The following is a 112,605-nucleotide window of genomic DNA, read 5'->3' as shown; positions in this document are numbered from 1 at the left end:
AACACCTCCACCTCGCGAGCCGGCACCGGGCCGGGCAACACACCTACACGCCCGGCGACTTCGGGCTGACCCAGTGAGGCCACATGCCGCACGACCCCTCCGACATGCTGCACTACCCCTTCGACCGCCCCCACGCCCTCTCCCCCATGCCCCACCTCCACCTCCTCCGGCAGGACACCCTCCCCCACGTCCTCATGCCCAGCGGCCACCCCGCCCGCCTCGCCGTCCGCCGCGCCGACGTCGTCCAGGCCCTGTCCGACAGCCGGTTGAGCCGCCGGGCCATGCTCACCACCCCCGGCGGCCCCCGCTTCACCGCCGCCGACCTGGACGAACCCAGCCTCATCGGCGTCGACCCGCCCGACCACACCCGCCTGCGCCGCCTGTGCGCACCGGCGTTCCGCCCGTCCCGGACAGACGGGCTCCGGGCGCCCGTCGAAGAACACGCGCACCGCCTGCTGAACGGTCAACCCGCCGACCTGCACGCCGAGTTCTCCGTCCCCCTCGTCACCCACACCGTCTGCGACCTCCTCGGCGTCCCGCACCCCGACCGCGCCCGGCTCCTGGCCTGGGCCCACCAGAAGCTCTCCCTCACCGGCCCGCCGGACGAGGCCCGCGCCGGCCACCTGGCGCTCCGCGACCACTTCTCGACGCTCGCCCCGGACCCCGGTCTCCTCGCCGGCCTGACGGACGCGCACCGCGCGGGCCGGCTCACCCGGCGGGAACTCACCGCCGTCGCCGTGAACCTGTTCGTCGCCGGGACCACCACGACGGCCGCCGTCCTCACCAACGGCCTGCTCGCGCTGCTGGCCCACCCCGCCCAGTACGAGACGCTCACCCCCGGCGGTGTCCCGGGAGCCGTGACGGAGATCCTGCGCCACGACGTCGCCGGGGACATGGCGCTGCCCCGGCTCGCCCTCGCCGACCTGCGGATCGGGTCCACCGAGGTCCGGGCGGGCGAGGTGGTGATCCCCGCGCACGCCTACGCCGACCGCGACCCCGCCGTCTACGCCGACCCCGACACGTTCGACATCACCCGGCCGCCCCTCCCCCATCTGGCGTTCGGGCACGGCCCCCACTACTGCGTCGGCGCGCGGACGGCCGTCCTGCTCCTCGAAACCGCGCTGACGGCCGTCGTCACCCGCTTCCCCCGCCTGGAACTCGCCGTCCCCGCCCGCACGTTGGAGTGGCGGGGCGGGGCGCTGACGGGCGGGGTCGGCAGGCTGCCGGTCAGGTACGGACCGCCGGGGCCCTAGCTCTGGGCGTACCCCAACTCGCCCAGGGCCGCGCGGATTCGGTCCGCCGCGTCGTCCAACTTCGACTCGTCCTTCTCCACTTCGGCCTTGGTGAAGTCGAAGTCGCCCATCTCCCACACCGGGGCGACGTGGATGTGCATGTGGGGGACCTCGAACCCGGCGACGATGAGGCCGGCCCGGGGGGCGTCCCAGGCCAGCTGGACCGCGCGGCCGATCTTCTGCGCCACGGACACGCAGTGGGCGAGGAGTTCGCCGTCCGCGTCGGTCCAGCGGTCGATCTCCTGGCGGGGCACGACGAGGGTGTGGCCGGGGGTGAGGGGGGCGATGCTCAGGAACGCGGCGGCCTTGTCGTCCTGCCAGACGAAACGGCCGGGGAGTTCGCCGTCGAGGATGCGGGTGAAGAGAGTCGACATGGGGGTCAGTGTGTCACCCGCCCCCGGCCCACCTCCGCGAACCTCACCCGCACCCGGCCCGCCCCCGCGTACCTCACGCGCGCGGCAGCACGTTCGCCGTGAAGCGGCCCGTGTAGTTGCCCGGGGGGTCGTAGTCGACGACGACGTACGTCTTGCCGTCGGACGTGGTCGCCCTGCCGACGCCGATGCGGGTGGAGGACTTCCAGACGAGCTGGGTGAACAGGCCCCACTTCTTGAAGGTGCTCATGTCGGGTTCGGCGCCGAAGGAGTGGTAGTCGCGGACCTGGGCGTACCAGCCGTCGACGACCTCCTCGCCGGTGGGGCCGGAGCCGTCGGAGCGCCAGGCGTAGTGGAGGTTCTCGCCGTACTCGTTGTGCGGGCGGTGCTCGAACCTGCCGGTCGCCGCCATCTTGTCAGCCCAGTCCTGGGCCCAGGCGCTGAGCTTCGGGTCGAGGGTGAGGTCCGGGGCGTTGTGTGCGGCGCGGTGGGCGTTGCTGCGGTCCAGGATCTGCTGGTCGAAGCCGGTGGCGCGGGGCGCGGCGGGGGCCGCGAGGGTCAGGGTGGCGGCTGCGGCGACGAGGGTCGTCAGGGCGCAGCGGACGGTGGCGCGGCGGGTCATCGTTCTCATGCCGCCGTAACGATCATCGTGGGGCGCTGGTCACCGGTGAATAATCGCGGGCCCCGGGGGTGGGGTGTGGGATACGTTCGGCTTGTTCGAAGGGGGGCCACATGGCGAAGCTCAATCAGATCATCGCTGTCGAAAAGGGCGTCAAGAGCAAGTCGTTCCAGGACATCACCGCCGCGCACCACCGGGTGCAGAAGCCGGCGCTGCTGGCCGGGATCGCGCGTACGTACCAGCCGAAGGACGAGGAGGGCGAGCAGTTGCCGCCCGAGTCCACGCGGGTGCAGATCAAGGCGGAGGACGTCCTGCGGGAGATGTCCGGTTCGCTGACGCGGCTGTTCGACGTGACGGCGACGAAGGACTGGGCGAACTGCGAGGCTCGCGCGGACGTCGTGGTGGACGGGCGGACGGTCGTCGCGGACGTGCCGGTGAGCTATCTGCTGTTCCTGGAGAAGCAGCTCACCGATCTGCACACGTTCGTCAAGAAGCTGCCCGTGCTGGACGCGGCGGAGTCCTGGTCGCTGGACCCCTCGACGGACTGGTGGAAGACGGACCCGGTGCGCACGATCCGCACGAAGAAGGTGCCGCGCAACCACGTCAAGGCGGAGGCGACCGAGAAGCACCCGGCGCAGGTCGAGGTGTACTACGAGGACGTGCCGATCGGCTACTGGACGACGGTGAAGTTCTCCGGCGCGCTGCCCGCCCGGCGGGTCAACGAGCTGCTCGACCGGGTCGAGAAGTTGCAGCAGGCCGTGAAGTTCGCCCGCGAGGAGGCCAACGGCGCCGAGGTCACGGACCGGCGCGTCGGGGACGCGGTGTTCGGCTACCTGTTCTCCTGACGGGCGGCCCCATGATCGCCCCCGCGTGCGAGCGCGGGGGTGCGCCACAGGCGCGGCCGGGATGAGAACCGGTCTCGCGCGATGAGCGCAAGCTGAAACTGACGTTCAGCCTGAAGTACGCGGTAACGGTGAAGGTTCGACTCCTTCCCCCGGCACCACACGCCGGGGTGGCCCAATTCGGCAGAGGCAGCCGCGGTCAATCTCAGACTCTCGCTCCAGCTTCAGCATCCGCCACCGATCGCCGGATCGAACGAGGAAGGACGAACGCCGACGGATGCGAGTTCGACTCTCGCCTGCACCTCTCCCTGGTGCGGTAGTTCAAAGGCAGAACACGACGGCTTAACAGCTGATCTTTCCTCTTAAACGCCACTGGCGTGCGCAAATGGGTGGCATTCCCAGGAGCCCGGGAGCTGGATACGACTCCCGGGCTCCGCCACGTTCTCGCGACGCCCCGGTGAACCGCCGGCGAATTCCGCGCCAGGGTTCGGCCAGGTCCGGGCCAGGGGGACGGATCGGGGCGTACGGGGTGCTTACGATCGTCGGCGCCGCCCACGTCCGTACGAACCCCTGGAGGCCCGGCGTGCTCAGGAAGACCCTGTTCGTCGGGGGTGTGATCGTCGCCCTGGCGGGCTGCGGGGCGCATGCGCGACCGGCCGCGGGCAGCGGCGACGGGCTGCGGCACACGACCGTGCGGGTCACCTCCGCCGACTGCGGGGGCGGGTGGACCGAGCCGCACGGGGGACGTCAGGTGTTCGACCTGCGGAACACCTCCGACACGGCCGCCGAGGTGTACCTCACGGACGCGCGGACCGGCGCGGTGTACGGCGAGGTCGAGGGGCTGGGCCCGGGGACCGAGCGGGCGCTGCGGGTCACGCTGGGGGACGGGTCGTACGCCTTCAAGTGTCTGCCGGACGACGCCGACGCGGTCACCGGACCGGTCGTGCGGATCACCGGGAGCCACATCCGGAGCGGGCCGGCCGCCGTGCCGGTGACCCAGCAGGATCTGATCCCGGTGACGCTCGCCTACCAGCGGTGGATTCAGGCCCGTACGGTCGAACTCTCGCAGAAGACGGACGTGTTGACGAAGGCCGTCGACCGGGGCGACCTCACCGCCGCCCGCGCCGCCTGGCTCCCCGCGCATCTCGTGTACGAGCGGATGGGCGCCGCGTACGGCACGTTCGGGGACGCCGACGCACAGATCAACGGGGACTCGGCGGGGTTCCACCGCGTCGAGCGGGGCCTGTGGCACGGCGAGCCGGCGAGCACGCTGCGCGCCCCGGCGGACGCCCTCGCCGGAGCCGTCCACGCGCTCCGGAGAAGCTGGCCGGAGCAGCGGATCGACCCGGCGGACGTCGGGCTGCGGGCGCACGAGATCATGGAGAACACGCTCCAGTTCGAGCTGACCGGCCGCACCGACCAGGGCAGCGGCACGAACCTCGCGACGGCCCGCGCGAACCTCGACGGCACCCGTGTCCTGCTGGACCTCCTGCGCCCGCTGCTCAGGACCCGGGACGCGGGGCTCACCGGCCTCGACGCGTGGCTGGACCGCGCCCAGCGCACCCTGGACGCCGTCGTCGCGAAGCCCCTGACCGGGCTGACGCGCGCCCAGCGGGAGAAGGTCGACGCCGACATCGGCGGGCTGGTGGAGCGGCTGGCGGACGTCGCCGCCCTCACGGACGTACGGAGGACAGCGTGAACAGCGACGTCGGACGCCGGGGTTTCCTGGCCGGTGCGGCGGCGGTCGCCGGTACGGGCCTGGTGGCCGCCGACCGGGGTACGGCCGTTGCTGCCCCCTCCCCCACCCCCTTCCACGGCACGCACCAGGCCGGGATCGTGGAACCGGCGCAGAAGGCGACGGCGTTCGTGTCGTTCGACGCGACCGCCGTGAACCGTGCCGAACTCACCGATCTGCTGCGGACGTTGACCGCCAGGGCCCGTTTCCTGACGGCTGGCGGCAGCCCTGACGAAGCGGGCATCACCGCCCCGCCGGCCGATTCGGGCACCCTCGGCCCGGTCGTCGCGGCGGACGGTCTGACCGTCACCGTCGGCGTCGGCGCCTCCCTGTTCGACGGCCGCTACGGGCTGGCCGCGCGCAGGCCGCGCCGCCTGACCGAGATGCCCGCGTTCCCGGACGACGACCTGAACCCGGACTGGTGTCACGGCGACCTCAGCGTCCAGTTCACGGCGGGCAGCGCGGACACCGTCCTGCACGCCCTGCGGGACGTCGCCCGGCACACGCGGGGCGGCATGCAGGTGCGGTGGCGGATGGACGGGTTCGTCAGCCCTCCCCGCCCCTCGGGGACGCCCCGCAACCACCTCGGTTTCAAGGACGGCATCGCCAACCCGGACACCGCGAGCGCGCGGGAGATGAACCGGCTGGTGTGGGTCGGCGCGGGCGACGGGGAACCGGCGTGGGCGACGGGCGGGAGCTATCAGGTCGTCCGGCTGATCCGGATGCTCGTCGAGTTCTGGGACCGGGTGTCGATCACCGAGCAGGAGCGGATGTTCGGGCGGGCCCGGGACACGGGAGCGCCGCTCGACGGGCGGCGTGAGACGGACGTGCCCAACTATCCGCAGGACCCGAAGGGTTCGGTCATCCCGCTGGACAGTCACATACGCCTGGCGAACCCCCGAACCGCCGAGACGGACGGGCAGCGCGTCCTGCGGCGGGGCTACAACTACGACCGGGGCACGGACAGCAACGGGAACCTCGACATGGGGCTGCTGTTCACGTGCTACCAGCAGGATCTGGCGCGGCAGTTCGAGGCGGTGCAGAAGCGGCTGGCCGGGGAGCCGCTGGTGGACTACGTCAGCCCGTTCGGCGGCGGGTACTTCTTCGCGCTGCCGGGCGCGCGGGACGCGGACGACTGGCTGGGGCGGACCCTCCTGTCCTGAAGTCCGCCTCCGCCGGAACTCCTCTTGTCTCACCGTGTCAAGAAAAGTTCAAGTTCGCATGAGCATGTCCTGACCCGCCGTTCGTCCGCCCGTCATCGCCCCTCCCCCGCCCCGCCGTCCGGATTGCCCAGCATCCGAGTGGTACACCCCTGTTCTCCCGGAAGTCGAGACACGCATGACCGGCTCAGCAACCCCCTCCGGCGCCCGCCGCCTCGCGCGCGTCGGCGCCCTGCTCGGCGCCGCCGCCCTCGCCGCGGCGGGCGGCACGGTCCCCGCCGCCGCGACCACCGCGCACGGCCACGGCCACGCCGCCCCGCACACCGCCACGCCGATCAAGCACCTGGTGGTGCTCTACGACGAGAACGTGTCGTTCGACCACTACTTCGGCACCTACCCGCAGGCCGCGAACACCGACGGCACGACGTTCAAGGCCGCCGCGCACACCCCGAAGGCCGACAACCTGTCGAACTCGGGCCTGCTGAAGAAGAATCCGAACCTGTACGCGCCGCAGCGCCTCAGCAGCGACCAGGCGATGACCTGCGACCAGAACCACTCCTACGGCCCCGAGCAGTACGCCGCGAACGGCGGCAAGGCCGACAAGTACGTGGAGAACACCGAGGTCGACAAGTGCACCGGCCTGTTCGGTGAGCCCGGTCTCGTCATGGACTACTACGACGGCAACACCGTCACCGCGCTGTGGAACTACGCCCAGCACTACGCGCTCGGCGACCACTCCTTCAGCTCGGTCTACGGCCCCTCCACACCCGGCGCGCTGAACCTGATCTCCGGTCAGACCCACGGCGTCGTCTCCGTCGACCCGGTCACCGGCAAGCGGACGGCGAAGCCGGACCCGTACGCCGTCGTGTCCCCGGACGCGAAGGGTGTCGGCACGGTCGTCAACGACCCGGACCCGGCGTTCGACGACTGCTCGGACAAGGACCGCTCCAGCACGAACGCGCTCGCGGTGATGCAGGGGAAGAACATCGGTGACCTGCTCAACTCCAAGGGCGTGAGCTGGGGTTGGTTCCAGGGCGGGTTCCGGCCGAGCACCGCGTGGGACGGGAAGAGCGGTGACCACGCGAAGTGCGCGGGCGCCACCCACACGAACGTCGGCGGCGCGGCCGTCGAGGACTACTCGCCGCACCACTCGCCGTTCCAGTACTACAAGTCCACGTCGAACCCGCACCACCTCGCGCCGAAGAACATCGCCGAGATCGGTCACAGCGGGCGCGCGAACCACAACTACGACCTCACCGACTTCGACGCCGCCCTCAAGGCCGGCGACCTCCCCGCGGTGAGCTTCCTGAAGGCCGCCGAGTACCAGGACGGCCACGCCGCCTACTCGGACCCGGTCGACGAGCAGCACTTCCTCGTCAAGGAGATCAACGCCCTCCAGCAGTCCCCGGAGTGGAAGTCGACCGCGGTGGTCGTCGCGTACGACGACTCCGACGGCTGGTACGACCACGTCACGTCGAAGGTGCTGAACGGCTCGAAGGACTCGACGGCCGGCTCCGACGGCAAGGCCGTCGACTCCCCCTTCTGCCAGTCCGGCCCGAAGGCCGCGCACGGCTACGCGGACCGCTGCGGCCCCGGCACCCGGCAGCCGCTGCTCGTCGTCTCCCCGTACAGCAAGGTGAACTCGATCGACCACACGGCCACCGAGCAGGCGTCGATCACCAAGTTCATCGAGGACAACTGGCGTACCGGGCGCATCGGTGACGCGTCCTTCGACCGGCGCGCGAACAGCCTCTCCGGCCTGTTCGACTTCCGGCACCCCAACGACAAGCAGGTGCTCCTCAACACCGACGGCTCCGTGAAGTCGGTCCGGCCGATCCCGGGCCACTACGCGCGTACGGCGGCCTCCCCGCAGTACATCGCGGACCTCAAGGCGCAGAACGTCGCCGACGAGACGTCCGCCTCGACGTCCCCGGTGCTGCCGGTCGCCCTCGGCGGCGGCGTGTTCGCGGCGGGCGCGGTGGCGACGGTGTTCGCGCTGCGACGCCGGGCGCGAGGCGCGTCCGCGTAGACGCACGCGGGTCTCTCCCGAATCCCGGACCGGCTCCGCCCTCACGGCGGGGCCGGTTTGCCGTTCCGGCAACTTCTCGTGCCGTCCCGGGAGGGCCCCGACGAGACTGGGCGTCCACCGACACGAGGAGTTCCGATGGACACCACCGACGCGTTCACGTTCTGGGACGGCGTCTACGCGGCCCGCCCCGCGGCGGACGATCCCCGGCCGAACGCCCGCCTCACCGAGACGGTGTCGGACCTGCCGCCGGGTGACGCGCTGGACCTGGGCTGCGGGGACGGCGGCGACGCGCTGTGGCTCGCGGGCCGGGGGTGGCGGGTGACCGCCGTCGACATCTCGGCGGTCGCGGTCGAGCGGCTCACGGCTCTCGCCCGCACGCGCGACCTCGCCGGGCGCGTCAGCGCCGTACGCCATCACCTGGACGAGTCCTTCCCGGAGGGCGGGTTCGACCTGGTCAGTGCGCACTACCTCCAGACGCCGAAGGCGCTGGACCGGGTGGCGGCGCTGCGGCGGGCGGCGGGGGCGTTGCGGGCGGGTGGGCGGCTGCTGGTGGTCGATCACGGCTCCACCGCGCCGTGGTCGTGGAACCAGGACCCGGCGATCCGCTACCCCGGCCCGGAGGAGGTCGCCGCCGGTCTCGCACTGGACCCGGCGACCTGGACGACCGAACGGGCCGACTCCCCACGCCGCATCGCGACGGGCCCCGGCGGCGAGACCGCCGAGGTCGTCGACCACGTCCTCCTGATCCGGCGCGCGGGCTAGGCGCCGGGCCCGACCTCGCGTACGACACCCGGCCGCACGCCCCAGACGACCACCCGGTCCCTCTGCTTCAGGACGCCCCACAGCCTCCGCGCGTCGCTCACGCGCAGGTTGACGCAGCCGTGGGAGCCGCCTTTGAAGAGGTCGCCGTAGGAGCCGTGGAACGCCTGGCCGCCGTCGAAGAACTGGGAGTACGGCATCGGGGAGCGGTTGTAGAGGGTGGAGTAGTGGTCCCGGTGGCGGAGGTAGACGCGGTGGGTCCCGGTGCGGGTCTCGTACCCGTCGCGGCCCGAGCGGATAGGTACGGGGCTGTAGAGGACCCGGTTGCCCTTCTGGACCCACATCAGCTGGCGGGCCAGGTCGACGCAGGCGACCCGGTAGGAGGCGACCGGGCAGCGGCGGGCGGCGTTGGGGTTCCGGGCGGCGACGGCGACGAGCATCATGCGGTACGTCGGGTAGTGGGCGTAACCGTTCGCCGGGACAAGGCCGTTGGCAGTCTGGAACGCGCTGATGGCCCGGCAGTCGGCCGGTGACTGCCGTCCGTCCTCCGGCAGTCTCAGGTACCGCTCCAGCTGCCGCTGGTAGGGCCCGGTCCCGGCGGTGCACGCCGCCGTCTCCACCGCCCCGGCCGCCGTCCCCGTCAGCACGGCCCCGACCAGCACGGCCGCCGCCGTGACCACACGCCACATCCGATACGTCCTCATGCCCCCAGCAAACCCGCGCCCCCGCCTCCCCGGTCCGCGCACTCCGCCGAACGGCGGCCCGCATGCCCCCTCCCGGGGAGAGGCGTCACCTCTCGACGCGTGCGCGCAGCTTCTCGATCTCGCCGAGGACGAGGCCGGGACGGTCGACGGGGACGTCGTGGGAGCTGCCGGCGGCGGTGACGAGGACACGGCCGGTGCCGGCGCGCGCGAACGCGGCGGCGGCGTCGTGCCAGGCCCGGACGTCCTGGGGTGAGCCGTCGAAGGGAGTCTTCTCCGAGACGACGACGGTGGCGGGGACGCCGTCGGGCCAGGAGACCCGGTGGAACGCCCGGTGCACGGGGACGAAACTCTCGGCGGTGGCGGCCAGTTGACGGTTCGCCTTCGTGGAGGGGTCCGCCTTCGCCGCGTCGACCTGCGGCTTCCCGAGGGTGACGAGCCTGGTGATCTGTCCGTCGGTGAAGAACTGCGGCAGGTTCGCGTCGACGAGCACCGCGCCGGCGACCAGGCCCGGGTGGGCGAGGGTGGCGTAGGTGGCGACCTCGCCCGCCTGGGAGTGCGCCACCAGGATCGCGTCCCGGGTCACCCCGAGCTCCCGCAGACCGGCCGTCAGGTCTCCGGCGGCCCGCCGCGGGTCCCAGGGGCCGGGCGCGTCGTCGCTGTCGCCGAGCCCGGCCCGGTCGTAGGTGACGATCTCGGACCCGGTGGCGGACGCGAGCCTCGGGGCGAGGTCCTTCCAGTACGAGGAGTCCTCGCCGCCGCCCGCGTCCAGGACGATGGCCGGGGAGCGGCCGGGGGTGACGTGGAACGCGAGGCGGCGTCCGTCGTGGTCGATCAGGTGGGTCGTCGGGCCGGCCGGGGGATCGGCGCTGACGCCGCAGGCGGTGAGCAGGAGCAGGAGCGTCGCCGACCACAGGAGGCGGGCGCGTGTGCGGTTCTTCGGCAAGGGGGGGGTCTCCGGAGGCCGTGGGCGGTGTCGTGCCGGACGCACACCATCGTTGCCAGGGCGGCTCTTCCGTACGATCCGGCCACCATGCCGGTCCGGAGGGGGGCGGGCCCCCGCACCCGCTCTGCGGCCCGCCCCCGGTCAGCTCTTGGTCAGCACCCGCACCGGCTCCCCCGTCAGGAACGCGTCGATGTCCTCGACGGCCTCGCCGTAGAACGTCCGGTAGTTGCGTTCGGTGACGTATCCGAGGTGCGGGGTGGCGAGGACGTTGGGGAGGGTGCGCAGCGGGTCGTCGGCGGGGAGGGGCTCGGTCTCGAAGACGTCGAGTCCGGCGCCGGCGATCCAGCCTTCGCGCAGGGCGCGGACCAGTGCCGCCCGGTCGACGATCGCGGCGCGGGAGGTGTTGACGAGGAGGGCGTGGGGGCGCATGGCGCGCAGTTCGGGTTCGCCGAGGAGGCCGCGGGTGCGGTCGGAGAGGACGAGGTGGAGGGAGACGAAGTCGCTGCGGGCCAGCAAGTCCTCTTTGCTCGCGGCGAGTCGGGCTCCCGCGTCGGCCGCGCGCTGGGGTGTGAGGTTCTGGCTCCAGGCGAGGACGTCCATGCCGAAGGCGGTGGCGACGCGGGCGACCTGGCTGCCGAGGCGGCCGAGTCCGAGGAGGCCCAGAGTGCGGCCGGCGAGGTCGAGGCCGACAGTCGACTGCCAGGGGCCGTTCTCGCGGAACGCCCGGCTCTCCACCGTGAGTTGACGGGCGAGGCCGAGGAGGAGCGCCCAGGTGAGTTCGGCGGGCGGGGTGGCGTTGCTGGCCGTACCGCAGACGGTGACGCCCTGTGCGGCGGCTGCGGTCAGGTCGATGGACGCGTTGCGCATCCCCGTCGTCACGAGCAGCCGCAACTTCGGCAGCCGGCCGAGGAGTTCGGCGTCGAAGGGGGTCCGCTCCCGCATCGCGACGACGATCTCGCAGTCGGCGAGTTCCCGGACGAGCCGGTCCCGGTCGGCGATGTGCTCGCGGAGCGTGCGCACCTCGACCCGGCCGGCGAGAGCGCTCCAGTCCGCGGACGTCAGCGCGACGTCCTGGTAGTCGTCGAGTACGGCGCAGCGGAGGGTCATGAGGGCGGCCTGCCTTTCCTGCGGCACACGGGGCGATGAGGCGTGCGGTGCGATGATCGGTACGCCGGCCAGCGTACCGACGGCCCCACCGCCCCGGCCGTCACACCGGCCCGACCGCACCGGTCGTCACACCGGCTCCGTCCACCCCGCGTCCGACCTGGTCAGCACGTACGACGCGGCGGTCGCCCCCGCCAGGAGCACCCCGGCGAGCAGCAGCGGCAGCGCGGCGCTCACGTGGAGCACGACGGCCGCCCCGGCCAGCGCCCCGCCGAACATCGCCAGCGCCGACAGCGCGCGCCGCCCGGTCCGCCCGCCCCCTCCCCCGGCCGCCCTGCTGTCGGAGGCCATGCCGGTGAGGGTCAGCGTCAGGACGGTGGTCGTGAGGTCGGGTACGGCGAGCGCTCGGGCGGCGGCGTTCTGGACGCCCATCCCGATGCCGAGGAGCACGATCAGGACGTACCGCACGACGTCCCCGTAGGGATCGCCGGCCGCCTCCGCGACGGCGTACGCCGCCACGACGAGCGTCGTCTCCACCAGCAGCGCCAGATGCAGGACCCAACCCCGGTGGGCGCGGGCGCGGTGGGCGATCCGGCCGCCGAGGAGGGCGCCGGCGACGAAGGAGAGGAGTGCGGCGAGGGAGGCGGCGAGGGAGAAACCGGCGGCGCCGGCCAGGGCGAAGCCGGAGAAGACGACGTTGCCGGTCATGTTGGCGACGAAGACGTGGCCGAGGACGAGGTAGCTGAAGGCGTCGACCAGGCCGGTGACGACGGTCAGGGCGACCATGAGGGGCGGCAGGGGGCCGTGCCGGTCCTGCCGGTCGGGGACGACGGTGGTCCAGGCGTCGCGCAGTACGGGGTGCATGGTCGGTCAGTGTCCTCCTTCGGCGTGCTCCGCGAGGACCGTGTCGGCGGTGCGGAACGCGTCGAGGGCGGCCGGGACTCCGCAGTAGACGCCGGTGTGGAGCAGGACCTCCTGGATCTGTTCGGGGGTGCAGCCGTTGGTGAGGGCGCCCCGGACGTGTCCGGCGAGTTCGACGGGTCTGCCGAGGGCGGTCAGGAGGGCAATGTTGAGGAGACTGCGGGTGGCGCGGTCGAGGCCGGGGCGGTTCCAGACGGTGCCCCAGCAGGCTTCGGTGACCCACTGCTGCGCCGGCCAGACGAAGTCGCTCGCCTCGGAGAGGGTCCGCTCGACGCGGTCGGCGCCGAGGACCTCCTTGCGGATCTTGAGGCCCTCTTCGAAACGGCTGGTCATGTGGGTCACTTCCCGGGGTGGACGGCTGCGGGTCGGGGTGTGACCAGGATGGTTCAGGGACCGGTGAGCGGTCCAACACATGGATCAGCTGCCAGTGATCGCTGATACCGATCGGCACTCCTCGACGGTGTCGAGGAACGCGGCGGCGGCCGGGGCGAGCCGACGGGGGTCGTGGACGACGGAGATGTGGTGGACGGCCTCGGCGTCGTCGATACGCAGGACCCGGGTCCCCCGGGCCGTCGCGGACAGGGACCGTTCGGCCGAGGAGCGGGGGACGACGGTGACGCCCACGCCGCGGGAGGCGAGGCGGATCATGTCGTGGATCTGCCCGACCTCGAAGTGCGTGCCCGCCTCGGCCCCGGCGCGCGCGAACGCCGCCTCGACCTGCCGGCGCAGCCCGGTGCCCCGCTGGAACTGGATGAGCTGCCGGGGGTCGGGCAGGTCGGCCAGGGACACGGTGTCGCGGTCGGCGAGGGGGTGTCCGGCGGGGACGACGAGGACGAGCGGGTCGCTGCCCAGCGAGCGGTGGCCGAGCCCGTCCGGCACCTGGTCGGGGCCGAGTCCGACGACCGCGACGTCCAGTTCCCCGGCGAGCACGGCGGCGGCCATCCGCGCGCTGGGCGCGTTGGTGACGCGCAGGTCGATGCCGGGGTGGCGGGCGTGGAAGCCGGCCAGCACCTCGGCGAGGTCGAGGGCGCTGGCGAGGGTCTGGACGAGGCCGAGCCGCAGCCGTCCCCGGCGCAGTCCGGCGAGGGCGTCCAGGGCGGCCTGGGCGTTGTCGGCCTCGGCGAGGATGCGGCGGGCCAGCGGTTCGAGCAGCTCACCGGCCGCCGTGAGCCGGACGGATCTGCTGGTCCGGCTGAACAGCCGCGCGCCCACGTCCTTCTCCAGCCGGGCGATCTGCTGGCTGAGCGCGGACTGCGCGACGTACGAGGCGGCTGCGGCCCGCGTGAAGCTGCGGGTGTCGGCGACCGCCAGGAAGTACTTCAGGTGCCTCAGCTCCACGAGCCATCTCCTTCGGCGATCGGTACGGGCCGGTTCAGCGGCTGGACCGATTGTCGCCGAGGGGTGGGGGTCAGCGCGGAGGCGGGCGGTCGAGGACCTCGACGTACACGATCCGGCCGTCCACCACGTCCAGGATCACCATCCCCTCCTCCGGGTCGAGGGGGACGCAGCGGTGGCCGGGGCCGAAGGGGACGTCGGGCGGCAGGTCCTCCGTACGCAGGCTCTGGCAGAAGTCGCCGCCGCAGCCGCACTCGCCGACGACGCGCAGGTCCCAGGCGCAGACGGCGAGCCAGTACTCGCCCTCGGCCTCCAGCAGCTCGATCAGTTCGGCGCAGAGGGCGGGGCGGAGGTCACGCAGGAGCGGCGCCTCGTCCTGCCGCGGTTCCCCTTCCACGCGGGGAGCGTAGCCGGGAGACGGGCGCCCGCTCCACGGGAATTCCGGGACTCAGCGGTCGTAGGCGAGGCGGGCCGTGCGGGGGACCTCGCCGAAGGCTCCGGCGTGGAAGTCGGCGAACGCCTTCGTGATCTCCAGCTTGGTGTTCATGACGAAGGGGCCGCCGAGGGCGACGGGTTCGCGCAGGGGGGTGCCGCTGTAGATCATCACGCGGGCCGGGTGCTCAGGGTCGGTGGCCCGGAGGTGGAGGGTCGTGGGGTGCGGGCTCTTCACGGGGTCGGACCAGCCGGTCTGTCCGGCGTGCAGGGTGCGGCCCGCGACGAGGAGGCCGCCGTTCATGACGTGGGCGAACAGCCGGTGTTCGGCGGGGACTTCGAGGGTGTACGAGGACTCCGGGTCGAGGGTGGCGACCAGGCCCTGGACGGGGTGGTGGGTGTCGGCGGCGCCGGTGACGCCGTCGACCGTCCCGGCGTGGACGTCGATGTGGACGCCGGGGAGCCGGAGGCGGGGCATCGCCGCGCGGGTGAGGTCCTGGTAGCGGGAGGGGGTCAGCTTCTTCGCGGCGGGGAGGTTCAGCCACATCTGGAGGACGTGGGCGTGCTCGTTCCGGTAGGCGAGTTCGCGGTGGATGATGCCCTTGCCTGCGGTCATCCACTGCACCTCGCCGGGTTCGAGGGCGCCCGCGTGGCCGAGGTTGTCGCCGTGTTCGAGGACGCCGTCGACGACGGTGGTGACGGTCTCCAGGCCGCGGTGGGGGTGCCATTCGAAGCCGGGCGCGGAGAACCGGTCCTCGACGAGCGCGAGGAAGGGGTCGGTGAGGGCGGGGTCGGTCGGCACGAAGACGAGCGCCTTGTCGTCGACCTGGGCGTCCGGCCCGAGCCGCTGCTTCTCGGTGACGCGGTCGAGGGTCCGGTTCATGGCTGGCTCCTGACTGACGCGGGGCGCGGTTGCGCCACACCTCACTTGCATGACACGTCAACCAACATACATGACCTGTCATCCATTCCACTAGGCTGGCCCCATGACGCAGTGGCTTTCGAACGAGGAACTTCTCGCCTGGCGCGGGCTGACGCAGCTCAGCTCCCGGCTCCAGACCGACCTGGGCCGGCAGCTCCAGGACGGGCACGGCATCTCCGTCGCCGACTACGAGGTGCTCGGCCGGCTCCACGACGCCCCCGACGGCCTGCGCGCCCGCGACCTCGGCGCCTCCCTCGCCTGGGAACAGAGCCGCGTCTCCCACCAGCTCTCCCGGATGCAGCGGCGCGGCCTCGTCCGGCGCGAGGAGTGCGCCACCGACCGCCGCGGCATCACCTTCCACCTCACCGAGTCCGGCCGCACCACCATCGAGCAGGCCGCCCCCGGCCACGTCGACACCGTCCGCACCCTCGTCTTCAACGCCCTCTCCCCCGAGCAGGTCACCCAGCTCGCCGACCTGACCGGCCACCTGCTGCGCCACGTCGACGGCTGCCCCCTGGCCGACGCCCACCGGGCAGCCGTCCGGGCCTCCCAGACCTGACCCGCTCAGACCCGACCCGCTCAGCTCAGCAGGCGCAGCAGGCCGACCTCCTCGGCGAGCACACCCGGCTGGGCGAGCGACCGGAAGTCGGCCTCCACGTCCGCGAGTTCGAGGACGCCCCTGCGGACGGCGTGGTAGCGGACCAGGGACCAGACGTAGACGTCGAGGCTGTCGAACTGGGTGCCCTCCTCGATGACCTCCTCCTCGTGGAACCAGACGGCCACCCTGCCGTTCGTGAGGACGACGTAGTAGTTGCCGCCGCCGTCGGCGCCGACGGACCAGACATCGTCGTCCGTCAGCTCGGTCTCGTAGTCGGTGTCGAGGATGCGGCAGTCGTTCTCGGCGAAGCCGAAGGCGTAGGACCAGTCGTGGATGTCGAGGAACTCCGGCATCGTCCCGGCCCGCACCCGGCGGTCGAAGGCGGCCAGCGCGGTCCGGGCGGCGGCCGGGAGGCGGGCGAGGAACGGCTCGACCGGCCGGGTCTCCTCGGGGACGGAGGCGGTCGGCAGACCGGGGAACCAGCGGGCCAGATCGGCGTCCAGACCCTGGTCCAGATACCCGGTCAGATCGTCGGGGGTGAGAGGCATGCGGCGAGGCTAACCGAGCGCGGACGCCCGGGGATTCCCAGGTCAGGGGTTACGTAGGGGATTACGTGGTTCCCCTGACGGCGTCTCGCGGGGCCGCCGGCGCAGATCGACGACGGTCTCCCCGAACTCGCGTTTCAGGGCCCGCCCCAGGTGCTTGGTGTCGAGGACGCCCCAGCGGGCGGCGATCGCGGCCGTGGAGCGGCCGGCGAGGGCGGGGTCGAGGAGGTCGCGGCGGATGCGCAGCAGGCGTTCGCGGCGGACCCACGCGGTGAAGGTGAGGTCCGCGCCGCGGAAGAGGGTGTGGAGGTAGCGGACGGAGAGCTGGTGGCGGCGGGCGACGCGCTCCGCGCTGAGCCGGGGGTCGCCGAGGTGGGCCAGGACGTAGACGCGGATGCGGTCGGCGAGGTCGGTGGCGACGGGGACCCGCTCGGGCGCGGTGTCGGCGAACGTGGCGAGGAGGAGCGCGGTGAGGGCGTCCGCGAGGTGCGTGCGGGCCGCCGACTGCCCGGGGAGGGCGTCGTCCCCGGCGGCCAGGGCGTGGCGCAGGAGTCCGCCGATGCCGGAGCGGGCGGAGACGGCGAGCGCGGTGTGCCGTCCGACGGCGGTCAGGTGGTGGCCGAGGCTCGTGCGGGGGACGCACAGGACGGTCATGTCGGTGGGGCCGTCGCCGATGATCCGGTAGGGGCGGGTGTTGTCGCAGACGAAGAGGTCGCCGGGGGTGAGCGTGTCCGCGCGGCCGTCCTGGCTGACGCCGATCCGGCCGCTGTGCAGGAGGGTGAGGTGCACCCACTCCTGGTCGGTGGAGGTGATGGTGCGGTCGTCGCGGGTGACCGTCGCGCCGGTGGCGCGGATGTGGGCGACGGCCGTGGGGCCGAGGGTGGTGTGGTCGAACGAGGCGTGGAACGCGGGGGCCGGGTCCGTCACCCGCAGCGGGGCGAACAGGGAGGAGGCGGCAGCCTCGAACGACTCCGGCGCGTCCAGCCGCCCTCTGTTGGTGTCCATGCCGGTGCGCTCCCCGAATCACCCCGCCCGCACGGTCACTGTACTGCGGTGTTGTGCGTGAATTGGGGACTCCCCGTGCACGTACTGGTGCCTGACGGGGCCCGCGTGCCCCGGGTCGTCCCTAGGCTCGTCGTCCGGAGCGACGCGTGGTCCGGGCCGGGCCGCCGGGTCGCCGCGCCCGTACGGAGTGCACCTGAGGAAACGATTCATGCACAGTCACACCGAGTTGCGTCTCGGCCCGCTCGACGAGGTCCGCATCTCTCTCGCGGCCCATCAGAGCGCCACGCTCCTGTCGCTGGTGGCGGACGTGTTCGGCGCCCGCGGCCACGGAGTGCCGCGCCGCTGGCGGGAGCTGGTGCGCGCGGCGGTCCCGCCGGCCGGGGCGGCCGTGCTGAGGCCGCTGTTCGCCCCCGGGTACTCGGTCATCCCGGACTGCGTGACCCCGACGGCGTGTCTGCCGCACGGTGACGCGGCCTTCCAGTTCACGCAGTTGACGGACCTGTCCCCGCAGACGCTCCTGGACGAGCTGGAGAGCGAGTTCGGGGGCACGGTGCCCCCGCAGTGGCGTCCGGTCGTGGACCGGCCGGCGCAGTGGATTCACGGGTACGCCGATGTCCTCCAGCGGGTCTGGCGGGAGTTCCGCCCGGTCTGGCGCATCGCCGAGCCCTCTCTGCGCCGGGAGGCGGAACGGGTCGGCGCCGCCGTCCTCCAGGGCTGCGGGGAGGCGGTGCTCCAGGATCTGAGCGGCCGGTTCCGGCTGGCCGGCGAGAGCCTGCGGCTGCCCGATCCGCAGGCGCAGACGTACGAGCTCGGCGGGCGGCGCCTGCTGCTCGTCCCCATCGTGTCCGGGCCCGGCGCCTCGATGTTCGCCCTGGACCGGCCGGACCTGGTGTGGATCGGGTACCCGCTGCCCGGGGTGGGCCGCCTGTGGGAGGCGTCCGTGACCCCGCCGGGCCCGGTGAAGGACCCGCTGTCCCTGGTCGTCGGCCCCCTGCGGGCGGCGGTGCTGCGGTCGACCGCGCAGCCGCTGACGATGGGTGAGCTGGCGGCCCTGCTGGACTGTAGTCCGGCGAACGCCACCCACCACTGCCGTCAGCTCACGGACGCCGGGCTCCTCGAACGGCACCGGCAGGGACGGAACGTGTGGATCAGCCGTACCGAGCGGGGGGCGGCGGTGGTGGAGCTGCTGTCGCAGGGCGGCGCCGTGCCGGAGGCGCCCTGGTGAGGCGGGGCCGGGCAGCCTCCGGCCCGGCGGGGTGATCAGGGCTTGTACGCCTTGCGGTTGTCGTAGGTCACCTTGCCCGCGGGGAGTTTCGCCGGGGCGAAGAGCTGGTCGACGGTGACGATGTGGAAGCCGCGCGACTTGAGGCCGGTGATGATGCCGGGGACGGCGCTGACCGTCGTCTTGTGGATGTCGTGCATCAGGACGATGTCGCCCGGCCTGGTCTGCGTGGTGACCGTCCTGATCAGGCGGGCCGTGTCGCGGTACTTCCAGTCCAGGGTGTCGATGCTCCAGTGGACCAGCGGTCGGGCCGCCGCCTTCCGCACGGCCGCGTTGTTCGCCCCGTACGGCGCCCGGACCGTGCTCGGCCTCAGGCCCGTGGCGTTGCGGATCGCCGTGTCCGTCCGCGAGAACTGCGAACTGATCTTCGCGGCGCTGAGCTTCGTCAGATCGGCGTGGTCCCAGCTGTGATTGCCTATCTGATTCCCCCCGTTGGCTATCGCCTTCGCCACCGACGGGTTCCGCGCGACGTTCTGGCCGACCAGATAGAACGTCGCTCTCACATTCCGGTCGCTCAGCGTCTTCAGCAACCTCTTCGTGTCCGCCACCGGTCCGTCGTCGAACGTCAGCGCCACGCACTTCACCTTCCGGCAGTCGACCGCCTTCACCGCCGCCGACGCCGACGACGCCGTCCCCACCAACGCCGTCCCGCACATCGCCGCCATGACCACCGGGACAATCAGCCGTCGCCGCATCGAACTCCTCCAGTTTCCGCGGGGTTTCGTTTCTAGGACGCGCCCGGAGAACACTTGGATGCATGTGTGTTCGACGAATTTCCTTACGACTCCGGGGAGTTCGCCATTACCCGACACGGGAGTGGCGAAAGGGAACGGATGAGAGAAGAGCGCACTCGGCCGGAAGGAATCCCGGGGCGCGCCCCTCACGTACGACGCCCGTGTACGACCAGAGGTGTACGGTCCGCCCGCATACAGTCCGCGATGCACGCGCCGGACGCGACCCTGGCCTGACGACCGGTCCCCGTCCCCGTGAGTAGCCTGTCGATGTGTCCGGCATCGTTCCCGCACGCCAGGTTCGGCGATTCCTCACCAGGCGACCGCGCCCCTTGGTCCTCCTCGACGTCGCGCTGGCCGCCCTGCTGTGTGTCGGCCTCCTCTGGGCCGACGCCGTCAGCGGCGCCCACCGCGCCGTCGGCGGCGAGCATGTGCTGCGGACCCTGGGGATCGTCCTCGCCGCCCTCGCCGTCGCCGCCCGCAGGCGCCTGCCCCGTGCGTCGTTCGCGGTGGCGTCGCTGTGCGCGTTCGTGGTGGCGGCGCTCGGCGGCGCCCCGCAGGTCTCGGTCTGCGTCGCCCTGACCGCGTACACCACGGCGGTGACGGCGGAGTACGCGTTCTGGTGGGTCCGCCCCGGTGTCTCGGGCCTGCTGATGGCCGCCGGGGTCGCGATCGGGCGGGTCTCCGCCGGCTGGCTGGCCGTGCTCGCCGCGAACGTGGCGATCATCTGCGTGGGCTGGTTCGCCGGACTCGCCGCCCGGGAGCACCGCAACCGGCTCCTGGCCACCGCCGAGCAGGAGGCCGAACGCGAGCGGCAGCACGCGGCCCGCGTCCGGCAGGCCGCCGTCGACGAACGGCTGGTCATCGCCCGTGAACTGCACGACATCGTGGCGCACTCGATGAGCCTCATCGCGGTGCGCGCCGGGGTCGCGCGGGTGGTCATGAACAGCGATCCGGCGCAGGTCGCGGAGACCCTCGGCATCGTCGAGACCACGACCCGGCAGGCGCTGCACGAGATGCGGCTGCTCGTCGCGGTCCTGCGGCACGAGCACGCCGTCGACCCCTCGCTCAGCCCCACCCCGGGGCTGGCCGACACCGCCGCGCTGGCCGACCAGTTCCGCAGCGCCGGCATCGACCTGCGCCTCGACATCCGCGGTACGGCCCGGCCGCTGCCCGCCGCGGTGGACCTGTCGGCGTACCGCATCGCGCAGGAGGCCCTCACCAACGTCGTGCGGCACGCCGGGCCGACCCAGGCGTCCCTGCGGATCGAGTACCGGCCCGAGGACGTCGTCATCGAGGTCACCGACAGCGGCCCCTCCGAGTCGCACCGCCGAGGGGCCCGGGTGCTCCGCTCCCCCGCCGAGCCCGCCGGCCCGGCCGGTCACGGGCTGATCGGCATGCACGAACGGGCCGCCCTGTTCGACGGATACCTCCACGCCGGCCCGCACGGCGACGGATTCCGCGTCCAGGCGCTGCTGCGCACGCACGAATCCGCCGCCGTGACCTGCGCCGACAATCCCGGAGATCGACCGTAGCCCGTACCGGTCGAGGTTTGTTTGAGGTCTGCTCAAGCCCGTTGTTGAAGTATCTGCGTCAGAAAGGGTGGTGACTGGCGGACTCCAAAGGAGTGATTGTGAACCGGTCAGTAGTAATCACCGGTATCGACGTGATTGCGCCAGGCGGGCTGGGCAGGAAAGAGTTCTGGAATCTCCTCACCGCGGGTCGCACGGCGACCAGAGGAATTACCTTCTTCGATCCCAGCCCCTTTCGCTCGCGCATAGCCGGCGAATGCGATTTCGATCCTGCCGCGATGGGCTTGCTGCCGCGTGAGATCCGCCGTATGGACCGCGCCACGCAGCTCGCCGTGACCTGTGCCAGAGAGTCCCTCGCCGACAGCGGTCTCGACATCGCCGCCGTCGACCCGGCCCGCGTCGGGGTGAGTCTCGGCAGCGCGGTCGGGGCGACCACGAGCATCGAGCGCGAGTATCTCGTCCTGTCGGACAGCGGCCGTGAGTGGTTCATGGACGAGGGGCACCTCTCGCCCCACATGTACGACTACATGGTGCCGAGCGCCGCCGCCGCCGAGGTGGCGTGGCGGACCGGCGCCGAGGGGCCGGTCGCGCTGGTCGCGACCGGGTGCACCGCCGGTCTCGACGCGATCGGGCGGGCCCACGAGGCGATCGTGGACGGCACCGCCGACGTGATGTTCGCCGGTGCCACCGACGCGCCGGTCTCCCCGATCGTCGTCGCGTGCTTCGACGCGATCAAGGCGACCACCCCGCGCAACGACGACCCGGCCCACGCCTCGCGCCCCTTCGACGCGACGCGCAACGGGTTCGTCCTCGCCGAGGGCGCCGCGATCATGGTGCTGGAGGAGCGCGAGCACGCCAGGGCGCGCGGCGCGCACGTCTACGCCGAGGTGGCGAGCCACGCCACCCGCTGCAACGCGTACCACATGACGGGCCTGAGGCCGGACGGTCGGGAGATGGCGGAGGCGATCCGGCACGCCCTGGCGGACGCCCGGTGCGCGCCGGAGTCCGTGGACTACGTCAACGCCCACGGTTCGGGGACCCGGCAGAACGACCGTCACGAGACCGCGGCCTTCAAGGACGCACTCGGGGCGCACGCCTACGGGGTGCCGGTCAGCTCGATCAAGTCCATGATCGGCCACTCCCTCGGGGCCATCGGCTCGATCGAGGTGGCCGCGTGCGCGCTGGCCATCGAGCACAACGTGGTGCCGCCGACGGCCAACCTGTACGAGACCGACCCCGAGTGCGACCTGGACTACGTGCCGAACGAGGCGCGCGAACTGCCGGTGAACACGGTCCTGTCGGTGGGCAGCGGGTTCGGCGGCTTCCAGAGCGCGGTGGTGCTGCGCGCCCCGGAGCGTGCGGCATGACCATGCCTCCGGTCGTGACCGGGATCGGCACCATGGTGGGCGACGGGGCGGGTACCGAGGGGCACTGGACGTCCGTACGCGACGGCCGTTCGTGGATTCGGCCGCTCCAGCGGTACGACGCCTCGCGCTACCGCTCCCGGCTGGCCGGCCAGATCTCCGGCTTCGACGTCGCGGAGCATCTGCCCAGCCGGCTGATCCCGCAGACGGACCGGGTGACCCAGCTGGCCCTGGTCGCCGGTGACCGGGCGCTGGCCGACGCCGGTCTCACGGACGGCGACTACGACCCGTTCGACATGGGCGTGGTCACGTCGAACGCGTCGGCGGGCTGGGAGTTCACCCACCGCGAGTTCAGGAAGCTGTGGACGCAGGGGCCGGAGAAGGTCAGCGTGTACGAGTCGTTCGCCTGGTTCTACGCGGCGAACACCGGCCAGCTCTCCATCCGCAACGGGCTGCGGGCCGCCGGCGGGGTGCTGGTGGCCGACCAGGCGGGCGGGCTGGACGCGATCGGGCAGGCCCGGCGCAATCTGCGCCGGGGGGCCGGGCTGATGGTGGCGGGCGGGCTCGACTCCGCCCTCGACCCGTGGGGCTGGCTCTCGCACCTCGCCGGCGGCGAGGTCAGCACCGCCGAGGACGCGTCCCGCGCCTATCTCCCCTTCGACGTGGCCGCAGGCGGCCATGTCCCCGGTGAGGGCGGCGCGATGCTGGTGCTCGAACACGGCGACGTGCGGCGCCCGTTCGCCCACCGCTACGGGGTGGTCGCCGGATACGCCTCGACGTTCGACCCGCCGCCGGGCAGCGGCCGGCCGTCCAACCTGGCGCGTGCCGTACGGCTCGCGCTCGACGACGCGGGGGCCGCGCCCGCCGACGTGGACGTCGTCTTCGCGGACGGCGCGGGTGTCCCCGAGCGGGACAGGAGCGAGGCGGCGAGCATCGCGGAGGTCTTCGGGCCGCGGCGGGTCCCGGTCACGGTGCCCAAGGCCGGGGTCGGCCGGCTGCTCGCGGGCGGCGGTCCGCTGGACGTGGTCACCGCGCTGCTGAGCATGCGGGACGGCGTGATTCCGCCGACGCCGCATTCCCGCACGATTCCCGACGAGTACGCCCTGGACATGGTGCTGGAACCGCGCGAGGCGAAAGTCGAGACCGCCCTCGTGCTGGCCCGTGGGCGGGGCGGTTTCAATTCGGCGGTGGTCATCGGGCGATGACCGGGCCGGAACGCGGAGAGAAACGCACATGACTGCTGGGAAAGGGGTCGGAATGAACCACGGAACAGACGTCAGCTATATGAAGGAACTGCACAGCGATTCACCACTGAGCACCATGATCGAGCTGCACAGCGGTGTACGGATCACCTACATGCTCCAGGCGGTGGCCGAACTCGGGGTCGCCGACCGTCTCATCGACGGACCGCTGCCGGTGGACGAACTCGCCGAGCGGACGGGGAGCGACGCGGACGCCTTGTACCGGGTGCTCCGGGCGCTGGCCGGGAAAGGTGTCTTCACCGAGGTGTCCCGGCGGGTCTTCGGCCTCACCTCGCTGGCGGAGGTGCTGCGCTCTGACCACCCGAACTCCCTGCGCGACGCCTTTCACATGCACGGCCAGAAATTCATGCACGACGCGTACGTCGAGATCGGTCACACGATCCGTACCGGACAGCCCGCTTTCGAGCATGTGAACGGTACGACGCTGTTCGATTATGTGGCTCAACGGCCGGAGCTGCAAGGGCTGTTCGGGAAGTCCATGGGGAAAGCCAACCGGCAGATCCAACTCGCCGCGACGGAGACCTACGACCTCACCGGGGTGAAGACACTGGTGGCCGTGGGCGGGGCGCAGGGACATGTCCTGGCGGAGATCCTCACCCGGTATCCCGGAATGCGCGGGGTGTACATCGACAACCCCCGTATGGTGCCGGCCGCGGAAGGCGTGCTGAGCGCGGCCGGAGTTCTCGAATCGGCCGAACTGATCGGCGGGGACTACCTGGAGGCGGTGCCTTCGGGCGGTGACGTCTATCTGGTCTCCCACGTCCTCCATCAGCTGAGCGACGCCGACACGGTCACGGTGCTGCGGAACATCCGCCAGGTGATGGCGGAGAACAGCCGGGTGCTGGTGGTCAACGCGGTGATCCCCGAGGGCGACGTACCGCATCCGACGAAGATCCTCGACAGCACCATGCTCGTGCTGGGCCGCAGCAGGGACCGTACGGAGGCGGAGTTCGCCGAGGTGCTGCGGGAGGCGGGGCTGCGGCTGGTCGACACGGTGGGCCGGGCGCTGCCGTCGAGCGTGGTCGTCGCGGAGCCGTTCGGAGGGGCCGACCATGTCTGAGAAGGAAGCGCTGCTGAGCACGATGTGGGACTTCCACAGCGGTCTGCGGATGGGGTTCATGCTCTCCGCGGTCGCGGAGATCAGGATCGCCGACCGGCTCGTGGACGGGCCGCTGTCCGTGGACGAGCTGGCGGAACTCACGGGGAGCGACGCGGACGGCCTGTACCGGGTCCTGCGGGCCATGGCGAGCAAGGGGGTCTTCACCGAGACCTCGCGCCGGGTCTTCGGGCTCACCCCGCTGGCGGAGATCCTGCGCTCGGACACCGCGCACTCCCTGCGGGACGTGTTCCGCCTCCAGGGCAAGCACTTCATGCGCAACGCCTACGCGGAGATCGGCTACTCGATCCGCACCGGCGAGCCCGCCTTCGACCACGTGAACGGCGAGGAGCTGTTCGCGTACCTGGCCCGGCACCCGGACATGAACGAGCTGTTCAGCGGGGCCATGGGCAACGCGGCCGGGCAGACGCAGCAGGCCGCCGTCGAGGCGTACGACCTCACCGGCGTGCGCAGGCTGGTCGACGTGGGCGGCGCCCACGGTCATCTGCTCGCGTCGATCCTGGCCCGCTACCCCGGCCTGGAGGGCGTGGTGTTCGACCAGCCGCACGTGGTGACCGGCGCGGAACGGGTGCTGGACGAGGCGGGTGTCCTGGACCGGGCCGAGCTGGTCGGCGGCGACTACCTCACGTCGGTGCCGGCGGCCGGTGACGCCTACGTCATCTCCCATGTGCTGCACCAGTTGTCCGACGGCGAGGCGATCGCCGTGCTGACGAACATCCGCCGGGTGATGGACCCGGCCGGCCGGGTGCTGGTGATCGACCCGGTGATCCCCGAGGGCGACGTACCGCACCCGGGGAAGTTCATGGACATCACCATGATGGCGCTGAGCAGGGGCCGGGACCGGACGGAGGCGGAGTTCGCCGAGGTCTTCGGGAAGGCCGGTCTGCGGCTGACGGGGACGGTCGGCCTGAACTCGCCGTCGAGCGTCGTCATCGCCGTTCCGGCGTGATCCCCGGCCGCTCGGACACGCACCGCGACGACGAACACATCGAGGAGACCATGAGTGCCCGAATGAACCACGACGAACTGAGCTCGATCCTCGTCGAGGCGGCCGGCTCGGTGGAGGGGGTCGACCTGGCGAGCCAGGAGGCCATCGACAGCGATCTCTACGAGCTGGGCTACGACTCGCTCGCGCTCATCGAGATGGGCGCGCGCATCCAGCAGCGGTTCGGGGTCGACATTCCCGACGAGGAGGTGACGGAGCTGCGCACGCTCCGCACCATCCTGGACCGGGTGAACTCCTCGATCTCCGCGACGACGTGAGGGCCGACCGCACGACCCGCGGACTGGAGGCAGGCATGACCACGCCGGAGATCCACGCGCGCCACGAGATCGAGGTCGAGGCGTCACCGTCGGCCGTGTACGAGCTGATCACGAACGTCTCGCTGTGGCCGGTGATCTTCCGTCCCACCGTGCACACCGAGGTGCTGGAGCGTACGGCGCGAGGCGACCGGTTCGAGATCTGGGCGACCCTGGCCGGCAGCGAGGTGAGCGCGTGGCGTTCGCGCCGGGCGTTCGACGCCGCCGGGTGGCGGGTGACGTTCGGGCAGGACCACGAGAACCCGCTGTTCGGCCGGATGGGCGGCGGCTGGACCTGTGTCCCGCTGGCCGGCGGCCGGACGCGGGTGGTGCTCGAACACCGCTGCACACCGCCGCCGGACCGGGCCGGGGCGCGGGAGCGGATCGTCCGGGACCTCGACACCAACGGGGCCGCCGAGCTCGACGCGCTGCGGACCGTGTCGGTGCTGCCCGGCGGGTTCGACAGGTGGCGTTCGACGTTCACCGAGTCGGTCGAGCTGGCGGGTCCGGCGAAGGCCGCCCGCGAGTTCGTCTGGGACGCGGACCGGTGGCCGGAGCGGCTGCCCCACGTCGCCGGGCTCGACCTGGTGGAACAGCCGGGAGGCGCGCAGGAGATGACGATGGAGACCCGCGCGCCGGACGGGTCGGTCCACACCACGCGGTCGGTGCGGCTGCTGCTGCCGGACGGCTCGATCGTCTACAAGCAGACCCGGCCGCCCCGGGCGCTGCTCGGGCACAGCGGGCGCTGGGACTTCCGGTCCGGCCCGGCGGGGAGTTCGATGAGCTCCACGCACACCGTCCTGCTGGACCCGGCCGGTGCGGCGGAGGTGTTCGGCGCGGGCGTCCCGGCGCGGGAGGCGGTCCACCGTGTGCGTACGGCGCTGTCGGCCAACAGCAGGGTCACGATGGAGCGGGCGGCCCTGTACTGCGCGTCGGCCGGTGCGACGTGAGCACGGCGGTGCGGGCGCCGCTCGGCCGGCTCCGTGAAGTCGCGGACGGTGTCCACGCGTTCCTCCAGCCGCCGGGCGGCTGGTGCCTCAGCAACGCCGGGGTGATCGCCGGACCCGACGGGCTGGTGCTGGTGGACACGGCCGCGACCAGGTCGCGCGCGGAGGCGCTGCGGACGGCGGCCGAGGGGCTCGGCCGGGGGCCCGTGCGGACGGTGGTCAACACCCACAGCCACGGCGACCACGTCTTCGGGAACTGCGTGTTCGCGCCGCCCGCGGCGGTCGTCGCGCACGAGCTGACCGGGCCGGAGATGGCGGCCACCGGGATGGCGTTGCGGGGACTGTGGCCGGCCGTCGACTGGGGCGAACTGGCCCTCAGACCGCCCACGGTCACGTTCGCGCGGAGTCTGACGCTGCTGGTCGGCGACCGGCCTGTCGAGCTGCGTCACGTCGGCCCCGCGCACAGCACGAACGACGTCGTCGTCTGGATACCGGACGCGCGCGTGCTGTTCGCCGGCGACGTGGCGCTGCCCGGCTGCACCCCGTTCTGCCTGATGGGCTCGGTCCGCGGTTCCCTCGCGGCGCTCGACCGGCTGCGCGGCCTCGAGGCGGAGACGGTCGTCGGCGGGCACGGCCAGGTCGGTGGTCCCGAGGTCTTCGACGAGACGGAACGCTATCTGCGGCGGATTCTCGACGTGGCCGGGGAGGGGGTCGCCGCCGGGCTCACCCCGCTCCAGGCCGCCCGGCTGTACGGCGTCGGCGAGTTCGGGGGGCTGATCGATCCCGAGAGGCTGGTCGGGAACCTGCACCGGGCCTTTCTGGAGATACGGCGGCCGGACCTGGCGCTCGGCACGGAGATCGACGTGCCGGGGGTGTTCGGCGAGATGGTCGAGTTCAACGACGGGCGGCTGCCGACGTGCCTGGCCTAGCTCCGAGGAGGGCGTGATGACGATGTCGGGCGAGTCCCACGGCCGGGGGGACACCGTCTCCCCGGAGACCTACTACGAGCTGAGGAGGTTCTACCTGGACCAACTGGACGCCCGTGACCGGGGCCTGACGCAGGAGTGGCTGGCGGTCTTCGACGACGACGCGACGATCACGACCAAGGTCCTCGGCGGTGACGCGCCGGTGCCGAGGTCCGAGTTCGAGCCCGCCGTCTGGAAGCTGGACGCCTCCTTCCACGCGAAGGGCGTCCAGCGCCGCCACTGCGTGCAGGGTTTCACCTTCACCCCTCGCGGCGGCCTCGTCGTGTCGAGGTTCTACGGCCTGTTCCTGGTCGTCGACGCCGAGCGGGGCGCCTGCCTGCAATCGGCCGCGATGATCTCGGACGTCCTGCGCCGGCACGGCACCACCTGGCGGGTCGTCTCCCGCGAGATCGAACGCGACGACCTCGGCCGCCTGGACACCGCGGCACACAGCGTGCCCCTGGGTTGAGAGAAGGAGCCATGGATCAGACAGTCATCTCCGGCAAGGGGGACGCGCCGGCCGAGGTGTGTTCCCGCATCGACCAGTTCTACGCGAGGCAGATGCAGGCGCTGGACGACGGCGACATCGCCGCGTGGGTGGACACCTTCACCGACGACGGCGTCTTCGTCTCCAACGGTTTACCCGACCCGGTCGAGGGCAGGAGCGGCCTGACGGCACTGGGCGGCGAGGCCGTGGCCAGGCTCGACGCGAAGGGCGCAATCCGGCGGCACTTCGTGTTCAACGTCATCGTCGAACCGCTCGCGGACGGAGTTCTGCGGACGACCTGTTACGTCCCCGTCTTCGACACCGTCGACGGCGTCACACAGCTGACCACGAGCACCGTCATGCGGGACGAACTGGTCGGTTCACGGGACGGGCTGCTCGTCCGGCACCGTACCGTCACCCGCGACGACCTGCTGGCGAAACCGGGACGGGGGAACAGCACATGACGTCCTCTCGGACGCTGTCGGACAGTCCGGGCGGGATCGCGCTGGGCCCCGAGGACGCCGGTTACGACGCGGCCCGCAGCGGCGTCCAGCGCACGTATCTGCACCGGCCGTCGGTGGTCGTGCGGGCGACCGGCGCGGACGACGTGCGGCTCGCGGTGCGGCGTGCCGCCCGGCACGGGCTGGCGGTCGCGGTGCAGGCCACCGGGCACGGTCTGAACGTCCCCACCGAGGGCGGGGTGCTGATCGACACCTCGCCGATGGCCGGGGTCCGGATCGACCCGGCGGCGCGGACGGCCCGGGTGGCGGCGGGGACCCGCTGGGAGCGGGTGATCGACGCCGCCGCCGAACATGGCCTGGCGCCGCTGAGCGGCTCCTCGCCCGACGTCGGCGTCGTCGGCTACACGCTCAGCGGCGGACTCGGGCTGCTGAGCCGTACGTTCGGCTACGCGGCCGACCATGTGCGCCGGGTGGAGCTGGTCACCGCCGACGGGGAGCTGCGGTCCGTCGGCCCCGGCGAGGACCTGTTCTGGGCGCTGCGCGGCGGGGGCGGGAACTTCGGCGTGGTGACGGGCCTGGAGTTCGGCCTGTTCCCGGTGGACCGGTTCTACGGCGGGGGCCTGTACTTCGACACCCGTGAGCTGCCGGCGGTGCTCAGGGCCTACCGGGAGTGGACGGCGACGGTGCCGGACACGATGTCCTCCAGCATCGGGCTGATCCCGATGCCGGACCTGCCCGGTGTGCCGGCGCCGTTGCGCGGCAGGCATCTGGCGCACGTCCGGATCGCGCACCTCGGTGCGCCCGGCAGCGGGGAGCGGCTGGTCGCGCCGCTGAGGGCGCTGGGACCACGGCTGGTGGACACCCTCGGCGAGATGCCGTTCACGGCGTCCGGGACGATCCACAACGAGCCGAAGCAGCCCCGGAACTTCTACTGCGCCAACGCGATGCTGAGCGAGTTCGACGCGGCGCTGCCGGACGCCGTTCTCGACCTCGTCGGGCCCGGTTCCGGCTCCTTCGCGGTGGTGCAGTTCAACCATCTGGGCGGGGCGCTCGCCGGGCGGCCCGAGCCGGCGAACGCGGTGAGCCATCGCGGCGCCTCCCACGTGCTGCGCGTGGTGACCCTCCCTCAGGGGCCCGGCCCCGACCCGGCCCATGAGGTGGCCCACTCCGTGACGCGAGCCGCGGCGGCGTGGACCCTCGGCCGGTCGCCCAACTTCGTGCAGGGCGACCGCACCGCCCATGAGCAGGCGCGGGAATGCTACGAACCGGCCGCATTCGACAGGCTGGCGGCGCTCAAAGCCGTCCACGACCCGGGGAACATGTTCCGCTGCAACGTCAACATCCCGCCCGCGGGCCAGGACGGGAACGAGACGCACGGGGTGCGGGGCGTGGCCGATGTCTAGCCCGGAGAAGGGCCGTTGACCGTTCATCGCCCCACCGCACGACGCCGGTGGCCTGGCCGGACACCGATCGGCTGTACGACAGTCGCCGGTCCGGCCGCCACCGGTCGGGGAAGGGACGCCCCGCACCGACACGTCTCACTGATCTTGTCGGCGAACGTACACGGGCAGCACCAGGAGCGGTTCGATCTTCGCGCGAGGATTGACTGAAAAGAAGGCAGGGGGTCGCCAAGACCTACATCGGGGGTGCAGTGTTGGCGGTCCCCGCTGTACCGGTCGTCTTGACGGGGTGCCGGAAGTCTGCTGCTCCTCCTGCCCAGCCAGAAAGGTTCATTTTCCGCACGAGATCAGGAGCCATTGATGGACGTTCGGATACTGGGGTCGTTGTCGTTATCGGAGCACAACCGCGACGCTACGCCCTCGGCGCGTAAACCGAAGCAACTCATCTCACTGCTGCTGTTGAACGAGGACCAGGTCGTTTCCACGGACACGCTCATCAGCGAGATCTGGGACACCCGGCCGCCCCGCAGCGTCCAGACCACATTACAGACCTATGTGGTGCAGGTACGCAAGCTCCTGTCGGAGGCTCTCGACATTCCCGTCGGTAAAGTCGCCCGGGATGTTCTTCTCACCCGGAGCGGCGGTTACACGCTCATATTGCGCGACGTGAATTTCGATCTGTACCGGTACAGGTCGCTCGAACAGGCCGGAATGGGCGCCTTCGAGGAGGGCGACGACGAGAGCGCGGTCCGTACCTTCGGCCAGGCGCTGGCGCTGTGGCGGGGCAACGCGCTGGCCGACGTGGAGGTCGGCCGGATGCTGGAGCCCGAGGTCGCCCGGCTCGAACAGTCCCGGCTGACGGTCGTGGAGTGCCGTCTGGAGATCGAGCTGCGGCGCGGGCGCCACCGCCAGTCCCTCAGCGAACTGGCCTCGCTGACCGCGCGGTACGACGACAACGAGAATCTGCACGCCCTGTACATGCTGGCGCTGTACCGGTCCGGTTACCGGGGCAAGGCGCTGGAGAAGTACCGGAGCTTCCACAAGTGGATGCGGGACGAACTGGGCCTCGAACCGTCCCCTCGCCTGCAACGGCTGCACCACGCCGTGCTGGACGGAGATCCCGCCCTCGACGAGGCCGCGGCGCACGCCGGACTGTCCGGCCGCGTCGAATGAAACGTTTCGCTGTCACCGACCGGAGATCCGCGCCGCCCTGATCCGCGTCCCGGACCAGGGCGGCCGGCGGTCAGTAGTTGCCGAGTCCGCCGCACACGTTCATCGCCTGGGCCGTCACCACGGACGCCTCGTCGCTCACCAGGTAGCCGACCATCGCGGCGACCTCCTCCGGGTCGACGTAACGGCCCATGGGGATCTTCGTGTTGAACCGGGCGAGCACTTCGTCCTCCGTCACGTCCCAGATGCCCGCGTAGATCTCGCGCACCCGGTGCGCCATCGGCGTCTCGACGTACCCGGGACAGACGGCGTTGACGGTGATCCCGGTCTTGGCCAGTTCCAGGCCGAGTGCCTTGGTGAAGCCGACGACTCCGTGCTTCGACGCGGAATAGGGGGCGCCCAGGACGACCCCCTGCTTTCCGCCGGTGGAGGCGATGTTGACGACGCGTCCGCTGGCCAGGCCGAGCATTCCGCCGTCCGTCAGGACGCGCTTCGTGACCAGGAAGACGCTGTTCAGGTTGGTGTCGACGACGTCGAGCCACAGCTCGTCCGGTATCCGGGCCGTCGGGCCGCCACCGCTTCGGCCGGCGTTGTTGACGAGGACCGAGATCGGGCCGAAGCGCTCCGTCGCCGCCGTCACGAGCTGCTCGATCTGCGCGACGTCCGTCACGTCGCACGCGACGCCGTCGGCCTCGTGGCCGTCGAGGCGCAGCCCTTCCACCGTCTCCTTCACCGCGGCGCCGTCACGGCTGCAAATGAAAACCCGGTGTCCGGTGCGGGCCAGCCGATTCGCCGTGGCCAGTCCGATCCCACTCGTGGCGCCCGTGACGAGGGCCGCTCGGGCGAATTCCTCTGCCATCTGCTCTCCAAGGCGATCGTGAGAGATTGTGCGGGAGTTGTGATTCGATCCTCCGGCTCCGTCCTTGAATCGATGTCGAGGGCACCTTGAGGAATCGAGCGGGCGTCGACCGTTCGTTCAAAGATTTCTCGACCGGTTCTTGAGCCTCGGGCCTCAATCATGTGAATTGCGCAGTCCGGGAATTCAAGGTTGCGAACGGAGCAGGCGATGACGATCCAGGAGAAGGACATCACCGATCACGGTGCGATCATCGGCGTGCGGGAACTCGCACTCAGCGCCGCGGGCGCGGCGGCGCTTCGGGCCGCGGTGCGCGTCGGGGTCGCCGAGGCGCTCGGCGACTCGCCGAGGACGCCGGCGCGACTGGCCTCGGCGCTCGGCGTCGACACCGAGATGCTGGGCAGGCTGCTGCGCGCGCTGGCCCAGCACGGGGTCTTCACCGAGACCTCGGGGGCGTACGCGCACACCCCGACGTCCCGGTTGCTCAAGGAGGACGACCCCAACAGCCTCAAGCACTACGTCCTGTGGGTCACCGAGCCGTGGACGTGGGAGCTGTGGCCGCGTCTCGAAGAGGCCGTGCGCAACGGGCGCGGCGGGTTCGAGGAGAAGTACGGCACCGACTTCTTCTCGTACCTGCACAGCATGTGGCCGCAGTCCGCGGAGGTGTTCAACAAGGCGCAGACGGAGCTGAGCCGGCTGGCCACCCACGCGGTCGCCGCCGCGCTCGATCTGCGCGGGGTCGGCACGCTGGCCGACATCGCCGGCGGTCACGGCTACACGCTGGCCACCCTGCTGGAGACGAACCCGGGCCTCAACGGCGTGCTGTTCGACCTGCCGCCCGTCGTCGCCGAGGCCGACAGCCGGCTGCGCGCCGGCGGGGAGCTGTCCTCGCGGGCCCGGATCGTCGGCGGGAACTGCCTCGACGCGATCCCTGTCGCCGCCGACGTCTACCTGTTCAAGAACATCCTCGAATGGGCCGACGACAAGTCGGTGACCGCGCTGCGGAACGCCGCTCGGGCGGGCGGGAAGGACAGCCGGTTCTTCATCATCACCAACATGATCGACGGCAGTCCGGAGATCAAGTTCACCACCGGGACGGATCTCCTGTTCCTGCTGAACTCCGACGGCAGGAAGCACACGGCCGAGACGATCACGGCGGTCGTCCACCGGGCGGGCCTGCGCGTGGTGCACCGGCGGCCCGTCAACTCGTACCTGCACCTCCTCGAAGCGGCGCCCTCGACATGAGCGGCCTCCAGGAACTGGACACGAGCCCGGTACCGGACTGGGTGCGGTGCGACGGCTGCGGGACGCTCGTCTACGGCAAGCGGTGGCTGCGCACCCTCCGCTGCTGCCCGGAGTGCGGGCACCACGGCCCCCTCACCGCGGGGGAACGGCTGCGGCTGCTGCTGGACCCGGGGTCGCTGCGGCTCCTGCCGTTCTCGGTGGCGGAGGCCGATCCGCTGGGTTTCACGGACAGCAGGCCCTACCCCCGCCGGCTGTCCGAGGCCCGTGCCAGGACCGGGCTGCCCGAGGCGGTGCTGGGCGCCGTCGGGGAGATCGAGGGCTGTGCGGTGACGGTCGCGTGCATGGACTTCCGGTTCCTCGGCGGGAGCCTCGGTTCGGTCGTCGGGGAGATTATCACCCGGGTCGGGGACGTCGCGCTCGCCTCCCGTACTCCGCTGCTGCTGGTCACCGCCTCCGGGGGTGCCCGGATGCAGGAGGGCGCGCTGTCGCTCATGCAGATGGCGAAGACGAGCGCGATGCTCGCCCGGCTGGACGAGGCCGGGCTGCTGACGGTGTCGCTGGTCACCGACCCGACGTTCGGCGGGGTGGCCGCCTCGTTCGCGACCCTGTGCGACGTCACGGTCGCCGAGCCGCGGGCCCGGCTGGGGTTCGCGGGACGGCGGGTCGTCGAGCAGACCATCAAGGAGACCCTGCCGCCGAACTTCCAGACGGCGGAGTTCCTGCTGGAGCGCGGGTTCATCGACTTCATCGCCCCGCGCGACCGGCACCGCGCGGAGCTGGGGAAGCTGCTGCGGGCGGCCGTGCCGCGCCACCCGGAGCCGCGCGGCCACGGGGACGACGGTGACCGGGCCGACGAGGTCGTCGTCCGTGATCCGGCGCGGCTGCGGCAGGACGATCCGCACGGCGTGGTGCGGCGGGCGCGGCGGATCAGCCGGCCCACCACGCTGGACTACGCCGCCCTGCTGCTGGAGGAGTTCCGCGAGCTGGCGGGCGACCGGGTGTCCGGGGACTGCCCGGCGGTCGTCGGCGGTCTCGGGCGGCTCCACGGGCGTTCGGTCGTGCTGATCGGGCATCAGAAGGGGCACGGCCCGGCCGAGTTGGCGCGGCGGAACTTCGGGATGCCGACTCCGGCGGGGTACCGCAAGGCGGCCCGTCTGATGCGGCTGGCCGCGAAGCTGGGCCTGCCGGTGGTCACGCTCATCGACACGCCCGGCGCGTTCCCCGGCAGGCTGGCCGAGGAGCAGGGGCAGGCCGTCGCGATCGCGGAGAACCTCAAGCTGATGGCGGAGCTGCCGGTGCCGGTGGTCGCGGTGGTCACCGGGGAGGGCGGCAGCGGTGGCGCGCTGGCCCTGGGCGTCGCCAACCGGGTCCTGATGTGGGAGGACGCGGTCTACTCGGTGATCAGCCCCGAGGGCTGCGCGGCGATCCTGTGGCAGGACCCGGCGCAGACCGGCCGGGCCGCCGCCGCGCTGCGGCTGCGGTCCCGGGATCTCCTGGAACTCGGCGTGGTGGACGGCGTCCTGCTGGAGCCGCCCGGCGGCGTCGACGCGGACCCCGTGGCCGCCGCGCGCCGGCTCGGGCTCGCGATCAGGTCGAGCCTGGACGATCTGGACGGGCTGCGGGGAGACAAGCTGCGCACCGACCGCCATGCCCGGTTCGCCCGCTACGGCGCCGAGTACGTGCGGTCGGCGCCGGCCGCGGACCTCGTACGGGAACGGGAGGCGTCGTGAGCGCCCTGCGGCCCGGCGCCGAGGACGAGGCCGTCGTCGGGGGCGTGGACACCGGTCTGCTGGAGCGGGTGCGGGACGCCGTCGTCGTCCTGCTCGCGGGGCTGCCGGGGACTCCGGCGCGGCTGCGGGTGCGGGTGTGGGACGTCGAGATGGAGCTGGACTGGGCCGTGCCGGTGCCGGGCGGTCCGTCCGGTGCCGGTGCGGGACCGGCGGCGGCTCCCGAAGCGGTGCGCCCGCCCGCCGGTGCCGGGGTCACGTCGTCCAGCGTCGGCACGTTCTACCGCCGTCCCGAGCCGGGGGCCGAGCCGTTCGTGCGGGTCGGGGACCGGGTGAGGGCGGGTCAGCAGCTGGCGATCGTCGAGGTGATGAAGCTGATGATCCCGGTCGAGGCGGACCGGGACGGGGTGGTCACCGAGGTGCTGGCCGAGGACGGGCAGTCCGTCGAGTACGGGCAGCTCCTGTTCGCGCTGGGGCCGGTGGGCTGAGCCGTGTTCGACACGATCCTCATCGCCAACCGGGGCGAGATCGCGCTGCGGGAGATCCGGGCCTGCAAGGAGCTGGGCATCCGCAGCGTCCTCGCGCACTCCTCCCGCGACGCGGACAGCCTGCCGGCGCGGCTCGCCGACGAGACGGTGTGCGTCGGGCCGCCGCCGGCCAGGCGCAGCTACCTCAACGCCGCGATGATCCTCCAGGCCGCCCTCGACACGGGCGCGCAGGCCGTCCACCCCGGCTACGGCTTCCTCTCCGAGGACGCCGACTTCGCCGACGCCTGCCGGTCGGCCGGGATCACCCTCATCGGCCCGCCGCCGGAGGTGATGGCCGAACTGGGCAGCAAGGTGAGCGCCCGCGGACTCATGGCGCGCAGCGGGCTCCCGCTGCTGCCGGGCGCCACCGAGCCGCTCGACCTGGCCGCCGCCCGCGGACTCGGGCAGCGGATCGGCTATCCGCTGCTGATCAAGGCGGCGGCGGGAGGCGGCGGCCGGGGCATGGGCGTGGCGTGGGACGCCGGCTCGCTGGCGGAGGTGTTCCGTACGACGCAGGCGACCGCCGCGACGCTGTTCGGTGACGCCCGGGTCTACGCGGAGCGCTATCTGCGCCGCGCCCGGCACGTCGAGGTGCAGATCCTCGCCGACCGGCACGGGAACGTCGTCCACCTCGGGGAGCGGGACTGCTCGATGCAGCGCCGGCACCAGAAGCTCGTCGAGGAGTCGCCGGCGCCGGCGCTGGCGGCGGAGCTCGTCGCGCGTATCCGGGCGGCGGCGGTCACGGGTGCGCGGGCCGCCGGCTACGAGGGGGCGGGGACCTTCGAGTTCCTCGTCGACTGCGACGACGGGGGCGGCGCGGGCGGCTTCTCCTTCATGGAGGTCAACTGCCGTATCCAGGTGGAGCATCCGGTGACGGAGATGGTGACCGGGGTCGACCTGGTCGCCGAGCAGATCCGGGTCGCGGCGGGGGAAACGCTGCGGCTGCGCCAGCGGGACGTCGTCCTGAACGGGGTGGCGATCGAGTGCCGGATCAACGCGGAGGACCCGGAGCGCGGTTTCGCCCCGACGCCCGGCACCCTCAGCGAACTGGCCCTCCCTGCGGGCCCGTTCGTCCGGGTCGACACCCACGCGTACCCCGGTTGTCTCATCGCGCCGGAGTACGACTCGATGATCGCGAAGATCATCGCCTGGGCCCCCGACCGGGACACCGCGATCGCCCGTATGCGGCGGGCGCTGGGCGAGACGTCGGTGCGCGGCGACGGCGTCCGCACGACGACCGCCTTCCTCAGGGACCTGGTCGATTCCCCCGCGTTCCGTTCGGCGACGCACACCACGAGCCATCTCGACGCCCTCACCGAGAGGCCGGCCGCCTGACGGACGCCCGGCAGTGCCGCCTTCCGACGGGTTCGGAAGGCGGCACTGTCCATGACGGCCGGACCCGCCGCGCCCCCGACGCGCTGCCCGGGGGAAGCTCGCGGTCGAAGACGCGGCGGGGAGAGGGGCGGCGTCAGGCGCCGCGCTTGTCGGTGACGGGACTACGGCCGTCGGCGCCGTCGGCCTCGTCGGCCCGGGGCAGGGCGTGCAGCCGGGCGCTCGCGGCCGGTGCCTGCGAGGGGCCCTCGACGGAGACGTGGGGCAGGACGCGGTCGACCGCCTTGGGCAGGTACCAGTTCCACTTCCCGAACAGCTGCATGGCCGCCGGGACGAGGATCGTGCGCACCACCAGGGCGTCGAGGAGGATGGCCACGGCCACGCCGAGCCCGAACTCGGCGATGATGCGCATCCCGACGAACACGAAGGCCGTGAACACGCAGATCATGATGATCGCGACGGCCGTGATGATCTGCCCGGTGGCGGCCTGGCCGCGCCGCACGGCGAGGTTGTTGTCGCCGGTGTGCAGCCACTCCTCGTGGATGCGGCTGACGAGGAACACCTCGTAGTCCATGGACAGCCCGAACAGGACGGCCAGCATCATCGGCGGCAGGAACGACTCCACCGGCCCGGCCGGTCCCGCGCCGAGGGCGGAGGAGCCCCAGCCCCACTGGAAGACCGCGACCACGATGCCGAACCCGGCGCCCGCCGAGAGCAGGTTCATCACCGCCGCCGTGAGCGGGATGAGCACGCTGCGGAAGGCGAGCATCAGCAGCAGGCAGCCCAGGACGACGACGATGGTGACGAAGAGCAGCATCTTGCCGCTCAGCGCGGCGGCGAAGTCCTTGTGGACGGCGGTCAGCCCGCCGACGTACACGGTGAGCCCGTCCTTCTCGTGGGCGGGGATCACCCGGTCGCGCAACGTGTCGATGAGGTCGGACGTCCGGACCGACTGCGGGGACCCGGTGGGGATGACCTGCATGGTCCGCACCGTCGCTCCGGGCACGGCCGGCGGGGTCCGGACGGCCGCCACCCCGGGGACGCCCTCGATCTCCTGTCCGAGCCGGGTGAAGTCGCTCGCGGCCTGCGCGGACGGCGTCTTCGCGACGAGTTGCAGGGGGCCGTTGTGTCCGGGGCCGAAGCCGTCGGCGAGGAGGTCGTACGCCTGGCGTGTGGTGGTGTCGGGCGGGTTGTTGCCGGCGTCGGAGGAGCCCAGCCGCATCGAGAAGAACGGGATGACCAGCACCAGCATGACCGCGGTCGCGGCGATCGTCAGCGGCACCGGCCGCTTCTGCACGAACCCCGCCCAGCGGGCCCACCCGGCGGAGACCTGGGCCTCGCTCGGCCCCTCCGCCTGGAGCCGGGCGCGCTGGCGGCGGCTGAGCACCCGCATCCCGAACACTCCGAACAGGGCCGGGAGCAGGGTCACGGCGACGGCCACGGCGAACACCACCATGATCGCCGCCGACAGCCCGATCCCGGACAGGATGCTGAACCCGAGCATCAGCAGCCCCAGCATCGCGACCGCGACCGTGCCGCCGGCGAAGATGACCGCCCGCCCGGAGGTGTTCATGGCCGTCACGGTCGCCTCCTCCGGGCCGAGCCCGGCGCGGATGCCGCCCCGGTAGCGGGCGACGACGAACAGCGCGTAGTCGATGCCGACGCCGAGGCCGATGAACGCGGCGATGATCGGGGCGGTGCTGGGGACGCTCATCACCCGGGTGAGGAGGTCGATCGCGAAGATCGCGCTGCCCAGGGCGAGGACCGCCGCGATGATCGGGATGGCCATGGCCAGGAAGGACCCGAACGCGAACAGCATGATGACCGCCGCGGCCAGGAGGCCGATCAGCTCACTGCTCGACGTCGAGGGCTTGTCGAGTTCGCCGATCGCCGCCCCGCCGAACTCCACCCGCAGGGTGTCGCTGCGCAGCTCCGAGCCCAGGTCCACGACCTTCTGGATGTTGTCGGTGTCCAGACTCTGCTTCTGCTTCGTGAAGGTGACGGTCGCGTAGGCGGTCTCGCCGTCGCGGCTGATCTGCCCCGCCCCGCCGGGGGCGAACGGGCCCGCCACCGCGCCGACTTCGGGCACCTCGGCCACCCGCGCCAGCATCCGGTTCACGTCCGCCTCGACGGCCGGGTCGGTCACCTTGCCGCCGGTCGCGTGCAGCACGATCGTGCTCGCGTCGCCGGAGGTCCGCTCGAACTGCGTCTCCAGCAGTTCCGTGGCCTTGGTCGACTCGGTGCCGGGCAGGGAGTACTCCTCCGAGAAGGAGGCACCACCCGCGGCGCGCATGCCGACCGCCAGGACCGCGAGGAGCAGCAGCCACCCGCCGATGACGATGAACCGGTGCCGGAAGCACCACCGCGCGATCCCGCTCATCGGGCACCGCCCGGGAGCGCGATCTGATGGTTGTCGAAAAGGAGCACAGCTCTGCCTTCGTGACGTAGGTCGGGCTCAGCGGCTCGTCGCGCCGCGCGGTCCGCTCGTCCTTGTCCCACGGACCTTCCCGCAGCTCACAGCCTCTCTCCGGGAGGGTCCCGGCGTCGTCAGGCTGCGACCTGATCCGGATGTCCGGCCAGGGGGGTACGGGCCGCCGGTGTACAGCCCTGGTCGTACACGCGGATGCGACCGTGGTCCGACGGCCGCTCTCCCGCCGGTTGCGGCCGGGTACGGGTCGGCGGCCACGGGCGGGCGTACGGGCTTGTACGGTGGTTGCCTGCAATGCCCCTTACCGACGTCCGCATCCGGAGGCCGGCGATGACGATTCGGGTGGTCGTGGCCGACGACCACATCCTGGTACGGGCCGGTTTCAGCGTGCTCGTGAACGCGGCGGCCGAGATGGAGGTCGTCGCCGAGACCAGCACCGGCCGCGACACCGTGGCGGCGGGGCGCCGGCATCTGCCGGACATCATCCTGATGGACGTGCGGATGCCGGACATGGACGGCATCGAGGCGACCCGGCAGCTCCTCGGCGACCCGGCCACCGAGTCGATCCGGGTCATCATCCTCACGACGTTCGACCTCGACGAGTACGTGTTCTCCGCGCTCAAGGCCGGGGCCAGCGGGTTCCTCCTGAAGGACACCCCGCCCGAGAACCTCCTCGCGGGCATCCGGACCGTCGCGGCGGGCGACGCCCTGCTCGCGCCGAGCGTGACCCGGCGGCTCATCCGTGACTTCGTCAGCCGGCCCTCGCTGGACGCGAGCATCTCGCCCGCCCTGCTCGACCCGCTCACGGACCGCGAGCGGGAGGTTCTCGTGCATGTCGCGGCGGGGCATCCGAACACCGAGATCAGCGCGCGGCTCAACATCAGCGTCGCCACCGTCAAGACGCACGTCAGCCGGCTGTTCAGCAAGCTCCAGGCGCACGACCGGGCGCAGCTCGTCGTGATCGCCTACGAGACCGGCCTCGTCGAGGAGATCCGCCGGCAGCAGGCCGGCCGGCCTCACCTGTAAGGCCGGCCGGTTTGCAAGGCTGCCCGGTTTATAAGGCTGCCGGGTCTATAAGGCCGCCCGGTTGTGAGCCCGCCCGCCTCAGAGTGCCGCCACGAACGCCTTCGCCCGGCGTCCGATCCCGGCCCAGTCCCCGGCGGTGACCGCGCTCGCGGGCACCACGTCGGAGCCCGCGCAGACGGCGTGCGCCCCGGCGGCGAGGAAGTCGGCGGCGTTGGCGGGGTTCACGCCACCGGAGGCGACCAACGGGACGCCGGGATAGGGGCCGTTGAGGTCCTTGAAGTAGCGGGGTCCCAGCGAGTGGGCCGGGAAGATCTTCACCCCGGCCGCGCCCAGGTCGAGCGCCATGGCCACCTCCGTCGGGGTCAACGCCCCCATGACGACCGGCACTTCGGCCTGGGCCGCCACCCTCGCCACCTCCGCCCTGATCCCCGGCGTGACCAGGTAGGCGGCGCCCGCCTCGACGGCCGCCTCCGCCTGGGCGGCCGTCAGCACGGTCCCCGCGCCGATCCGGCAGCCGGGGACGGACGCGGCCCGCCGCAGATGGACGGGGAGTTCGGGGGTCGTGTACGTGAACTCGACCCACTTCACGCCGCCTTGGAGCAGCGCCGCGCTCAGCTCGGCGGCGTCGGGGATCTCGGGGGCCCGGATCACGGCGATCACCCGGTCCTCGGCGAGGCCGGCCAGAAAGTCCCGCATCAGAAGAACGTCCTCACCAGATCGACGACTTGGGGGTCCGGGGCGTGCGCGTCGTCCACCACCGGGATGAGGTTCCACTTGTCGAACGCGGTGCAGGGATGGGAGAGGCCGAGCCGGACGACGTCACCGACACGGACGTCCGCGTCGCGCAGGAACGTGTGCTGGTCGTTGAGCGCGGTCACCCGGGCTCCGGTCAACTCGCCGCCGCCGCGCACGCGTTGGGGTTCGGGCAGGCCCTCGTCGTACGGGAAGTCGCGTTTGCCGCCGTCGAGGAGCGCCAGGGACGGTTCGGGGCGGGAGATCACCCGGGCCCAGCCGTGCATCGCGCTGCGCAGCGGGAGGGGGGAGACGGTCCGGTAGTAGCCGTCGTCGTGGATCAGGTAGGCGCCCGAGCGCAGCAGGACACGGGTCCCGGAGTCGCGGACGGGGGCCAACTCCCGTACGACGGTGTCGAAGTGGGCGCTGCCGCCGGCGGTGACGATGGCGTCGGGGACCTCCAGCAGTCCGTCGGCGCGGAGGCGGTCGTGCAGGACGACCATGGTGCGCAGGTAGGTCTCGATGGCGTGGGTGGACTTCAGGGCGCCCTCGTAGCCGCTGACGCCGGCCAGGCGCAGGCGCGGGGCGGCGCAGACCGCGCGGGCGACGGCGAGGGCCTCGTCGAGGGTGCGGGCTCCGGTGCGGCCGTCCTGGGCGCCGAGTTCGACGCACACGTCGAGGGGGCGGGAGCCTGGGTACGCCTCGCGCAGGAGGTCGACGGTGCGGACGGAGTCGGCCCAGCAGGTGAAGGAGAAGGCGGGGGCGGCGTCGAGTTCGGCGGCGAGCCAGCGCAGTCCGGCGGGGTCGAGGAGGGCGTTGGCGAGGTGGACGCGGTCGACCCCGAAGGCACGGGCGACGCGGAGCTGGGCGAGGGTGGCGAGGGTGATCCCCCGTGCTCCGGCGTCGAGTTGGCGCTGCCACAGGGCCGGGGCCATGGTGGTCTTGCCGTGCGGGGCGAGGTCGACGCCGGCCGCCGTGCACCAGTCGGCCATGGTGCGCAGGTTGTGTTCCAGGGCGGCGGCGTCGAGGGTGAGGAGCGGGGTGCCGAGGTCTTCCAGGGCCGGCCGGTCCGCGAGGAACTCGGCGGCCGTCTTTCCCCAGGCCCGGTCGGGGACGGCCTTGAACCGCCAGTCGAGGATCTCCATCAGCCGACGACCGCCTGCGCGTCGATCTCCACGAGCATGACCTCGTGCGGCAGTTCGACGAACACGGTCGTCCGGCACGGCTTGGGCTCGCCCTCGGGGACGTGTTCGGCGATGAACTCGGCGTACACCTCGTTCATCGCGGCGAAGTCGGCGCGGGTGGTGAGGTAGACGCGGAACATGACGACGTCCCCGACGCGGGCGCCGCCCGCTTCGAGGATCGCGCGGACGTTTTCGAGGGTGCGGCGGGTCTGTGCCTTGACGTCGCCCTCGTGGAGGTAGGCGCCGGTGGCGGGGTCCTGGGGACCCTGGCCGGACACCTGGAGGATGGGGCCCTTGCGGACGCCCTGGGAGAAGGCCCAGGCGGGGGCGGGGGCACCTGTGGTGCGGATCGCTTCGTGGCGGCTCATCTTCGGGTGCTCCTAGAGGGTCAGCGCGGACCAGGCCGCGTCGTCGAGGGAGAGGTGGTCGTCGAGGGTGGTGCGGGTGAGGGGCGGGGGGACGTCGGCGCGGGTCGCGAGGGTCGCGGCGGCGACGAGGTGGCCGAGGCGCAGGGAGTCCTCGGGGGTGCGGGATTCGAGGAGGGCGGCGAGGTATCCGGCGGCGAAGGCGTCTCCGGCGCCGACGTGTTCGACGACGCGGGCGGCGGGGGCGGGGACGAAGGCGGTCGCCTCTTGAGGGTCGTGCGCGTGCCGGGTTCCGTAGACCGTCGCGCCGTGGCTCGCGTCCTTCACCACCAGGGTGGGGGCGGGGATGAGGGCGCGGATCTGGGCCGGGGTGCGGGTGCCCCAGAGGGTCTCCGCCTCGTCGCGGCCGACGAAGACGAGGTCGGCGGCGCGGGCGAGGGTGAGGAGGGCGGGGGCGGCGTCGGCGGTCCAGAGGGCGGGGCGGTGGTTGACGTCGAAGGAGATGAGGGGGCCGGGGACGGTGCGGTGGACGATCAGGTCGGTGAGGAGGTCGGCGCAGGGGGCGGAGAGGGCGGCGGTGATGCCGGTGAGGTGCAGGACGCGGGCCGCGCGCAGGAGGGGGTGGGCCGTGAGGGCGGGGGTCATGGCGGTGGCCGCCGAGTCGCGGCGGTAGTAGTAGGTGCCGGTGCCCTCGGGGCCCGGGTCCTTGAAGTAGACGCCGGTGGGGCGGTGGGGGTCGGTCTCGGCGGCGGTGACGTCGACGCCGCGTGCGGTCAGGTCGTCGAGGACGCGCCGGCCGAGGGGGTCGTCGCCGACGCGGCCGAGCCAGGCGGCGCGGTGGCCGAGGGCGGCGAGCGCGCAGGCGACGTTGGACTCGGCGCCGCCGACGGTGAGGGCGAGGTGGGTCTGGCGGGCGAGGGGGCCGGTGTCCGGGGGGCTGAGGACGGCCATGGTCTCGCCGACGCACACGACTTCTGGGGGGAGGTGCACGGGGAGGTCCTTCTGCGGGTGCCGGTCGGTCGCGTGTCGGGGACGCGGTTCGGTCGCGTCTCCGGTACGCGGTGCGGTCACGTGTCCAGTACGCGGTGCAGGAACTGCTGGGTGCGCGGCTGTGCCGGGTTCGCGAACACCTCCTGGGGCACCCCCTGTTCGAGGACGACACCGCCGTCCATGAAGACGACCCGGTCCGCGGTGTCCTTCGCGAACCGCATCTCGTGCGTGACGACGACCATCGTCATGCCGTCCTCGGCGAGGGCGCGCATGACACCCGTGACCTCGCCGACGAGTTCCGGGTCGAGCGCGGACGTCGGCTCGTCGAAGAACATGACCGCCGGGTCCATGGCGAGCGCGCGGGCGATGGCGACGCGCTGCTGCTGGCCCCCGGAGAGCTGGGCGGGATAGCTGTCCGCCTTGTCGGCGAGTCCGACGCGGGCGAGGGCGGCCCGGCCGCGTTCCTCGGCGTCGGCCTTCCCCAGCCCCCGCACCTTCAGCAGGGCCAGCGTGACGTTGCCGAGGGCGGTCTTGTGGGGGAACAGGTTGAACTGCTGGAACACCATCCCGACGTGCCCGAAGATCTCGTGGGCGCGCCCCCGGTCGTGCAGCGGCACGCCGTTGACCCACACCTCCCCCGCGTCCGCGCGCTCCAGGTCGCACATGATGCGCAGCAGGGTGGACTTGCCGGAGCCGCTGGCCCCGATGAGGACGACGACCTCCCCCTGGTCGACATCGATGTCGACGCCCTTGAGGACGTCCAGGTCACCGAAGCGCTTGCGCACGCCGGTCAGCGAGATCCGCGAGGTGGTCATGCGGTGACAGCCTTTCGCTCCATGCGCCGCACGAGCAGCGACAGCGGGTAGCAGACGACGAAGTAGAGGGCGGCGACGGCGATGTACGAGGTGGCGGGGTCACCGGCGCGGTCGATGACGGCCTGTCCCTGGCGCAGCAGTTCGACGTAGCCGATGACGACGGCGATGGAGGTGTCCTTGATGAGGGACAGGTACTGCCCGACGAGCGGCGGCAGGACGATCGTGCGGGTCTGGGGCAGGATGACGCCGACGAACGTCCGCGCCCTGCCGAGCCCGAGGACCCTGGCCGCCTCCCACTGGCCGCGCGGTACCGCCTCGATGCCGGCGCGGAAGATCTCGGCGATGTAGGCGCCCTGGTAGAGGGTGAGGGCGACGAGGGCCGCGCCGAAGACGGTGAGTCCCATCGGGGCGAGGTAGGCGATGCCGAAGTACAGGAACAGCATCTGGATGAGCAGCGGCGTCCCCCGGAACACCTCCAGGTAGACGCGTCCGAGCTGGGCCAGCACCGGGACGCGGCTGGTGCGGACGGCGGCGACGAGCAGTCCGAGGAGGGTGCTGGTGGCGATCGCGGCGAGGGAGAGCAGGACGGTGGAGCGGAGTCCGTCGAGGTACAGCTCGCGGTTGGACCACAGGAGCGAGAAGTCCATCACGCCTCCTTCGGCAGCAGTCGCCGCAGGGCCCGGCGTTTCGGGGCGGGCCGCAGCGGGGGCCGGAACGCGACCCGGCCGACGAGCCCGGCGGCCAGGACGACCGCGTTGGTGAGCAGCAGGTAGAGGACGGCCGCGATGCCGAAGACCTGGACGGTCAGCAGCGTGCGGGAGTTGATGACCATGGCGGTGCCGGTGAGTTCGGGCACGGAGATCGCCGACAGCAGCGAGGAGCCCAGGATGATCTGGACGAGCTGGTTGACGACGGCCGGGTAGACGTTGCGCAGGGCCTGCGGCAGGACGACGTGCGCGAAGGTGCGTACGGGGCTCAGCGCGAGCACCCGCGCGGCTTCGCGCTGGCCGTCGGGCACGGCGTCGATGCCGGCCCGGAAGATCTCGGTGAGGTAGGCGCCGACGTTGACGCCGAGGGCGAGGACGCCGGCCTGGACGGGGCTGAGCCTGAGGCCCGCCGAGGGCAGGACGAAGTAGGCGACGAACATCTGGAGCAGCACGGGCGTGTTGCGGACGACCTCGACGTACACGGCGGCGGGCAGGCGCAGGGCGAGGTGCCGGGAGCGGCGGGCGAGGGCGCCGAGCAGGCCGAGGGCGAAGGCCAGCGCGAACGCCTCCAGGGACAGCTTGAGGGACAGCCATCCGGCGTCGAGGTAGGTGTGCCAGTCGCGGAGGGCGTAGCTCCAGTCGACGAACATGGTGAACCCCCTTGTCAGTAGGCCGGGTTGAGCGGGAAGACCCGCTCGACGCCGAACCACTTCTTGTAGAGGGCGGCGGATTCGCCGGAGGTGTTGAACTCCCGCAGCCAGGTGTCGACCCACTGGGTCCAGGTGGCGTCGCCGAGGGGGAGGCCGATGCCGTTGTATTCGAGGGGGACGACGGAGTCCTTGGTGACGGTCAGCGAAGGGTCCTGCTTCGCCTGGAAGTTGAGGAAGTTGGAGTCCTCGACCATCGCGTCGGCCTGGCCCTGCTTGACGGCGAGGACGGCGGAGGAGGAGCTGTCGTACTCCTGGATCTTCGCCTTCGGGTTGGCGGCCTTGACCGCGTCCCCGTTGGTGGAGCCCTTCGTGACGGCGACGGTCTTGCCGGAGAGGTCGCCCAGGGTCGCGATGCCGCTGGACTTCTTCACGAGGAGGACCTCGCCCGCGACGATGTACGGGTCGCTGAAGGAGACCTGCTTGGCGCGTTCGGGCGTGGTCGTGAAGTTGCAGACGACCGCGTCGACCTTGCCGGTCTGGAGGTTGGGGATGCGGTTGGCGGACGTGGTGTCGACGATGTGGACCTTGACGCCGAGGGACTTCGCCATCGCGGTGGCGACGTCGACGTCGTACCCCTGGGGCTTGTTGTCCTTGTCGAGGGAGCCGAACGGGGGGAAGGTCAGGCAGCTCGCGATGTTGAGGGTGCCGCGCCGGACGACGTCCTGGAGGGTCGAGGACTGTCCGCCGCGGCCGGCGGCGCTGACGGAGGTGCAGGCGGTGAGGGATGCGAGAGCGGTCACACCGATACAAATCGGAAGCAGACGGCGGGTACGGTGGCGGGATCTCTTCACGGGGGCTCCCTTCCGGGAGGGGCGTTTCACAGGGAGGGCGTTTTGCAGTGCAGAATTAGATTTCGCATTGCATCGCTTGGCGTTGCCGAGAAATTAGCCCCCTCCCCCACCGCCGTCAATGCCGGATTTCAACATGTAACATTCCGTTTTGCAGTGCAGTACGATAAGGTCCGCCGCGTGACCTCCGAGACCCCCCGCAACTCCTCCTCGTCCCTGCGCCGCGCGCTCGGCATCCTGATGTACCTCGCCGAGGACGACGGCCACCCGCAGGGCACGTCCCTCACCGACCTCGCGACCGGGCTCGGCATGAGCAAGAGCACGGTCCTGCGGCTCGTCGCGCCGTTGCGCGAGACCCGGCTCGTCGACCAGGACCCGGAGAGCGGCCACTACCGGCTCGGCCCGCAGAACGCGCTGCTCGGCCAGGTGTACCTGGAGCGCCTCGACATCCGCCGCACGGCGTCACCGCTGCTGCACCAGCTCGCGCAGGACGCCCGGGAGGCCGTCCACCTGGTGAGTTTCGACCCCCCGGAGATCGTCTACATCGACAAGGTCGAGAGCCCGCAGGCCGTCCGGATGCACTCCCGGGTGGGCGGCCGGCAGCCCGCCTACTGCACGGCCACCGGCAAGGCGTTCCTCGCGCACGCGACGGACGCGGTCCTCGACCAGGTCCTCGCCGCGGGCCTGCCCGCCCGCACCCCGGCCACCCTCACGACCCCGCGGGCGCTGCGCGCCGAGCTGGCCGCCGTCCGCGAGCGCGGCTACGCCGTCGACGACGTCGAGAACGAGCTGGACATCCGCTGCGTGGCCGCGCCCGTCTTCGGGCACACCGGTACGGTCCTCACCTCGATCAGCGTCTCGGGGCCGGCGTCGCGGGTCACGCACGACCGGCTCCCGGAGCTGGCCCGGCAGGTGAGGGAGGCGGCCGGGGCGCTCACGGAGCGGCTGGGCGGCGTGGCGCCGTAGGGGGCGCGGGGTTCGCCGGGGTGTTGGCGCGCAGGAGCGCCGCGCCCAGGGGGGTCAGGGTGTGCAGGACCGACATGGCGTGCCGCTGGGTGGTGAGGAGGCCGGCGCGGCGCAGGGCGGTGGCGTGCTGGCTGGCCGAGGAGGCGGAGACGCCGGTGGCGCGGGCGAGTTTCGCCGGTGGTGGCGCCCGCGGCGACGGCGCGCAGGACGCGGGCGCGGGTGCGGCCCAGGAGGGCGGTCAGGGGGGCGCCGGAGCCGAGGTCGCCGGGGAGCGCGGAGGGGTGGGGTTCGTGGCTCAGGGGGTAGAGCAGGACGGGGTCGAGGGTGGCGCTGCGGAAGGTCACCGGGGTGCCCCAGCAGAAGTGGGAGGGGATGAGGAGCAGTCCCCGGCCGCCGAGGCGCAGGTCGCGGTCCTCGGGGTAGGGCGTGGACAGGACCGGTCTGCGCCAGCACAGCGGGGGCCCGAGGTTGCCGAGGACGCCTTCGGCGCCGGTGCTGAGGACGGCGCGGGCGTGTGCGGCCCGTTCGGCGTCGACGCGGGCCTGTATGGGGTCGGCGTAGGGCGCGATCACGAGGTCGTGGTAGGCGCGCAGCGCCGTGACCAGCTCTTTGCGCGGGCCGGGTTCGGTGAGCCGGCGGGCCCAGGCGGGGGCGCCGTGGGTGCGGTCGAGGAGGCGTACTTCGTGCAGGACGCGGCGCGGGGAGGTGGCGAGGACGGCTTCGAGTCCCGCGTCGAGTCCTTCGCCGGCCTCGGCGGGGGTGAGGAAGTCGGGGAAGTAGGCGGCGCGCGGGACGAGGGGTAACAGGAGGGTGCCGACGGTGCGGGCGAAGCCCGTGGCGTGCAGGCGGGTGCGGGTCGTGCGGAACCATTCGGCGTGCGCCCAGCGGCCCTGGCGGGTCTGGAGGCGGTGCAGGCTCATGCAGATCTCCCACAGCGGATCGGGGGTGGCGGCCATCCGCGTGCGGGTCAGGTCGACGTCGGTGAAGTGGATACGGAGCATTCCGTTCCCCCCTGTGGCCCGGGCTTTTCAGCCCTCGTCACATTCCCTGGCCTCCCATGGTCGCCTCAGGGGACCCTCGTGTTCAATGCGGCGTACGGATGACCACCCTGCTGCCGCACCGCGTCCCGGAACGACCGGCGCGCGGACGGCGGACGGGGATTCCGCTCCCCCTTCGCGGCGTCCGCGCGGCACCGGCACGCGCGTCCCCGCCACTTCTCGAAGGGAACCACCGTGGCACTGCGTTCGACCCTCACCACTCTCGCGGCGACCTTCCTCATGGGTGCCGCCCTCGCGGTCGCCCCGACCGCACAGGCCCAGGCGTCCGCCCCCGCCCCGGCCGCCCCGGCGTCCGTGGCGCCGGGCCAGGCCATGGGCTTCGACACGTCGTCCGGCGAGGTCGGCATCCTGGCGTACTCCGACTGTCCGAGCGGCTGGATCTGCTTCTGGTCCGGGTCGGGCGGCACGGGTTCGCGCTGCCAGTGGAGCAGCGCCCTCAACCCCCGGGCGCGCGAGGAGTGTTCCTGGATGAACAACGGCACTGTGACCCGGTCCGTCTACAACCGGACGAGCTACCGCTACCACTACTACCGGGCCTTCTCCTACCAGGACCGCATCGGCAGCACCCTCTCGGGCGGCCAGGGCAACCTCGCCGGCACGTACACGATCGGCTCCCTGTGCCGCCACAACGCGAGCGGCTGCCCCAACTAGGCCGATGCCGTGCCCGGTTCCCCGACCTCAGCGCGGGGAACCGGGCCGTCGGCCCGACCGGCCGGGAGCGCGGGCGGTGCCGTACCGTGGCGCGGGCGGCAGGTCGGCGCGGCTCAAGGGGATGGCCGGATGGGGCAGTTGGAGCGGGTGCTCGGCGTGGTCGCCGGGCGGCGGGCGGAGTTCGAGGCGAAGGGGCACGTCCCGGCGGACGTGATCGGGGAGTTCAGACGGGCGGGGGTCTACCGGGCGGGGGTGCCCCGGCGGTTCGGGGGTGACGCGCTGCCGCCCGCGGAGTTCCTGCGGATCGTGGAACGGATCGCGCGGGCCGACGGGTCGGCCGGGTGGGTGGCGAGCTTCGGTTCGGCGACGGTCTATCTGGCGGGGCTGCCGCTGGACACGCAGGCCGAGTTGTACGCGGACGGGCCGGACGTGGTGTTCGCGGGCGGGCTCTTCCCGGTCCAGGACTCCGAGCGGGTGGCGGGGGGTTACCGGGTCGAGGGGCGCTGGCGGTTCGCCAGCGGCTGTCAGGGCGCGGACGTCCTCGGCGTCGGGATCAGGGCGGGCGAGGAGCGCGCGGGGCGTCCGCTGACGGCGGTGCTGCGGCCGGGGCAGGTGGAGATCGTCGAGAACTGGGACGCCGTCGGCCTGCGCGGCACGGGCAGTCACGATCTCGCGGTGCACGGCGTCGTCGTCCCCGAGGAGTGGACGTTCGTCCGCGGCGGCCCCTCGACGGTGGACGAGCCGCTGTACCGCTACCCGACGGTGCCGTACGCCGCGCAGGTGCTGGCGGTCGTGGGGCTCGGTGTGGCGCGGACGGCGCTGGACCATGTGACGGCGGAGGGCGCCCGGCCGGCGTGGACGGGGGCGCCGCGCCCCGCCGAGCGGGCGACGTACCGGATCACGCTCGCCCGCGCGGAGGCCCAACTGCGGTCGGCGCGGGCCTGGTTCTACGAGACGACGGACGCCGTGTGGGCCACGGTCGTGGCGGGCGATCCGGCGTCGAGGGAGCAGGCGAGCGCGCTGCGGCTGGCGTCGACGCACCTCGCGGCGACGGCGTACGAAGTGGCCCACTGCGCCTACCGGTTGGGCGGCACCGCGGCGATCACGGCGGGCGGGGTCCTGGAGCGCTGCCTGCGGGACGCGTCGGTCGTCCCCCAGCACGCCTTCCTCCAGGAGTCGGTGTACGAGGGGGCGGGCGCCGTGCTGGCGGGGGTGGAGCCGTTCCCGGGCTACGTCTGACCCCGCGTCCGCCCGGCCCCCCGGCTCACTCCTCGCCGGCGATCCGGGACCAGACCTCGATGTCGTGGCGGACCCCGTCCAGCTCCAACGCCGAGCGCAGGACGCCTTCCTGGGCCATGCCGAGGCGTTTGGCGACGGCGAGGCTGGCGTGGTTTCCGGTGGCGGCGGACCACTCGACGCGTGACATGCCCCGCGTCTCGACGGCCCAGTCGGCGAGCAGCCGGGCCGCGCCGGTCGCGAGGCCCTGGCCGCGTGCCTCGGGGGCGAGCCAGGCGCCGAGGGAGCAGTTCCCGGTGCGCGCGTCGAAGGCCCCGAACCCGGCGCCGCCGACGAGGAGTCCGTCGCGCCAGATGCCGTACACGCGGCGGCCGTCGCGGGCCTGGTCCTCGGCGTACCCCTGCAACCAGCGGGCGGCCTTGGCGGGTTCGTCGATGTCGGTCGCCCAGGGCATCCAGGGGGTGAGGTGGCGGCCGGAGCGGACGACGAACTCGTAGAACTCCTGTGCCCGCCAGGGTTCCAGGGCGTGGAGTTCGGCCCCTTCGGCGAGGGGAAGCGTGAGCATGGGGGTCCCGATTCGGTGGTGTGGGAATTGTGGGCTCCCTGTGACTTATACAACCCAACTTCTGAAACTTTCAAGCTCTTGCGGGGAGTTGAGGCGGGCTCGTACAGTCGCCCCCCATGGCCGCCTTCGTCCTCAGACGGCTGGGTGGCGGGCTGCTGCTTCTCCTGGCCCTCAGCTTCCTGGTCTTCGCCCTGCTCGCCGCGAGTCCGGGCACTCCCCTGCAAACCCTCCTCGGCACCCGCCCCGCCTCCCCGGCGCTGGTGGCGGAACTGCGTGCGCGTCACCACCTCGACGAGCCCTTCGCCGCCCAGTACCTGCACTGGCTCGGGGACGCGCTGCACCTCGACCTCGGCCGCTCGATCTCCGTCCAGGCGGGCACCCCGGTCCTCGACATGGTCACCGAACGGCTCGCGCTCAGCGGGGAACTCGCCGTCTACTGCCTCCTGCTGGTCCTGCTGATCGGCGTCCCGCTGGGCGTCCTCGCGGGCGTGCGGCAGGGCCGCGCCGCCGACCGGGGCATCTCCCTGCTGGCCACGGTCGGCTTCGGCGCCCCCTCGTACGCCCTGTCCGTCGTCCTGCTCTACGTCTTCGGCGTGGAGCTCGGCTGGTTCCCGGTGTACGGCGCCGGCGAGGACGCGTTCGCCGACCGGGTCAGCCATCTGACGCTCCCGGCGGTGGCGCTCGCGACGCTGCTGGCGTCGCTCCTGGTCCGGCAGACCCGGGCGGCGACGGCGGCCGTGATGCGGCAGGACCACCTCACGTTCGCGCGGCTGCGGGGGATCGGTCCGGCGCGGATGCTGGTGCACCACGTGCTGCGCAACGCCGCGCCGCCGATCGTCGCCGGTGCCGGGCTGCTGATCATGGCGCCGCTCAGCGCGGGGATCTTCGTCGAGCAGGTGTTCTCGCTGCCCGGCCTGGGATCGCTGCTGCTGACGGCGGTGGCCGCCCAGGACGTGCCCGTCGTGCAGGCGACCGCGCTGCTGCTGGGGGTCGTCGTCGTGGTGGTCAACCTGCTGGTCGACCTGCTCGGTCTGCTGCTCGATCCCCGGGTGCGGCTGCACGCGGCCGGGGAGGTGTGATGCGGGCGCGTCCGCCGGTACTGGTGCTGCTCGGCGCGGCGGGGGTGGCCGTCGTCGCGCTGCTCGTCGTCGCGGGCGGGGCGCTCGCGCCGTACGACCCGGGACACCAGGATCTGCTGCGCGGTGCCGTCGGTCCGGGGGACGGGCACTGGCTCGGCACGGACGCGCTGGGGCGGGACGTGCTGTCGCAGGTGATCGCCGGGGCGCGGTCGGCCGTGGTCGGGCCGCTGGTCGCGGCGGTGGGGGCGCTGCTGCTGGGCGTGCCGCTCGGGATGGCGGCCGGGTATTTCGGCGGCTGGCCGGACGCGGTGGTGAACCGCTTCGCCGAGCTGGTGTACGTCCTTCCGGTGACGCTGCTGGTCGTGGTGGTCGTCGGGACGGTCGGGAACGGGTACTGGCTCGCCGTCGCGGTCGTCACCCTCGTCTCGCTGCCCACGCAGATCCGGCTGTGCCGGAGCACGACGCTCGTGCAGGCCCGGCTGCCGTACGTCGAGGCCGCGCGGACGCTGGGGCTGCCCGCCTCGCGGATCTTGTTCCGGCACGTCCTGCCGAACATGCTGCCGACGGTCGTGACGACCTTCCTCCTCGACTTCGTCGGGGCGCTGATCGGGCTGTCCGGGCTGTCGTACCTCGGGCTCGGGGTGCCGCCGGGGACCCCGGACTGGGGTGAACTCCTGCGCCAGGGACAGAGTCTGCTGACCGTGAACCCGTATCTGTCGCTCGCGCCCGGGGTGCTGGTCATCGTGTCGGCGGTGGGGGTCACGCTGGTCGGGGACTGGGTGTACGAGCGGGGTGCGGCCCGGTGAGCGGCGTACTGCTGTCGGTGCGCGGGCTGCGCGTGCGGGGCCGGGACGGGCGGACGCTGGTCCGGGACGTCGGCTTCGACCTCCGCGCCGGGGAAACCCTCGGTGTGGTCGGCGAGTCGGGGAGCGGCAAGACGCTGACCGCGCGGGCCGTCCTGGGCGTCCTCGCGCCCGGCCTGCGCGCGGAGGGCCAAGTCCTCTTCGACGGCGCGGAGTTGCTGGGCCGCCGGGAACGGGAGCTGCGTCCGCTGCGCGGCACCCGGCTGGCGATGGTCCTCCAGGACCCGTTCACCGCGCTCAACCCCCTCCAGACGGTCGGCGCGCATCTGCGGGAGTCGCTCGCGCCGACCGACCGCACGCCCGCGGAGATCGCCCGGCGGCTGGGTGAAGTCGGCCTGGACGCCGGGACCGTGGCGGGCAAGTACCCCTTCCAGCTCTCCGGCGGCATGCGGCAGCGCGTCGCGATCGCGGCGGCGCTCGCCCGGGACCCCGATCTGCTGGTCGCGGACGAGCCGACGACCGCTCTCGACGTCACGACGCAGGCCGAAGTCCTAGCCCTGCTGCGCCGGTTGCAGGCCGAGCGGGGCATGGCGCTGCTGCTCGTCACGCACGATCTGCGGGTCGCGTTCGACGTCTGCCACCGGGTGCTCGTCCTGTACGCCGGGTCGGTCCTGGAGGACGCGCCCGCGGGCGAGCTGCGCCGCTCCCCCGGCCACCCCTACAGCCTGGGCCTCATGCTGGCCGAACCCCCGGTCTCCCACTACGTCGAACGGCTCCCCTCCCTCCCCGGCGCGGTCCCGCCCGCCGACTCCGTCACCGGCACCTGCGCGTTCGCCGCCCGCTGCGAGTGGCGGCGCGACGTCTGTACGACGGCCCGGCCGACGCCGGCCGAGGTGGCACCGGGGCGGCTGTCGGCGTGCGTGCGGCTGGCGGACGTCGGGGACGAGCTGCGCGCCCGTCTCCACGCCCCGGCGGTCCCCTCGGCTCCGCCGCCGGTCCGCGACGGCACGCCGCTGCTCGTCGTGGACGGCCTGACCAAGACGTACCGCGACACGACCGCGCTGAACGGGGCCTGTCTCGAACTCCGCGAGGGCGAATCGCTGGGCGTGGTCGGGGAGACCGGCTCCGGGAAGACGACCCTCGTGCGGTGCGTGCTCGGGCTGACCCGGCCGGCCTCGGGGACGATCCGGCTCGGCGGCATCGACGTCAGCGACTACCGGAAGCTGGACCGGCGCGAGCTGCGCGAGGTGCGGCGGCTGGTCCAGATCGTCTTCCAGGACCCCTACTCCTCCCTCAACCCCCGGCTGACGATCGGCGCCGCCCTGCGCGAGGCGATCGGCGTCGGGCCCGAACCGGGGCAGCGGGCCGAGGAGTTGCTGGAGCACGTCGGCCTTCCGGCGTCGTACGCGCGCGAGTTGCCCGCCGCACTGTCCGGCGGTGAGCGGCAACGCGTCGCCGTGGCGCGGGCGTTGGCCGTCCGGCCGAAGCTGCTGATCTGCGACGAGCCGGTCGCCGCGCTCGACGTGTCCGTGCAGGCGCAGATCCTCGAACTCCTGCGCACGGTACGCGCCGAGTACGGCACGAGCCTGCTCCTCATCACCCACGACCTGTCCGTCGTCCGGCAGATGACCGACCGGGCGGTCGTGCTGCGCGGCGGGGAGATCGTCGAGAGCGGTACGACGGCGTCGCTGCTGGACGCGCCGGCGCACCCCCACACCAAGCGCCTTCTCGCCTCGATCCCGGGCGAGAGCTGAAGTCCCGTACACAGAACGGAAATCCATGCCCCCCACACCCTTCTCCCGGCGGACGACGTCCGCCGCGCTCCTCGTCGTCCTCACCACCGTCGCCGCGACCGCCTGCTCCGGCGGTGACGGTTCGGGGGACACAGGTGGCTCAGGGGCGAAGAAGGCGAGCGACAGGACGCTGCCGGTGGTGAACTGGGCGCTGCCCAACGCGCCCGCGTCGCTCGACTACGCCAAGAGCTACGACAACAACACGACCGGCGCGGTGATGTCCCTCGTCACGGAGCCGCTCGAACGGGTCTCCAGCACCGGCGAGTTCACCCCGAACCTGGCGACGTCGGTGACCCAGCCGGACGCCACGACCCTGGTGTACAAGCTGCGTTCGGGGGTGAAGTTCGCCTCCGGTGCCGAGCTGACCGCACAGGACGTCGCCTGGAGCATCGAGCACTTCACCGCGGAGGAGGCGCAGACCGCCGTCCTCGGGCAGAAGGTGGGGAGCGTCACGGTGACGGGGCCGCTGGAGGTGACCGTGAAGCTGACGGCTCCGGCGCCGACCGCTCGGGCCGGGATCGCGCTGGCGACGCTCGTCGAGGAGGCGAGCTTCGCGAAGGCCCACGCGAAGGACCTCGGCAACGCGGGGACGGCTCCGGTGGGGACCGGGCCCTACCAGGTCGACTCGCAGACGGCGGGGAAGATCACGCTGGTGCGCAATCCGCAGTACGCGCGCACGAAACCGGCGCCGGACAAGGTCGTCTTCTCCGTCATCCCCGACGACAACGCGCGTCAACTCGCCCTGCGGTCCGGGGAGATCGACGGTGGGCCGGTCAACGCGCTGAAGAACGCGGCGCAGTGGAAGGCGATACCGGGGACGACGCTGCACGCCTCGCCGTCGCTCTCGCAGAACTTCCTCGCGATGGACGTCACCAAGGCGCCCTTCGACGACGTGCACGTCCGCCGGGCCGTGGCGCTGTCCGTGGAGCGGGACGGGATCATGAAGGCGGGGTTCGGGGAGTACGCCGAGGCGATGAAGGGGCTGATCCCCGCCGGTGAGCTGGCCGGGGTCGCCGGGTCGCGGCAGGCCGCGGACACGTTCCTCGCCGGGCTCCCGCAGTACGCGCACGACCCGGCCGCGGCGAAGGCGGAACTCGCCAAGTCGGCCCACGCCGACGGCTTCTCGACGACGATCGAATACGTCAAGGACTACCCCTGGCAGGAGCTGACCGTCCTCAGCCTCCAGGAGAACCTGCGGCCCCTCGGCGTCACGATCACGCCGAAGCCGGTCACCGCGAACGACTGGTACGCCAAGCTCTTCAAGCACCAGCTCACGGGCATCACCCTGCCGTTCGGCTTCGGCGCCAGCTACCCCGACCCGTCCGCCCTCCTCGGCAAACTCGTCGGCAAGGCCAACATCGGCGCCCAGAAGATCAACATCGCCAACTGGACGACCCCCGAGGTCGACAAGGCCCAGCAGACCGTCATGACGGCGGGCCCCGCCGCGACTCGCTGGGCCGCCTCCAAGACGATCCTCACCCAGGTCGCCGACCAGGTCCCCTACGTCCCCCTCTTCACCGAGGACGAGGTCTACGCGGTCGGCGAGAACCTCACCCTCACGGGCACCGGCCTCACGTCCTTCGACCTGTCCAACGGGGGGTGGATCTTCTCGGTGAAGGCGACGGGGTGAGTCAGCAGCGGATGCTCACCGTGACCTTGACACTGGTGGCATCCCATTCGCCGACCTCGATGTTCCTCGTGCCCCCGGTCTCGTACACCAGGTTGAGGACCCGGCCGGGCTTGACGAAGCCGATGACGACCCGGGCGACGCAGCCGTCCTCCCGGGTGTCGGTCAGCTTCCCCTCGACGGCCAGGAGCGTGCCGTCCTTGCAGACGGCGTAGGAGAACCGGGCGCCGACGACGTTGGTCGTCTTCGACGCCGAGCAGGTCGCGGCGGCGGCGGGCGCGGCCGTCAGCGCGGTGAGGCCCGTCGCCGCGAGGGTGGTCGTGCTCAGCAGGGCGGCGACGCGTCGTACGGTCCTCATGGCTGCTCCCCGTGTTCTCCGTGGCCGGTCCCGCGTCCGGAGGTTCGGACGCGGGACCAGTCTGCGGAGGGCGGCACCCGAAGGGCACCTGAAACTATCCAGGGTGCAGGACCCGACGGGGTCACTTGCGGGCGAGGTCCGCGTGGGCGGTGCGCAGGGCGGAGAGGAAGGTGTCCGAGGACTGCGCGCCGGAGATCCCGTACGCGCGGTTGATGACGAAGAAGGGCACGCCGGTGGCGCCGTAGCGGCGGGCGTCGGCGATGTCCTGGGCGACGGCGTCCTGGTAGGCGCCGCCCGCGAGCACCTTGCGGGTGTCCTCCTCGGGCAGTCCGACCTCGGCGCCCAGCCGGGCCAGCGTGTCGGCGTCGTCGACGAGTTCGCCCTCGCAGAGGTGCGCGCGCAGGAGCCGTTCGTGCATCGCGTCCCCGAGCCCCCGCTCGGCGGCGAGGTGCCCGACGCGGTGCGCGTCGACGGTGTTGACGGAGACCGCGCCCTCCAGGTCGTACGCCAGCCCCTCGGCGGCGGCGAGTTCGGTGACCTGACCGGTCATCGCCCGGATCTGCGCGGGCGGCGCCCCGGTCTTGCGGCTGAGGACCTCGAACGACGGCGTCCGGCGCCCCTTGGGGTGCGAGGGGTCCAGCTGGAAGCTGTGCCAGTGGACTTCCACGTCGTCGGCGTGCTCGAAGCGGCTCAGCGCCGTCTCCATGCGGCGCTTGCCGATGTAGCACCAGGGACAGACGACGTCCGACCAGATGTCGATCCGCATCGTGCTCACAGGTGGCACACTCCGTCCTCGCAGGTGGGGGCGTCTTCCGAGCCCAGGGGCTTGAGCAGCACCGGCTGCTGCGGCTCCGTCTCCACGGTGTCGTCGGTCGTCTCTGCGGTCTCGGTCATCTCTGCTCTGTCCTCAACGATGAGGTTGACCCTATGGTCAACTTATCTTCGTGACTCTAGCATCCAAATTGACCCATAGGTCAAGTTAACTTTTCCGTCAGATGCGACCATGGAGTCCGACATGAGCGGACCAGGAGGAACACCGGATGCGCGCCGACGCACGACGCAACGCGGACAAGCTGCGGGCCGCGGCGGCCGAGCTCTTCCGGGAGCAGGGGCTGCACGCGCCGCTCAAGGAGATCGCCCGGCGCGCGGGGGTGAGCCACGGCACGCTGTACAACCTGTTCGGCACGCGCGAGGCGCTCATCGACGAGGTGGCCGTGGACCTCGCGGGCGACAGGCTCCAGGAGATCGCCGACCGGGCGCTGGCCCACGAGGACCCCTGGGCCGGGTTCGTCTTCTACATGGAGCAGGTCTGCGAGTTGCAGGCGGTCGAACCGGCCGTCGGTGACGTGATGAACGGGGGCTTCCCGGGGGCCGCCCGGCTGATGGCCGTCTGCGCGCGGACCCAGGACGTGGCGGTCCAGGTGATCGTCCGGGCGCAGGATGCGGGGTCGCTGCGGCCCGACTTCACCCGCGAGGACCTGCTGTTCCTCCTCGGCTCCAACGCCCTCCTCGCCCGCGCCTCCCGGGGTACGGCACCGGACGTGTGGCGACGCGGCCTCGCCCTCGCCCTCGACGGGCTGCGCACGGAGGCGGCCCACCCGCTGCCGGTTCCCGCACTGTCGGTGGAGCAGCATCGGGAGGTGCTGGGGCGGCTGACGGGGGCGTTTCGGGCGGCGGGGCCGACGGGGGGGTCTGCGGGGGCGGGGGGTTCTGCGGGGGCAGAGGCGGCAGGGGGGTCTGCGGGGGCGTAGGCGGCGGGCGGGTCTGCGGGGGCAGGGGCGGTCGGGCGGGCCTGCGGAGACGTAGGGAGCGGGGGGCCTGCGGGGGCGTTTCACGCGGCGAGGCCGACTGGAGGCTCCTCGGAGACGGGGCCCTGCGGGGCCCGAGGCGGCAGGGGGCTCCATGGGGGCGTAGGCGGCGGGCGGGATTGCGGGAGTAGAGGCGGCATGGCGGGCCTGCGGGGGCGTTCTGCGCGGCGGGGGGTCGCGGGGGCAGAAGCGGTCGAGCCGGTCTGCGGGGGCATCGGCGGCGCCTGCCGGGGGCCTGCGGCGGTGGAGGCCGCGCGTACGGCGTGAGCATTTCCTGGTTATGACACTCGCCATAGCCCTGCGCTACAGTCCGCTATAACGATCGTTATAGGAGGCGAGCCATGACCGTCATCACCGTCAACACTCCCGAGGGGCGCCTGAGTCTCGACCAGCGCCGGGTCCTCTCCGAGACCCTCACGGACGCGGTTCTCGTCCCGGAGGTCGGGCAGTTCCAGCCTGCCGCGCGGCCCGGTTTCCAGGTGCGCTTCGTGGAGCACCCGGCCGACCGGATGGCCATTGGTGGGCGGCTGCTCGCGGATGCCGGACCCGGCGTGGACGTGATGCTTCTCGACGTGGCCGTGATGGAGGGGGACTGGCCCCGCGAGGTCCGCGCGGAAGTCATCGAGCGGCTGCTCGCGGCGCTCGCGAAGGCGTGCGGGCTGGACGCGCCCTCGCCCGCCTGGTGGGTCAACTTCCGTGTCGTCGAGGAGGGGAGCTGGGGTTCCGGCGGCGGCGTGACGTCGATCCTGTCGCTGTTGGCGACGGGGGTGTTCACGGAGGAGAAGGCGGAGGCGATTCGGGCGGCGGTCGCGGGCTGAGTGGGGGCGGCGCGGCGGGGGCGGGGCGTCGGCGCCGGGCGGGGGCGCTGGGCGGCGGCACTGGGCAGGGGCGCCGGGCGGCGGCACTGGGCAGGGGCACTGAGCGGCTGGGCGGGGGGCGGAGCTGCCGACGGGCGGGGGATTTCAGGGCGAGCAAGGGGACCGGGCCGAGCCGGCGGTCTCGGGGCGGACAGGCAATCACCGCCTGACCAGCGGCCCCCCACCTCACGCCCCCCACCTGACGTCGCCACCCCTCACCGCACGCAGCCACACCCTCGCCTCGCACCCCCAATCCTCACCGCCCCCTCCCGCCGCCACCCCTCACATTCGCGCCCCCACCTTCACCCCCGGCACCCCCTCACTCCCCCACAACCCCTTCAAGCACCCCCTCCAACTGCTGCGCCACCAGATCCAGCGGCGTCATGTCCCGTTTCGCGCGGCACATCGCGATCGCGCCCTCCGTGGAGGCGATGATCAGTGCGGCGACGCCTTCCGCGCGGTCGGGGTCGACGCCCCGGTCGCGGAGGGAGTCGGCGAGGAGGCGCTGCCAGTCGTCGAACGCCTCGGCCGCCGCGAGGAGGGACGGGGGAAGGCCGTCGTCCGTGAGGGGCTCCTCGACGGAGACGGCGAGGACGGGGCAGCCGGCGCGGTAGTCGCTCCTGAGGACGACGCCGCGCCACAGCGCGAGGAACGCGCGCAGACCCGCGACCGGACCGGCGTCGAGCTCCTCGCGGAGGATGCGGGAGACCGTCGTACTCGCGTGGCGCACCGCCTCGGTGGCGAGCTGCTGCTTGCCCTCGGGGAAGTAGTGGTACGTCGAGCCGAGCGGCGCCTTCGCGTGTTTGGCCAGCTCACGGATGCTCGTCGCGTTCAGTCCGCGCCTGCTGATCAGGTCGGCGGCGCCGGCGACGATGCGGTCGCGCGACGGTGTGTTCGATGCGGCCACGGCCGTACCCCCTTCTGGACACCCCTGGCTATAACGGCCGTCATAGTCTAGCGTGATCCCGCCTATAACGACTGTTATGAACCGTGCGGACGGCCGTCCCGTCCGCACGGCTTCGAGGAGACTCCCCCACGCCCATGAACATCAACACGCCTCCCCCACACGGCGGTCTCACCCGCCGACGCGCCGCCGCCACCGGCCTCGGTGCGGAACTGCGCGCCCTCGTCGACGCCGCCGTCCGCACGACCGCCCCACCGGAGACCCTGGACGACCTCGCGAAGGCCGTTCGCGACCTCGCCGCCCGGCTCACCGACTCCGGCCCCCGCCGGGGCCTCACGGAGATCCCGGAGGTGGACGAATTCCCGGGCGGGACAAGGATGTTCAGCCCTGTCATCGGCGAGGGCAGCCCGCTCGCCCCGCCCGTGCGGGTGACCCGGGAGGCCGACGGCGTCGTGGGGATCTGCTCGCTCGGGGCCGCGCACGAGGGGCCGCCCGGTTACGGGCACGGCGGGTTCAGCGCGATGCTGCTGGACGAGCTGATGGGGCACGCGTGCGTCGCGGCGGGCCGGCCGGGGATGACGACCGGTCTGCACACCCGGTACCACCGACCGGTGCCGCTGGAGACGCCGTTGCGGATTCACGCCGGGGTGACCGGCACGGACGGCCGGAAGGTCTTCGTGGCCGGGACGATCAGTACGGCCGCCGATCCGCGGACTCCGCTGGTCGACGCGGAGGCCGTGTTCGTGACGCTCGAACCGGCTCAGGCGCGGGAACTGTTCCCGCATCTGCGGGTGGCGGACTGACGCCACCCGCCCTCACCCCTCTTCGAACCGTACGAGGTCTTGCCCCGTGACGGCGCGGCGGAGTTTAATCCCCTCGAAAAGTATCCACGGTGGTTAACGTCCGCGCCGTGTCACCTCACGACCTCAAGGACCGCCCATGCACGACAAGCCGGCCTTCCTCTGGGGCGCCTCGACGGCCCCGCACCAGATCGAGGGAAACAACGTCAACAGCGACTGGTGGGCGCGCGAAGGGCAGCTGCCCGGTATGGAGCGCAGCGGTGACGCCGTCGACAGCTACCACCGCTACGAGGAGGACATGCGCCTACTCGCGGACGCCGGGCTCAACGCCTACCGCTTCGGCATCGAGTGGGCGCGCGTCGAGCCCGTGCCCGGCCACTTCTCGCGGGCCGAACTCGCCCACTACCGGCGGATGATCGACACCGCGCTGGGACTCGGGCTCACCCCGGTGATCACGCTCCATCACTTCACCAACCCGCGCTGGTTCGCGGAGGAGGGAGGCTGGCTCGGCAAGTCCGCGGTGGACCGGTTCGCCGCGTACACCGAGACGGTCTCCGGCATTCTCGACGGGGTGCCGTACGTCGTGACCATGAACGAGCCGAACATGCTCGCGATGATGCTGACCATCGAGCGGATGATGAAGGAGCGGCCCGAGGGCGCCTGGCAGAGTCCGACGGTCGACAACGACCCGCGTCCGACGCTGCCCGCGCCGGACCCCGAGATCGGCTCCGCCCTCGTCAAGGCCCACCACCAGGTCCGCGAGATCGTGCGGGCCCGCACGGGTGCCGCCGTCGGCTGGTCGGTCGCCAACCGCGCCTTCACCGCCCGGCCCGGCGCCGAGGACAGGCTCCACGAGCTCGAACACATCTGGGAGAACCTCTACCTGGAGGCGGCGCGCGGCGACGACTTCGTGGGCGTCCAGTCGTACTCCAGCCAGTGGGTCGGCGCCGACGGCATCGAGCCGCACCCCCCGCACCCCGACAACACACTCGTCGGCACGGCGTACCGGCCCGACTCCCTCGGCCTGGCCGTCCGCCACACCTGGGACGTCACCGGCGGGGTCCCGGTCCTCGTGACCGAGAACGGGATCGCGACGACCGACGACACCCGGCGGATCGCCTACACCCAAGGGGCACTTGAGGGGTTGTTCGCCGCCGCGGACGACGGCATCGACGTCCGGGGGTACCTCCACTGGTCCGCCCTCGACAACTACGAGTGGGGCCACTGGGAGCCGACGTTCGGCCTGATCGCCGTGGACCGCGAAACCTTCGAACGCACCCCGAAGCCGAGCCTGGGGTGGCTGGGCGGGGTGGCTCGGAGGGGGCGGCCTTGAGGTGACGGCGGGGGGGAGGGCGTGGCGGCAGGCTGGAGCGGTCGGGGCAGAGGGCGCGGATGCGGGCGGGCGGTCGGAGCCGGAGGCCGGGTCAGGGCTCCTCGGGGTGCGCCCGGAGCCCTCGCCGTCGCCCGCCCCTCACTCCCCCAGCAGACGCCCCGGCACCCTCAACTCCTCCCTCCCGAACAGCTCCCCGACCTCGGCGGGCCCACCCTCCGCGCAGACCCGCGCGACCTCGTCCAGCAGACGGTCGTACCGCTCCCCCGTCCGCCCCTCGTACGCCTCGGTCATCCGCCCCCACTCGTCCCACGGCAGCATCTCCCGCTTACAAAGCGCGGCCAGATCGCGCACGGCGTTCCCGCTGATCTCGGCGGGCCCCCAGGCGAAGTCGGTTCCGGCGACGCCGTACTTCCCGGCGTCGATCCGGCCCTGCCGATACAGCGCCCACGCCTCCCCGCCGGTCAGGAACTCGCCGGGGGCGAGGTCCTCGGGGTGGTCCACGTAGCCCTTGCCGAGATGCTCGGTGTCGACGCGGACCCAGCGGTCGCCGTCGTGGTACTCGGTGATCCAGTGATCGAGGCCGTGCCCCGCCCGGAAATACGTCCCGAACCCGCATCTCACCCGCGCGGGAACCCCTCCGGCACGGAGGAAGGCGCAGGCGAGGACCGCGAAGTGCCGACAGGTGCCGACGACGCGGGTGGCGGGGGCGCGGGAGAGATGGAGCGGGGTGGGGTCGAGGGCGGCGAGGCGCGCGACCAGGTTGGCGGCCGGACGGATGCCCTTCTCCCGGAGCCGCTCCTCGGGGGCGCCCGCGGCGGTGGACCCGAGACTCCACACACTCGAACATGCGTCCGATCATAAGAGCCACCTCTGACACCCGCAGGCTCCACCGGACCCCACCCACACACAGAGCCTTTTGCATCATCACGCACCTAGATACAATCTCGTCGCCGGATCAGCCTCCAGGACGGGACCCGCCCATGAACTCGCCCGTTTCCTCGCCCCTCTCCCGCCGAGCCGTGGTCACTCTTCCTCTCGCTGCCGCGGTGGCCGCGCAGAGTTCGGAGGCGGGCGCTGCCCAGCCAAGGGGGAGGACGTTCGCGTATGTCGGTTCGCGGACGACCGCCGAGCGGGAGGGGCGGGGGAAGGGGATCGAGGTGTATGAGGTCGGGGCGCGGTGGGTGCCGGTGCAGACGGTCGGGTCGGAGAACCCGACGTTCCTCGCGACCGACCGTACAGAGCGGTTTCTGTACGCGGTGCACGGGGACTTCACGTACGTCAGCGCCTTTCGGATCGAGCCGTCCGGTCGTCTGACCTTCCTCGGGCGCCAGGAGACCGGGGGACGCAACCCCGTCCATCTGGCCGCCGATCCGTCGAACCGCTGGCTGGTGGTCGCCAACCATTCGGCGGGCGGCGTCACCACGCTCCCGATCCTGGAGGACGGGCGACTCGGGCCGGTGGTGGGGCGGTTGACGTTTCCGGGGGCGCCGGGGCCGCACCGTACCGAGCAGACCGGGTGCAAGCCGCACCACGTCCCGTTCACGCCCGACGGGCGGCATGTCGTCGTGCCGGACAAGGGACTCGACCAGATGGTCACGGTCACGCTGGACGCGGAGTCCGGGGCGTTGGGGATCAAGTCGGCTGTGCGGACAAGGGAGTTCGCGGGGCCTCGGCATGTCGCGTTCCATCCCCGGCTGCCGTACGCGTACGGGGTCGACGAGTTGAGGTCGACGGTGACCGTCTACCGGGTGAGCGACGGGGAGTTGACGGCGCTTCAGATCGTGTCGAGCACCGAGGCGTCCATGGTCGGGGAGAGCCGGGGCGCGGAGATCGAGGTGAGTGCGGACGGCCGGTACGTGTACGTGTCGAACCGGAGCGGCGCCGGGGACGGGAGCCCGGGCGGGCCCGAGCCGGACACCATCGGGGTGTTCCGGGTGTCGCCGAGGGACGGGACGCTGACGCCGGTGGAGTGGGTGTCGACGGAGGGCGTCCGGCCACGCTTCTTCTGCCTGGGCGCGGGCGGGCGACGGCTGTACGCGGCGAACGAGCGCAGTCACACGGTCGTCGCGTACGACGTCGACACGGCGAGCGGGCGGCTGTGGTCGACGGGGGTGGTGGCGCGGACGGGGTCGCCGGTGTGCGTGCTGCTGGTGGGGCGCGACTCCTGAAGAACCCTCGAAGGCCACGCACCACCCGGACCACCGCTCCCCTCCGCCCGCTCCGCCACGCGCCCTGCCGGGACCACCGCTCTCCAGGCCCGCCCCGGCCCGGATCGCCACGCCCTGCCACCCTCCCGGCCCGGCCCACCACTCTCCACCGGCCCACCCCCGCCCGAACCCCCACTCCCCCCACCCGCCCCTCCCTAGGATGGAACCCCCGCCCCGTCCGACCCGAAGCGCAGGAGCGATGTCGCGTACCGATCTCACCACCTCGATCGCCACCCGCCTCGTGGACCTGATGCGCGGGGCGAGCCTCGTGCGGGGTGCGCACGTCACCGAGCAGTGGGCGGCGGACGAGCTGGAGGTCTCGCGGACGCCGGTCCGCAAGGCGATGCACTTCCTGGCCGAGATCGGCATCCTGGAACGCGTCCCGAACCGGGGCTTCTTCCTCGCCCGCGACGCCCGCGACCTGACCCGGCCGGGCCCGGCGGAGGGCGCGGAGAGCGACGACGCGGAGGAGGCGGCGTACTTCGAGCTGGCGGACGACCAGGTCGGCGGCCGTCTGGAGAACCCGTTCAGCTCCGCGGACGTCGCCCGCCGCTACCGCCTCACGCCGCGCCAGGCGGAGCGGGTGCTGTCCAGGATGGCCGCCGAGGACCTCGTACGCCGCAGGCCGGGTGGGCGGGGCTGGGAGTTCCAGCAGGTGATGGCGACGGTCGGCGCGCACGACCAGAGTTACCGGTTCCGGATGATCGTGGAGCCGGCGGCGCTGCTGGAGCCGGGGTTCACGGTGGACGCGGAGGCGTTCGCGGTGCACCGGCGGCAGCAGGAGGCGCTGCTGCGGGGGGACATCCTGCTGCTGCCGCGCGCCGAGCTGTTCCAGGTCAACGCGTCGTTCCACGAGATGCTGACGGGGTGTTCCGGGAACCCGTTCCTGCTGGACGCGGTGCGCCGGCAGAACCGGCTGCGGCGGCTGATCGAGTACCGCCACCAGGTCGACCGCTCGCGGCTCGCCGGGCAGGCGCGGGAGCATCTGCGGCTGCTGGACCTGGTCGAGGGCGGTGACCGGTGGGCGGCGTCGGAGTTCCTGGCGCGGCATCTGGACCGGGTGCGGGAGATCAAGACGGGCATCGGGAACTGACGTACGGGCGCTACCGATTTGGGGGCATCCCCTGGCATAGCGGTCGCGGCGGAGGCGAGCCGGCCGACAGGGTGGGGCGCACTGGTCCACACCTTCCGGCCGTCGACCCAAGGGGTTCTCCACCATGGTTCCGCTGCGTCACTCCGTCATCGCCCTGGCCGCCCTCGCCCTCTCCGCCACGTTCACGACCCCGGCCACCGCCGCGCCCACCCATGTCGACGTCAGCTACGGCGCGACCTACGTCCGGGGCGATCTGACCTTCGCCAACCGCTCGGTCTCGTTCAAGGGCACCTACCGTTCGGTGTCCCCGGCCGACTGCCGCCGGGCCTGGTTCGGCACGCTCGACGGTTCCGGCGCGCTCCTCGACGCGCGCAGCACGGGCACGCTGTGCGACGGGGTGCGGGAGATCACCACGACCGTCCCGGCCGACGTACGGGGCGGCGCGGGGAGCGTGCTGGTCTGCCTGGACGACGGGAACGCCGCGCCGCTGAAGTGTCTGGAGTACAAGCGGCCCTGACCGGGTGAGCCGCCTCCCTTTCCCCGGCCCGGAGAAGGGGAGGCATTGTTTTATTGAGCATCTAGATACAATACTGGGCCATGGATCTCTCCGCCTACCGCACACAGCCGCTCGACGCCCTCCTCTCCCCCGGAGAGCTGGACGAACTCCCCTACTCGGTGAGGGTGTTGCTGGAGAACGTGGCGCGCCGTGCCCCCGAGTCCCTGGCCGACGTCCTGGCCCGGGCCCGCGCGGGCGGCGGCGCCTGCGAGGTGCCGGTCCATCCGAACCGGATCATGCTGCACGACACGACGTGCCTGCCCGCCCTCGCCGACTTCGCCGCGATGCGCGACAGCCTCGCCGAACTCGGCGGGGACCCGGGCCGGTTGCAGCCGTCGATCCCGGTCGACCTGACCGTGGACCACTCGGTCATCGTCGAGGAGTACGGCCGTCCCGACGCCGTCGAGCGCAATCTGCTGATCGACTTCCGGCGCAACGGCGAGCGGTACGCGATGGTGAAGTGGGCCGAGCGCAGTGTCGCGGGCTTCCGGGTCGTACCGCCCGGGACCGGCATCATCCACCAGGTCAACATGGAGGCGCTGGCCCGCGTCGTGTGGGTGACGGAGGACGGGGACGGGCCGCCGTGGCTGCATCCGGACGTCCTGGTCGCGACCGACAGCCACACCCCGATGATCAACGCGCTCGGTGTGGTCGGCTGGGGCGTCGGCGGCCTCGATGGGCAGGCCGCGATGCTGGGCGAGCCGGTCACCATCCCCTACCCGGAGGTCGTCGGCGTCCGCCTGACCGGCCGGCTGCGCCCCGGTGTCGGCGCCACCGATCTCGCCCTCACCCTCACCGAACTCCTGCGCGCGCACGGCGTGGTGAACAAGTTCGTCGAGTTCTGCGGCCCCGGCGTCACCGCCCTCGGCTGGGCGGAGCGCGCCGCCGTCTCCAACATGGCTCCGGAGTACGGGGCGACGTGCGTGTACTTCCCGTACGACGACGAGACGGCCGCCTATCTGCGGCTGACCGGGCGTACGGAGGACCACGTCCGGCTGGTCGACGCGTATCTCACGGCGCAGGGCCTGAAGCGCACGGACGACCGCCCCGTGCCCCGGTACGACGAACTCCTGGACCTCGACCTGGACTCGGTCGAGCCGAGCGTCGCCGGGCCGAACCTCCCCCACCAGCGGCTGCCGCTCTCCGGGGTCCCGGAGTCGTTCCGGCGGGCGCGGGGGCGCCGTACGACGCGGGCGGGGCTGCCGGACGCGCCGGTCGCCGTCGCCGCGATCACGAGTTGCACCAACACCGCCAACCCGGCGCTCGTCGTGCAGGCGGCGCTGCTGGCCGAGCGGGCGGTCGCGGCGGGGCTGACGGCGAAACCGTGGGTGAAGACGTCCCTCTCCCCCGGGTCACGGGTCGTCGAGGAGTACCTGCGGGCGTCGGGGCTGCTGCCCTCGCTGGAGAGGACCGGGTTCCACATCGTCGGGTTCGGCTGCATGACGTGCATCGGCAACTCCGGTCCCCTGCACCCGGACATGGAGCGGCTCGCGGAGGAGGGCGCCGTCGAGCCCGTCGCCGTCCTCTCGGGCAACCGCAACTTCGCCGGGCGCGTCAACCCGCGCGTCTCCCTCTCCTACCTGGCCTCGCCGCCGCTGGTCGTCGCGTACGCGCTCGCGGGGTCGGTCCTGCACGACTTCGAGAACGATCCGCTGGGCACCGCACCGGACGGCCGCCCGGTGCACCTGCGCGACCTGTGGCCCTCGGACGACGAAGTCGCCGCCGCCGTAGGCAAGTTCGTGCGCCCGGAGATGTTCCGCGCCAACGCGGAGGGCATCCGGCGCGGTACCCCGGCCTGGCGTGAGATCGAGGCGCCGGAGGGCACCCGCTTCCCGTGGGACCCGGCGTCGACCTACATCCGCCGCCCGCCCCACCTCACGAACCTCTCCCCGACTCCCCCTGCCGGTCTGGAGATCATCCGCGCCCGCCTCCTCCTCCACCTCGGCGACAACGTCACCACCGACCACATCTCCCCGGCCGGCGCCATCCCCCCGACCAGCCCCGCGGGCGCCTGGCTCACCGAACGCGGCGTCCCCCTGCGCGACTTGAACCAGTATTCCACCCGCCGCTCCAACCACGAGGTCATGCTCCGCGGCGCCTTCACCAACGCCGCCGTCCGCAACCTCCTCCTCGACACCCCGACCGACCAGGCCCTCTCCGCCGACGGCGAGACGCTCCTCCCGGTCCACGAAGCGGCCTCGACCCACGCCGGCCGCCCCCTCGTCGTCCTCGCGGGCCGCGACTACGGCGCCGGTTCCAGCCGCGACTGGGCGGCGAAGGCCCAGGCCCTCATGGGGGTCCGAGCGGTGATAGCCGAGTCCTACGAACGCATCCACCGCTCCAACCTCATCGGCATGGGCGTCCTCCCCTTCGAGTTCGACGAGGGCGACACCGCCGCGGCCCACCCCTTCACCGCCGCCTCGGAGCTCACCTTCGAGGGCCTGGACACCCTCACCGTCGGCACGAACCGGATCACCCTCCGCCTCCCCGACGCCCAAGTCCCCCTTCGCCTGCGGGTGTTCTCCCGGCAGGAGCTGGCGTATCTGCGGCACGGCGGAATCCTGCCGTACGTGGTGCGGCGGGCGTTGGACTGGACGAGGCGCTCAGCGTGACTTCGGGAGCAGGACGACGCCGTCCTCGTCGGCGTGGAGGATGTCGCCCGGGTGGAAGACGATGCCGCCGAAGGCGAGGGGGGTGTCCAGGGCGCCCTCGGCCGTGCGGTTGCTCTTGCGCGGGGTGGTGCCGAGTGCCTTGATGCCCAGGGGGAGTTGGGCGAGGGCGCGGGCGTCGCGGACGGCGCCGTGGAGGACCAGGCCGGCCCAGCCGTTCTCCACAGCCGCGGCGGCGAGGAGGTCGCCCACGAGGGCGGTGCCCAGGGAGGCGCCGCCGTCGACCACCAGGACGTGGCCCTCGCCGGGGGTGCGGACGAGTTCGCGGAGGATGCCGTTGTCCTCGTGGCACAGGACGGTGCGGATGGGGCCGGTGAAGGCGGGCACGGCGCCGAAGTCGCGGAACTGGACCTCGCAGACGCGCAGTTCGGGGCCGTACTCGTCGACGAGGTCGGCGGTGGGGACGGGGGTCTCGGGCATGGGGGTCACCTCAGGGCTTCGGTCTGGGCAGGGGGCGGGTGCGGTGAGGGGGGACGGGAGCGCCGCATGGTGCGTGCGGGCGGCCTCCTCGGCGAGCCGGTTCGAGGGAGGCGTCGCCGGGCGGACGGTAGGGGAGCAGCGTAGGACGGCCGACGCGCATCGCGTAGTACGCGGCGGGAGGACGTCGTCCGGGCGTGGGACGTGCGGGAGGGGCGGCGGGTGGTCGTGGGGCCGCCGTCGGGGCGGATCACGCTCACGGAGCGCGCGGGTCCCGGCCGGCCTACGTCCCGCGGACGAGGCCGGCCGGGCCGGTCCTACGGCTTCCGACGGTTACGCCGCCGTCACGCTCCGCCTAGCGTCCTGGGCATGGACGACACGAGCGGGATTCTCGACGAGGCGCTGGAGCGGCTGCACGTCTCGGGGCCGGAGCGGCTGGGGCGGCTCACGAACCACGCGCCGATGGCGGTGGAGGCGCTCGCCGCGCACGGGCGGGCGGGGTCCGTGCACCGCTGGCTCGACCGGTACGCGCCCCGGCTGGAGGAGTTCCCGTCGGCCGTCGCCCCGGTGACGGCGGAGAACTGGCGGGAGGCGCTGGGCGATCCGCGCCGGGCCGCCGACTGGATCGGCCACTTCGGCCGGGAGCTGGCGGTACGGCCCTGGCGCGACGTCCTCGCGCAGTGGTGGCCCCGGCTGCTGCCGGGTCTGTACGGGGGTTCCACGCACCCCGTGATCCGGGTCGGGCACGCCGTGCGCACCCTCCTGTCCGGCGAGGAGACGGGGCCACGGCTGACGGAACTGGCGCACGGCCTCGGCTACTGGGCCGCCCGGCATCACACGCTGCCCGCCCTCACGCCGCTCACCGGAGCCGGCGGCGCGGCGGCGGCCCTGGACGCCGTACGGCCCCTCGCCGACCAGAGCGGCGGCTTCCCGGTGCTGCTCGCCCGCGTCGAGGCGCTCCCCGTCTGGGCCGCGGCCGTCACCGACCCCGACGAGGCACGTCTGCGCCTCACCGAACTGGTCCGCGCGGCCACCCACCGCTACGCCACCCACGGCCACGGCGAGGAGACAATGCTCGTCCACGCGGCCACCGCACCCAACGCGGTCCTGCGCACCCTCCCGGCACTCCCCCGCGCCCTCTGGGCACCGAGCCTGCACGCCGCCTGGACCGCGTCGGCCGCGGTGACGGCGATGTACTCCCCCACCGAGGGCCTCCCCTGCGCCCCGACCACACTCACCGACGAGGAACTCGTGGAACAGGCACTGGCCCACGGCGACGAACACGTCATCAAACTCACGGACACGGCCCTCGACGTGGGCGACGAACAGGCACGGGCGGCGGCGGTCCGGGCGATCGAACTGAGCGTGCCGCTGGGGTGAGGGGGGTTCAGGTGGCTCCGGAACGTCCTGAACAGATCTTGACCGGGGTCGCGGGCGGACTGGGAGACTGACCCGCCCGCCCCCTCCACGACCCGGCTCCCGGGAGCCCCGAAAGGCGGAACCTCATGCCCCTCCCCCTCGACGACCTCCTCGCGGCCATGCCGTTCGCCCGGCGGATCGGCGTGGAGCTGCACGAGGCGACACCCGAGCAGGCGGTGGGCAGCCTGGCCTGGTCCCCGGAGAGCTGCACGATCGGCGGCACCCTCATCGTCGTAGTTGGTGGGGCAGTCCACGCAGACGCAGATCGTGCTGCGAGGTTAGACGCTGCCGGGAAGTCATGAAGAAGGCCCGCCCCGGGTGAGGGGCGGGCCTTCTTCGTCGAGCGCTGGGCAAGCCTTGCACCTGCATTTCCCCGCAGGAAGCGGGGCGTCTTTCCTTGGACCACCAACGCATCGTCCGGGGCCCCGAGTTGGGGTGACCGGCTCAAGATCCACTGTAGCGGATGACGGTGGGGATCTCCTAACGGACCAGGTAGTAGCGGGGGTTGGTGCCCGACTCGTCCGTCTTCACCCGGAAGCGGCCGGGCCAGCAGCCCGCGACGACCTCCTTGAGCGCCTTGAACGCGCTGGCGCCGTCCTCGGAGGTCACCTCGACGACGAGGCGCTCCAGGGTCGGGTGGGCCGTCGGACGGGTCCCGGCCGTGGGCCGGTTGGGCAGCGGGCGGCGGCGGTTCACCGGGCGGCGGGGCGCGGAGGTCGCGGCGGCGATGATCTCCAGGTGGACCGCGAAGTCCGGGCCCGGCAGCGGGATCTCGAAGCCGGGGTGGCGGTCGTAGCCGATGGCGACGGCCCGCCGGACGAAGTCGATGACGGCGACGGCGACCGGGGTGTGCGGGCGGGGCGGCGCCTGTTCGGTGAGGCTGCTCAGCACGCGCAGGACGGTGGCCGTGTCGGTGTCGGCGGCCGGCAGGTCACCGCCTTCGTCGTCGCACGCCTGGGCCCGCCAGAACGCGGCGGCGTGCGGGTCGCCGTGGGCGAGGTGGTGCAGGTGGAGGCTGTGGGCGGCGGCCGGATCGCCGGCGCCGGCCGCGTACTGCCACCAGAAGCGGGCGCCGCTCTCCAGGCCGGCGAGGTGCAGGGCGCAGCCGAGGGTCCAGGCGACCGGCGGTTCGGGGAGCTGGTCGGTGACGAAGTCGGTGAGCCGGTCGAGGGTGCAGTGCAGGAGGGCGGCCTCGCACAGGGTGTCCAGGGCGCGGGCGGCCCGCCGGTCGCCGGGCGACTCGGCGGCGCGGACCTCGGCGTCGTACTCCTCCTCGTAGGGCACGACGTCGCTCGGGACGCGGGGGGCGCGCAGCAGCAGGGACTGGACGAGCAGGTCGTCGAGGGCGGTCGTCACGGGGTGGTCGCTCCCGGTTCGTCGGGGTGGGGGCCCCGGCCCTCCAGCGCCCCTCGGGCGTGGTGGTCCAGGGTGTGGGTGATGGCCGGGGACAGGCCGAGGACACCGGGGACGGCGTCCGGGTCGAGGCCGCAGAGGTAGCGCAGGACGACGACGTCCCGCTGGTCCTCGGGGAGTGCGGCGACGGCGTCGAAGAAGCGAGTGAACCGCTCGATGTGGGCGAAGCGTTCGCCGAGGTCGGGGATGCGGGACTGGGCCTCGGTGGCGAACGCGGCGGCGCGCAGGTCGGGGCGGCCGTCGGGCCTGCGCTGGGCGCGGTGCAGGACGCGGTCGCGCAGCAGGTGCCAGGCGTGGCGGCGGGTGTCGGGGGCGGCGACCGCCTCGTCCCAGGTGAGCCAGAGGATGTCGAAGACCTCGCGGACGGCGGCGCGGGCCCGGCGGTCGGACTGGAGGAAGGCGTGCGCGTACGCGGTGTAGGGGGCGAGCATGGCCTCGGTGAAGCCGCGGTGGGCGACCGGGGGGAGTTCGGCGGCGGGGGGCCGGGCGTCGTCGACGCGGATCTCGATCCAGCCGGCGCTCTTGTGGGCCTCGTGGGCGGCGGACGTCCACAGGCGGTGCACGGGTCTGACGGGGATGTCGAGGGCGCGGACGACGCTGTAGGTGATCGCCCAGCCGGGGTAGTAGCCCTTGCCGCGCAGGAGTTCGGAGATGCGGGTCTTGGAGTAGCCGGAGCGGCCGACGAGTTCGTCGAGGGTGAGGCCGCTGGCGAACAGGCGGGTGCGGACGGGTTCCAGCCACGCGCGGTGGGTGGGTCCGATCCGCGGTTCGATGCCCTCCGGGGGCCGTCCGCGCCGTCGGGCGGGGCGGGCGGCGGGCTCCTCGGGGGTCGGGGACGTCGGGGATAACGTCATGACGTCACCTGCTTGCTGGTCATCGGACCTTCCTGGCTGCCTCGGGTCTGGAAGGCCCCCGCGCGGCGGTGCTGAGGCGCCGCGAAGGAGTCGCCCGCCAGCATGGTGCGTCGGCCGCCCGCCGCTCAACGTGGGCGGGGCCGGCCGGAACAAATGAGCGCGCGCTCGCTTGTACCGCATCGGGGTGTGCCGCGTGGGGGAAACGGGGCGTGATGAACACTTTCGGGGACTTCGGCGGGCTCGCGGCCCCGGATCGTCCACCATGAGGAGGCACGCCTGTTCTCGGCGTCGCACCTTCCTGTCTGGGAGGTCACGCGGTCCCCTCGTGCTGAGACAAGACCCGGAGGGGACCGCGCTCAGCCCACCGGCCTCTCCCACACGGAGACGTGCCGTTCGCTCTCCCCGGTGAACGGTTCACCGGCCCAGCCCGCCCAGCGTCCGGCCGGCCGCAGTCCGGCGATCCGGGCCATCAGGTCGAGTTCGGAGGGCCAGACGTAGCGGAAGGGCACGGAGTGGTGCTCGCCGCGTCCGTCGGCGACGTGGACGTGGTGCGAGGTGGTCGCCTGGGTCGCGGTGTCGTAGACGTCGTACGACCACCGGGTGGGTCCGGCGTGGTACGGGACGACGTGCTGTCCGGCGGGGAGGCGGCGCAGCTGCGGGACCAGAACCTCTACGACGAACCTGCCGCCCGGGGTGAGGTGGCGGGCCGCGTTCTCGAAGCAGGCGACCTGGGCGTCCTGCGTGGTGAGGTTCATGACGGTGTTGTAGAGGAGGTAGACGAGGGTGAAGTCGCCCTCGACGCGGGTCGTCGCGAAGTCGCCGAGGGTGACGGGGATTTGGTCGCCGCCGGGTTTGGCGCGCAGGCGGTCGGTCATCGCGCGGGACATGTCGATGCCGTGGACGGGGACGCCCCGGCGGGCCAGTGGGAGGGCGATGCGGCCTGTGCCCACGGCGAGTTCGAGGGCGGGGCCGCCGGCCGCCTGGGCGGTGAGGAAGTCGACGGTCGCGTCGATGACGGTCTCGGTGAACTCGTCGTCCGTGGAGTCGTCGTAGGTGGCCGCGACGTGCTGTCCGAAGTAGCCGTCCGGATCGTCCATGTCCGGACGGTACTTCAGGGGTGGGAGTGAGTGCGCGGGATTATCGGGGGTCTCAGATCACCAGCAGGAATCCGCCGAACGGGGCTGTGGGGATGGTGAACTCGGAGGCTCGGCGGGTGGTCAGCTTCAGTGTGCCGTCCGTCGGGGAGGTGTCCGTGAAGAGGCGGGCTGTGGCGCGGGTGAGGCCCAACTCGTGGAGGGCGAGGGTGAATTCGCGCGCCTCGCCGGTCGGGGGGAAGTAGGCGGGGGCCGAGGAGTCGAGGCCGGGGGCGATGGAGGTCGTGCGGCCGTTGACGCCGGCCACGTACCAGGTGCGGCCCTTGCGGCGGGCGACGACGAGGTGGCCGCCGGGGTCGGCGGCGAGGTGGCGGGTCTCGTCCCAGGCGACCGGGACGGTGCTCAACAGCTCGCGGACGGCGGCGGGTTGGGCGAGGTAGGTGTCGGGGCTGTCGGCGTAGCCGTTGAACCCGGACTGGTAGACGACGGTGAGGGCGAGTTCGTGGGCGGCGGTGGTGCGGCGCGGGTTCGCGGGGTCGACGTACGGCGACAGGAGGGTCGTGCCGTAGTCGAAGGCGCCGACGGCGTTGCGGGTGATCGCCGCGATGGTGGTCTGCTCGGGGATCTGGTCGGCGTACGGCTTGGCGTTGGCGTAGTACTCGCTGGCGATGCCCGCCTCGACGCCGAGGAGGTGCGGGTAGGTGCGGTCCCAGCCGCGCGGGACGGTCGTGTTGTGCAGGACGACGTGCAGCCGGAACTCGGCGGCGTCTTCGAGGAGTTCGCGCTGACGGGCGAGGAGCTGCTGTTTGTCGCTCTGCCAGACGTCGGCCTTGACCCCGGCGACGCCGAGGTCGGCGAGCGAGCGGAAGGTGGCCCGACGGACCGTACGGTCGGCGATCCGGTCCCGGGGCGAGCTGGCCGAATCGTTGTTCTCGCCACCGGAGTTGAACCACAGGAACAGCTTCAGCCCGCGCCTGCCGGCCTCGGCGACGATCCGCTCCAGCGGGACGCGCGCCCCGCTCGCGTCGGTCATCGTGTCCCACTTGGCGTCGACGAGCGCGTAGGGCCAGCCCATCGCCTTCGCGAGGTCGAACCAGCGCAGGCTCTGTTCGAGGCTGGTGGGGCTGTCGTGCGCGGTGAGCCAGCTGAAGGAGGCGGCGCCGGGGGTGATCCAGGAGGTGTCACGGACCTTCGAGGGGACGGCGAGGTCGGTCGCGAGGGTCGTGTCGGCGAGCTGTGCCGGGGTCTTCGCGACGGCGACGAACCGCCACGGCGTGTGCCAGGCGCCGGTGACGCGGGGCGTGCCGGGGCCGAGGTTGCCGAGTGCCTCGTCGTCGGCGGGGAAGGCGATCGGGTAGGTGACCCGGCCGCCCGAGGTGACCGGCTGCCTCAAGTGGCAGGCGGGGTAGGTGCCGTCGGCTCCGGACTCGCTCGCCAGGACCCACCACTCCGTGCCGTCGGCGGCTTCCGTGCGGGCGAGGAGCGGGAAGGAGGCGCCGCCCGTCGAGGTGGTCGCCTTCCCGAGCACCGGGGTGGTGTGGTCGGCGCGCGGGACGTACCACTCCTGGTACTTGGGGGACTTGAGGGTGTAGGGCTGCGTGAACTGCTCGCCGCCGTCCGCCGGGATCGTCAGCGTGAGGCCGGTCGTCTCGCGGGTCACGGTCCGCGCGCCCCGGTCGGGAAACCGCAGCCGGAACGCGGCGCCCTCCTCGTCGGCCCACAACTCGGCCTGGACGATGAGCCCTTGTGCGGTCCTGAGGGTGACGGTGCGGGTGGCGGCCGTCTTGCGGACCCGGGCGACCTTGCCCTGGAGGAGTTCGTACCGGACGTGCGCGCGGCGGGTGCGGCCCCGGTCGGTGACGGTGAGGCCGGTGGTGAAGTCGGCGTCGTCCAGGGCGAGGCCGAGGGGGCTCGGGGGGACGACGAGGGTGCCGTGGACGGCGATCGAGTAGGCGGGGGTGCCGGTCGTCGCGTCGAGAGTGAGGGTGACGGCGCCCTTCGGGGAGGTCACGGCGATCGGCCCGGCGGACCCGGTGGCGGCCGAGGGGGACCCGGCGGCGGCCTGCGCGGGCCCGGCGGCGATGAGCGGGACGGCGGCGGAGGCCGCGGCGATGACGGTTCTTCTGGGGAGACCGCCGGGAGTGGACTGATTCATGCCGACATGCTTCATTCCGCTTGTGAATTCGAGCGGTACGCCGGATGACCATTACTTTCGAGGGTTAGATTAGGCTAACCTAATAAGCCCAACGGGGCTTGCGTCACGCGGGGAGGTACACGCCCATGGGCCAGCCGAGCATCGCCCCCTATCCGATGCCCGACGGCGCGAAGCTCCCCCGTTCCCACGTCGCGTGGACCCTCGACCCCTCGCGCGCCGCCCTGCTGGTGCACGGTATGCAGAACCGCCTCCTCGCCGCGTTCCCGGCGGGCGTCTCCCCCGTGGTCCAACTCGTCGAGAACATCACCGCGTTGCGCGAACTCTCCGGGGCGCTCGGCATGCCGGTCGTGTTCAGCACGGAGGGCACCGGAGGCCCCGCGGACCAGGCGGACGGCGGCTCCGGTGACCCCGGCGGCTCCAGTGGCTCGGGCGCCTCGGTCGTCGAGCCGCTGACCCCGCGCCCCGGCGAACACCTCCTCGGCAACTCCCGCCCCAACGCCTTCCTCCGCAGCCATCTGGGCCGCCTGCTGCGCGAGAACGGGCGCGACCAGCTCGTCGTCTGCGGGATCTACGCCCACCAGGGCGTCCTGCTGACCGCGGCCGACGCCGCGATGAACGGCTTCGAACCGTTCGTCGTCGCCGACGCCGTCGCCGCCTTCTCCGCCGAGGAACACACCATCGCGCTGAGATGGAGCGCCCGCGCCAGCGTCGTCCGCACCACGGACGCGCTGCTGCGGGACCTGCTGCTGCACCGCGGCCGACGGGAGGCTTGACCCCCGGCGTTCGCGATCCGGTCACCACCGAGTGGTACGACCGTCCCTGTCCGGCCCGGCCCACGAGGCCGGGCCCGCCCATGAATGGAGTGGCTCCCGTGAGTGTGACCGCTGCCCGGGAAACTCTCGCACCCCTGCCGCAGGGGCTGCGAGGCGGTGTGGTCGTCGTCAAGTTCGGCGGCAACGCCATGGTCGACGACGCTCTTCGGCGCACGTTCGCCGAGGACGTCGTCGCGCTGTGGCGGGCCGGGGTCCGGCCGGTCGTCGTGCACGGCGGCGGCCCGCAGATCAGCGCGATGCTGGACCGGCTCGGCCTGGAGACCCGGTTCGAGGCCGGACTGCGGGTGACCACGCCGGAGACGATGGAGGTCGTCCGGATGGTCCTCACCGGCCGGGTGCAGCGCGAACTGGTCGGCGCCATCAACGCGCACGGCCCCTTCGCGGTCGGTCTGACCGGCGAGGACGCCCACACGATGACCGCCGTGCGGCGGCCCGCGTGGGTGGACGGCCGCCCGGTCGACATCGGGCTGGTCGGGGACGTCGTCGACGTCAACCCGGACACCGTGCGCGCCCTCCTCGACCAGGACCGCATCCCGGTCGTCTCGCCGGTCGCGCGCGGCACCGACGGCGAGGTGTACAACGTCAACGCCGACCTCGCGGCCTCCGCCCTCGCCTCGGCCCTCGGCGCCGAGCGGCTGGTCGTCCTCACCGACGTCCCCGGCCTCTACGCCGACTGGCCGCGCTGCGAGGAGGTCGTCCCGCGGCTGACAGCGAGTGAACTCCAGGCGCTGCTGCCGGAGTTGTCGAGCGGGATGCTCCCGAAGATGGAAGGCTGCCTGCGGGCGGTCCAGGCGGGGGTGCGGCGGGCCCAGGTGATCGACGGCCGGGTGCCGCACGCGGTCGTCCGGAGCCTGCTGGCGGACGAGGGGGGCACGACGGTCCTCGCGGACGCCTGAACCCGGGGCGTCTCAGGGGAGGTTGTGCACCAGGACACGTGAGCCCCGCCTCGGCTGCCAGCCGGGCGGGGTGCGCGTGTGGAGGGGGGCCGGGGTGAAGCCGTGCCGCAGGAACAGGGCGCCACTGCCCGCCGTCGCGGTGAACAGGGCGGTCAGGGAGAGCAGTCGGGCCTGGTCGAGGGCGGCGCGCAGCAGGCGGGCGCCGACGCCGGTGCCCTGACGGTGTTCCGCGACGCAGAAGTTGTAGAGCACGCCCGCGTCCTGGGGCGCACCCTCTGCGCCGTACCCCTTCAGGCCCACGCAGCCGTCGAGTTCACCGGCGAGCGACTCGACGACGAGGAACTCGGCGGCGTGGGTGGCGTACAGCTCCGCCGGGCGTTCCCGCAGGGCGCCGGTCAGCGCGAACGGGCGGGACAGCGCCGCCAGTCGCACCGCGTCCTGGCGGCGGGCGGGACGGACCAGGGAGATCGAGAGCGGGGCCGGGTGGGGGGTGGCCATGGTCAGGCGGGTCCTTCCTCTGTCGCGCCGCGCGGACGGCTGTGTGCCGTACCGCCACGACGAGCGGAGCAAGGTTAGCCTTACCTAAGGCATGGACCAAACCTGTCTCAGCCGGCGAGCGAACGCGGGCGCAGGTCGGTCCAGCTGGTCTCGACGTAGGCCAGGCAGGCGTCCCGGGTGTCCTCGCCGAACGCGACCGTCCAGCCGCCGGGGACCTCCGCGAAGGACGGCCACAGCGAGTGCTGGCCCTCGTCGTTCACCAGGACCAGGAAGCGGCCTTCGGTGTCGTCGAACGGGTTCGTGCTCATGTTCCGGGCCTCCTGGAAACGGACGTGAATATTAGGTTAGGCTCGCCTAATCGAGGCTGAGCCTAGTCTGTCCTCTCCCCTCTCACAAGGAGACATCCGCCGTGGCCGACAACGCCTTCACCGAGTACGGGCTCCACGGCGAGGTCGGCACCGACGCGTTCTGGGCGGCCGTGCCGGGCCCGCTGTCGGTCCCCGCCGGCGACGGGTGGCGCACGCTGTTCCTGTGGCGCGGCGCCGAGGCACGCGTCGTGTTCGAGAGCTGGTCGGAGCCGGTCGCGCTGACCCGGTGGGCCGGGACGGACTGCTGGTACGCCGAGGTCCCGATGCCCGAACGGCTGCGTGTCACCTATCAGTTCATGGTCGGCGAGGACGCCCACGCCGATCCGTTCAACCCGGCGGGCGCGGGCGGGGACCGGTCGGTGGCCGCCACGCCCGACGCCCCGGCGCAGCCTCACTGGCCCGCCGTCGGCGCGGACGCGGTGCTGCCGGTGCCGAGCGCCCGGGTGCGGTGGGCCAGCGCGCGGCTCGGGGGGCGGCGTACCGTGCGGCTCCATCCGGTGGGCGGGGGCGGGCCGTTGGTCCTGCTCCTCGACGGCGACGACTGGCTCTACCTCCACCCCGCGACGACCGCGTTCGACTCCGCCGTCGCCGCCGGGGAGCTGCCGCCCGTCACGCTGGCCTTCCTCCCGGCCAAGGACCGCGAGGCCGAGTACACCTGCCGGCCCGAGCTGTGGGAGGCGGTCCGGGACGAACTCCTGCCGCTCGTCGCGGAGTCGGGGGTGCCGGCCGACCTCTCCCGGCTCGTCGTCGCGGGGCAGAGCCTCGGGGGGCTCAGCGCGCTGTACGGGGCCCTGGAGTTCCCCGAGCTGATCGCGGGGGTCGCCTGTCAGTCGGGGTCGTTCTGGTGGACGCCGGAGGCGATCGGGTCCGCCGATCCGCTGGGCGGTGCCGTGGGGGGTTCGATGGCGGATCTGCTGCGGGACGCCGAACTCGGCGGGCTGCGGGTCGCGTTCGACGTGGGGGAGCACGAGCGGGAGATGCTGCCGCACTGCGCGCTGGTGGAGGAGCTGGTGCGGGGGGCCGGGGCGGAGGTGCGGGTGTCCCGGGGGGCCGCGGGGCACGACCGGGCGGGGTGGCGGGGGGCGTTGGTGCGGGACGTGGGGTGGGTGGTGGGCTGAGCGGGGGCGGCGAACACGAGCACGGCGACGGCGGGTGCGGCGAACGCGGGTACGGGGGCCGGGAGTCCTGCGGAACGCTCCGGGCCGTCCCGGTTCAACGCTCCCCGGACCTGCGCGCCCCCGCCTGACCGCTCCTTGGACCTGCACCCCGCCCCGCCTCACCGCTCCCCGAGCCTGCCCGCCGCCCACCTCACCCCTCCCTCTCCCCCTGCCCCTCCCCCTCCAGCATCCGCCACCCCGTCAACGCCAGCCGCGCCCTCACCAGCCCCTCGGGCTCGGTGAGTTCGAGGTCCAGCGCCTTCCCGATCTGCTCCAGTCTCCGCGCCACGCTGCTGTGATGCAGATGCAGGCGCTCGGCGGCGCGACGCAGCGAACCGGTGGCACAGTAGGCGTCGAGGGTCGCCAACTCATCGGCGCCGCAAGCGATCCGGCCGACGGCGACGACGTCCGGGTTCTCCCGGAGCACCTCGTCCGGCACCTCCGCGAGCAGCGCCAGCGCCCCCAACTCGGCGTGCCGGACGACCGGTTGCCGGACGGTCGTGAACCGCAGCGCGACCCTCGCCTCACGCCACGACCGCTCCGGACTCCCCCACCCCCCGATCCCGGCCCGCACCCCATCCGGTGTCCGCGCCTCGTCCAGCCCCGTCACGAGCAGCGCCCCCACCTCCCCCACCCGGGCCGCCTTCACCACCCGCCCGGGGCACAGCACCCCGCCCAGCCGGTCCAACGGCATCCCGGTGCGGACGGCGACCGCGCGCACCGCCTGTCCCGGGGCGAACCCGAGCAGCCGTAACGCCCGCGCGCGGGCCGCGTCGTCGGTGCCGGCGCAGATGACCAGCTCGACGAGCGCGGGGTCGGCCATGGTCGTCCGGGCGGGCCCGTAGCGCTCGACGACGGCCGCGACGGCGAGGGCGAGGCGGTCGAGGAGGACTTCGTCGAGGGAGTTGGGGGGACCGGGGCGCTCCAGCCAGACCGTGCCGAGCTCTTCGTCGTCGAGGGTGACGGGGGCGGTGCTGGACGGCTCCCCCGCCGGCCTCGTACTGGCCGACTCCGCCGCGCGGGAGGCGAGTTCACGGCCCTCCGGCGCCTCCTGCCCCTCCGGTGTGAAGCGGATCGCCCGCCCGGTGCCGTGCAGCCGGACCCCCGCCACGCACTCCGCGAGCCCGGCCGAGGCGCGGACGAGGGCCGGGAGGTCGACGCGGCGGCGCATGAGCGTGTCGTAGAACGCGACGACGCGGATCGCGCCGTGGACGTGGGAATCGAGGTGCGCCAGCCGTTCGGTCAGTGCCTCCATGCGCCGAGCATAGGCCGGGGGCGGGCGCCGAACGGCGCGTGTCGGGCGCGGGAGGCGCGACGGACGGCGGATGCGGCGCCGTACGGCGGGACTTGAGGATGTGGGCATGCATCTCGATCCCGAACTCGAAGCGTTCGCACCGCTGTTCCCCCGCTCGGACCTCTCGGACCCGGTCGCCGAGCGCAAGCAGTACGCCGAACTCGCCGCGTCACGCCCGGCGCCGGACACGACCGGCATGGACATCGAGGACCGCACGGTCCCCGGCGACCCCGCTGTACCCGTCCGGGTCTACCGGCCGCACGGCTCGCGGGGCGCGCTGATCTGGCTGCACGGCGGCGGCATGATCATGGGCGATCTCGACACCGAGCACCCGTGGGCCGCCCGCCTCGCCGCCGCGTCCGGCGCGACGGTCGTCTCCGTCGGCTACCGGCTGGCTCCCGAGAACCGGTACCCGGCCGCGCTGGACGACGTGTACGCGGCCCTGTGCTGGGCCTCGGAGCACGCCGCCGGACTCGGCACGGACGCCGGCCGCATCGCCGTCGGCGGGCACAGCGCGGGCGCCTGTCTGGCGGCGGGGGTGGCGCTGCGGGCCCGTGACGAGAACGGCCCGGCGATCCGCTTCCAGCTCCTCAACGAACCCGGGCTGGACGACCGCCAGGACTCCTGGTCGGCCCGCACCTTCACCGACACACCGTGGAACCACCGCGCCAAGGTCACCTCGTCCTGGCGCCACTACCTGGGCGACACCCCGGCCACCCCGTACGCGGCCCCGCTGCGCGCCACCGACCTCACCGGTCTGCCGCCCGCCTACGTCTCCGCCGCCGAGTACGACCCCAACCGCGACGAGGACATCGCCTACGCCCTGCGCCTCCTGGGCTCCGGCGTCCCCGTCGAACTCCACCAGTGGCCGGGCACCTTCCACGGCTCCCAGGCCATCCTGTCGGCGGAGATCTCCCAACGACAGCTGGCGATGCTGACGGGGGCGGTGCGGCGGGCGCTGGCGGACTGAGAGGACCGTCCGAGGAGGGGGCGGGGGCGGGCCAGGGCGATCGGCTGCACAGGGGACAGCCGAAAAGGCCCGCCGCTCCCCCTCTCCCTCACCTCACCTGGCCACCGCCGCGCAGTACGCCTCGTCGCCCGCCAGCAGGTTCCGGTGCGTGTCCTCCGCCGTCACCACCCCGTCGTCCAGCACGAGCACCCGGTCGGCGGCGTCCAGCAGCGCGGGGCTGCTGGTGATGACCAACGTCGTCCGCCCACGCCGCAGTTCCGCGACGCGCCGGGCGATGAGCTGCTCGGTGACCGCGTCGACGGCGGTCGTCGGGTCGTGGAGGACGAGTACGTCGGTGTCGGCGGCCAACGCCCGCGCCAGCGACAGCCGTTGACGCTGGCCGCCGGAGAGGTTGGCGCCCCGGTCGCGTACGGCGTAGTCGAGGCCCTCGGGGTGCAGGGCGACCACGTCGGTGAGGAGGGACGCCTCGACGGCCTTCTCGACCGTGCCGCTGGTCCCGGAGGGGTCGATGTTGCTGCGCAGGGTGCCGGCGAAGATCTCCCCGTCGTAGGGGTTGACCAGCAGATGCGCGCGGACCCCCTCGACGGACAGTGCGCCGAGCCCGGCCCCGTCCACCCGGACCTCGCCCTCGTAGCCGTCCGGCGGGACGTGCACCGCGAGGACGGCTACCAGGTCGGCGGCGGCGCGTGGCTGGTAGGCGGTGACGGCGACGAACTCCCCCGCCTTCACCTGGAACTTGAGGTCGCGCAGCGTGCCGTACCGGACCCGGTCGACCTCCAGGTCGCCGCCGCTGGCGGGGGTGCCGGTGCCCGGTGTCATCACCGGTGGAGCCGACAGCACCAGCGACATCCGGGTGGCCGAGGCGCGCGCGATCATCACGTACTTCGGCATCTCGGAGAACAGCTTCAGGGGCTCCATGATGAACTGGGCGAGCCCGACGGCCATCACCAGCTCTCCGATGTTGATGCGGCCCTCGAAGGCGAGCCACCCGGCGGTGAGGGTGACGGCGGCGGCGAGGATCGCGTTGAGCGCGAGGGCCGTGCCGGCGTAGATGCCGTTGACGCGGGCGACGGTCACCGCCTGCTGTTTGGCCTCCGTGCTGACCTTGCGGTAGGAGCCGAACGCGGCGTGGTTGCCGCCGAATCCGTGCAGCGGACGCAGTCCGGTGATGAGGTCGGCGACCTTCGCGCCGGCCCGCGCGACCCGTGCCTGCTGCTCCTGGGTGCTCGATCCGATCCGCTTGGACATGATCGACAGGACGGTCAGGATCGCGGCGGACCCGGCGATGACCAGCAGCCCGAGCCGCAGGTCGGCGAGGCCGAGGGCGACGGCGGCGATGAGGAGGGAGACGACGGAGCTGATGAGGAGAGGGACGACCTCGATGATGTCGGCGGTCTGGTCGGCGTCCTCGGTGGCGACGGTCAGGACCTCGCCGGACTTCAGTTCGACGTCGCGGGCGACGGGCTGGAGGCCGCAGGCGGCGACCGCCACCCGCCAGCGGTGTGCCTCGGTCGTGTTGGCCTTCTGGAGGATGCGCATGCCGAACCGCCACGACAGCGACACGGTCGTGATGATCACCGCGAGCGCGGCGATGGAGACGCCGAGCTTGTCGAGGCTCCGGTCACGCATCGTGTGCTCGACGATGAGGCCGAGCGCGATGGGGAAGGCGGTCTCCCCGGCCTGGTACAGGCCCATGAGGAGGGTGCCGCCGGTCATCGCGCCGACGTTGCGGCGCAGCGCGGTGCGCAGGATGTCGGCCCCGGTGCGGGGCTGCTGGGGGTCAGGAGTTGTCATCGAGGTGGCGGGCAATCGCTTCCGGGGTACGCAGGGTGAACAGGTCTCGGATGGTGACGACGGGGCCGAACTCGCGGCGGAGCAGCCCGATCAGGCGTACCGCCAGCATCGAGTGTCCCCCGAGGGACACGAAGTCGCTCACCGCGCTCACCTCGTCGTCGTCCAGGTCCAGTGCCTCGGCGAAGAACTCGCAGACCAGGGTCTCCGTCTCGGTCTCGGGTCCGCGCTCCGCCGCCGTGGTCAGGGCGCCGAGCGGCCGGGCCTCGGGCAGCGCCTTCGTGTCAGCCTTCCCGTTGACGGTCAGCGGGATGCCGTCGACCTGCGCGTAGTGCGTGGGCCGCAGGAAGTCCGGGAGTCCGGCGCCGACCTCGGCCGCGACGTCCGCCAGTTCGGCGCCGTCGAGGACGAGGTAGGCGGCGAGCCGGTACGCGCCGTCGACCTGCGGGTCGGGCTGCGCGACGGCGGCGGCGAACCGGACGGCCGGGTGCGCGGCGAACACGGCCTCGACCTCGCCGAGTTCGACGCGGTGGCCGCGGATCTTGACCTGCTGGTCGGTGCGGCCGAGGTACATCAGGTTGCCGTCGGGGCGGCGCTGCACCAGGTCTCCGGTGCGGTACATGCGTTCGCCGGGCGCCCCGAAGGGAGAGGCCACGAACCGGTGCGCGGTCTCGGCCTGCCGGCCGAGGTAGCCGCGCGCGATGCCCACGCCCGAGACGTACAGCTCGCCGGGGACGCCGTCCGGGAGGGGGCGCAGCCAGGGGTCGAGGACGTGGACGTCGGTGTTGTCGATGGCGACGCCGACGACCGGGTCGGCGCACTCGAAGGTGCCGACGCCGAGGGTGTTGATGGTGTACTCGGTCGGCCCGTACAGGTTGTAGCCGACCGTCCCCTCCGTCTCCGCGAGGCGCTGCCACAGCGTCGGCGTCACGGCCTCGCCGCCGAGCAGGACGAGCGGGGGCCGCCGGTTCGGGTCGTCCAGCAGGCCCTCGGCGACGAGCTGTTGCGCGTAGGTCGGGGTGACGTTGATGACGTCGATCCCGAACTCCAGGCAGTACGCGACGAGTCGGGGCGCGTCGCGGCGCAGCTCCTCGTCACAGATGTGGACCTCGTGCCCGTCGGCGAGCCACAGCAGCTCCTCCCACGACATGTCGAACGCGAAGGACACGGTGTGCACGATCCGGAACATCCGGTGCCCGTGCTGCGCCAGGACCGGTTCGAAGATGCGGCGCTGATGGTTGATGAGCATGTTGGTGAGACCCGCGTACTCGGTCACCACGCCCTTGGGCTTTCCGGTCGAGCCGGAGGTGTAGATCGTGTACGCCGGGTGCCGCAGCCGGTCCGGGTCGTCCGGGGTGAACGTCACGAACGGTTCGGCGTCCGGCAACGGCCGGTCCAGCTCGACGAGTTCGGCCGAGCCCGGCAGCCGGGCCGACACCGAGGACACGGTCAGGACGACGTCCGGCCGCGCGTCCTCCACGATCGCCGCGATCCGCTCGTCCGGGTGGTCCAGCTCCAGCGGCACGTAGGCCGCGCCGACCCGCAGGACGGCGAACAGGGCGACGATCGACTCCAGCGAACGCGGGATCGCGAGGCCGACGTTGGTCTCCGGGCCGATCCCGCGCCCGGCGAGCACGCCCGCCAGCTCGCGGCTGCGGTCCCTCAGTTGCGCGAAGGTCAGGGTGTTGCCGGCGGCGACGAGCGCGAGCCGCTCCGGGTTGCGCTCGGCGGCCCGGTCGAAGCGGTCGACGACCGTGTCCGTGGTGATGTCGGTCTTCTCGCCGGGTACGGGGGTGGCGCCGAGTCCCGGCAGCGCGCCGAGGGGTCCGCTCGCGCGGGCCAGGTCGCGCAGGACGCCGAGGTAGCCGTCCAGCAGTCGCCGGGCGTCGTCCGGACTCCCGTACCGGTGCTCCAGCTTGACCGTCAGCCGGTCGCCCGGCGTCACGACCCAGGTGTACGGGTAGTGCGTCGAGTCGTCGGCCTTCACCTCGACGATGCCGTGCCGCGCGTTCATCTCGGCGAAGGCGTCCATGTCGAGGAAGTTCTGGAGCACGAACAGGTTGTCGAACAGGGTGTCGTGGCCGCTGGCCCGCTGGATCTCGCCGAGCCCGAGGTGCTCGTGCTCCATCGCGGCGACCCGACCGGACTGCACGCGCTCCAGGTAGGCGCGCGCGGAGTCCTGGGCGTGGGCCCGGGTCCACATCGGGACGGTGTTGAGGAGGACACCCACGACGTCGTCGAGCCCCTCCCCCTCGCGTCCCGACACGGTCACGCCGAACACGGCGTCGGTGCGGCCGGTGTACGCGCCGAGCAGCAGCCCGAAGGCGCCCGTGAGGACGGAGTTGAGGGTGACGCCGTGCGCCTTGGCGGCCTCGCGCAGGAGATCGGAGTCGTCGGGCGACAGGGTCTGGACGAGCGTCGGGGGCAGCTCCGTCGACAGTTCGGGGGCCGGGCCGGCCAGGAGGGTGGGTCCGGGGAGTTCGGCCAGTTGCTGTGCCCAGAACCGCTCGGAGACGGCCGTGTCCTTCGCGGCCAGCGTCCGGGCGTACTCCTCGAAGCTGGGCGCGGGGGTCCGCGTCAGGTCACCCGCGTACGCGTCGAAGAGGTCCCGCAGGACGATCTCGCGCGACCAGCCGTCCCACAGGAGGAGGTGGTAGCTGAACAGCAACCCGTCACGGCCGTCGGGCAGTCGCACGACCGTGAGCCGGATCAGCGGCGGCTCGCCGGGGTCGAACCCGGCGTCGCGGTCCGCGACCCGGAAGGCGTCCACCTCTGCCGCGGAGGCGAGTTGAACGGTCCGGACGTCGACCCGCCTGCCCGCCTTGAGGACTTGGACCGGGTTGCCGTCGTCGTCGGTGGTGAAGCCGGCGCCGACGACCGGGTGGCGGTCGATGACCTGGGCCATGGCGTCGGCCAGCCGGTCGGCGTCGAGGCGCCGGTCGAAGGTGAACCAGCTCTGGGCGACGTAGTGTCCGGCCTGCCCCGCCAACTGAGCCTGGAAGAACAGGCCGCGCTGGAGGGGGGTGACCGGCGCGGTGCGCTCGGCGGTCGTGGCGGCGTCCGCGATCCGGGTGAGGGCCGTCGTCCACGCGTCGGTGATCGTGTCCGGGACGCCCTCGGCGAGGACGAACTCCGCGTGCAGGCCGTCCTGTTCGACCCAGGCGTTCACCTCGACCGCGTACGGGCTGCCCTGGTCGCCCGCGTCGAGGTGCAGCGCCTGCGACTCGCTGCCCCGGCCCAGGTAGTTGAACAGCACCTGCGGACGGGCGGTGAGCAGCGGGGCCGTCTGCGGGTTGAGGTACCTGAGCCGGCCGTAGGCGACGTGCCCGTCCTCGTCCGGCTGCCGGTCGGCGACCTCGCGGGCCGCCTCGACGGGGTCGGTGTGCGCGGTGAGGCGGACCGGGGCGATCGAGGTGAACCAGCCGACGGTGCGCGTGTAGTCGTGGTCGGCGCGGGCGGGAACCCGGCCGTGCCGCTCCAACTCCACGGCCAGGTCGGTGGGTTCGGCCTGGATCTCGGTGAGCGCGGCCCGCAGGGCGCCGACGAGGAGTTCGGTGAGGCCGACTCCCAGGGCGGCGGGGGCGGTTCGGGTGAGGCGGTCGGTGACGTCGGCCGGGAGGACGGTCGAGGTCTCCCGCAGCACGCCGGGTTCGGGGAGCAGTCGGGGTGCTTCGAGGGTGGTGATCCAGTGGCCGAGGGTGCCGGTGTCCTGCTGCGCCTGCGCGGCGAGGGCCTCGGCGTACCGCGCGTACGGGGTCGTCGGCGCGGCGAGCGCCTTGCCGGTGAGGGCCGTTGTCAGGTCCTCCAGGAGGATCAGCCACGACACGGCGTCGACGGCGAGGTGGTGCACGACCGCGACGAGCGTCCGGCTCTCCGCCAGCCACGCGAACCCGGCGATCCGTCCGGCCTCGGGGTCGAGCCGGTCGGCGAGGTCGTCGGCGGCGGCCGACGGGCTCAAGGTGCTGCGGACGAGGGTGAGTTCGGCGTCGGGTTCGGTGGCGAGCGTCCAGACGCCGCGTTCGTCGGTGAGCCGGAGCCGCAGCGCGGGGTGCGCGGCGACGACGGCCCGGACCGCGCGCTCGACGTCCGTGAACCCGGTGCCCTCGGGGGCGGTGAGGGTCCTCGCCTGGACGAACCGGGCGAGGGAGCCGCCGAGTTGGCGTTGGCGGAGGATGATCGGCGTCGGGACGAGCGGGCCGTCCTCAGCGACGACCGGCGCCTTCTGAACGACGGGAACGCTCACCCGGCCGGCCAGCGCGCGGGGTGTCCGCAGGAGGAAGACGTCCCGGGGTGCGATGGCCAGGCCCAGTGCCCTGGCCCGGTTGATGACGGTGATGGCGACGATGCTGTCGCCGCCGGCCCGGAAGAAGTCGGTGTCGGCGTCGATGTCGGCGCCGGGGAGGGTGTCAGCGAAGATGCCGATCAGGGCGTCGAGGGCCTGGGGGGCGAGGGTGTCGGCCGGGCTCCCGGAACCGACGACACCAGCGGCGGCATCGGCGCCGAGACCCTCGAAAGCGGCGGAGTCCTCGGCGGCCCGCGCCACCAGCGCCTTGCGGTCCAGCTTCCCGTTCACCGTCAGCGGCAGCGCGTCCACGGCCAGCACCCGCCCCGGCACCATGTGCACCGGCAGCTTCGCGGCGAGCCGCTCGCCCAGGTCGCCGGGCACCCGCCCGACGACGTGCGCGACGAGGTGGTCCCCGCTGTCCGCGACGGTCACGGCGACGTCGGTCACCCCGTCGATCTCGCGGACGGCGGCCTCGACCTCGCCCAACTCGATCCGGAACCCCTTCAGCTGGACCTGGTCGTCGGCCCGTCCGGCGAACTCCAGCTCCCCGCCGAGCGTCCGGCGGGCCAGGTCCCCGGTGTGGTACATCCGGGACCCGTCCCCGGCGAACGGGTCGGCGACGAACCGCCCCGCCGTGAGCCCGGCCCGCCCCAGGTACCCCAGGGACACCTGGTCCCCGGCGACGTAGATCGCGCCGGTCCTGCCGGGCGACACCGGCCTCAGCCGGTCGTCGAGGAGGTAGGTCACGAGGCCCGGGATCGGCCCGCCGATGGGGCTGACCTCGGCCGTGAAGTCCTCGTCGGTGAGCACCCGGTGGGTGACGTGCACGGTCGTCTCGGTGATCCCGTACATGTTGACCAGCTCGGGCGTGCCCGTGCCGTGCCGTTCGACCCAGCCGCGCAGCCGGACCGGGTCGAGGGCCTCGCCGCCGAAGATCACCCGGCGCAGTGCGGGCAGCGGCTCGCCGGAGAGCCGGTCGGCCTCGACGAACTGGTAGAAGGCGGACGGGGTCTGGTTGAGGACCGTCACCCCGCGCTCGCGGACCATGCGGTGGAAGTCGACCGGCGAGCGCGTCAACCCGTAGTCGGGGACCAGGAGTTCACCGCCGTGCAGCAGTGCGCCCCACAGCTCCCAGACCGCGAAGTCGAAGGAGTAGGAGTGGAACTGCACCCACACGTCGTCGGGCCCGAACCCCATCGCGGGCTGCGTGTTCGCGAGCAGTGTCACCACGCTGGAGTGCGGGACGACGACCCCCTTGGGCCGTCCGGTCGAGCCGGAGGTGTAGATGACGTACGCGGGGTCGTGCCAGCCGATCTCGAACGGCTCGGCGTCCAGGGGAAGTTCGGCGGAGAGCTCGTCGCTCTGAACGATCACGCGGGCGTCGAGGCCGATGCGGGCCAGCAACTCCGTGAACCGGTCGCGGTGTTCACCGTCCACGAGCACGACCTGCGGCGCGGAGTCCGCGAGGATGTGCTCCAGCCGCTCGTCCGGATAGGCGAGGTCGAGCGGGACGTACGCCCCGCCCGCGCCGACGATCGCGAGCAGCGCGACGACCTGTTCCACCGAGCGGGGCACGGCGACGGCGACCCGCTTGCCGGCCCCGACCCCGGCGGCGCGCAGGGCGCGGGTCAACTCGGCCTTGGTGTCGGCGAGTTCGGCGTAGGAGAGGGAGCGGGACGTGCCGTCCAGGGCGACCTGGGTGACGGCGGTGGCGCCGGGGTTGCGGGCGGCGGCGGTGTCGAAGAGGGCGCCGAGGGAGGTCCGCTCGACCGAGGGCGCCGTGGAACGCGGTCCGGCGACAAGGGCGTTCGGGTCCGCGAGCAGCGCCGTGAGTGTCGAGGTGAAGGTGTCGAGGACGCTGCGCGCGTCGCGTTCGCCGAGGACCTCGGCGTCGTAGATGAGGTTGAAGCGGTCGCGTTCCACGACGAGGGTCAACGGGTAGTGCGGGGCGCCCTCGTTGACGATCTCCGTGACGGCGAGGGTGTCGCCGGGGCGGCGCAGGGCGGTGACGTCGGTCGCTATGTCGAAGACGACGAGCGTGTCGAAGAGGGCGCCCGCGCCGATCCGGGAGAGGGAGACGTGCTGGTGGGCGAGGACCGCGCTCTGGTGCTCGCGGACCCCGGCCAGCAGTTCTCCTGCGGTGGTGGCGGCGTCCCAACGGGCGCGTACGGGGATCGTGTTGATGAACAGGCCGACCATGTCGGCGATGCCGGGGACATCCGCGTCGCGGCCGGAGACCGTGGAGCCGAAGACGACGTCCGTGCTGTGCAGGAGGGTGCCGAGGGTGACGCCCCAGGCGCTGTGCACGGCGACGCTCAGCGGTACGCCCGGCGTCTCGATCGCGGCCGGCGCGGAGACGTCGGCGAACGAGTCGGAGGGGGTGTGGCCCTCGGCGACCAGGGAGGCGCCGGTGAAGCCGTCGAGTTCGGCGCGCCAGATCCGGTCGCTCTCGGCGGCGTCGCGGGCGGCGAGGGCGCGGACGTAGTCGGCGAAGCCGCCGATCGGGTAGACGCTGCCGGGCGCGTGGTACTCGGCGAGCAGGGCGCGCAGCATCGGCGGGACGGACCAGCCGTCGGCGATGATGTGGTGGACGGTCTGGACGAGCACGGTGCGGCCGTTGCCCGCGCGGACCAGGGTGTAGCGCATCAACGGCCCTGCGGCGAGGTCGAATCCGGCGCGCCGGTCGCGTTCCGCGAGGTCGTTGAGTTCGGCGTCGGTGATGCCGGGGCGGTCGAGGACCGTGAAGGGTGCCTCGACGCCGGACTCCAGGACGGAGACGACGCGGCCGTCGGCCAGGGCGGTGAAGCGGGCGGCGAGGTTGGGGTAGAGGTCGAGGAGGCGGGTGGCCGCAGCCGCGAGCCGCGCCTCCGAGATCTCCCCTTCCAGCGTGAGGAGTTGCTGCTCCACGTACGCGCCGGAGGAGTCGTCGTCGAAGACGGAGTGGAAGTAGAGGCCCTCCTGCAACGGCGTGAGCGGGAGGATGTCCTTGAGGCGGGGGCCGTCGAAGGCGTCGACGTCGGTCTGAGTGAGGGGGACGAGGTCGAAGTCGCTCGGGGTGTGGCCGCCGGTCTCCAACGCGGCGAGTCCGGCGAGCGCGGCGTCGAAGTGGGCGCCGAGGGCCGTGATGTCGTCGTCGGTGAAGACCCCGGACGGCCAGGAGATGGTCGTCACGAGCTGGAACTCGCCGGTGGCCGCGTCCGGTTCGGCGATCGCGTTGAACTCCAGGGCGCGCGGGAGGCGCATCGCGGGGTCGCGCTTCTCGCCCAACTGGCCGGTGGCGCCCGCGAGTTCCCAGTCGCCGTCGGCGCCCGCGTCGAAGCGTCCCAGGTAGTTGAAGAGGACCTGGGGTGCGGGGGCGGCGAAGTCGGCGCCGTGCAGGTGGCGCAGCACGCCGTAGGAGAGGCCGTTGCGCGGGACGCGGGCGAGGTCCTCCTTCACGGCCTTGAGCGCGGCGGCCAGGTCGTCGGTGGTGCCGGGGTCGACGGTCACCGGGAACAGGGTCGTGAACCAGCCGACCGTACGGGACAGTTCGGGTTCGAACCCGGCGGAGTCCGCGACGAACCGGGCCTCGCGGCCGTGGCCCTCCAGCTCGATGTGCGCGAACGTCTGCTGCTGGCCGCACTCCGCACGGAACCGGGAGAGCGCGACGGCGAGGGCGGTGAGGAGGACGTCGTTGACGCCCGCGTGGAACTTCGCGGGGATCTCGCCGAGGAGCGCGGCGGTGGTCTTGGTGTCGGTGGTGAGGACGCGGACCTGTTCGTCCGCCACGGTGTCGGCGGCCGACAGGGCGCGCCCGCCGAGGAGTTGGTCGGGTCCCGGCAGTTCCCGCTCGTAGTGGGCGCGGTCGGCGTCGAGTCCGGCGCGCTCCAGGAGCTGGGTCCAGCGCCTGAACGACGTCCCGACCGGCGGGAGTTCGACGTTGGCGCCGGAGCGGTACTGCTCCCAGGCGGTGGCGAGGTCCTCGCGGAGGATGCGCCAGGAGACGCCGTCGACGATCACGTGGTGGGCGACGAGGACGAGTTGGCGGGCCTCGGGGCGCCAGACCGCGCGGAGCATCACGCCGTCGTCGGGGTCGAGGCCGGCGGTGGCGAGGGCGACGCAGTCGTCGAGGGGGCGGTCGCTCTCCTCCCAGTCGATCGCGGCGCGGCGCGGCTGCGGGACGTCGAAGCCCCAGTGCTCGCCCCTGACGAGGCGGGCGCGCAGGATGTCGTGGCGTTCGGCGAGGGCGGTGAGGGCCGCGTCGAGGGCGTCGCCGGTGAGGTCGGCGGGGGTGTTGAGGACGACGGACTGCACGAACCCGTCGACGGCGTCCGTCGTCTCGCCGAGCCAGCGCAGGACGGGAGAACCGGTGACGGTGCCTGTCGGGACGTCCGCGTGGTCGGTGGCGGAGACGTCCTCGCGGCTCGCGACGGCGGCGAGGGCGCCGACGACGCTGTGCGTGAAGATCTGCCGGGCGGTGACGTGCAGGCCCTGTTCGCGCAGGGCGCCGAGCAGGGAGATGGCGAGGATGCTGTCGCCGCCGAGCTGGAAGATGTCCTGGTTGACGCCGACCTCGTCGAGGCGCAGCACCTTCGCGACGGCCGCGCAGACGATCCGCTCGTTCTCGGTGGCAGGGGGCACGATCGTGCCGGTGCGGACCTCGGGTTCAGGCAGGGCCTTGCGGTCGAGCTTGCCGTTGGCGGTGAGCGGGAACTCGGTCATGACGACGACGTGGGTCGGCACCATGTACTCGACCATGTGCTCGGTCGCCCATGCCTTGACGTCGTCGGCGGTGAGCGTCTCGTGTCCGGCGGACGGGATGACGTAGCCGTCGAGGTAGGTGCCGCCGGCGGAGTTCTTCTTCGCGACGACGCAGGTGTAGCGGACGCCGGGGTGTTCGGCGAGGCCGACCTCGACGTCCTCGATCTCCAGGCGCATGCCCCGGATCTTGATCTGGTTGTCCACGCGGCCGAGGAAGTCGAGGGAGCCGTCGGGGGCGAAGCGGGCGAGGTCGCCGGTGCGGTAGAGGCGGGAGCCGTCGTCCGCGAAGGGGTTGGCGACGAAGCGGGAGGCGGTCAGGCCGGGCGCGTTGACGTAACCGCGGCCCAACAGGAAGCCGCCGACGTAGAGTTCGCCGCCGACGCCGACCGGGACCGGCCGCAACTCGTTGTCCAGGACGTAGAGCTGCGTGTTCGGGTTGGCCTTGCCGATGGATGTGGTGAGGCGTCCGGCCCTGCCCCGGTAGATGACGTGGGAGACGCCGATGGTCGTCTCGGCGGGGCCGTAGCCGTGGTACATGGGGATGTCGAGCTTGGTGCGGAACCGTTCGTACAGCTCCGGGGTGAGGACCTCGCCGCCGCACCACACGTGCCGCAGGCTGTCCAGCTTCCCCGAGTCGCCGGCCATCTCCAGGAGGACGTCCAGCATCGACGACACCAGATAGGTGAAGGTGACGCGCTGTTCGGCGATGACGCCGAGGAGGTGGTGGGGGTCGCGTTCGCCGCCGGGGCGCAGGACGACGAGGCGTCCGCCGCTGACGAGGGGGAGGAAGATCTCGTTGATGGAGATGTCGAACGACAGGGGCGCCTTGAAGAGGGAGGCGTCGTCGTGGCCGAAGTGCAGGATCTCGTTCACCTGCCACAGCAGGCGTTCGCTGATCGCCTCGTGGCGGATCATCGCGCCCTTGGGGCGGCCGGTGGAGCCGGAGGTGAAGATGACGTAGGCGAGCCCGTCGCCGGGGGCGGTGATGCCCGTCCCGCCGGCCGGGTACGTGTCGTACGCCCACTCGCCCAGGTCGACCGCCACGGCCGGGGGTTCGGCCTCGTCGTGCTCGCCGGTCGTGTTCAGCTGGAGGACGGCGCGGGCGTCCTCGACGACGACCGCGCGGCGGGCGGCCGGCCACTGGGGGTCCAGCGGGACGAAGGCGCCGCCCGCCTGGAGGACCGCGAGCAGGCCGACGACCATCTCGGCGGAACGGCCCAGGGAGATGCCGACGACCTGCTCCGCGGCGAGGCCGCGCTCCAGCAGGTGGTGGGCCAACTGGGAGGACAGTTCGGCGGCTTGACGGTACGTCAGGGTGCGGTGCTCGTCGACGATCGCGATCTCGTCGGGGCGGGTGCGCGCCTGTTCCCGGAACATCTCGACGATCGTCGGGCGGTCCCGGTCGGCCCGGTTGTCGTTCCACTCCGCGAGGGCCCGGAGCCGGGCCGCCGCGCTGGAGGGGGCGATCGTGCCGAGCGGGCGGTCCGGGAAGTCGGCGAGGTCGTCCAGGGCGAGCTGGGCGTCGCCGGGGTCGACACCGTCGGGGACGGGGATGCCGTCCACCTCCCGGCCGCTGTTCCCGGCCCAGGCGAGGACGTCCGTGAACAGGGTCGCCGGGGTCAGCTCGATGCCCTCGGGGCCGGCCCCGGTCGCCCAGAACTCCAGCCCGATGGCACACGCTTCACGGATGGCCCGGTCGGAGTGGCCGCCCCCGGTACGCCGCCGCACTTCGGCGAGGCGCTCGGGAGAAAGCCGTACAAATCGAGGAGTGGATTCCAGCATCGAAGACTCCGCGTCCCTTTCACGTGATGAACGTCGGCACCAGGGGTGGGGGGGGCAATCAAGTCGGGGATCGGACCGGTGTTTAGGGGCGCGAGGAACTGCGCGACAAGCCACGACGGCGCAGCACCCTCGCGACAACCTGAGGCGGCACCCCCTCAGGAGCACCTAGCTGCCTTCGCGCCAAGCTCGCCAAAGCCGCGCATACCGCCCGCCCAGCGCGACGAGTTCGTCATGGGTCCCCTGTTCGACGACCTGTCCGGCGTCGAGCACGGCGATCCGGTCGGCGGACATCGCCTGCGTGAGCCGGTGTGCAACGAACAGCGTCGTCCGCCCCGCACAGGCCGCCAGCACAGCCCTCTCCAGCTCGGCGGCGCCCTCACTGCCCGCCTCGGCGGTGGACTCGTCCAGCACGACGACCGGCGTCCGCGCCAGCACCAGCCGCGCCAGCGCGATGTGCGCGACCTTGGTCACGTCGAGCCGCTCGCCCCCTTCGCCGACCGGCGTGTCGATCCCGTCCGGCAGGGCGGACGCCCACTCCCACGCCCCCACCGTCCGCAGCGCGTCCACCAGTTCCGCGTCGGTCGCGGCGGGCGCGGCGAGCCGGAGGTCGTCGGCGAGGGTGCCGGAGAACACGTGGCTCTCCTGGGTGAGGATGCTCACGAGCGCCCGTGCCCCGGCCTCGTCGAGGGTAGCGAGGTCGGTGCCGCCGACCCGGACGGTCCCGGCGTCGGGCGTGCCGATCCCGGCGACGAGCGCGGCGAGGGTCGTCTTGCCGGCTCCGGTGGCGCCGACGAGCGCGAGCGAACCCCCGGCGGGGATCGACAGGCTGACGTCCCGCAGGACGGGCCGGTCGGTGCCGGGGTAGCTGAAGGTGAGCCCCTCGACGCGGACCCCGTAGGTGCCCGCGGCGCCGGGGGCGGCGTCGCCGACGAGCCGTCCGTCGCCGCCCTCGCCGAGCACGCCGACGAGCCGGGTGAGGCTGGCCCCGGACTTCTGGGCCTCGTCGAAGGTGAACATGATCGCGCCGAGCGGCGTGAACAGGCGGTGGAAGAGCAGGGGTGCGGCGGAGACCTGGCCGAGGGTGGCGGCGTCGTTCTCCAGGAGGGCGTAGCCCACGAGGAGGATGAGGGTCAGGCCGATGAACTCGGCCCGGTTCTCGCGTCCGACGAACCGGCCGAAGAACCGGAAGACCTCGATGCCGTAGTTACGCACCCGCCAGGACTCGGCGTCGACCTTCTCGCGGAAGGTGTCCTCCAGGCGGTAGGCGCGGACGGTGTCGATGCCGTCGAGGCCGCTGATGAGGGCCTGCGCGCGGTCGGCCTGGGCGGCGCGCTGCTTGCGGTAGAGGGGTGCGGAGCGCGGCAGGTACCAGCGCAGCGCGAACGCGTACGCGGGCAGCGCGCCGGCGCCCGCGAGGCCGAGCCGCCAGTCCAGGCCGAACATGCCGGCGGTGGCGATGGTGACGAGGACGCCGGCGGAGAAGACGGTGGGGATGGCGGTGCGGATGCCCCGGGAGATGACGGCGACGTCGTCGCCGACCCGGGAGAGGACGTCGCCGCGGCCGACCTGTTCGACGCGCGAGCTGGGCATCCCGAGGACGGCGCGGACGGCGCCCTCGCGGAGCTTCGCGAGGAGGTCGGCACCGAGCCGTCCGATGAGGTAGGTGGAGGCGGCGGTGGCCACCGCGCCGAGAAGGGCGGCGGCCACCATCGTGACGCCGATGGTGAACAGGACCGAGCGGTCGTCTCCGCCGACGACCCCGTCGACCACGCGGCCGAGGAGGAGGACGGGGAGGACCTGGAGGGCGGCCCCGGCCACCGTGGTGAGCACGGTGGCCGTGGTCAGGCCGGGTACTTCGCAGCAGTGCGCGGTGACCCAGCGGGTGGCCTCACGGCCGGTCGCCGTGCGCAGCACCGCCGGTGCGGGGCGCGTGGCGGTGCTCACGCCGGCGTCGGGCATTACTGGCTGACCGCCTTGACGAGTTCGTCGATCGCGTACGGCATCGAGGCGAGCGTGGCCTGGGAGGTGGCGGCGCCGACGGCCGGGCCCTCGCTGTCGAGGAGGTAGGTGACCTTGTTGTTCTTGACGGCGTCGAGGTTCGTGAAGAGCTTGAACTTCTTCAGCGCGTCGGTGTCGGCCTTGTCGTTGATGACGATGACGCGGTCGACGTCGACGAGGTCGACGCGCTCGGGGGAGAGCGCGGTGGAGAAGCTGCCGCCGGCGATCTTGTCGATCTCGGTCTGGTACTTGAAGCCCATGCCGGTCAGGAGCTGGCCGCGGACGTCGGTGGAGGTGAAGGGGTTGATGGCGTCCTTGTACCAGGAGAGCGCGACGGCGGTCTGGTTCGCGAACTCGGGGTGCGCGGTCTTCGCGGCGGCGAGCTGGTCCTGGACGCCCTGGATCAGCTTGGCGCCTTCCGCCTCCTTGCCGAGGGCCTTGGAGATCTGGAGGGCGTTGTCCTGCCAGCGGGCGCTGAAGGGCTCCTTCTCGGCCTTGGTGCGGCCGACGGTGGGCGCTATCTGCGACAGCTTGTCGTAGGCGGCCTTGTCGATCTCGGAGTACACCGCGATGATCAGGTCGGGGCGCAGGGCCGCGATCTTCTCGTAGTTGGGGCCGGAGTCACCGTTGTTCATGATGACCTCGGGCTTGGTGTCGCCCCACTTGTCCTTGACCCAGGGCCACTGCGTGTTGATGTCCGGGGACTGGCCGGCCGGGTTCGGGTACTGGTCGACCATGCCGACGGGCTTGGTGCCGAGTTCCAGGACGGTCTGGTCGTCGGTGTAGCCGACGGTGACGACGCGCTCGGGGGCCTTCTTGACCGTCGTCGAGCCGAAGAAGTGGTCGACGGTGACGGGGAAGGCGCCGGAGGCGGAGGAGCTGGGCGACGTGGAGGCCGCGGCGTTGTCCTTGTTGTCTGAGTCGCTGGAGCCGCAGCTCGCGAGGAGACCGACGCCGAGCGTCGTGGCGGCCAGGGTGGCCGCCAGCCGCTGCCAGGGCTTCATGAGCGTCGTTCTGTGGAGGAGCATCCCGCAATCCCTTGCCTTCTCATTGTCCTGCTTGTCCGGCGCCTCGTTCAAAGGGCAGGCAAACCTTACCCAACAAACTGAGGTTAGCCTAGCCTAACCATCACAATCGCCCTGATCACTCACCGACTTGGACGTGCGCCGGGGCGTGGGTGCGCCCGATCGGCACGATCATCGGCCGGTCCCCCACCGGATCGTCGACGACCAGCGCCCTCAACCCGAAAGCCTCGTCGAGGAGTTCGGCGGTGACGACGTCCCGGGGATGCCCCTGGGCGAGGATCGCGCCGTCCTTCATGACGACGAGGTTGTCGCTGTAGCGGATGGCGAGGTTGAGGTCGTGCAGCACCATGACGACGGTGCGCCCGGACTCGTGCAGGTCGTCCACGAGGTCGAGGACGTCCACGGCGTGCGCGAGGTCGAGATAGGTGGTCGGTTCGTCGAGGAGCAGCAGGTCGGTGCCCTGAGCGAGCGTCATGGAGATCCACACGCGCTGGCGCTGACCGCCCGACAGGGAGTCCACGGGCCGCTCCGCGAGGTCCAGGACGCCGGTCATCGCGAGGGCCTTCTCGACGACCTCCGCGTCGTCCGACGACCACTGCCGCAGCCAGCTCTGGTGCGGGTGCCTGCCGCGTGCGACCAGGTCGGAGACGGTGAGCCCCTCGGGCGCGACCGGCGCCTGCGGGAGCAGCCCGAGCTTCTTCGCGACGTCCCGGGTCCGCAGCCGGGCGATGTCGTCGCCGTCGAGGACGACGGCGCCCTTGGTCGGTTTCAGCAGCCTCGACAGGGTCCTCAGCAGGGTTGACTTCCCGCAGCCGTTGGGCCCGATGATCGTGGTGACGACACCCTGCGGCACCTCCACGTGAAGGTCGTCGATGACGGTACGGCTGCCGTATCCGACGGTGACGCCCTTCGCGGCCAGCCGCGCGGTCGCGGTGGCCGGGGACTCGATCTCGGTGATGTGCTGAGCGACCACAGGGCCCCCTCGTATTTAGGTGTGCCTAACCTTTGTACCAGCTACTTCAGGTTCGCCCGCACCAACAGATAGACAAGGAACGGCCCGCCGATCGCCGCCGTCACCACGCCGACCGGCAGGGTCACCGGCAGCAGGGAGCGCGCGACGAGGTCGGAGCCGAGCAGCAGGACCGCCCCGAAGAGCCCGGAGGCGGCCAACGGGGGCGTGGGGCAGCGCCCCAGACGCATCGCCACCTGCGGGGCGACCAGCGCGACGAACGGCACCGGGCCCGCCGCGCTCACCGCGACCCCGGCCAGCAGGACCGCGCACAGCAGCAGCACGGCCCGTACCGCGGAGTGCCGTACGCCGAGGCCGGCCGCGACGTCGTCGCCGAAGTGGAGGGGTTTGAACTGGAAGGCGACGCAACTCACCGCGATCAGCAGGGGGATCGTGCACCACAGGGCGATCCACACCTCGTTCCACGACCGGTTGTCGAGCGAGCCGACCAGCCACGCCTGCGCGCGGGCGACGTCGCGGATGTCGGCGCGGACCAGCAGCCAGGTCGTCAGGGCCTGCATGACGGCGCTGACCGAGATGCCGATCAGGATGAGCCGGAAGCCGTCGATGCCCCGCCGCCAGGCGAGGAAGTAGACGAGCAGGCCGGTGCCGAGCCCGCCGAGCAGCGCCGCGGACGACAGTCCGAGGGTGTCGGTGATCGCGGTGGCCGCCCCGCCGGAGACCGTGACGAGGAACACGGCGACGGTGCTCGCACCGGAGGTGATGCCGAGGATGTCCGGGCTGGCCAGCGGGTTGCGGGCGATGGACTGGGTGATCGCGCCGGAGACGCCGAGCGCGATCCCGACGACGAGGCCGGCCAGGGCGCGCGGCATCCGCAGGTCCATGATGACGAACCTGTCGACCTGTTCGCCGCCGCCGAAGAGCGTGGAGACCACCCGGTCGAGGCCGATCGGGAAGTCGCCGGTGCCGATGGAGAGGCAGAACAGCAGGAAGGCCGCCGCCGCGAGGACCAGGGTGACCAGGGCGATCCAGGGCCGCCAGACGAACGAGACCCGGCCGAGCCTGAGGCCCGGCGTCATCGAGGGCTTCAACTCTGTCCCGTTCATGCGCTCTTGAACTTTCCGCGGTAGACGAGGACCGCGAAGAACGGCGCCCCGAGGAGCGAGACGACGACGCCCGCGTCCAGTTCGCCGGGCCTGACGACGAGCCGGCCCACGATGTCGCAGACCAGCAGGACGACGGCGCCGAGCAGTCCGGCGTAGGGGACGAGCCAGCGGTAGTCGGGTCCGGTGAGGTGGCGGGCGATGTGGGCGACCATCAGTCCGAGGAACGCGATGGGTCCGCAGGCGGCGGTCGCGGCGCCCGCGAGGAGGGTGATGGCCGCGATGCCGATGATCCGGCTGCGGGTGACGTCGACGCCGAGTCCGCGCGCCACGTCGTCGCCCAGGTTGAGCAGGTTCATCGCGGGCAGGGTGACGAGGGCCAGGAGCAGGCCGGCCGCGATGAAGCCGGTGATGGGCCAGATGACGTCGAAGCCGGTCCCGGCGACCGATCCGGCGTTCCAGAACCGCAGGGCGTTCAGGGCCTGTTTGTCGCCGAGGGCGATCGCGGTGGTCATCGCCGCGAGGAACACGGTGATGCCCTGCCCGGCGAGGGCGAGGGTCAGCGGGTTCCCGGCGCCCCGGCCGATGCTGGCGAGCCCGAACACCACGACTCCGGCGAGCCCGGCGCCGAGGAACCCGAACCACACGTACTGGTAGGGGCTCGCGAACCCGAACAGCGAGATCGCGGTGACGACGGCGAAGGACGCGCCCGCGTTCACGCCGAGCAGCCCGGTGTCGGCGATGGGGTTGCGGGTGTAGCCCTGGATGAGAGCGCCGCCGACGCCGAGCGCGAGGCCGGCGACGACAGCGAGGACCGTCCGGGGCACGCGGACCGTCTGGACGATGAGCCGGATCTCGGTGAGCCGCTGGTCGTCCTGCGGCCCGGCGAACAGGCCGTGCCACACCTCACCGAGGCTCAGCGCCCGTGCCCCCACGGCGAGGGAGACCGCCGAGGCGATCACGAGGACCACCACGAGGGTGCCCAGACCTGCGACCCGGCGCCGGCGGGTGCGGTGCAGTCCCCCGGTGGCGGGGCGCGCAACAGTAGTCGTGCCCATGACGTCGTACGTTATCTCTTCGCTCTGTGGGTGACGGCGGGCCCCGCGTGCGCGCGACGCGGGGCCCCGGTGTCAGCGGGTGGTGCCGTCGGCGCCCGAACGGACCTCGTCCGAGGCGGACTTCAGGCCCCGGTCGAGAAGCGAGTCGAGGATCTCGCCGACCCTGATCGCCGTGTTGGACAGCAGCGAGGAGGTGATGCCGTGGGTGTGCTCGGTGCCGCCCTGGAGGTAGATGCCGCAGTGCGTGCCGGGGGCGGTGGCGATGCGGTAGTCGCGCTCGACGCGGACCCGGCCCTCGTCGTCGCGCAGGCAGCGCTCGGCGACGTCGCCGAGGAGGCCGAGCGGGTCGGCCTGGCGGTAGCCGGTGGCGAACACCACGACGTCCGCGTCCAGATACGTTTCCTCGCCTGTGACCAGCGACGTCACGGTCGCGGTGACCTTGTCGTCGCTCTCCTGGACGCCCGTGAGGCGGGCGACGTTGAGGAATTTGAGGCGCTCGGTGCCGAGGACCTTCTCCTGGTACGACTGGCGGTACAGGTCGTCGATGAGGTCGATGTCCACCACGGAGTAGTTGGTGTTGCCGTGGTAGTCCATCAGCCGCCGCTTGGTGTCCTCGGGGGCCGCGAAGTACTCGTCGACCGCCTGCGGGTCGAAGATGCGGTTGGCGAAGCCGCTGTCATCGGCGGGGCTGTAGCCGTAGCGGGAGAACACCGCGCAGACCTCGGCCTCGGGGAAGCGGCGGTGCAGGTAGGCGACGTTCTCGGCGGCGGACTGGCCGGCGCCGACGACGACGAACCGCTCGGGTTTCGTGCCGTCCAGCCCCTCGACCTTGGCGAGGAGTTCGGAGTTGTGCCAGAGGCGCTCGCCGCTGGTCACCCCCTCCGGCAGGAGCGGGCGCAGTCCGGTGCCGATGACCAGGTTGCGGGCGCGGTGGACGGCGAGGCCCTCGGCGGAGCGGACGGTGACGTCGACGTACTCGACCTCGCCGTCGCGCAGCACCGGTTCGACGCCGACGACCTCATGGCCGTAGCTGACCTGGTCGTCGACCTTCGCCGCGGCCCACTCGAAGTAGTCGTGGAACTCGACGCGCAGCGGGAAGAGGCTCTTGTGGTTGATGAAGTCGATGAGCCGGCCCTTGCTCTGGAGGTAGCACAGGAAGCTGTACTCACTGGAGGGGTTCCGGAGCGTCACCAGGTCCTTGAGGAAGGACACCTGCATGGTCGCGTCGTCGATGAGCATGCCGCGGTGCCAGCCGAAGCGCGGCTGCTGCTCGAAGAAGTGGGCGGTCACCGCCTGCTCCCGGCCGACGCGGGCGTTGTGCTCGTCGAGTGCGATCGCCATGGCCACATTGGAGGGGCCGAAGCCGATCCCAATGAGGTCGTGGACCAGTGGTGCGTCAGCAGGAAGCACCTGTGACATGTCTCTCCCATCGTGCGGGGCAGTCGCCATGTGTCGGCGTGGGGGAAGCGGAAGACGGGCATGCCGAGAAGCGGCACACCGGCAACTTAGGTGAGCCTAAGCTAATCCCTCGGAGCTGTCGATAGGCGGGGTGTGAACCAGCCGACATCAACGGACGATCCGGGCCCGCCCGTTGAAAGCTAAGGTAAGCCTTGCTTTACTTGCTCCGGCGCTTCACTGATCCGGTCAGCCCTGCCCTGAGGAGGAACCCCATGCGGGTCGTCATGTTCGGTTACCAGACCTGGGGGCACCGCACCCTCCGAGCACTTCTGGACTCCGAGCACGACGTGGTGCTGGTCGTCACGCACCCCAAGAGCGAGCACGCCTACGAGAAGATCTGGAGCGACTCGGTCGCCGATCTCGCCGAGGAGCACGGCGTGCCGGTGCTGATCCGCAACCGGCCGGACGACGAGGAGCTGTTCCAGGCCCTCAAGGACGCCGACCCGGACATCATCGTCGCCAACAACTGGCGTACCTGGATTCCGCCGCGCATCTTCGCGCTGCCCCGGCACGGCACACTCAACATCCACGACTCGCTGCTGCCGAAGTACGCCGGGTTCTCCCCGCTGATCTGGGCGCTCATCAACGGCGAGAGCGAGGTCGGGGTGACCGCGCACATGATGAACGACGAGCTGGACGCGGGCGACATCGTCCGCCAGGAGTCCGTGGCCGTCGGCCCCACCGACACCACCACCGACCTCTTCCACAAGACGTGCGACCTCATCGCGCCCGTCACGGTCGCCGCCCTCGCCGAGATCGCCTCCGGCAGGACGGAGTTCACGAAGCAGGACCGCTCCCAGGCGACCTTCTTCCACAAGCGCGCGGAGACCGACGTCCGCATCGACTGGAACTGGCCCGCGGAGTCCCTGGAGCGCCTGGTCCGCGCCCAGTCCGCGCCCTACCCCAGCGCCTTCACGTACCACCGGGGCAAGCGCCTGGAGATCCTCGCCTCCTTCGTCTCCGAGGCCCGCTACGGCGGCACCCCCGGCCGGATCTTCTACCGCGAGGGCGACGGCGTGGTCATCGTCGCCGGCGCCGACGCGCGCACGGGCGGCAACCACGGCCTGGCGATCACCCGCGTCCGCACCGAGGACGGCCGGGAGCTGGCGGCCACCGACTACTTCACCTCCATGGGCGGCTACCTCACCACCCACCCCTGATCCGTCGGCCCCGGTACGGTCCCGGGGCCGACGTCCGGTCGCCGCCGTCCCCGATCCCTGTCGGGGGCGGCGGCGATCGTCTTTCCCCGGGCGGCGGGGCGATTCTTCGTAACGCGGTGGGACTGCATACGGTATGACCAGATCATCACCTGCCCGGGAGTTCGGATGTCCGGTAGCCGCCGTACGAGACCTGTTGAAGCCTTCGAGGCCATCGAGCCGCCGGGGAACGCCCAGCTCGCGCTGACCGTTCTCGGGGTGACGGTGTCGGTGGAGGCGCTGGGGGAGCTGTCCGGTTCGGCGGTGCTGCTCCTGGGCCTGCTGGTGTTCCTGCCGGGCGCCGCCGCCGCGCTGTGCACCGTACGCCAGACCGCGTTCGTCGCCGCGTGGACGGCGCTGGTCGTGAGTACGACGGTGCTGGCCCGGGGACCCGCCGGGCACTGGCTGGACCGCACGCTCATGGTGGTCATCACCATTGCGCTGGGCGTCGCGTCCACGTACGCCTGCGGCTACCGCATCCGGCGTGAGCACGAGATGCTCCGGCTGCGCTCGACGGCCGCCGCGATGCAGCGGCACATCCTGCACCCCCTCCCCCTGGTCACGGACGACGTCCTGGTCAACGGCGTGTACGAACCCCTCCACGAGGACCGGCTCGTCGGCGGTGACATCTACGACGTCGTCGACTCCCCCTGGGGCACCCGCGTCCTCATCGGCGACGTCCAGGGCAAGGGCCTCGCCGCGGTCGGCGCCGCGTTCGCGGTGATAGGGGCGTTCCGCGAGGCCGCCCACCGCGAGCCGACCCTGACGGCCCTGGTCGACGCGCTGGACGCCGCCGTCGTCCGCCACAACTCCTACGCCACCGACACCGGTGAGGACGAGCGGTTCGTGACGGCGCTGATCCTCGGCATCGACCGGGAGGACGAGGTGCAGGCCGTCAACTGCGGGCACGTCCTGCCGTATCTGCTGCACGACGGCAAGGTCACCTCCCCGCAGCTGGACTCCGGGGTCCCGCTGGGCCTGTCCGCGCTCGCCGCCGAGCCGACCACCGTCGGCTGGTTCGGCTTCCCGCCGCACTCGACCCTCGTCCTGAGCACCGACGGCCTCACCGAGACCCGCGCCGCCGACGGCACCTTCTACCCGGCCGACGAGCGCCTGACCACCCTCGCCGACCGCTCCCCCACCGCCCTCCCCCAGGCCCTCTACGACGACGCCCGCGCCTACGCCGGACACGGCGGCCGGCACGACGACGTCGCCGTCCTCACGGTCCGCCGCGCACAGCGCCGCCCCTGACAGTCATGACCGCCGCCCGTGCGGGTATGTGCCAGTGACGGCACGGACTCGGGAGGGGTCGTGGAGTGGCGGACGGACGATTTCGGCACATCGCACGGGGGCCGGCCGCGCGCCCTCCTGCCGGACGGCACCGAGCCGGACCCGGTCTACTTCGACGTCGGCAGCGGCGCCGACATCCCCAAGTCCACCGAGTGGTGGGTGTACGACGGGACGCTCGGCGCCCCCGAGGCGAGCCATCTGCGCGCCGCCTGCTCCTGCGGCTGGCGCGGCACCACCCACCACCCCCTGGACTGGACCCGGGTCCCCCGCCACCACCCCTACGACTACGACACCTCCGCCCTGCGCCGTGAGTGGACCCGGCACATCGAGGAGGTCGAGTCCCGCTCGGTCCCCCTGCCCGCCGACGTCGAGGCCGCGATCGACGAACTCGACCGGCGCATCGGCGACTTGGCCGACCAGGCGCCGCTGGCCGCGCTGCGCGCCGTGACCGCCCTGGAGCGGATCGCCGCCGAGGCGGGACGGGAGGCGGCGTACAACGTGCGGGCCGACGAACTCTCCTGGGAGGCCGTCGCGAAGGGGCTCGGCCTGACCGAGGAGGACGCCCGCTCCCTGTTGTTCCGGTTCAGTTTCCGGAACTGAGGCGTCCAGCGGGCGAGACGGACGCCGACACTCCGTTGACGGACGCCGACCCCACTCCGTACGCTCGTGATCGGCATTGAGTGTCAGCGTCAAGCCCTGGCTCGCTGACCGGCAACCCTCCCGCGCGGTGGGGTGCTCCAGGTGAAAGCCCGGCGGGGTCGTCGAGGACCCCGCAAGCGCGTGACCCTGTCGGACAGGGTCCTGATCCGGGAGGGACCGGTATGCCGCACCGCAGTGAACTCCGTTCCCCCCTCGCCGTTCTCGCCGCGTCGGCCCCCTTCTCCGGTCTCTCGCGGCGGTGGCACATCGACCTCCAGCGCTGTACCAGCGCTCTGTGTCGCGGCTGACCGCGTCTTCCGCCACCGCCTGACCCTCCCCCCCTTCTTCCTTCACGCCTCCGTACCCCCACGCACCCCGGAGGTGATCACTCCGCGCGCCCGTCCGCCCTGCGGCGCGCGGTGACACGAACAGGAGACCCCGTCCCGTGACGGCTCAACTTCCCCTGCGCTCCACCAGATTCGCGGCGACCACCGCGCTCGTCACCTCCTCGCTGCTGCTCGCCGCCTGCTCCTCGGGCGGCGACGACACCACCGCCGGCGGCGCGAGCACGCCCCGCTCGGGCGGCACGCTCACCTTCGCCGTCGGCTCGGACTCCGGCTGCGTCGACCCGCAGCAGGTCGGCAGCAACGACACGATCTACTCGGTACGCCAGCTCGTCGACTCGCTGACCGACCAGGACCCGAAGACCGGCGAGATCGTGCCGTGGCTCGCGAAGAGCTGGCAGGTCAGCGCGGACGCCCGGCAGTTCACGTTCCAGCTCCGCCCCGGGGTCACCTTCAGCGACGGCTCCGCGCTGACCGCGCAGGTCGTGAAGGACAACTTCGACGCGGTCCCGAAGCTCGGCGCCCTCGGCACCCTCGCGCAGGGCTATCTGAGCGGCGTCGAGAGCACGACGGTCGTCGACCCACTGACCGTCAAGGTGACGTTCAAGGCGCCCAACGCCCAGTTCCTGCAAGCGACTTCGACACACTCCCTGGGCATCGAGTCCTCGGCGAGCGTGAAGCTCAGCCCTCAGGAGAAGTGCAGCAAGGGCGTCGTCGGCTCGGGGCCGTTCACGCTCACGCAGTACGTGCAGAACCAGTCGGTCACGCTGGCCAAGCGGGCCAAGTACGCGTGGGGTTCGTCGCTGTGGAGCAAGCAGGGCGAGGCGTACCTCGACAAGCTGGTCTTCAAGGTCGTCCCCGAGGCGGGCGTGCGCGCGGGGAGCCTCCAGTCCGGTCAGGTCGACGCGATCAGCAGCGTCGGCAAGGCCAACGAGGCGGCGCTGCAAGGCGTGAACCTCCAGCGGCGGGCCAACCCGGGCGTGGTGTTCGGGCTGTCGCTGAACAACTCGCGGCCGGTCCTGAAGGACGTACGGGTCCGGCAGGCGATCCGGTACGCGATCGACCGGCAGCAGATCGCGACGACGATCTTCCCGACCGGCACCCAGCCCGCGACCAGTGTCCTCGCGCACACGACGCCCGACTACGCCGACCAGGGCGCGGGGCTCACGTTCGACGCGGCGAAGGCCAAGTCCCTGCTGGACGCGGCCGGCTGGAAGGCGGGCGGGGACGGCATCCGCACGAAGGACGGCGCGAAGCTGAGCCTGACGGTGAAGTGGTTCGCGAACTCGGCGACCAACCAGCCCGCCCTGGAGCTGATCCAGCAGCAGCTCAAGGACGTCGGTGTCGGCATCGTCCTCCAGCAGCTCCAGATCGCGCAGCTCGCCCAGGTCCAGCAGGCCGGTGACTTCGACGGCCTGTGGGGCAACATCACCCGCGCCGACCCGGACATCCTGCGCTCCTCGTTCTCCACGAAGCTCGCCAACATCTACCGGCTGCCGGTCACCCCGCTGGACACCCTCCTCACCGAGCAGGCGGCGGCCACCGACGCCGCGAAGCGCAAGGAACTCGTCGGCCAGGCCCAGAAGCTGATCGTCGACAACGCCTACACCGTGCCGGTCGTCGAGCTCCAGACCCAGCTCGGCGTCGCGAAGAAGGTCCACGCCCTCGCCTTCGACGCCTCCAGCCGCATCCAGCTCCACGACACCTGGATCGGCTGACATGACCCGGTACGTGCTCACCCGGCTCGCCCAGGCGGCCGGCGTGCTGTGGGCGGCGTTCACCGTGTCGTTCCTCGTCCTGTACTACCTGCCGGGCGACCCGGTCTCGGCGATGGCCGGGGCCGGGACGGACAGCGCGCAGATCGACCCGGCCCAACTCGCCGCGCTGCGCCACGAGTACGGCTTCGACAAGCCGCTCCCGGCGCAGTACGCGGACTACCTGGGGCGGGCGGTGCGCGGCGACTTCGGCGACGCGATCTCCACCGGCCGCCCGGTCTCCGCCACCATCGCCGACGCCCTCCCGCAGACCCTCCAGCTCACCTCGCTGGCGCTGCTGCTGGCGGTGGCCGGCGGGGGCGGGCTGGCGTTCCTGGCGACGTACACGCGGGCCCGCTGGCTGCGGCAGACGCTGCTGTCGCTGCCGCCGCTCGGGGTGTCGGTGCCGACGTTCTGGGTCGGGCTGGTCCTCGTCGAGCTGTTCTCGTTCCGGCTGCGCTGGTTCCCGGCGTTCGGCAACGACGGCTTCGACGGGCTGGTGCTGCCCGCCGTGACGCTCGCCGTCCCGACGGGCGCGCTGGTCGCGCAGGTGCTGGCGAAGAGCCTGCTCACGGCGCTGGACCAGGCGTACGTGGAGACGGCCCGCGCGAAGGGGGCCGGGCGGTGGCGCGTCCATCTGCGGCACGCGCTGCGCAACGCGTCGCTGCCCGCGCTGACGGTCGTGGGGCTGCTGGTCGGGCAGCTCGTCGCCGGGTCCGTCGTCGTCGAGACGGTGTTCTCGCGCGACGGGCTCGGCCGGGTGACGGCCGCCGCCGTCTCGACGCAGGACATTCCGCTGGTGCAGGGGGTGGTGGTGTTCGGGGCGCTGGTGTTCGTGCTGGCGAACCTGGTCGTCGACCTCGTCTATCCGCTGCTCGATCCGCGGATCGTGGTCGCTCGGAGCCGGAAGGTGGTGGCCGCGTGAGTCAGGCCGTGCTGGAGAGGGTCGACGAGGCGCCGCCGGCGCCGGCGCGTGAACGCCGGCGTGTGGTGGGGTTCCTGGTGCGGCGGCCCGGTCTCGTCGTGTCCGCGGTGGTCGTGGTGCTGGTGGTGCTGGCCGCGTTCTGGCCGGACCTGTTCACGTCCAAGGACCCGCTGAAGGGGGTGCCTTCGGAGAACTTCCGCGAGCCGAGCGGTCAACACTGGTTCGGTACGGACGAGTTGGGGCGGGACGTGTTCTCGCGGGTCGTGCACGGCGCCCAGTTGTCGCTGAAGGGGACGCTGGTCGCCGTCGGGGTCGCGTTCGTGATCGGCGGGGTGCTGGGGCTGCTCGCCGGGTTCGTCGGGCGGTGGGTGGACGACGTGCTGATGCGCGTCGTCGACGTCCTCCTGTCGATCCCCGCGCTGTTCCTGTCGCTGGCCCTGGTCACCGCGCTCGGCTACGGCACGGTCAAGGTCGCGGTCGCCGTCGGCATCGCGAGCGTCGCCCCCTTCGCGCGGGTCACCCGGGCGGAGGTGCTGCGGGTGCGGCAGGCGGTGTACGTCGAGGCGGCGCACGCGTCGGGGGCCCGCTGGTACTCCGTCCTGTGGCGGCATGTCGTGCCCAACTCCGCCGGGCCGGTGATCGTCCTCGCGACCATCGAACTGGGCAGCGCGATCCTCGCCGTGTCCGCGCTGAGCTTCCTCGGGTACGGGGCTCCGCCGCCCGCGCCCGAGTGGGGAACGCTGATCTCCGACGGACGCAACTACCTCGCGAACGCATGGTGGTTGACGGTGCTGCCGGGGGTGGTGATCGCGGCGGCGGTGCTGTCGACGAACCGGATCGCGCGGGCGCTGGACGACGAGTGGGGGCAGGCATGAGTACCACCGAGGCACTGCTGGAGATCCGCGGCCTTGCCGTCTCGTACGGCACCCGCACCGGCGACCGCGTCCCCGCCGTGCGCGGCGTCGACCTCGACGTCCGGGCCGGTGAGATCACCGCCGTGGTGGGCGAGTCGGGGTCCGGCAAGAGCACCACCGCGCACGCGATCACCCGCCTCCTCGCGGCGAACGGCCGGATCGACGCCGGGACGGTCCGCTTCGGCCGGCACGATCTGACGGCGCTCTCCGAACCGGAGCTGCGCACGATCCGGGGTGCCAGGATCGGCCTGGTCCCGCAGGACCCGACGGTCTCGCTGAACCCGGTCAAGCGGATCGGCGAGCAGGTCGCGGAGGTGCTGCGCATCCACGGCCTGGCGACCCGGCGTTCGGCGGCGCGCGAGGCGGTCGACGTCCTCGCGCAGGCGGGTCTGCCCGACCCGGCGGTCCGGGCCCGGCAGTACCCGCACGAGCTCTCCGGCGGCATGCGCCAGCGCGCCCTGATCGCCATCGCGATCGCCGCCCGCCCGGAGCTGATCGTCGCGGACGAGCCGACGAGCGCGCTGGACGTGACGGTGCAGCGCGTCATCCTCGACCACCTCCAGCACCTCACGGAGACGACGGGCACGGCGATCCTCCTGGTCACCCACGACCTGGGCGTGGCCGCCGACCGGGCCCGGCGGCTGGTCGTCATGTCCGAGGGCAGGGTCGTCGAATCGGGCCCCACCCGTGAGGTCCTGACGGACCCTCAGCACGCCTACACCCGGCGCCTGCTGGCGAGCGCCCCGAGCCTCGCCGAGGCCCGCCCGCGCCCCGCGGCACCGCTCACCTCACCCACCCCGCTCCTCGAACTCCGCAACACCGTCAAGGAGTTCAGGCTCCCGGGCGGCACGCCCCTGCGCGCGGTGGACGACGTCAGTCTCACCCTGCACCGGGGCCGCACCCTCGCCCTGGTCGGCGAGTCCGGCTCGGGCAAGTCGACGACCGCCCGCCTGGCCCTGCGCCTCACCGACGCGTCGGCCGGACAGATCCTCTTCGACGGCGCCGACGTCACGGCCGTACGCGGCGCGAAGGCACGCGAACTGCGGCGCCGGGCGCAGCTCGTGTACCAGAACCCGTACGCCTCCCTGGACCCCCGGTTCACGATCGGCGAGACGGTCACGGAACCGCTGCGGGCCTTCCGGGTCGGCGACCGCGCGTCCCGGTCGGCGCGGGCCCGGGAGCTGCTGGAGCGGGTCGCGCTGCCGGCGTCGTATCTGGAGCGCCGTCCGGCGGAGTTGTCGGGCGGGCAGCGTCAACGCGTCGCGATCGCGCGGGCCTTGGCGCTCTCGCCGGACCTGGTGGTGTGCGACGAGCCGGTGTCCGCGCTGGACGTGTCCGTGCAGGCCCAAGTCCTGGAGCTGCTGGCCGAGTTGCAGGCCGACACGGGGGTGGCGTACCTGTTCATCTCGCACGACCTGGCCGTGGTCCGGCAGATCGCGCACGAGGTCGCCGTCATGAGGTCGGGCCGGGTCGTCGAGACGGGCACGGCGGACGACCTGTTCGCGCGACCCGCCCACGCGTACACCCGTGAGCTGCTCGCGGCGATCCCCGGCCATCACGTACGAACGGACGTCGCATGATCACCTCGCTGTCCTTCCTCACCCCGGGCAACTTCGCCGACGACGACCCGTACACGGGCCTGGAGGAGACGCTCCAACTCTTCACGTACGGCGAGTCATTGGGCTACGACGGCGCCTGGATACGCCAGCGGCACCTGGAGCACGGCGTGGGTTCGGCGGCGGTGTTCCTGGCCGCCGCGAGCCAGCGCACCGAACGCGTCGAACTCGGCACGGCCGTCATCCCGATCGGCTACGAGAGCCCGTTCCGCCTGGCCGAGGACCTCTCCCTCGCGGACGTCCTCTCGCAGGGCCGCCTCCAGATCGGCTTCAGCACGGGCATGCCGCACGCCGAACTCCTCGGCGACCTGGTGTACGACGGCGACTGGCGCTCCTTCGACCTGTCGTACGGCCGTGTCGCGCGCGTCGTCGAGAACCTGCGCGGCGAGTTCCTGGGCGACGCGGACACGGTGATCCACTCCCCCGGCAACGTCCAGCGGCCCCGGCTCCAGCCGTACAGCCCGGGGCTGGTGAACCGGCTCTGGTACGGGGGCGGTTCGCTGCGCTCGGCGCGCTGGGCCGGGGAGCAGGGGCTGAACCTGCTGACCGGCAACATCGTCACCGGCGAGGACACCGACGACTTCGTGACCGCGCAGGCGAACCTGATCGCCGCGTACCGCCGTGCGGAGCCCGGCGCCAGGGTGGCCGTGGGGCGGGTCGTCGTCCCCCTGGACAGCGCGGACGCCGCCGGTCGCGCGCGGTATCTGAAGTACGCGGAGAGCCGGCACGCCCGCACCCTCGCCCCGCAGGGTCCGCGGCGGACCCTGTTCGCGCCGGACGTCGTCGGGACGGCGGAGGAGATCCTGGAGCGGCTCGCCGCCGACCCGGTGGTGGCCTCGGCGTCGGAGCTGCGCCTGGAACTGCCGTACGAGTTCCGGCGGGAGGAGTACGAGCAGATCCTGCACGACGTACGGCACCTGGTGGCACCGGAGTTGGGGTGGAAGCCCGCCGACTGAGGCGGCGCCGGGGGCCGTTGGTGTCGTCGGTATTGACGGCCCCCGTCGCTGCTGTCATTGTTTCCGGCACCGAGACATCAGACGTCTGACATCTGATGTAGGAGCCGAGCGAAAAGACGCGCCCATGTCCCTCGCAGACGACCTCGCGGAGCGGTTGCTGACCGCGATCATCGACGGGCAGTACCCGCCGGACAGCGCCCTGCCGCCCGAGGGCGAGCTGTCCGAGCTCGGCGGGGTGAGCCGGCTGACCGTGCGCGAGGCCGTG

At 72.4% G+C, this 112,605-nt stretch carries 100 protein-coding genes, 1 tRNA gene and 1 riboswitch (2 of these 102 cut by a window edge); of the genes, 56 read left to right on the top strand and 45 right to left on the bottom strand.

The window, feature by feature from the left end; all coding sequences use genetic code 11:
• Window positions 1–77: the final stretch of a sulfotransferase gene (locus ABZX85_RS14935; protein ID WP_355867148.1), read on the top strand. It extends 982 nt beyond the left edge of the window; the window shows 77 of its 1,059 coding nt (coding positions 983–1,059); its start codon lies off the left edge, out of view; it ends in the stop codon at window positions 75–77.
• Window positions 78–83: 6 nt separating this feature from the next.
• Window positions 84–1,253 carry a cytochrome P450 gene (locus tag ABZX85_RS14930; RefSeq protein WP_355867146.1) on the top strand — a complete coding sequence of 390 codons (1,170 nt, stop codon included), beginning with the start codon at window positions 84–86 and terminating at the stop codon, window positions 1,251–1,253.
• On the opposite strand, the gene ABZX85_RS14925 is transcribed toward ABZX85_RS14930, so the two are convergent.
• Both ABZX85_RS14925 and ABZX85_RS14920 read right to left on the bottom strand, forming a co-directional pair.
• Entirely contained in the window at window positions 1,250–1,666 is a 417-nt protein-coding gene (locus ABZX85_RS14925) for an HIT family protein (RefSeq protein WP_355867143.1), read from the bottom strand. The genes ABZX85_RS14930 and ABZX85_RS14925 overlap by 4 nt on opposite strands.
• Before the next feature lie 73 nt (window positions 1,667–1,739).
• Window positions 1,740–2,294: a CAP family protein gene (locus ABZX85_RS14920; protein ID WP_355867140.1), complete on the bottom strand. Its 555-nt coding sequence runs from the start codon at window positions 2,292–2,294 to the stop codon at window positions 1,740–1,742.
• A gap of 101 nt (window positions 2,295–2,395) precedes the next feature.
• Here ABZX85_RS14920 and ABZX85_RS14915 point away from each other — a divergent pair, with 101 nt between their 5' ends.
• The 6 genes from ABZX85_RS14915 (at window position 2,396) to ABZX85_RS14890 (ending at window position 8,810) form a co-directional block, all read left to right on the top strand.
• Complete coding sequence (locus ABZX85_RS14915; protein ID WP_355867137.1) at window positions 2,396–3,127, top strand: hypothetical protein; 732 nt, start codon at window positions 2,396–2,398, stop codon at window positions 3,125–3,127.
• A 55-nt stretch (window positions 3,128–3,182) separates the two neighbouring features.
• Window positions 3,183–3,285, top strand: a tRNA-Ser gene (locus ABZX85_RS14910).
• A gap of 452 nt (window positions 3,286–3,737) precedes the next feature.
• Window positions 3,738–4,823: an EfeM/EfeO family lipoprotein gene (locus ABZX85_RS14905; RefSeq protein WP_355867912.1), complete on the top strand. Its 1,086-nt coding sequence runs from the start codon at window positions 3,738–3,740 to the stop codon at window positions 4,821–4,823.
• A complete protein-coding gene (efeB, locus tag ABZX85_RS14900; RefSeq protein ID WP_355867134.1) occupies window positions 4,820–6,022 on the top strand; it encodes an iron uptake transporter deferrochelatase/peroxidase subunit in 1,203 nt (400 codons plus the stop codon). Before ABZX85_RS14905 ends, efeB begins: the two co-directional genes overlap by 4 nt.
• A gap of 175 nt (window positions 6,023–6,197) precedes the next feature.
• Window positions 6,198–8,048 (top strand): alkaline phosphatase family protein, encoded by a 1,851-nt coding sequence (locus tag ABZX85_RS14895; protein WP_355867131.1) that lies wholly within the window; start codon window positions 6,198–6,200, stop codon window positions 8,046–8,048.
• Window positions 8,049–8,183: 135 nt separating this feature from the next.
• Entirely contained in the window at window positions 8,184–8,810 is a 627-nt protein-coding gene (locus ABZX85_RS14890) for a methyltransferase domain-containing protein (RefSeq protein WP_355867129.1), read from the top strand.
• Here the strand turns inward: ABZX85_RS14890 and ABZX85_RS14885 are convergent.
• From ABZX85_RS14885 to ABZX85_RS14850, 8 genes are all read right to left on the bottom strand, one after another.
• The gene (locus tag ABZX85_RS14885; protein WP_355867126.1) at window positions 8,807–9,511 is read right to left on the bottom strand and encodes a L,D-transpeptidase; all 705 of its coding nucleotides are present in this window, start codon (window positions 9,509–9,511) and stop codon (window positions 8,807–8,809) included. The genes ABZX85_RS14890 and ABZX85_RS14885 overlap by 4 nt on opposite strands.
• Before the next feature lie 85 nt (window positions 9,512–9,596).
• Entirely contained in the window at window positions 9,597–10,454 is an 858-nt protein-coding gene (locus ABZX85_RS14880) for an alpha/beta hydrolase (protein ID WP_355867123.1), read from the bottom strand.
• Window positions 10,455–10,595: 141 nt separating this feature from the next.
• Window positions 10,596–11,561, bottom strand: a complete 966-nt coding sequence (locus tag ABZX85_RS14875; protein WP_355867120.1) for a D-2-hydroxyacid dehydrogenase family protein — start codon at window positions 11,559–11,561, stop codon at window positions 10,596–10,598.
• A gap of 126 nt (window positions 11,562–11,687) precedes the next feature.
• Window positions 11,688–12,422 (bottom strand): YoaK family protein, encoded by a 735-nt coding sequence (locus ABZX85_RS14870; protein ID WP_355867117.1) that lies wholly within the window; start codon window positions 12,420–12,422, stop codon window positions 11,688–11,690.
• A 6-nt stretch (window positions 12,423–12,428) separates the two neighbouring features.
• Entirely contained in the window at window positions 12,429–12,812 is a 384-nt protein-coding gene (locus ABZX85_RS14865) for a carboxymuconolactone decarboxylase family protein (protein ID WP_355867114.1), read from the bottom strand.
• Window positions 12,813–12,896: 84 nt separating this feature from the next.
• Window positions 12,897–13,817 (bottom strand): LysR family transcriptional regulator, encoded by a 921-nt coding sequence (locus ABZX85_RS14860; RefSeq protein ID WP_355867111.1) that lies wholly within the window; start codon window positions 13,815–13,817, stop codon window positions 12,897–12,899.
• Between the two features lie 70 nt (window positions 13,818–13,887).
• Window positions 13,888–14,211, bottom strand: coding sequence for a hypothetical protein (locus ABZX85_RS14855; RefSeq protein ID WP_355867108.1), 324 nt, complete (start codon window positions 14,209–14,211; stop codon window positions 13,888–13,890).
• Window positions 14,212–14,262: 51 nt separating this feature from the next.
• Window positions 14,263–15,129 (bottom strand): pirin family protein, encoded by an 867-nt coding sequence (locus ABZX85_RS14850; RefSeq protein WP_355867105.1) that lies wholly within the window; start codon window positions 15,127–15,129, stop codon window positions 14,263–14,265.
• A 103-nt stretch (window positions 15,130–15,232) separates the two neighbouring features.
• Here ABZX85_RS14850 and ABZX85_RS14845 point away from each other — a divergent pair, with 103 nt between their 5' ends.
• The gene (locus tag ABZX85_RS14845; protein ID WP_355867102.1) at window positions 15,233–15,727 is read left to right on the top strand and encodes a MarR family transcriptional regulator; all 495 of its coding nucleotides are present in this window, start codon (window positions 15,233–15,235) and stop codon (window positions 15,725–15,727) included.
• A gap of 20 nt (window positions 15,728–15,747) precedes the next feature.
• On the opposite strand, the gene ABZX85_RS14840 is transcribed toward ABZX85_RS14845, so the two are convergent.
• Window positions 15,748–16,314 (bottom strand): hypothetical protein, encoded by a 567-nt coding sequence (locus tag ABZX85_RS14840; RefSeq protein ID WP_355867099.1) that lies wholly within the window; start codon window positions 16,312–16,314, stop codon window positions 15,748–15,750.
• A gap of 42 nt (window positions 16,315–16,356) precedes the next feature.
• Window positions 16,357–17,316 carry a helix-turn-helix domain-containing protein gene (locus ABZX85_RS14835; protein WP_355867096.1) on the bottom strand — a complete coding sequence of 320 codons (960 nt, stop codon included), beginning with the start codon at window positions 17,314–17,316 and terminating at the stop codon, window positions 16,357–16,359.
• Window positions 17,317–17,524: 208 nt separating this feature from the next.
• Here ABZX85_RS14835 and ABZX85_RS14830 point away from each other — a divergent pair, with 208 nt between their 5' ends.
• Window positions 17,525–18,541 carry a helix-turn-helix domain-containing protein gene (locus tag ABZX85_RS14830; RefSeq protein WP_355867093.1) on the top strand — a complete coding sequence of 339 codons (1,017 nt, stop codon included), beginning with the start codon at window positions 17,525–17,527 and terminating at the stop codon, window positions 18,539–18,541.
• Between the two features lie 35 nt (window positions 18,542–18,576).
• Here the strand turns inward: ABZX85_RS14830 and ABZX85_RS14825 are convergent, their stop codons facing one another.
• Window positions 18,577–19,293, bottom strand: a complete 717-nt coding sequence (locus tag ABZX85_RS14825; protein WP_355867090.1) for a polysaccharide deacetylase family protein — start codon at window positions 19,291–19,293, stop codon at window positions 18,577–18,579.
• Window positions 19,294–19,601: 308 nt separating this feature from the next.
• Between ABZX85_RS14825 and ABZX85_RS14820 the strand changes: the two genes are divergently transcribed.
• From ABZX85_RS14820 to ABZX85_RS14765, 12 genes are all read left to right on the top strand, one after another.
• Complete coding sequence (locus ABZX85_RS14820; RefSeq protein WP_355867087.1) at window positions 19,602–20,864, top strand: histidine kinase; 1,263 nt, start codon at window positions 19,602–19,604, stop codon at window positions 20,862–20,864.
• A 98-nt stretch (window positions 20,865–20,962) separates the two neighbouring features.
• Window positions 20,963–22,228: a beta-ketoacyl-[acyl-carrier-protein] synthase family protein gene (locus ABZX85_RS14815; RefSeq protein ID WP_355867084.1), complete on the top strand. Its 1,266-nt coding sequence runs from the start codon at window positions 20,963–20,965 to the stop codon at window positions 22,226–22,228.
• On the top strand, window positions 22,225–23,430 hold the full coding sequence (locus ABZX85_RS14810) for a ketosynthase chain-length factor (protein WP_355867081.1): 1,206 nt from the start codon (window positions 22,225–22,227) through the stop codon (window positions 23,428–23,430). The genes ABZX85_RS14815 and ABZX85_RS14810 overlap by 4 nt, the downstream gene beginning before the upstream one ends.
• 52 nt (window positions 23,431–23,482) lie before the next feature.
• Window positions 23,483–24,547 (top strand): methyltransferase, encoded by a 1,065-nt coding sequence (locus ABZX85_RS14805; protein WP_355867078.1) that lies wholly within the window; start codon window positions 23,483–23,485, stop codon window positions 24,545–24,547.
• Complete coding sequence (locus ABZX85_RS14800) at window positions 24,540–25,553, top strand: methyltransferase (protein ID WP_355867075.1); 1,014 nt, start codon at window positions 24,540–24,542, stop codon at window positions 25,551–25,553. The genes ABZX85_RS14805 and ABZX85_RS14800 overlap by 8 nt, the downstream gene beginning before the upstream one ends.
• 50 nt (window positions 25,554–25,603) lie before the next feature.
• Entirely contained in the window at window positions 25,604–25,867 is a 264-nt protein-coding gene (locus tag ABZX85_RS14795) for an acyl carrier protein (RefSeq protein WP_355867072.1), read from the top strand.
• 35 nt (window positions 25,868–25,902) lie between these two features.
• Window positions 25,903–26,853, top strand: coding sequence for an aromatase/cyclase (locus ABZX85_RS14790; protein WP_355867069.1), 951 nt, complete (start codon window positions 25,903–25,905; stop codon window positions 26,851–26,853).
• Window positions 26,850–27,779 (top strand): MBL fold metallo-hydrolase, encoded by a 930-nt coding sequence (locus tag ABZX85_RS14785; protein WP_355867066.1) that lies wholly within the window; start codon window positions 26,850–26,852, stop codon window positions 27,777–27,779. Before ABZX85_RS14790 ends, ABZX85_RS14785 begins: the two co-directional genes overlap by 4 nt.
• Before the next feature lie 16 nt (window positions 27,780–27,795).
• Window positions 27,796–28,284, top strand: a complete 489-nt coding sequence (locus ABZX85_RS14780) for a nuclear transport factor 2 family protein (protein ID WP_355867063.1) — start codon at window positions 27,796–27,798, stop codon at window positions 28,282–28,284.
• Between the two features lie 11 nt (window positions 28,285–28,295).
• Entirely contained in the window at window positions 28,296–28,766 is a 471-nt protein-coding gene (locus ABZX85_RS14775; RefSeq protein ID WP_355867061.1) for a nuclear transport factor 2 family protein, read from the top strand.
• Window positions 28,763–30,166 (top strand): FAD-binding oxidoreductase, encoded by a 1,404-nt coding sequence (locus ABZX85_RS14770; RefSeq protein WP_355867058.1) that lies wholly within the window; start codon window positions 28,763–28,765, stop codon window positions 30,164–30,166. The genes ABZX85_RS14775 and ABZX85_RS14770 overlap by 4 nt, the downstream gene beginning before the upstream one ends.
• A gap of 357 nt (window positions 30,167–30,523) precedes the next feature.
• Window positions 30,524–31,336 (top strand): AfsR/SARP family transcriptional regulator, encoded by an 813-nt coding sequence (locus tag ABZX85_RS14765; RefSeq protein ID WP_355867055.1) that lies wholly within the window; start codon window positions 30,524–30,526, stop codon window positions 31,334–31,336.
• 70 nt (window positions 31,337–31,406) lie between these two features.
• Here the strand turns inward: ABZX85_RS14765 and fabG are convergent, their stop codons facing one another.
• Window positions 31,407–32,192 carry a 3-oxoacyl-ACP reductase FabG gene (gene fabG, locus ABZX85_RS14760; RefSeq protein WP_355867052.1) on the bottom strand — a complete coding sequence of 262 codons (786 nt, stop codon included), beginning with the start codon at window positions 32,190–32,192 and terminating at the stop codon, window positions 31,407–31,409.
• A 207-nt stretch (window positions 32,193–32,399) separates the two neighbouring features.
• On the opposite strand from fabG, the gene ABZX85_RS14755 reads away from it, so the two are divergent.
• From ABZX85_RS14755 to ABZX85_RS14740, 4 genes are read left to right on the top strand one after another with little or no spacing between them, the layout of a single operon-like run.
• On the top strand, window positions 32,400–33,434 hold the full coding sequence (locus ABZX85_RS14755) for a methyltransferase (RefSeq protein WP_355867049.1): 1,035 nt from the start codon (window positions 32,400–32,402) through the stop codon (window positions 33,432–33,434).
• The gene (locus tag ABZX85_RS14750; protein WP_355867046.1) at window positions 33,431–35,164 is read left to right on the top strand and encodes an acetyl-CoA carboxylase carboxyltransferase subunit alpha/beta; all 1,734 of its coding nucleotides are present in this window, start codon (window positions 33,431–33,433) and stop codon (window positions 35,162–35,164) included. The genes ABZX85_RS14755 and ABZX85_RS14750 overlap by 4 nt, the downstream gene beginning before the upstream one ends.
• Complete coding sequence (locus ABZX85_RS14745; RefSeq protein WP_355867043.1) at window positions 35,161–35,649, top strand: biotin/lipoyl-containing protein; 489 nt, start codon at window positions 35,161–35,163, stop codon at window positions 35,647–35,649. The genes ABZX85_RS14750 and ABZX85_RS14745 overlap by 4 nt, the downstream gene beginning before the upstream one ends.
• Window positions 35,650–35,652: 3 nt before the next feature.
• A complete protein-coding gene (locus ABZX85_RS14740; protein WP_355867040.1) occupies window positions 35,653–37,023 on the top strand; it encodes a biotin carboxylase N-terminal domain-containing protein in 1,371 nt (456 codons plus the stop codon).
• 133 nt (window positions 37,024–37,156) lie between these two features.
• Here the strand turns inward: ABZX85_RS14740 and ABZX85_RS14735 are convergent, their stop codons facing one another.
• The gene (locus ABZX85_RS14735; protein ID WP_355867038.1) at window positions 37,157–39,400 is read right to left on the bottom strand and encodes an MMPL family transporter; all 2,244 of its coding nucleotides are present in this window, start codon (window positions 39,398–39,400) and stop codon (window positions 37,157–37,159) included.
• Window positions 39,401–39,778: 378 nt separating this feature from the next.
• Here ABZX85_RS14735 and ABZX85_RS14730 point away from each other — a divergent pair, with 378 nt between their 5' ends.
• Entirely contained in the window at window positions 39,779–40,474 is a 696-nt protein-coding gene (locus tag ABZX85_RS14730) for a response regulator transcription factor (RefSeq protein ID WP_355867035.1), read from the top strand.
• 78 nt (window positions 40,475–40,552) lie between these two features.
• Here the strand turns inward: ABZX85_RS14730 and eda are convergent, their stop codons facing one another.
• The 8 genes from eda to ABZX85_RS14690 all read right to left on the bottom strand — a co-directional run bounded on the left by eda (window position 40,553) and on the right by ABZX85_RS14690 (window position 46,717).
• Window positions 40,553–41,170: a bifunctional 4-hydroxy-2-oxoglutarate aldolase/2-dehydro-3-deoxy-phosphogluconate aldolase gene (gene eda / locus ABZX85_RS14725; RefSeq protein ID WP_355867032.1), complete on the bottom strand. Its 618-nt coding sequence runs from the start codon at window positions 41,168–41,170 to the stop codon at window positions 40,553–40,555.
• On the bottom strand, window positions 41,170–42,351 hold the full coding sequence (locus ABZX85_RS14720; RefSeq protein WP_355867029.1) for an alanine racemase: 1,182 nt from the start codon (window positions 42,349–42,351) through the stop codon (window positions 41,170–41,172). Before ABZX85_RS14720 ends, eda begins: the two co-directional genes overlap by 1 nt.
• The gene (locus ABZX85_RS14715) at window positions 42,351–42,758 is read right to left on the bottom strand and encodes a RidA family protein (RefSeq protein ID WP_355867026.1); all 408 of its coding nucleotides are present in this window, start codon (window positions 42,756–42,758) and stop codon (window positions 42,351–42,353) included. The genes ABZX85_RS14720 and ABZX85_RS14715 overlap by 1 nt, the downstream gene beginning before the upstream one ends.
• A 12-nt stretch (window positions 42,759–42,770) precedes the next feature.
• Window positions 42,771–43,745: a sugar kinase gene (locus ABZX85_RS14710; RefSeq protein ID WP_355867023.1), complete on the bottom strand. Its 975-nt coding sequence runs from the start codon at window positions 43,743–43,745 to the stop codon at window positions 42,771–42,773.
• A 77-nt stretch (window positions 43,746–43,822) separates the two neighbouring features.
• Entirely contained in the window at window positions 43,823–44,560 is a 738-nt protein-coding gene (locus ABZX85_RS14705; protein ID WP_355867020.1) for an amino acid ABC transporter ATP-binding protein, read from the bottom strand.
• On the bottom strand, window positions 44,557–45,207 hold the full coding sequence (locus ABZX85_RS14700; RefSeq protein ID WP_355867017.1) for an amino acid ABC transporter permease: 651 nt from the start codon (window positions 45,205–45,207) through the stop codon (window positions 44,557–44,559). Before ABZX85_RS14700 ends, ABZX85_RS14705 begins: the two co-directional genes overlap by 4 nt.
• Window positions 45,207–45,917 carry an amino acid ABC transporter permease gene (locus tag ABZX85_RS14695; RefSeq protein WP_355867014.1) on the bottom strand — a complete coding sequence of 237 codons (711 nt, stop codon included), beginning with the start codon at window positions 45,915–45,917 and terminating at the stop codon, window positions 45,207–45,209. The genes ABZX85_RS14700 and ABZX85_RS14695 overlap by 1 nt, the downstream gene beginning before the upstream one ends.
• 14 nt (window positions 45,918–45,931) lie before the next feature.
• Window positions 45,932–46,717: a transporter substrate-binding domain-containing protein gene (locus ABZX85_RS14690; protein WP_355867011.1), complete on the bottom strand. Its 786-nt coding sequence runs from the start codon at window positions 46,715–46,717 to the stop codon at window positions 45,932–45,934.
• A gap of 228 nt (window positions 46,718–46,945) precedes the next feature.
• On the opposite strand from ABZX85_RS14690, the gene ABZX85_RS14685 reads away from it, so the two are divergent.
• The 3 genes from ABZX85_RS14685 (at window position 46,946) to ABZX85_RS14675 (ending at window position 50,679) form a co-directional block, all read left to right on the top strand.
• A complete protein-coding gene (locus tag ABZX85_RS14685) occupies window positions 46,946–47,731 on the top strand; it encodes an IclR family transcriptional regulator (protein ID WP_355867008.1) in 786 nt (261 codons plus the stop codon).
• Window positions 47,732–48,963: 1,232 nt separating this feature from the next.
• Entirely contained in the window at window positions 48,964–49,440 is a 477-nt protein-coding gene (locus ABZX85_RS14680; protein WP_355867005.1) for a peptidase inhibitor family I36 protein, read from the top strand.
• A gap of 129 nt (window positions 49,441–49,569) precedes the next feature.
• The gene (locus ABZX85_RS14675; RefSeq protein WP_355867003.1) at window positions 49,570–50,679 is read left to right on the top strand and encodes an acyl-CoA dehydrogenase family protein; all 1,110 of its coding nucleotides are present in this window, start codon (window positions 49,570–49,572) and stop codon (window positions 50,677–50,679) included.
• 25 nt (window positions 50,680–50,704) lie between these two features.
• On the opposite strand, the gene ABZX85_RS14670 is transcribed toward ABZX85_RS14675, so the two are convergent.
• The gene (locus ABZX85_RS14670) at window positions 50,705–51,241 is read right to left on the bottom strand and encodes a GNAT family protein (RefSeq protein ID WP_355867000.1); all 537 of its coding nucleotides are present in this window, start codon (window positions 51,239–51,241) and stop codon (window positions 50,705–50,707) included.
• 116 nt (window positions 51,242–51,357) lie between these two features.
• Here ABZX85_RS14670 and ABZX85_RS14665 point away from each other — a divergent pair, with 116 nt between their 5' ends.
• Genes ABZX85_RS14665 through ABZX85_RS14650 form a run of 4 tightly spaced genes read left to right on the top strand, consistent with a single transcriptional unit; the run spans window position 51,358 to window position 56,546 of the window.
• Window positions 51,358–52,320: an ABC transporter permease gene (locus ABZX85_RS14665; RefSeq protein WP_355866997.1), complete on the top strand. Its 963-nt coding sequence runs from the start codon at window positions 51,358–51,360 to the stop codon at window positions 52,318–52,320.
• A complete protein-coding gene (locus ABZX85_RS14660; RefSeq protein ID WP_355866994.1) occupies window positions 52,320–53,126 on the top strand; it encodes an ABC transporter permease in 807 nt (268 codons plus the stop codon). The genes ABZX85_RS14665 and ABZX85_RS14660 overlap by 1 nt, the downstream gene beginning before the upstream one ends.
• Window positions 53,123–54,877 carry an ABC transporter ATP-binding protein gene (locus ABZX85_RS14655; protein WP_355866991.1) on the top strand — a complete coding sequence of 585 codons (1,755 nt, stop codon included), beginning with the start codon at window positions 53,123–53,125 and terminating at the stop codon, window positions 54,875–54,877. The genes ABZX85_RS14660 and ABZX85_RS14655 overlap by 4 nt, the downstream gene beginning before the upstream one ends.
• 25 nt (window positions 54,878–54,902) lie before the next feature.
• Window positions 54,903–56,546, top strand: coding sequence for an ABC transporter substrate-binding protein (locus ABZX85_RS14650; protein ID WP_355866988.1), 1,644 nt, complete (start codon window positions 54,903–54,905; stop codon window positions 56,544–56,546).
• A gap of 1 nt (window position 56,547) precedes the next feature.
• Here the strand turns inward: ABZX85_RS14650 and ABZX85_RS14645 are convergent, their stop codons facing one another.
• The 3 genes from ABZX85_RS14645 to ABZX85_RS14635 form a co-directional block, all read right to left on the bottom strand.
• Window positions 56,548–56,901 (bottom strand): hypothetical protein, encoded by a 354-nt coding sequence (locus ABZX85_RS14645; protein WP_355866985.1) that lies wholly within the window; start codon window positions 56,899–56,901, stop codon window positions 56,548–56,550.
• Between the two features lie 121 nt (window positions 56,902–57,022).
• On the bottom strand, window positions 57,023–57,667 hold the full coding sequence (locus ABZX85_RS14640; RefSeq protein ID WP_355867909.1) for a DsbA family oxidoreductase: 645 nt from the start codon (window positions 57,665–57,667) through the stop codon (window positions 57,023–57,025).
• Between the two features lie 5 nt (window positions 57,668–57,672).
• Entirely contained in the window at window positions 57,673–57,795 is a 123-nt protein-coding gene (locus ABZX85_RS14635; protein WP_355866982.1) for a hypothetical protein, read from the bottom strand.
• A gap of 146 nt (window positions 57,796–57,941) precedes the next feature.
• Between ABZX85_RS14635 and ABZX85_RS14630 the strand changes: the two genes are divergently transcribed.
• Together ABZX85_RS14630 and ABZX85_RS14625 are read left to right on the top strand one after the other, a co-directional pair.
• Window positions 57,942–58,652: a helix-turn-helix domain-containing protein gene (locus ABZX85_RS14630; RefSeq protein WP_355866979.1), complete on the top strand. Its 711-nt coding sequence runs from the start codon at window positions 57,942–57,944 to the stop codon at window positions 58,650–58,652.
• Between the two features lie 398 nt (window positions 58,653–59,050).
• Complete coding sequence (locus ABZX85_RS14625; protein ID WP_355866976.1) at window positions 59,051–59,527, top strand: tautomerase enzyme; 477 nt, start codon at window positions 59,051–59,053, stop codon at window positions 59,525–59,527.
• A 358-nt stretch (window positions 59,528–59,885) separates the two neighbouring features.
• Here ABZX85_RS14625 and ABZX85_RS14620 read toward each other — a convergent pair whose 3' ends face one another.
• Window positions 59,886–60,473: a TetR family transcriptional regulator gene (locus ABZX85_RS14620; protein WP_355866973.1), complete on the bottom strand. Its 588-nt coding sequence runs from the start codon at window positions 60,471–60,473 to the stop codon at window positions 59,886–59,888.
• 134 nt (window positions 60,474–60,607) lie between these two features.
• Here ABZX85_RS14620 and ABZX85_RS14615 point away from each other — a divergent pair, with 134 nt between their 5' ends.
• Entirely contained in the window at window positions 60,608–61,273 is a 666-nt protein-coding gene (locus ABZX85_RS14615; protein ID WP_355866971.1) for a PaaI family thioesterase, read from the top strand.
• 136 nt (window positions 61,274–61,409) lie between these two features.
• On the top strand, window positions 61,410–62,603 hold the full coding sequence (locus tag ABZX85_RS14610) for a family 1 glycosylhydrolase (protein ID WP_355866968.1): 1,194 nt from the start codon (window positions 61,410–61,412) through the stop codon (window positions 62,601–62,603).
• A gap of 138 nt (window positions 62,604–62,741) precedes the next feature.
• Here the strand turns inward: ABZX85_RS14610 and ABZX85_RS14605 are convergent, their stop codons facing one another.
• Window positions 62,742–63,440, bottom strand: a complete 699-nt coding sequence (locus ABZX85_RS14605; RefSeq protein WP_355866965.1) for a transglutaminase-like domain-containing protein — start codon at window positions 63,438–63,440, stop codon at window positions 62,742–62,744.
• A gap of 143 nt (window positions 63,441–63,583) precedes the next feature.
• Between ABZX85_RS14605 and ABZX85_RS14600 the strand changes: the two genes are divergently transcribed.
• The 4 genes from ABZX85_RS14600 (at window position 63,584) to acnA (ending at window position 69,071) form a co-directional block, all read left to right on the top strand.
• Window positions 63,584–64,771: a lactonase family protein gene (locus ABZX85_RS14600; protein ID WP_355866962.1), complete on the top strand. Its 1,188-nt coding sequence runs from the start codon at window positions 63,584–63,586 to the stop codon at window positions 64,769–64,771.
• Window positions 64,772–65,009: 238 nt separating this feature from the next.
• Entirely contained in the window at window positions 65,010–65,903 is an 894-nt protein-coding gene (locus tag ABZX85_RS14595) for a GntR family transcriptional regulator (RefSeq protein ID WP_355866959.1), read from the top strand.
• Between the two features lie 124 nt (window positions 65,904–66,027).
• A complete protein-coding gene (locus ABZX85_RS14590) occupies window positions 66,028–66,420 on the top strand; it encodes a hypothetical protein (RefSeq protein WP_355866956.1) in 393 nt (130 codons plus the stop codon).
• 80 nt (window positions 66,421–66,500) lie between these two features.
• On the top strand, window positions 66,501–69,071 hold the full coding sequence (acnA, locus tag ABZX85_RS14585; protein ID WP_355866953.1) for an aconitate hydratase AcnA: 2,571 nt from the start codon (window positions 66,501–66,503) through the stop codon (window positions 69,069–69,071).
• Here acnA and rraA read toward each other — a convergent pair.
• Window positions 69,063–69,548: a ribonuclease E activity regulator RraA gene (rraA, locus tag ABZX85_RS14580; protein WP_355866950.1), complete on the bottom strand. Its 486-nt coding sequence runs from the start codon at window positions 69,546–69,548 to the stop codon at window positions 69,063–69,065. The genes acnA and rraA overlap by 9 nt on opposite strands.
• A 366-nt stretch (window positions 69,549–69,914) precedes the next feature.
• Between rraA and ABZX85_RS14575 the strand changes: the two genes are divergently transcribed.
• Window positions 69,915–70,925, top strand: coding sequence for a questin oxidase family protein (locus ABZX85_RS14575; protein WP_355866947.1), 1,011 nt, complete (start codon window positions 69,915–69,917; stop codon window positions 70,923–70,925).
• A 519-nt stretch (window positions 70,926–71,444) separates the two neighbouring features.
• Here the strand turns inward: ABZX85_RS14575 and ABZX85_RS14570 are convergent.
• The 4 genes from ABZX85_RS14570 to ABZX85_RS14555 form a co-directional block, all read right to left on the bottom strand.
• Window positions 71,445–72,320: a hypothetical protein gene (locus tag ABZX85_RS14570; protein ID WP_355866944.1), complete on the bottom strand. Its 876-nt coding sequence runs from the start codon at window positions 72,318–72,320 to the stop codon at window positions 71,445–71,447.
• Complete coding sequence (locus ABZX85_RS14565) at window positions 72,317–73,231, bottom strand: XRE family transcriptional regulator (protein WP_355866941.1); 915 nt, start codon at window positions 73,229–73,231, stop codon at window positions 72,317–72,319. The genes ABZX85_RS14570 and ABZX85_RS14565 overlap by 4 nt, the downstream gene beginning before the upstream one ends.
• Window positions 73,232–73,587: 356 nt before the next feature.
• On the bottom strand, window positions 73,588–74,328 hold the full coding sequence (locus ABZX85_RS14560; protein WP_355866938.1) for a class I SAM-dependent methyltransferase: 741 nt from the start codon (window positions 74,326–74,328) through the stop codon (window positions 73,588–73,590).
• A gap of 52 nt (window positions 74,329–74,380) precedes the next feature.
• On the bottom strand, window positions 74,381–76,480 hold the full coding sequence (locus ABZX85_RS14555) for a glycoside hydrolase family 97 catalytic domain-containing protein (protein ID WP_355866935.1): 2,100 nt from the start codon (window positions 76,478–76,480) through the stop codon (window positions 74,381–74,383).
• A 125-nt stretch (window positions 76,481–76,605) separates the two neighbouring features.
• On the opposite strand from ABZX85_RS14555, the gene ABZX85_RS14550 reads away from it, so the two are divergent.
• Both ABZX85_RS14550 and argB read left to right on the top strand, forming a co-directional pair.
• Window positions 76,606–77,253 carry an isochorismatase family protein gene (locus ABZX85_RS14550; protein ID WP_355866932.1) on the top strand — a complete coding sequence of 216 codons (648 nt, stop codon included), beginning with the start codon at window positions 76,606–76,608 and terminating at the stop codon, window positions 77,251–77,253.
• Window positions 77,254–77,357: 104 nt separating this feature from the next.
• A complete protein-coding gene (gene argB / locus ABZX85_RS14545; RefSeq protein WP_355867906.1) occupies window positions 77,358–78,209 on the top strand; it encodes an acetylglutamate kinase in 852 nt (283 codons plus the stop codon).
• Window positions 78,210–78,221: 12 nt separating this feature from the next.
• Here the strand turns inward: argB and ABZX85_RS14540 are convergent, their stop codons facing one another.
• Window positions 78,222–78,707, bottom strand: a complete 486-nt coding sequence (locus ABZX85_RS14540) for a GNAT family N-acetyltransferase (RefSeq protein WP_355866929.1) — start codon at window positions 78,705–78,707, stop codon at window positions 78,222–78,224.
• Window positions 78,708–78,814: 107 nt separating this feature from the next.
• Window positions 78,815–79,015, bottom strand: a complete 201-nt coding sequence (locus ABZX85_RS14535; protein WP_355866926.1) for an MbtH family protein — start codon at window positions 79,013–79,015, stop codon at window positions 78,815–78,817.
• A 101-nt stretch (window positions 79,016–79,116) separates the two neighbouring features.
• Here ABZX85_RS14535 and ABZX85_RS14530 point away from each other — a divergent pair, with 101 nt between their 5' ends.
• Entirely contained in the window at window positions 79,117–80,193 is a 1,077-nt protein-coding gene (locus ABZX85_RS14530; RefSeq protein ID WP_355866923.1) for an alpha/beta hydrolase-fold protein, read from the top strand.
• Window positions 80,194–80,383: 190 nt separating this feature from the next.
• Here ABZX85_RS14530 and ABZX85_RS14525 read toward each other — a convergent pair whose 3' ends face one another.
• Complete coding sequence (locus ABZX85_RS14525) at window positions 80,384–81,487, bottom strand: helix-turn-helix domain-containing protein (protein ID WP_355866920.1); 1,104 nt, start codon at window positions 81,485–81,487, stop codon at window positions 80,384–80,386.
• Between the two features lie 106 nt (window positions 81,488–81,593).
• Here ABZX85_RS14525 and ABZX85_RS14520 point away from each other — a divergent pair, with 106 nt between their 5' ends.
• Window positions 81,594–82,496 carry an alpha/beta hydrolase gene (locus ABZX85_RS14520; RefSeq protein ID WP_355866917.1) on the top strand — a complete coding sequence of 301 codons (903 nt, stop codon included), beginning with the start codon at window positions 81,594–81,596 and terminating at the stop codon, window positions 82,494–82,496.
• Window positions 82,497–82,589: 93 nt separating this feature from the next.
• On the opposite strand, the gene ABZX85_RS14515 is transcribed toward ABZX85_RS14520, so the two are convergent.
• The 8 genes from ABZX85_RS14515 to ABZX85_RS14480 form a co-directional block, all read right to left on the bottom strand.
• Complete coding sequence (locus ABZX85_RS14515) at window positions 82,590–84,290, bottom strand: ABC transporter ATP-binding protein (RefSeq protein ID WP_355866915.1); 1,701 nt, start codon at window positions 84,288–84,290, stop codon at window positions 82,590–82,592.
• Entirely contained in the window at window positions 84,277–95,094 is a 10,818-nt protein-coding gene (locus ABZX85_RS14510) for an amino acid adenylation domain-containing protein (RefSeq protein WP_355866913.1), read from the bottom strand. Before ABZX85_RS14510 ends, ABZX85_RS14515 begins: the two co-directional genes overlap by 14 nt.
• 165 nt (window positions 95,095–95,259) lie before the next feature.
• Window positions 95,260–97,053, bottom strand: coding sequence for an ABC transporter ATP-binding protein (locus tag ABZX85_RS14505; RefSeq protein ID WP_355866910.1), 1,794 nt, complete (start codon window positions 97,051–97,053; stop codon window positions 95,260–95,262).
• Window positions 97,053–98,120 (bottom strand): iron-siderophore ABC transporter substrate-binding protein, encoded by a 1,068-nt coding sequence (locus ABZX85_RS14500; RefSeq protein ID WP_355866907.1) that lies wholly within the window; start codon window positions 98,118–98,120, stop codon window positions 97,053–97,055. Before ABZX85_RS14500 ends, ABZX85_RS14505 begins: the two co-directional genes overlap by 1 nt.
• Window positions 98,121–98,235: 115 nt before the next feature.
• On the bottom strand, window positions 98,236–99,090 hold the full coding sequence (locus ABZX85_RS14495; RefSeq protein WP_355866904.1) for an ABC transporter ATP-binding protein: 855 nt from the start codon (window positions 99,088–99,090) through the stop codon (window positions 98,236–98,238).
• Between the two features lie 41 nt (window positions 99,091–99,131).
• Window positions 99,132–100,193, bottom strand: a complete 1,062-nt coding sequence (locus ABZX85_RS14490) for an iron chelate uptake ABC transporter family permease subunit (protein WP_355866901.1) — start codon at window positions 100,191–100,193, stop codon at window positions 99,132–99,134.
• Complete coding sequence (locus tag ABZX85_RS14485; protein WP_355866898.1) at window positions 100,190–101,248, bottom strand: iron ABC transporter permease; 1,059 nt, start codon at window positions 101,246–101,248, stop codon at window positions 100,190–100,192. Before ABZX85_RS14485 ends, ABZX85_RS14490 begins: the two co-directional genes overlap by 4 nt.
• A gap of 72 nt (window positions 101,249–101,320) precedes the next feature.
• Window positions 101,321–102,667, bottom strand: a complete 1,347-nt coding sequence (locus tag ABZX85_RS14480) for a lysine N(6)-hydroxylase/L-ornithine N(5)-oxygenase family protein (RefSeq protein WP_355866895.1) — start codon at window positions 102,665–102,667, stop codon at window positions 101,321–101,323.
• Between the two features lie 251 nt (window positions 102,668–102,918).
• Between ABZX85_RS14480 and ABZX85_RS14475 the strand changes: the two genes are divergently transcribed.
• From ABZX85_RS14475 to ABZX85_RS14435, 9 genes are all read left to right on the top strand, one after another.
• A complete protein-coding gene (locus tag ABZX85_RS14475; protein ID WP_355866892.1) occupies window positions 102,919–103,866 on the top strand; it encodes a methionyl-tRNA formyltransferase in 948 nt (315 codons plus the stop codon).
• A 165-nt stretch (window positions 103,867–104,031) separates the two neighbouring features.
• Window positions 104,032–105,153: a PP2C family protein-serine/threonine phosphatase gene (locus tag ABZX85_RS14470; protein WP_355866889.1), complete on the top strand. Its 1,122-nt coding sequence runs from the start codon at window positions 104,032–104,034 to the stop codon at window positions 105,151–105,153.
• 60 nt (window positions 105,154–105,213) lie between these two features.
• A complete protein-coding gene (locus ABZX85_RS14465; RefSeq protein ID WP_355866886.1) occupies window positions 105,214–105,792 on the top strand; it encodes a hypothetical protein in 579 nt (192 codons plus the stop codon).
• A 72-nt stretch (window positions 105,793–105,864) separates the two neighbouring features.
• Window positions 105,865–105,977, top strand: a riboswitch (SAM riboswitch).
• Between the two features lie 299 nt (window positions 105,978–106,276).
• Window positions 106,277–107,893, top strand: a complete 1,617-nt coding sequence (locus ABZX85_RS14460) for an ABC transporter substrate-binding protein (protein ID WP_355866884.1) — start codon at window positions 106,277–106,279, stop codon at window positions 107,891–107,893.
• A gap of 1 nt (window position 107,894) precedes the next feature.
• Complete coding sequence (locus tag ABZX85_RS14455) at window positions 107,895–108,854, top strand: ABC transporter permease (protein WP_355866882.1); 960 nt, start codon at window positions 107,895–107,897, stop codon at window positions 108,852–108,854.
• Window positions 108,851–109,729, top strand: coding sequence for an ABC transporter permease (locus ABZX85_RS14450; RefSeq protein ID WP_355866880.1), 879 nt, complete (start codon window positions 108,851–108,853; stop codon window positions 109,727–109,729). The genes ABZX85_RS14455 and ABZX85_RS14450 overlap by 4 nt, the downstream gene beginning before the upstream one ends.
• Window positions 109,726–111,348 (top strand): ABC transporter ATP-binding protein, encoded by a 1,623-nt coding sequence (locus ABZX85_RS14445; protein ID WP_355866877.1) that lies wholly within the window; start codon window positions 109,726–109,728, stop codon window positions 111,346–111,348. The genes ABZX85_RS14450 and ABZX85_RS14445 overlap by 4 nt, the downstream gene beginning before the upstream one ends.
• Window positions 111,345–112,340 carry an LLM class flavin-dependent oxidoreductase gene (locus tag ABZX85_RS14440; RefSeq protein WP_355866874.1) on the top strand — a complete coding sequence of 332 codons (996 nt, stop codon included), beginning with the start codon at window positions 111,345–111,347 and terminating at the stop codon, window positions 112,338–112,340. The genes ABZX85_RS14445 and ABZX85_RS14440 overlap by 4 nt, the downstream gene beginning before the upstream one ends.
• A gap of 124 nt (window positions 112,341–112,464) precedes the next feature.
• On the top strand, window positions 112,465–112,605 hold the 5' portion of the coding sequence (locus ABZX85_RS14435) for a FadR/GntR family transcriptional regulator (protein WP_355866871.1). 552 nt of this gene lie beyond the right edge of the window; only the first 141 of its 693 coding nucleotides appear in the window; it begins with the start codon at window positions 112,465–112,467; its stop codon lies off the right edge, out of view.

Origin of the sequence: Streptomyces sp. NPDC004539 (assembly GCF_040610055.1) — a bacterium.
Taxonomy (GTDB): domain Bacteria; phylum Actinomycetota; class Actinomycetes; order Streptomycetales; family Streptomycetaceae; genus Streptomyces.
This window is presented reverse-complemented; position numbering and strand designations above follow the sequence as displayed.

What these genes read in the sequence shown, in the direction of transcription:
- ABZX85_RS14930 (WP_355867146.1), top strand. Translation starts at nt 84, where the DNA reads ATGCCGCACGACCCCTCCGACATGCTGCACTACCCCTTCGACCGCCCC.
- ABZX85_RS14925 (WP_355867143.1), bottom strand. Translation starts at nt 1,666, where the DNA reads ATGTCGACTCTCTTCACCCGCATCCTCGACGGCGAACTCCCCGGCCGT.
- ABZX85_RS14920 (WP_355867140.1), bottom strand. Translation starts at nt 2,294, where the DNA reads ATGAGAACGATGACCCGCCGCGCCACCGTCCGCTGCGCCCTGACGACC.
- ABZX85_RS14915 (WP_355867137.1), top strand. Translation starts at nt 2,396, where the DNA reads ATGGCGAAGCTCAATCAGATCATCGCTGTCGAAAAGGGCGTCAAGAGC.
- ABZX85_RS14895 (WP_355867131.1), top strand. Translation starts at nt 6,198, where the DNA reads ATGACCGGCTCAGCAACCCCCTCCGGCGCCCGCCGCCTCGCGCGCGTC.
- ABZX85_RS14890 (WP_355867129.1), top strand. Translation starts at nt 8,184, where the DNA reads ATGGACACCACCGACGCGTTCACGTTCTGGGACGGCGTCTACGCGGCC.
- ABZX85_RS14885 (WP_355867126.1), bottom strand. Translation starts at nt 9,511, where the DNA reads ATGAGGACGTATCGGATGTGGCGTGTGGTCACGGCGGCGGCCGTGCTG.
- ABZX85_RS14875 (WP_355867120.1), bottom strand. Translation starts at nt 11,561, where the DNA reads ATGACCCTCCGCTGCGCCGTACTCGACGACTACCAGGACGTCGCGCTG.
- ABZX85_RS14870 (WP_355867117.1), bottom strand. Translation starts at nt 12,422, where the DNA reads ATGCACCCCGTACTGCGCGACGCCTGGACCACCGTCGTCCCCGACCGG.
- ABZX85_RS14865 (WP_355867114.1), bottom strand. Translation starts at nt 12,812, where the DNA reads ATGACCAGCCGTTTCGAAGAGGGCCTCAAGATCCGCAAGGAGGTCCTC.
- ABZX85_RS14850 (WP_355867105.1), bottom strand. Translation starts at nt 15,129, where the DNA reads ATGAACCGGACCCTCGACCGCGTCACCGAGAAGCAGCGGCTCGGGCCG.
- ABZX85_RS14845 (WP_355867102.1), top strand. Translation starts at nt 15,233, where the DNA reads ATGACGCAGTGGCTTTCGAACGAGGAACTTCTCGCCTGGCGCGGGCTG.
- ABZX85_RS14840 (WP_355867099.1), bottom strand. Translation starts at nt 16,314, where the DNA reads ATGCCTCTCACCCCCGACGATCTGACCGGGTATCTGGACCAGGGTCTG.
- ABZX85_RS14835 (WP_355867096.1), bottom strand. Translation starts at nt 17,316, where the DNA reads ATGGACACCAACAGAGGGCGGCTGGACGCGCCGGAGTCGTTCGAGGCT.
- ABZX85_RS14830 (WP_355867093.1), top strand. Translation starts at nt 17,525, where the DNA reads ATGCACAGTCACACCGAGTTGCGTCTCGGCCCGCTCGACGAGGTCCGC.
- ABZX85_RS14825 (WP_355867090.1), bottom strand. Translation starts at nt 19,293, where the DNA reads ATGCGGCGACGGCTGATTGTCCCGGTGGTCATGGCGGCGATGTGCGGG.
- ABZX85_RS14810 (WP_355867081.1), top strand. Translation starts at nt 22,225, where the DNA reads ATGACCATGCCTCCGGTCGTGACCGGGATCGGCACCATGGTGGGCGAC.
- ABZX85_RS14805 (WP_355867078.1), top strand. Translation starts at nt 23,483, where the DNA reads ATGAACCACGGAACAGACGTCAGCTATATGAAGGAACTGCACAGCGAT.
- ABZX85_RS14800 (WP_355867075.1), top strand. Translation starts at nt 24,540, where the DNA reads ATGTCTGAGAAGGAAGCGCTGCTGAGCACGATGTGGGACTTCCACAGC.
- ABZX85_RS14795 (WP_355867072.1), top strand. Translation starts at nt 25,604, where the DNA reads ATGAGTGCCCGAATGAACCACGACGAACTGAGCTCGATCCTCGTCGAG.
- ABZX85_RS14790 (WP_355867069.1), top strand. Translation starts at nt 25,903, where the DNA reads ATGACCACGCCGGAGATCCACGCGCGCCACGAGATCGAGGTCGAGGCG.
- ABZX85_RS14780 (WP_355867063.1), top strand. Translation starts at nt 27,796, where the DNA reads ATGACGATGTCGGGCGAGTCCCACGGCCGGGGGGACACCGTCTCCCCG.
- ABZX85_RS14775 (WP_355867061.1), top strand. Translation starts at nt 28,296, where the DNA reads ATGGATCAGACAGTCATCTCCGGCAAGGGGGACGCGCCGGCCGAGGTG.
- ABZX85_RS14770 (WP_355867058.1), top strand. Translation starts at nt 28,763, where the DNA reads ATGACGTCCTCTCGGACGCTGTCGGACAGTCCGGGCGGGATCGCGCTG.
- ABZX85_RS14765 (WP_355867055.1), top strand. Translation starts at nt 30,524, where the DNA reads ATGGACGTTCGGATACTGGGGTCGTTGTCGTTATCGGAGCACAACCGC.
- fabG (WP_355867052.1), bottom strand. Translation starts at nt 32,192, where the DNA reads ATGGCAGAGGAATTCGCCCGAGCGGCCCTCGTCACGGGCGCCACGAGT.
- ABZX85_RS14755 (WP_355867049.1), top strand. Translation starts at nt 32,400, where the DNA reads ATGACGATCCAGGAGAAGGACATCACCGATCACGGTGCGATCATCGGC.
- ABZX85_RS14750 (WP_355867046.1), top strand. Translation starts at nt 33,431, where the DNA reads ATGAGCGGCCTCCAGGAACTGGACACGAGCCCGGTACCGGACTGGGTG.
- ABZX85_RS14735 (WP_355867038.1), bottom strand. Translation starts at nt 39,400, where the DNA reads ATGAGCGGGATCGCGCGGTGGTGCTTCCGGCACCGGTTCATCGTCATC.
- ABZX85_RS14730 (WP_355867035.1), top strand. Translation starts at nt 39,779, where the DNA reads ATGACGATTCGGGTGGTCGTGGCCGACGACCACATCCTGGTACGGGCC.
- eda (WP_355867032.1), bottom strand. Translation starts at nt 41,170, where the DNA reads ATGCGGGACTTTCTGGCCGGCCTCGCCGAGGACCGGGTGATCGCCGTG.
- ABZX85_RS14720 (WP_355867029.1), bottom strand. Translation starts at nt 42,351, where the DNA reads ATGGAGATCCTCGACTGGCGGTTCAAGGCCGTCCCCGACCGGGCCTGG.
- ABZX85_RS14715 (WP_355867026.1), bottom strand. Translation starts at nt 42,758, where the DNA reads ATGAGCCGCCACGAAGCGATCCGCACCACAGGTGCCCCCGCCCCCGCC.
- ABZX85_RS14705 (WP_355867020.1), bottom strand. Translation starts at nt 44,560, where the DNA reads ATGACCACCTCGCGGATCTCGCTGACCGGCGTGCGCAAGCGCTTCGGT.
- ABZX85_RS14700 (WP_355867017.1), bottom strand. Translation starts at nt 45,207, where the DNA reads ATGGACTTCTCGCTCCTGTGGTCCAACCGCGAGCTGTACCTCGACGGA.
- ABZX85_RS14695 (WP_355867014.1), bottom strand. Translation starts at nt 45,917, where the DNA reads ATGTTCGTCGACTGGAGCTACGCCCTCCGCGACTGGCACACCTACCTC.
- ABZX85_RS14675 (WP_355867003.1), top strand. Translation starts at nt 49,570, where the DNA reads ATGGGGCAGTTGGAGCGGGTGCTCGGCGTGGTCGCCGGGCGGCGGGCG.
- ABZX85_RS14670 (WP_355867000.1), bottom strand. Translation starts at nt 51,241, where the DNA reads ATGCTCACGCTTCCCCTCGCCGAAGGGGCCGAACTCCACGCCCTGGAA.
- ABZX85_RS14665 (WP_355866997.1), top strand. Translation starts at nt 51,358, where the DNA reads ATGGCCGCCTTCGTCCTCAGACGGCTGGGTGGCGGGCTGCTGCTTCTC.
- ABZX85_RS14660 (WP_355866994.1), top strand. Translation starts at nt 52,320, where the DNA reads ATGCGGGCGCGTCCGCCGGTACTGGTGCTGCTCGGCGCGGCGGGGGTG.
- ABZX85_RS14650 (WP_355866988.1), top strand. Translation starts at nt 54,903, where the DNA reads ATGCCCCCCACACCCTTCTCCCGGCGGACGACGTCCGCCGCGCTCCTC.
- ABZX85_RS14645 (WP_355866985.1), bottom strand. Translation starts at nt 56,901, where the DNA reads ATGAGGACCGTACGACGCGTCGCCGCCCTGCTGAGCACGACCACCCTC.
- ABZX85_RS14640 (WP_355867909.1), bottom strand. Translation starts at nt 57,667, where the DNA reads ATGCGGATCGACATCTGGTCGGACGTCGTCTGTCCCTGGTGCTACATC.
- ABZX85_RS14635 (WP_355866982.1), bottom strand. Translation starts at nt 57,795, where the DNA reads ATGACCGAGACCGCAGAGACGACCGACGACACCGTGGAGACGGAGCCG.
- ABZX85_RS14630 (WP_355866979.1), top strand. Translation starts at nt 57,942, where the DNA reads ATGCGCGCCGACGCACGACGCAACGCGGACAAGCTGCGGGCCGCGGCG.
- ABZX85_RS14625 (WP_355866976.1), top strand. Translation starts at nt 59,051, where the DNA reads ATGACCGTCATCACCGTCAACACTCCCGAGGGGCGCCTGAGTCTCGAC.
- ABZX85_RS14615 (WP_355866971.1), top strand. Translation starts at nt 60,608, where the DNA reads ATGAACATCAACACGCCTCCCCCACACGGCGGTCTCACCCGCCGACGC.
- ABZX85_RS14610 (WP_355866968.1), top strand. Translation starts at nt 61,410, where the DNA reads ATGCACGACAAGCCGGCCTTCCTCTGGGGCGCCTCGACGGCCCCGCAC.
- ABZX85_RS14600 (WP_355866962.1), top strand. Translation starts at nt 63,584, where the DNA reads ATGAACTCGCCCGTTTCCTCGCCCCTCTCCCGCCGAGCCGTGGTCACT.
- ABZX85_RS14595 (WP_355866959.1), top strand. Translation starts at nt 65,010, where the DNA reads ATGTCGCGTACCGATCTCACCACCTCGATCGCCACCCGCCTCGTGGAC.
- ABZX85_RS14590 (WP_355866956.1), top strand. Translation starts at nt 66,028, where the DNA reads ATGGTTCCGCTGCGTCACTCCGTCATCGCCCTGGCCGCCCTCGCCCTC.
- acnA (WP_355866953.1), top strand. Translation starts at nt 66,501, where the DNA reads ATGGATCTCTCCGCCTACCGCACACAGCCGCTCGACGCCCTCCTCTCC.
- rraA (WP_355866950.1), bottom strand. Translation starts at nt 69,548, where the DNA reads ATGCCCGAGACCCCCGTCCCCACCGCCGACCTCGTCGACGAGTACGGC.
- ABZX85_RS14575 (WP_355866947.1), top strand. Translation starts at nt 69,915, where the DNA reads ATGGACGACACGAGCGGGATTCTCGACGAGGCGCTGGAGCGGCTGCAC.
- ABZX85_RS14565 (WP_355866941.1), bottom strand. Translation starts at nt 73,231, where the DNA reads ATGACGTTATCCCCGACGTCCCCGACCCCCGAGGAGCCCGCCGCCCGC.
- ABZX85_RS14560 (WP_355866938.1), bottom strand. Translation starts at nt 74,328, where the DNA reads ATGGACGATCCGGACGGCTACTTCGGACAGCACGTCGCGGCCACCTAC.
- ABZX85_RS14555 (WP_355866935.1), bottom strand. Translation starts at nt 76,480, where the DNA reads ATGAATCAGTCCACTCCCGGCGGTCTCCCCAGAAGAACCGTCATCGCC.
- ABZX85_RS14550 (WP_355866932.1), top strand. Translation starts at nt 76,606, where the DNA reads ATGGGCCAGCCGAGCATCGCCCCCTATCCGATGCCCGACGGCGCGAAG.
- ABZX85_RS14540 (WP_355866929.1), bottom strand. Translation starts at nt 78,707, where the DNA reads ATGGCCACCCCCCACCCGGCCCCGCTCTCGATCTCCCTGGTCCGTCCC.
- ABZX85_RS14535 (WP_355866926.1), bottom strand. Translation starts at nt 79,015, where the DNA reads ATGAGCACGAACCCGTTCGACGACACCGAAGGCCGCTTCCTGGTCCTG.
- ABZX85_RS14525 (WP_355866920.1), bottom strand. Translation starts at nt 81,487, where the DNA reads ATGGAGGCACTGACCGAACGGCTGGCGCACCTCGATTCCCACGTCCAC.
- ABZX85_RS14520 (WP_355866917.1), top strand. Translation starts at nt 81,594, where the DNA reads ATGCATCTCGATCCCGAACTCGAAGCGTTCGCACCGCTGTTCCCCCGC.
- ABZX85_RS14515 (WP_355866915.1), bottom strand. Translation starts at nt 84,290, where the DNA reads ATGACAACTCCTGACCCCCAGCAGCCCCGCACCGGGGCCGACATCCTG.
- ABZX85_RS14510 (WP_355866913.1), bottom strand. Translation starts at nt 95,094, where the DNA reads ATGCTGGAATCCACTCCTCGATTTGTACGGCTTTCTCCCGAGCGCCTC.
- ABZX85_RS14505 (WP_355866910.1), bottom strand. Translation starts at nt 97,053, where the DNA reads ATGCCCGACGCCGGCGTGAGCACCGCCACGCGCCCCGCACCGGCGGTG.
- ABZX85_RS14500 (WP_355866907.1), bottom strand. Translation starts at nt 98,120, where the DNA reads ATGCTCCTCCACAGAACGACGCTCATGAAGCCCTGGCAGCGGCTGGCG.
- ABZX85_RS14490 (WP_355866901.1), bottom strand. Translation starts at nt 100,193, where the DNA reads ATGAACGGGACAGAGTTGAAGCCCTCGATGACGCCGGGCCTCAGGCTC.
- ABZX85_RS14485 (WP_355866898.1), bottom strand. Translation starts at nt 101,248, where the DNA reads ATGGGCACGACTACTGTTGCGCGCCCCGCCACCGGGGGACTGCACCGC.
- ABZX85_RS14480 (WP_355866895.1), bottom strand. Translation starts at nt 102,667, where the DNA reads ATGTCACAGGTGCTTCCTGCTGACGCACCACTGGTCCACGACCTCATT.
- ABZX85_RS14475 (WP_355866892.1), top strand. Translation starts at nt 102,919, where the DNA reads ATGCGGGTCGTCATGTTCGGTTACCAGACCTGGGGGCACCGCACCCTC.
- ABZX85_RS14470 (WP_355866889.1), top strand. Translation starts at nt 104,032, where the DNA reads ATGTCCGGTAGCCGCCGTACGAGACCTGTTGAAGCCTTCGAGGCCATC.
- ABZX85_RS14455 (WP_355866882.1), top strand. Translation starts at nt 107,895, where the DNA reads ATGACCCGGTACGTGCTCACCCGGCTCGCCCAGGCGGCCGGCGTGCTG.
- ABZX85_RS14445 (WP_355866877.1), top strand. Translation starts at nt 109,726, where the DNA reads ATGAGTACCACCGAGGCACTGCTGGAGATCCGCGGCCTTGCCGTCTCG.
- ABZX85_RS14440 (WP_355866874.1), top strand. Translation starts at nt 111,345, where the DNA reads ATGATCACCTCGCTGTCCTTCCTCACCCCGGGCAACTTCGCCGACGAC.